The following is a 92,785-nucleotide window of genomic DNA, read 5'->3' as shown; positions in this document are numbered from 1 at the left end:
GGTGAATAGCGCAGCTTGGTAGCGCATCTGGTTTGGGACCAGAGGGTCGGGGGTTCGAATCCCTCTTCACCGACCACATTAAGAAAGCCTGCTTCTAAAGCAGGCTTTCGTCATTTTAGAGCATGGATAACAGGATTAGAACCCGAGTAAGGTTCGTCTGATGTTAGAGCCTGGCTCTTCACGAGCATATATAAGAAAGCCCGCTATTTGAGCGGGCTTTTCTCTTTTCAACAGCAAACTTATTGCTACAACGACTAATACTCAAATTCACAGTTCGCGGCCTTACTCTGCGAAAGCTGTGAGATCTTAAAACCGCTGTCTTTGAGCAAGTTCAAAACACTTTGCTCACCAATCAGATGTAATGCACCGACAACCATCACGTAAGAGCCCTTGCGTTTGGGGGACCAACTTGGTTCTGACATTTGTTTCGCCCAGTCGATATTTCTCTGGGTCATAAAACTCTGTTGAAACTCTGGAGACACTTCTGTCAGGCTGGCGAATTCATTCAACTTATCCAAATCACCCGCTTTCCAACTTTCTATCAGGCAGTGAGTGGCATCTTCTGAGTGGTCAAACTCTTCAATAGCGCTAACCAATAGCTCTTTACCCGCTTCTTTTTGTCCTGTAAGTAAATCAATCTGAAACTGAATCGACTCCAAACTAATAACGGGAATGTCTTGGAGAGTAGCTTTGTACATCAAATGAGTATCGATGCCATAAGCTGCCTGGTAGCCGAGGTACTCGATTTGTTTCATCTGTAATGCCAGCGCGGTTGCCCATGGCGGGGACAGCATCAACTGTTGTTGGTCCATGTTAAGTAGATTAGCTATCCCTTTAAGCTCGCTTTGCTGTGCAGGGCTCAGGACATCTTTGGTCTGTATTGTTACAGGCGGGTAGCTGACCCCTTGTGTTTTGCGTATGTCTGTTTCCATGATTAACCCGTCACTGGACTTAAGCCGTTCAGTGATAGTTTGAGGCAGTGGGTACATGCTTTCATCTCCGACATGCACTGAACCCAGAATTAAATAGTTGAGTTTCCCCTTCTGAGCCTGCCAGTAGAGAGGTTCTGCTACAGAGGAGGTTGAGATGGCCAGAGTCAGAAACAGTAGACAAAATTTATACATAGGGTCTGTCGCCTTACGGAAAATTTGTTGAAATGGTTAGGTTTTGACGTGGTTTAACGAGAGCAAACTGCGTCTAAAATCACACTTTTCTATTTTACATCCTAGCTTAGCGTAATCGGATGATTGCTGTCTTGTGATCTAAGTCCTAATTCATTTGTTGTTGTTATGAATAGGTGCGATCAAATTCTCAGTAATACCGTCAAATGATTTGTGTTGATTTTAACGTAGATTGTAAGTTTTTGTTTTTAAATATCATTTTGTTTTTATAAATCTTGAGTTTTGAACACGATCACTTTCACTAGAGTTTAATTTTACGACTAAAAATAAATCGAGATATGTTGTTTCTATTCTTAGTTTTCGAGCTGACTTTTTCGGCTCTATTTACGTGTTGGGGTAAGTAAGATGTTTAAACAAAGTCTGATCGCGGTATCGGTTGTCGCATCACTAGCAGGTTGCGCTGCGTTTCAATCTAATGAGCAAAGTGTTGTTAATTCGCTCGCCAGTAATCTTGATATTCAATATGAAGTGTTGACTAACCACGGCGCAAATGAAGGTCTTGCATGTCAAGACATGGGCGCTGAGTGGGCGTCTTGTAACAAAGTAAACATGACGCTAGTTAGCCAAGGTGAAGCGGTTGACTCAAAAGATTGGGCGATCTATTTCCACAGTATTCGTCTGATTTTGGATGTAGACAACGAGCAGTTCAAAATCTCTCGCGTAACGGGTGACCTGCACAAATTAGAACCAACCGATAAGTTTGATGGTTTCACGGCGGGTGAAGAAGTGACACTTCCGCTGGTAAGCGAATACTGGCAGCTATTTGAAACAGACTTCATGCCGGGTGCGTTCGTTGCTGCGCCAAACGCAGAGCCTAAGATGATCGCTTCTCTTAACACAGAAGACGTTGCATCTTTCGTGACTGGCCTTGAGGGTAACAACCTAAAACGTACGCCAGATGACAACAACGTATTTGCAAACGCGGTGTCTCGTTTCGAGAAGAACGAAGACCTAGCAAAACAAGATGTATCAACTACGTTACTACCAACGCCACTGTCTGTTGAAGCAGGTAAAGGCACAGTAGATATCGCGGCGGGTATCGCTCTGCCTAAAGACGCATTCGATGCGACTCAATACGCGGCAATTCAAGATCGTGCAGAAGTGGTAGGTGTGGATGTTCGTGGTGATCTTCCTGTAAGCATCACTGTTGTTCCTGCAGACTTCACCGGTGAATTAGCAAAATCTGGTGCTTACGAAATGAGCATCAAAGGCGACGGTATTGCGATTAAAACGTTTGACCAAGCAGGTGCTTTCTACGCAGTACAATCTATCTTTGGCCTGGTAGATAGCCAAAATGCTGATTCTCTACCACAACTGTCTATTAAAGATGCGCCGCGTTTTGATTACCGTGGTGTGATGGTGGACGTGGCTCGTAACTTCCACTCTAAAGACGCAGTTCTTGCAACGCTAGACCAAATGGCAGCGTACAAGATGAACAAACTACACCTTCACCTAACAGATGATGAAGGCTGGCGTTTAGAAATCCCGGGTCTGCCTGAGCTGACTGAAGTGGGTGCTAACCGTTGTTTCGATTTGGAAGAGAAAAGCTGTTTACTGCCTCAGCTTGGCTCAGGTGCAACGACAGACAACTTTGGTTCTGGCTTCTTCAGCAAAGCAGACTACGTGGACATCTTGAAGTACGCGAAAGCGCGTAACATCGAAGTGATTCCTGAAATTGATATGCCAGCGCACGCTCGTGCAGCAGTGGTATCAATGGAAGCACGTTACGACCGCCTAATGGAAGAAGGTAAAGAAGCAGAAGCGAACGAGTACCGCCTGATGGATCCTCAAGATACATCGAACGTAACCACGGTTCAGTTCTACAACAAGCAAAGCTTCATCAACCCATGTATGGAATCTTCAACTCGTTTTGTTGATAAAGTGATTTCAGAAGTGGCAGCAATGCACCAAGAAGCGGGTACGCCGCTAACCACATGGCACTTCGGTGGTGACGAAGCGAAAAACATCAAGCTAGGCGCTGGTTTCCAAGATGTGAACGCAGAAGACAAAGTAAGCTGGAAGGGTACGATTGAGCTGTCTAAACAAGACAAGCCATTCGCACAATCTCCACAATGTCAGACGCTAATTGCAGACGGCACAGTAAGCGACTTTGCTCATCTACCAAGCCACTTTGCAGAAGAAGTGTCTAAGATTATGGTAGAGAAGGGCATTCCAAACTTCCAAGCTTGGCAAGATGGTCTTAAATACAGTGAAGGTGAGAAAGCGTTCGCAACAGAAAATACACGTGTTAACTTCTGGGACGTTCTTTACTGGGGTGGCACATCATCCGTGTACGAGTGGTCTAAGAAAGGTTACGACGTGATCGTTTCTAACCCAGACTACGTGTACATGGACATGCCATACGAAGTTGACCCGAAAGAGCGTGGCTACTACTGGGCAACGCGTGCAACAGACACTCGTAAGATGTTTGGTTTTGCACCAGAGAACATGCCTCAGAACGCAGAAACTTCTGTAGACCGTGATGGCAATGGCTTCAATGGTAAAGGTGAAATCGAAGCGAAACCTTTCTACGGTCTATCAGCACAGCTTTGGTCTGAGACAGTACGTAACGATGAGCAATACGAGTACATGGTATTCCCTCGCGTGCTAGCAGCCGCTGAGCGTGCATGGCACCGCGCTGATTGGGAAAACGACTACAAAGTGGGTGTTGAATACTCGCAAAACTCTAACCTAGTAGACAAAGCTGCGCTAAACCAAGACTACAACCGCTTTGCGAACGTACTTGGACAACGTGAACTGGCGAAGCTAGAAAAAGCAGGTATCGACTACCGCCTACCTGTACCAGGTGCGAAAGTAGAAGATGGAACGCTTTCAATGAACGTTCAGTTCCCAGGTGTTGAGCTTCAATACTCTCTAGATGGTGACAACTGGCTAACTTACGCTGACGACGCTCGTCCAAATGTGAAAGGTGAAGTGTTTATCCGCACTGTATCTGCAACAGGCGAGAAGACAAGCCGCGTGACTAGCGTGAAATGATTTCTCTCCCTTTCCGATAGAGAGAAAAGCAAACAAAAACGCCCGGCCACTTATTGGCCGGGCGTTTTTATATCTGAAGCAGCGACTAAGCGATTTGAGTTTGCTGCTCTTCGATTTGCTCAGCATTGCTGATTGGCGATTCTGCGCCGTGCATCCATCGAACTAGTGTGTTTGAGAACAAGAGCAAAATGACACCAGATATGATCGCGGTTACCGCGATGCCACTAAAGATAGCAAATGCGCCAAGTTCGCCAACATGTGAGCCAACATAGCCAGCAACATAGTTAGCAATCGCATTACAGCCGAACCACGCGCCCATCATCAGAGAGGCCAGACGGAGTGGGGCTAACTTAGTCACTAATGACAAACCGATTGGAGACAAGCAAAGCTCACCGAGGGTATGGAAGAAGAAAGCGCCAACTAGCCATAGCATGGAGGTTTTGACAGTGGTGTCGCCACCTTGCTCCATCACGGCACCGACCATACATAGGAAGCCAAGTGCGAGGAAGAACATAGCGAGTGCAAATTTGACTGGTGAGTTAGGTTCACGTTTACCGAGCTTAACCCAAAGCACCGCAAGCAAAGGAGCAAGTGTAATGATGAAGAATGGGTTGAGGGATTGGAACCAAGCCGCAGGCACTTCGAAGCCGCCAATCATACGATCTGTGTACTGCTGGGTGTAGATGTTCATCAGGCCACCCGCCTGCTCAAAACCAGCCCAGAAGACAATAGTGAACAGACTCATCACTAAAATAACTTTGATGCGGTCAAATTCTTCTTTCGTCAGTGGCTCTTTTTTAGAGGATTTTTTGATTGCCAAATCTCTCTTGGCAGCTGGCTCGCGGCCAATGTCTCCAAGCCATGACTGAGCAAGAGTCATCTGCATAACCAGGCTAATAAGCATACCGATACCCGCGACAATAAAGCCAGATTTCCAGCCAAATTCATCAGTAACAGAACCTGCAATGACGCCCGCTAGCAGCGCACCTAAGTTAATGCCCATGTAGAAAATGGTAAATGCACCATCGCGACGATTGTCACCTTCCTGATACAGGTCACCCACCATCGTTGAGATGTTTGGCTTAAATAGGCCATTACCCGCAATTAAAAGCGCAAGGCCGAGGTAAAAGGTATGTACAGTACCTAGCCCCAACATATCTGCTGGCATGGCTAAGGTGAATTGGCCGACGGCCATTAAAGCGCCACCAATAAGAATAGAATGGCGTTGTCCGAGGTAGTTATCGGCTAGCCATCCGCCAATAAGTGGAGTGATGTAAACGAGTCCAGTATAGATGCCGTAGAGATCCAAAGCATCTTTAGTCGACCAGCCTAAACCACCGTCAAGTGTTGCATCTGTAAGGTAAAGAACAAGGATTGCACGCATTGCATAGTAGGAAAAGCGCTCCCAAAGCTCGGTACCGAACAAAAGGAATAAGCCACGAGGGTGGCCAAAAAATTGTTGATGTTGGTTTGTCATAAGTATTACTAATGATTGTTATTAAAGAATTTTATTTGTTGTTACGTATACTCCTTAGTGGATATATCTGCAATGGCTTGGATTATAAGCTTTATTTATGGTTCTGTTTTAAGTTGCTGATATAAAAGAGATATTTTTCTGGATTGTTTAAAAAATGACGTGCTACAAACTTAGTTTCCAAAATCGAGGTTATTATTTTTACAATACGCTGTCATATTAGAAAGCAAACAGAAGTAGGTGGTGCTGAGAGAAGGCGATTGGGAAGTGAGCAAACGGGTTGTGCTTCAGTGATTGAATACGTTTGTAGTGCAATAAAAAAGAGGCTCAATGAGCCTCTCTTGAATTTATCTTGATTAATATGAGTCGTTATGAACACTTTGTACAGCACGACCTGATGGGTCAGCCATGTTCTTGAATGACTCGTCCCATTCAATCGCCTTCGCTGAAGAACAAGCTACTGATGGGCCACCAGGGACACATTCTGCCGCTGATGGAAGCGGGAATAGCTCTTCAAAGATTTCACGGTACACGTAGCCTTCTTTTGTGGTCGGCGTGTTGTAAGGGAAGCGGTAAGCCGCCGTTTCCATTTGCTGGTCAGAGACTTTTGCTTCAGCCACTTCTTTGAGTGTATCGATCCAGCTGTATCCGACACCATCAGAGAACTGCTCTTTCTGACGCCATGCGATTGAATCTGGTAGGTAGTGTTCGAAACACTCACGCAGGATGTGTTTCTCCATCTTACCGTTACCACACATCTTATCTTCTGGGTTTAGGCGCATTGCCACATCGATAAATTCTTTATCTAGGAAAGGCACTCGACCTTCAACGCCCCATGCTGCAAGTGATTTGTTTGCACGTGCACAGTCGAACATGTTGAGAGCAAGAAGTTTACGTACTGTCTCTTCGTGGAACTCTTTCGCGTTTGGCGCCTTGTGGAAGTAGAGGTAACCACCGAAAATTTCATCAGCACCTTCACCGGAAAGCACCATCTTGATGCCCATTGCTTTGATCTTACGACCCATTAGGAACATAGGCGTAGAAGCACGGATGGTTGTTACGTCATAGGTTTCAATATGGTAAATAACGTCACGGATGGCATCGAGACCTTCTTGAATCGTGTAGGTCATCTCGTGGTGAACCGTACCGATCTTGTCTGCCACTTCTCGTGCTGCTTTCAGATCTGGAGCGCCTTCAAGACCTACTGCAAATGAGTGCAGTTGTGGCCACCACGCTTCGGACTTATCATCATCTTCGATACGCATTGCAGCAAAGCGTTTTGCAACGGCAGAAGTGATTGAAGAATCTAAACCACCAGAAAGTAGCACACCGTAAGGTACGTCAGTCATTAACTGGCGTTTAACCGCCGCTTCTAGCGCTTCAGTCAGTTCTTCTTTGCTGGTGGAGTTGCCTTGAACTGCCGCGTATTCATTCCAGTCACGGATGTAATAGCGCTTAGGCTCTGCATCACCACTGCCGTAGTAACAACCAGGAGGGAACTCGCTGACGGTTTTACATACTGGCACCAGTGCTTTCATTTCAGAAGCCACATAGTAGTTCCCGTGCTCATCGTAACCTTGGTAAAGAGGGATGATACCAATGTGGTCACGACCCACTAGATATGTGTCTTTCTCCTCATCGTATAGAACGAATGCGAAAATACCGTTGAGCTCTTCGAGAAGGTCGGCGCCCATATCTTGGTAAAGCGCCAGGATGACTTCACAGTCAGAGTCGGTTTGAAAATCGTACTTACCTTCATAGCGCGCACGGATTTCTTTGTGGTTGTAGATTTCACCGTTTACAGCAAGGATGTGTTTCTTATCGGCGCTGTACAGCGGCTGTGCGCCACTGTTCAAGCCGACAATGGCTAAACGTTCGTGAGCTAGAATTGCTTTTTCTGAAGAGTAGATACCTGACCAGTCAGGGCCACGATGACGAAGTTTCTTAGACATTTCTAGCGCTACAGGGCGAAGAGCTTGAGCGTCACTTTTGATGTCTAGAATACCGAAGATAGAACACATACAACTTCCTTATAAACCTTATTTAATCTGCTGACTTCAATTTGCCATTTTGATTAAAAAAATCAACAGTCACTGATAAAAAAGTTTAACCAATAAGGTTGTTGTTAAATTTTATCTAATATTAAACGCTGCATGGTGAATGAAATCTATGTTTGGTTCGTTTTTTGAACGATTTGAGGTGTCAATAAAGAAAAAGGCAGCGTGAGCGCTGCCTTTATAAAAGAGAAATTAGGGGGTATTGAAGATTGGTTTTAGCTGTTCACACACATGTCGAGCAAAACCGCTGCCTGCTTCACTGTAGATGTTGAACGCAGCGTCAACGCCTCCTTCATTCAGGCTTTCGAGTTGGTCAGGGTAGGCAGCAATAGCAGCAATTTGTCCTTTAAACTCTTTTTTCTGTAACTGCTCTAGTGCAATTTGGTTCCCTTGGTGATGAGGCATAGCGAGAAGAACCAATTTTACGTTGGCGGTATCGAGAATGCGCTCCCAAAAGTCTGGGTCGGTCGCATCACCTGCAATGACGTTACGACCCTCCGCTTGATGCTGGAGTGCTGCATCGTCTCTTACCTCGATACCTAAGCTAATTTTGCCGTAGCGCGCACGCAGCTCATCGTAGGCACCTGTACCAATGCGTCCCATGCCGAGGATAAGCACTTGCGCATTCCCCGGATTGATAAGCTGATCTCGTGTGTGGAGCTTTTCTGCTGCATGCTCTTTTAACCAACGACCAGAGCGGCGGTATAACTCGTGACCTTTACGATTAAGTGGTGATGCCAGAACAAAGGAAATCGAGACTGCCAATGCTAAAGCGACGAGTATGTCGCCTCCCATCCAGCCCATTTTAAAGGCCAGTCCACCTACGATCAGGCCAAATTCACTAAAGTTAAATAGGCTTAAGGTGGTCAAAAGTGAGGTCCTGACGCGGAATTTAAACGCGTTGAGTACCACAAAGTACAGGATGCCTTTCAAAGGCAGTAATAGCAGGAACAAGATTGCTAAAGCAAAACCTGACATGGTTGGCTGTTCTGCGAGTCCGATATTAAGGAAAAAACAAACTAGAAATAGCTCTTTCAAGTTAAATAGCGATTTGGACAGCTCAGAGGCCTTATGGTGCCCAGCGAGAAGCATACCTAGAATCAGAGCACCCAAATCAGGTTTCATGCCTACAAGCTCGAACAACCCAGCTCCTACGACAAGCGCAAAGAAAATACCGAATAGGACCAACATTTCACCGTGGCCAACCCAGTCGAGCATCTTATAAAAAGCAGGGCGCAATAATGGCAGAGCAAAGAGTGCAATGGCGTACCACTCAGGTAGCTTGCCAGTTGAAGCTGTCAGGAAGACTACTGCGAAGATGTCCTGCATGACTAGAATGCCAATGGCCATCGTGCCGTAGGTTGAGTTCATTTCGCCTTTTTCTTGCAGTGATTTAACGGCAAATACGGTACTGGAGAAAGAGAGAGCGAAACCAAGCAACAATAATTGCTCAATTGACATGCTGGCTAGAGAGCTGACACCGAGAAATTTAAAACAGAATAGGGCAGCGCAAAAAAGTAGAGTAGATAAAAGGTTATGTAGAGTTGCACCAGCCCAAATTTCTTTAGACAACAGGGTTTTTATATCGAGCTTTAAACCAATGGTGAACAACAGCAAAGTGACGCCAAGATCAGCCAATGTCACTATGGTGTCGTTACTCTCGAAGCCGACAGCATGCAAACCAAAACCAGCTAGTAAGAAGCCAACTAAAGGTGGCAAGTTGCATTTGAGCGTTATGAATCCGGCCAGAAATGCGGCAGAGATTAAGATGAGTTCCATATGATTCTTATTCTTGTCCTAATAAAAAACGGGCTACATATTGTAACCCGTTATTGTAGCTCAACTGATTGCTTACTAGATCAATCTTCGAGCAATTTTTGTAACAAAACGCCGTTAAGCATCGCACGTTTTATCATTGCAAAGGCGCCAATGGTAGGCTGCTTATCAATTTCTGAAGCCACAATAGGCAGGCCGCTGTGGAAGGTGGTCAATGATTGGTTTTCCACGTTGCGACGAATCGCTGGAAAGATAATCTCTTCGCAGCGAGTGATGTCCCCTGCGATAACAATCTTCTGCGGATTGAACAAGTTGATCGTGATAGCAATAGCCTTACCAAGCTGATTGCCAACACGAACTAAGCTCTGCTTAGATAACTCATCACCCATATTGGCATGGTCACAAACGTCTTGGATGGTGATGGTTTCGAGCTCGGTCAAACTTGATTCATAACCTTGCTTGATCAACTTATTCACTCGATCAACGATCGCCGGGTTAGCGGCCACTGTTTCTAGGCATCCAAAGTTTCCGCATTGGCATTGCTCACCAAGAGGGTCTATTTGAATATGACCAATTTCTCCGACGTTGCGATTGAAGCCAAGGAAAACCTGACCATTAACGATGATACCTGCACCTGTACCGCGGTGAACGCTGACTAAGATTGAGTCTTGGCAATCTTTGCTGGCACCAAAGTAATGCTCAGCAAGTGCCATTCCGCGCACATCGTTACCGACGAAACATTGAACATGGAAGGTGTTTTCGATCAGCTCCGCTAACGCGAGGTTATCGATGCTGATATTAGGCATATATTCGACAACCCCAGTTTCTGGGTTGACTAGGCCAGGCAAGGCTACACCAATCGCAATCAATTGATTGATCACGGTTTGGTTAGATTGAATAAAACTTTTTAGGTGAGAAGTCAGACCGTCGACTAAGTCTTCTTGAGTGGTGTAGAAGAACTCTTGATATTCGGATACAAGTTCTTTGCCACCAAGGTTGTACAAACTGAACTGAATATAATCGCGACCTAAACGCACTGCGACAGAATGAAAGGGTTCGACTTCTGTGGTTAGTGAGATTGCTCGGCGTCCACCAGTAGAGGCTTGTTGAGCGACCTCTTTGATAAGGCCGCGTTCGAGTAGTTGGCGGGTAATTTTTGTAACGCTCGCAGGTGCCAACTGACTGACGTCAGCGACTTGGATTCGCGATATTGGCCCTTGCTGATCAATCAGCCGGTAAACTGCTGCGCTGTTTAGCTGTTTTACTAAGTCTACGTTACCTATTTGTCCGCCATTCATTCTTAACTTTGCTCGTATTGTCCATTAACAACCGTCGCCTGAACTTTGAAGTCACGATCAAATATGGCCAAGTTTGCAACCATGCCTTGTTTAACTCGGCCTAGCTGTTCTTCGACCCCGATTGCTTTCGCAGGGTATAAGGTTGCCATACGAAGTGCTTCATCCAGAGCGATACCGACGTGCTCAACGGTGTTCTGTACTGCTTCTATCATTGTCAGTGCTGAGCCGCCTAGTGTGCCGTTTTCATCAACACACTTACCATCTCGGTAATATACTTTCTTACCAACAAAAATAAAGTAATCCATGTCAGCGCCTGCAGGAGCTGTGGCATCTGTCACTAATACTAATTTTTCGCCCTTAATTTTGTGAGCGATACGAATGTTTGCATAATCGACGTGGAACCCGTCCGCGATGACGCCAGCATAGACATCAGGTGTGTCGTAAATAGCGCCAACTACGCCTGGCTCGCGGCCCACCATTGGGGTCATGGCGTTGAACAAATGTGTGGCAAACGTAATGCCTGACTCAAAGCCTTTTCTTGCTTCAGCATATGTCGCATTGGTGTGACCAATAGCAACGATGATGCCTGCGTCCTTAAGCTGTTGAATATGTTCTGGGGCGTTATGCTCAGGAGCCAGTGTAACCTTAGTGATGACATCTGCGTTTTCACAGATGAAGTTAATCATGCTGTCGTCAGAAGGGCGGATGTAATCCACACTGTGGATACCTTTTTTCATTACGTTTAAATATGGGCCTTCAAGGTGTAAACCCAGAGATTGATTTTGATACTGCGCATGATAATCGCGCGCGGCTGCAATCGCTTGGCGCATATCTTCATCAGAGGATGTAATAAGAGTAGGCAAGTAACTGGTACAGCCCGACTTTAAGTTCGCCTTATGCATAACCTGCATTGTTTCAGCCGTGATTTCATCATTGAACATGACTCCGCCACAACCATTCAGTTGTAGGTCAATGAAGCCTGGGCTGACATTTGCGCCATTTAAATCAATAATTTCAAGGTCTTGAGGAAGGTCAGCTACCGGGCATACTGAATCTATCAGTTGGTCTTTGATGACTACTGCGTGGTCAACAAGTACGTCGTTGCCGGTGTAGATCTTACAGTTAGTTAGCGCATACATGGTTAGCTAATCCTTATAAGTTTGATTTTTAATACTTCTATTCGTCCAACTGAAACATTTACTACGTATCTTTATACTTTATTTGTGAGCTTCAATTAGGTCGCAAAATATCTTTAGCAAGCAGAAAATATTCTATATGAAATTAGTTTTATCCTCATCTAAAAGCCTGCTGAGTATAGAGAAGATAACCGATACGAAATCTGGTAAACCCCTTGCTCTATCAGCGTGATGTTGATGAGTACATCTTAAGAATACCGTGAATATTGCGTGTGTGTTGCTATTTTTTTGTATTGTAAAATAAGTTTTATGATCTCGCTAGCAAAATCCTTGAACTATGCCATTTTCTGGTGATTATGATCACAATTGATAAGGTTTTAATTTGCGGGGCAAAATTAATGGCATAAACTGAGCAGGACTAAATTGAGCGACTAAAAAAAGTAGCTCAGCCAAAATACAAAATCCTATAGGGGGAACTTAAGGTGAATATTCTTGGATATGCGCAAAAGTTAGGTAAAGCTCTTATGCTACCTATCGCAACGCTTCCAGTTGCGGCTTTGCTCTTACGCTTAGGTCAACCAGACCTACTTGATATTGCGTTCATGGCGCAAGCCGGTAACGCAATCTTTAGTAACCTGCCGTTGCTATTCGGTCTAGGTATCGCAATTGGCCTGTCTAAAGATGGCTCTGGCGCTGCGGGTCTAGCAGGTGCGGTTGCTTACTTTGTTCTAACTGCAACAGCAACGACAATCGATGCTTCAGTTAACATGTCATTCTTCGGTGGTATTTTCGCGGGTATCATTGCAGGTCACTCATACAACGCTTTCCATGCAACACGTCTTCCAGAGTGGCTAGCCTTCTTTGCGGGTAAACGTCTTGTACCTATCATGGCTGGCCTATTCGCAGTTGTCGCGGGTGCAATTTCTGGCGTTGTTTGGCCAACGATTCAGGGCGGTCTAGATACATTGGCGCACGCAGTTTCTACTTCTGGTGCGATTGGTCAGTTTGTCTACGGTACGCTAAACCGTGCGCTAATCCCTGTTGGTCTTCACCATGTACTTAACTCTTACTTCTGGTTCGGCATGGGTACATGTCAAGAAGTGTTGGTGACAGGTGCTCAGGCGGCAGGTCAAGCTCTTCCTTCTCTACAGCAGCTGTGCGTGGACCCAAGCATTGCTAAGACTCTAGTTGCTGGTCAGACTCACACCTTCGAATTTGCTAACTCTGTAACACCAGAAATTACAGCAACAGTGAAAGAAGTAACTGAAACTATCAAGTCTGGTGATCTAAACCGTTTCTTCGGCGGCGATAAGAGCGCTGGTGTATTCATGAACGGTTTCTTCCCTGTAATGATGTTTGGTCTACCAGGTGCAGCACTTGCAATGTACCTAGCGGCTCCTGCTGAAAAGCGCAGCCAAGTGGGCGGTGCGTTGTTCTCAGTTGGTTTCTGTTCTTTCCTTACAGGTATCACTGAGCCTCTAGAGTTCATGTTTGTTTTCCTAGCGCCTGCACTGTATGCAATCCACGCTGTGTTTACTGGCCTGTCACTGGTTGTAGCGAACATGTTCGGTACTCTGCATGGTTTCGGTTTTTCTGCGGGCCTAATCGACTTCATCTTGAACTGGGGTCTAGCAACTAAGCCATTCACACTACTACTGATTGGTCTTGGTTTTGGTGCGCTTTACTTCTTCACTTTCACGTTCGCGATTCGCGCATTTGACCTGAAATCTCCAGGCCGTGAAGATGACGATACAGAAGTGGCTGCTGCTGCAAGCGGTGACGCAGGTAAAGGTGATCTAGCTCGCCAATACCTAAAAGCGTTAGGTGGTCACGAGAACCTAACAACGATTGATGCTTGTATCACACGTCTGCGTCTGACGCTGAAGGATCGCTCAGTTGCGAATGAAGATGTGTTGAAGAAACTTGGTGCTAAAGGTGTGGTGAAACTGGGTGAGAACAACCTTCAAGTTATTCTTGGTCCTTTGGCAGAAATTGTGGCTGGTGAGATGAAAGCCATCGGTGTAAACGAAGATTTATCTGACGTAAAACTGCCATAATCACATTGAATTACACTGGATAAGACAAAAGCCTCCCTTCATGGGAGGCTTTTTGCATTTTCCCCTAAGTGTCGAACTGATGAATTCCTGAGCAAAGCCTGTAAACAATCCCATCAATTTGCTAATTATTGCCATTTAAACTGCGGTTATAGTTGTGTAACTGCAAAGAATTGTGGATCATTAGCCGTTATATATCTGGTATTGCTAAGAGCCGTCCCAGAAAACTTTTATCTGACAATACTAAACAATTGAGGTGCTATAGATGAGTGAAGCTGAGGCTCGTCCATCGAACTTCATTCGCCAAATCATCGATAAAGATTTAGCGGATGGTAAACACACTAGCGTGCATACTCGTTTCCCGCCGGAACCGAACGGTTACCTGCATATTGGTCACGCTAAGTCAATTTGCTTAAACTTTGGTATTGCTCAGGACTATCAGGGTCAGTGTAATCTGCGTTTTGATGACACTAACCCGGAAAAAGAAGACGTCGAATACGTTGAGTCTATTAAGAATGATGTGAGCTGGTTAGGCTTTGAGTGGGATGGTGAAGTATGTTACTCATCAAACTACTTCGATAAGCTTTACGGCTACGCGGTTGAATTAATTGAGAAAGGCTTAGCGTATGTTGAAGAGCTAAGTCCTGAGCAGATTCGTGAGTACCGCGGTACACTTACCCAGCCAGGTAAGCCAAGCCCATATCGTGATCGTACTCCTGAAGAAAACTTAGCGTTGTTTGAGAAAATGCGCGCTGGTGGTTTCGAAGAAGGTAAGGCGTGTCTGCGCGCTAAGATTGACCTAGCGTCATCTTTCATTGTGCTGCGCGATCCGGTTCTTTACCGTGTACGTTTTGCTGAACATCACCAGACAGGTGATAAGTGGTGCATTTATCCAATGTACGACTTCACACACTGTATTTCTGATGCGCTGGAAGGCATTACGCACTCTTTGTGTACGCTGGAATTCCAAGATAACCGTCGTCTATATGACTGGGTGCTGGAAAACATCACCATTGATTGCCAGCCGCATCAGTACGAATTCAGCCGTCTAAACCTTGAATACACAGTGATGTCTAAGCGTAAGCTAAACCAACTTGTGACTGAAAACCTCGTTGACGGTTGGGATGACCCACGTATGCCAACGATTTCTGGTTTGCGTCGTCGTGGCTTCACGCCTGGTTCAATCCGTGAGTTCTGTAAGCGTATTGGTGTCACTAAGCAAGACAATATGATCGAGATGGGTTCGCTAGAATCTTGTATTCGTGATGATCTTAACGAGAACGCGCCACGCGCGATGGCGGTTCTTGATCCAGTTAAGATTGTTATCGAAAACTACGATGAAGGTAAGGTGGAAACACTTACCGTAGCTAACCACCCTAACAAACCAGAAATGGGCGAGCGCGAAGTACCGTTCACTCGTGAGGTTTGGATCGAACGTGAAGACTTCCGTGAAGAAGCGAACAAGAAGTACAAGCGTCTTGTTTTAGGTAAAGAAGTTCGTCTGCGCGGTGCGTACGTGATCAAAGCTGAGCGCATTGAGAAAGATGCTGAAGGCAACATCACTACAATCTTCTGTACTTATGACGCCGATACTTTAGGCAAGAACCCAGAAGATGGTCGTAAAGTGAAGGGTGTAATTCACTGGGTATCGGCTGATAAAGGTCTTCCTGCTGAGATTCGTCTATACGACCGTCTATTTACAGTGCCTAACCCAGCAGCGGCGGATAACTTCGCAGAAACAATCAACCCGGAGTCGCTAGTTACGATGAAGGGTTTTGTTGAGCCAAGCCTAGTGTCTGCTGAAGCGGAGAAAGGTTACCAGTTCGAACGTATGGGTTACTTCTGCACTGATGCGAAAGACTCTAAGCCTGAAGCACTAGTGTTCAACCGCACGGTTGGCTTACGTGATACTTGGGCTAAGATTGAAGCGAAATAAACTTCGTTTAATAAATACTAGATAATGAAAATGCCCGTCATCGTACGGGCATTTTTTTATTCAAAATTTGTCTTGTGGCGACATAATATTTCCGCTCATCTGAGAACGTGAACTCAAAGCCAGTGAAGATTCTCAACAAGTAAAAAACGTCGCATAGAAAAAACGCTCCCAATTGGGAGCGTTTTATTATTTCTTCTTGTGAGCGTCTGGATTATCTCGACAGCTACCATCAGCGCACTTGCCGTAAAGATACAAACTGTGGTTTGTCAGAATCACATTGTATTGTGAAGCGATCTCTTTTTGGCGTTCTTCGATAATGTCGTCGGCAAACTCAATAACTTCACCACAGTCCAGACACACAAGGTGATCATGGTGATGTTGAGTGGACAGTTCAAACACTGACTTGCCGCCTTCGAAATGGTGGCGAGTGACAATACCTGCATCATCAAATTGGTTCAGAACTCGATATACTGTTGCCAGGCCGATCTCTTCACCAAGATCAATAAGCTTTTTGTACAGTTCTTCGGCGCTGATATGTTGGCATTCCGGCTGTTGTAATACTTCTAAAATTTTCAGTCTCGGAAGGGTAACTTTTAGACCAGCGTCCTTAAGAGCTTGGTTATTGTCTGACATATACTTTCCTGTTGATGATCTGCAGTAAATAACAGAGTTCAATATTCCTATCATTATAGGGTAGTACAAGATAACAATAAACCACGAACTTCAAAGGGTTACTAGTATTTTTTTGTAAACTCGCGCAACGTCACTGATAAAACACATCAGACCAGTTACAATTAATTAACATCTTGTTGTTAACACTCTACTTTCAGGGATGGAAAAATGAATAAATCGCTGGCAAAAATATACAAGCCCGGAATCGTAAAATTTGCCCTTAACATATGGCCGCCCTTCTGGGGGGCAGGGATTCGGATCATTTCCATCAGCGAAGATTTCCGTCAGGTAAAGATGAAACTTAAACTGCGTTGGTGGAACAAGAACGCCAATCGGACCCAATATGGCGGAAGTATCTTTTCTCTCACTGACCCTGTCTACTCGCTGATGCTGATGGGAATTTTAGGTGAGCGCTATTTTGTGTGGGATAAAGAAGCGAGTATCAATTTTATTAAACCGGGACAAAGCGATCTGTATGCGGACTTTATTGTTCCTCAGGACTTACTTGATGACATCTTAAGTCAAACGGCCAACGGCGATAAGTGTTTCCCTGAGTTCATCATTTATGTCAAAGACAAAAATGGCAATGTCGTCTCTGAAGTCCAACGTAAACTGTATGTTCGTAAGAAGCCCCAATATCGTGAAGACGATGAAGGTGAAGAACAAGTGGCATAAAAAAACCTCCGCAAGGGAGGTTTTTTCAAAATTTCGGGCTTAGCCTTCTAGTTCGGCTAGGCACATTTCTTCGTGAATCTGTTTACACCAGTTGCTCACGCGTTCGTCAGTTAATTCTGGCTGACGATCTTCATCAACACATAGGCCGACAAACATACTGTCATCACCTTCAACTAGGCCTTTTGAAGCTTCAAACTCGTAGCCTTCAGTCGAAGTGTGACCGAGAATAGTACCGCCTTTCGCTTCGACGATATCACGTACTGTGCCCATTGCATCACAGAAGTACTCTGCGTAATCTTCTTGGTCTCCGCAACCAAAGATAGCAACAAGCTTAGTTGAGAAGTCGATTTGCTCAAGCTCAGGGAAGAAATCATCCCAGTCACATTGTGCTTCACCGTAATACCAAGTTGGGATACCAAGCAACAGAAGATCGAAGTTATCGATATCTTCTTTACTGCTTTTCGCGATATCTTGTACGTGAACTAGTTGTTTACCTAGTTGCTTTTGAATCATCTTTGCAACAGCTTCAGTGTTACCTGTGTCGCTACCAAAGAAGATACCTACACTTGCCATAGATTCGTTACCTTTACTATTTTCTGTTGTGGCCAATCAAAGAGGGATCAACCCAACCCAGTTCCTTCCCAGCTCAGCTGAATGAGGCCTTTAGCGACAAAACCAGCGCAGCCCAGGAACAGAACGAGCCAAACTATACGACGACCGAAAGGTGGAACATTCCCCGCTTTGAGGACATCTTTTATCGCCATACCAATAAAGAAGAAGATAGACGCAAAAAGTAAATCGAGACCAATTGACTCGAGCATGTTCATATAGTCGTAAAGCATGGAATCCCTTTATGCCAGATTACTTGCGCCGCACTATACCACTGTTAAAAGATAAAGTTAACGGGCAGGGCGCAACAGACCTCTCATTCTGTTTTTAAGCGATAAATTTGCGTATAGCGCGCAGAACTTCCTGAGGCTTTTCTGCGTGTAACCAGTGACCAGTATTGGCGATGACATGCGCCTTTACATTGGCAAACTGTTTTTGCACTTCACCTTGATGCTCTGCTGTGAGGTAGTCTGAGTCTCCACCTTTCACCATCAGAGTCGGAGTGGTGATTTTATCTATTGGATTCCAACCTAGAATCTGAGAGTAATTGTCCCAAAGACTGGCAACGTTAAACCGCCATTCTAAATGCTCACCATTGTTGTATAGCGACTTGCCAAGAAACTGCCTGACGCCTTCCATCTCGATATGATGCGCAAGAATGTCCAGAGCTTGCTTACGTGAAGTCGGTTTCTGTTCAAGTACTGCTTTTAGGCCCGCAAAGACATTATCGTGTCGACGTTGGCCGTACGCGACTGGCGCCATATCTAAGACCAATAGTTTTTCAACTTGAGCTTGGGCAAGCCCTGCTAATTTCATTGCCACTTTGCCGCCCATCGAATGACCAATCAGAATGTAGCGTTCAAGGCCAAGGTGTTGCAGCGTGTTTAACACGTCTTGAGCCATCAACTCATAATTGTGTTGAGAGGATTGAAAAGACAAACCATGATTGCGCAGATCAATGCTGACCACCTGAAAATCTTGGCGTAAATCTCGGGCTAGCAGACCAAGGTTATCTAGGTTGCCAAATAAGCCGTGGATCAAAACTATGGTGTGACCCTCACCTTCGATTTTGTAGTTGAGCAGTTGTGACATTTTACTATATTCGTGACTGGTTTAACGTAGCGCCTCATTCGGCCATTGATCTGCTTCAGATAGCAAATCTGGAACTCGCATATTGAGGGGACTTGGGTATATAATCCCACAGAGTTTAAACATAGAGATTGTGAAAAGCGAATGAAAACAATTGAGGTTGATGAGGATCTATACCGTTACATCGCAGGTCAAACCCAACACATCGGTGAAAGTGCATCAGACATTTTACGTCGCCTTCTCGCGGTTGATGAGCAGAATCAACCATCAACACCTGTAGTGCAAGCCGCACAACCTAAAGGAATTGTGGTAAGCCGTGATGCTGCAAAAGAAGAGAAAGTAGACAGCGTAAAAGCAATGCGCTCGCTGCTCATTTCTGATGAGTTTGCTGGTCTGAAAAAGGCCATCGATCGATTCATGTTGGTATTATCGACTCTGAACCGCATTGACCCGCAGGGATTTTCAGAAGCAACTCAAGTCAAAGGTCGTAAGCGTGTGTATTTTGCTAACAATGAGCAAACGCTGCTAGAGAGCGGTAACACGACAAAACCAAAAGCGATTCCTGGCTCGCCTTTCTGGGTGATTACTAACAACAACACCAGTCGCAAGCGCCAAATGGTTGATCAGTTGATGGCGAGAATGAACTTCCCCGCTGATTTAATTGAGAAGGTCACGAACTCAATTTAAGAATTCTGATTTAAACCTCATAATGTTCAAATAGCTCTGAGTATTATGAGGTTTTTTTGTTTCTGATAATTTTTAAGAAAGGATGTCAAAATGGCTATGCACCCACGCGCTGGACAAAAAGCCCAACAGCAGGATCTGCATAATATCCCTGCACTTGTCGCGAACTATTTTCTACTTCAACCTGACCCTGCTAATCCAGAGCACAAAGTTGAATTCGGCACTTCTGGACACCGCGGTACAGCGGACAAATCTACCTTCAACGAAAATCATATCTTGGCGATCGCTCAAGCGATAGCTGAGGTGCGTGCTGAGAAAAAAACGACAGGGCCTCTATTTGTTGGCAAAGATACGCATGCTCTGTCGGAGCCTGCCTTCTCCAGTGTTGTGGAAGTGTTGATTGCAAACGGTGTTGAAGTTGTTGTACAGCAGGATAATGGTTACACGCCAACGCCAGGGGTGTCACACGCGATTTTGACTCATAACCTTAAACATCAAGATAAGGCGGATGGCATTGTTATCACGCCTTCGCACAACCCGCCGCAAGATGGTGGTATCAAGTACAATCCAACGCACGGTGGTCCGGCAGAAGGTGAATTGACTCAGGCGATACAAGATCGAGCAAATGTCCTGATTGCTGAGGGCTTGCAAGGTGTTAAGCGTATGCCATTAGCGGAAGCAAAAGCATCAGCGCTTTTCACAGAGAAAGACTTAGTTAAGCCATACGTTGACGATCTTGTGAATGTGATTGACATGGATGCAATCCAAAAAGCAAACCTCAAGATCGGGGTTGATCCACTTGGCGGCAGTGGGATCGACTACTGGCGACAAATTGCAGCGGCGTATAACTTGGATCTCACTCTAGTCAGCGAAGCGATTGACCCTTCTTTCCAGTTTATGTCTCTGGATAAAGACGGCGTTGTGCGTATGGATTGTTCGTCACCTTATGCTATGGCTGGTCTGTTGGCGTTGAAAGACGAGTATGCTCTCGCTTTTGGTAATGATCCTGATTACGACCGCCACGGTATCGTGACGCCTAAAGGTTTGATGAACCCGAACCATTTCTTAGCTGTGTGCATTGATTACCTATATCGCCATCGCCAAGGTTGGGGAAGTGACGTTGCAGTCGGTAAGACACTAGTTTCCAGTGCCTTGATTGATCGTGTAGTGGCAGACTTAGGCCGCGAACTGTGTGAAGTGCCAGTTGGTTTCAAGTGGTTTGTTGATGGCTTATATCAAGGTAAGTTCGGCTTTGGTGGTGAAGAAAGTGCAGGCGCTTCGTTCTTGCGTAAAGATGGTACACCATGGTCAACAGATAAAGACGGCATCATCCTTTGTCTGCTAGCTGCTGAAATCACGGCAGTCACTGGTAAGAACCCACAAGAATATTATGAAGAGTTGGCAGCTAAGCATGGCGAGTCTCAATATAATCGTATTCAAGCCGTAGCAAGTGGGCCTCAAAAAGAGGTACTGAAAAAGCTGTCTGCAGAGATGGTCAAAGCAGAGACGCTGGCGGGAGATAAGATCACTGCTCGCTTGACGCATGCTCCGGGTAACGGTGCTGCGATTGGTGGCCTCAAAGTCACGACTGATAACGGTTGGTTTGCGGCGCGTCCATCAGGTACGGAAGATATCTATAAGATTTACTGTGAGAGCTTTAAAGGTGCTGAGCACTTAAAGCATATTGAATCCGAAGCGCAAGAGATCGTGAATCAAGTGTTTGCAGACGCTGGCTTGTAAATTAAATACTTAAGCTTAAGAAAAGGCTGACCGAGTGTCAGCCTTTTCTTTTTTCCGGGTTAGAACTCTCATTATATGGAGAGAACTGCGCTTCATTTGGCTATCCGTTAGGCCAGTGGTCTGGAACCACAAACCAAAATTGCCCTTGCTCAGTTTGTGCGTGGACAAATCGGCCATCAGGTTTGGTAATTGGCTGCTCAAAATCTTGCCTACCTGTTGCCCAGAAAGGTTTGTCTAGCTGGTATAAAGGCTCATCAATGAGTTCCCACTGGCTTTCATAGCACCAAAACCCTGATATTTGGGTTGTGTCAATCTCATAGCCTAGGCAGTGTGTGGGAATGGGCTCGGTGGAAAATGGATTAATATAGAGCCTCCCCTGAAGCAGGAGATGCTCAGTTAAATTGTCTAATTCAGGGTACTTAGATGAAAATTGCGTTGAACTGCTCATTTTTAATTGATGAGAGAGCATGCGATCGAGTTTTTTATCCAGCTGGTCGTGGGCGTTAGGGCCGTACCAAATGCCTTGATGCAATAAATAGAATTTAATTGCCACTTCCCAGTGCTCTAACTGATTCGAACTTTCATTTTTCAAAATCAGATCGATGGCCCCAAGTGTCTGGCCATTTTCCCGATGGATTTGGACTTCTTCTAGCTCTACAGAATATCGACCACTATTGACGAGAAGTTCGGTACATAAATGTTGGTATAGAAAACCGAGTCTAGGGTTACCGTGATAATTTGGGTCACTTAAGGGATGTACCGGCAAAGTCTGCAGAGACTCGAATGGCGGAGTCAGCGTAAACAGAGATGGTGAAGAGGCAATCCAATGGTAAAAACGCTGTAGCTGATTCATCTCTGATCCTTTAAAACAAAATTGACGCTATTGTAACCGCAACCGATTGAAACTAGCATCCTTTATATAGTTGCAATACACTTTGCAAATCGTGCAGTTACTGGAAGTCACAATGAACAATATACAGTTGGAACAGATTCTTAACGAAAAACTTTCTCCTCAACTCATCAAAGATTATGCACCGAACGGTTTACAGGTCGAAGGTAAAACAGACATTAAACGTGTGGTAACGGGGGTGACGGCCTCTCAAGCTCTGATTAACAAAGCGGTTGAGTTGAAGGCGGATGCATTGCTTGTTCATCATGGATATTTCTGGAAAGGAGAACCTGAGCCTATTCGTGGAATGAAAGGGAATCGCATCCGAACGCTAATCAAAAATGATATCAACTTGTTCGGCTACCACTTGCCCTTAGATATTCATCCTGAACTCGGTAACAACGCAGAGCTAGCACGATTACTAGATATTGACGTGGAAGGTGGTCTGGAAGGACATCCGCAATCAGTGGCAATGTTTGGTCGTCTGAAACAGCCGATGACTGGTGCAGACTTCTCAGCCAAGATAGAAAAAGTACTGAGTCGTACTCCTTTACATATTTCGCCTGATAATGCGGATAAAATAATTGAATCTGTAGGTTGGTGTACCGGTGGTGGGCAGGACTTTATCGAGTTAGCAGTAAAACATGGTCTGGATGCGTTTATTTCGGGTGAAATCTCTGAGCGCACTACCTATACAGCCAGAGAAATGGATATACACTATTTTGCAGCAGGGCATCACGCAACAGAGCGTTATGGTATCAAAGCTCTTGGTGAGTGGTTAGCTAAAGAACACGACTTGGATGTTGAGTTTATCGATATTGACAACCCAGTTTAAGGTTAACAATCGCTAAAGGAGCAGAACCAATCGGAGGCTGTACTTATGAATAGAGCCTCCAATATGGACGAAGCGATTCAAACCGCGCTTTATAACTCCCAAAATATTAAAAGGGTTGATGCGAAAGCATCAACCCTTAATTTTTCTAGCTTCTAGCTTCTAGCTTCTAGCTTCTAGCTTCTAGCTTCTAGCTTCTAGCTTCTTATTCGCGTTCGTGAATAGGCTTGAAGTTACGCTGAGTTTCACCAGTGTAAAGCTGACGCGGACGACCAATGCGGTTCAGTGGATCACTGTGCATTTCGTTCCAGTGAGCGATCCAACCAATTGTACGTGAAAGTGCGAAGATTACCGTGAACATTGAAACAGGAATACCAATCGCTTTCAGAATAATACCTGAGTAGAAATCTACGTTCGGGTACAGTTTCTTAGATACGAAGTACTCATCAGACAGAGCAATACGCTCAAGTTCCATTGCTACATCCAGTAGAGGATCGTCAATGTTCAGTTCTTTCAGAACGTCATGACACGTTTCGCGCATTACTGTCGCACGTGGATCGTAGTTCTTGTAGACACGGTGACCAAAGCCCATTAGGCGGAATGGGTCATCCTTGTCTTTAGCACGATCGATGTACTCAGGAATGTTGTCAACACTGCCGATTTCTTCCAGCATCTTCAGGCACGCTTCGTTAGCACCGCCGTGTGCAGGTCCCCATAGTGATGCGATACCCGCGGCAATACATGCGAATGGGTTTGCACCTGAAGAACCAGCAAGACGAACCGTTGAAGTTGAAGCGTTTTGCTCGTGGTCTGCGTGAAGGGTGAAGATCTTATCCATCGCACGTGCAACCACTGGGTTCACTTCGTATTCTTCACATGGGTTAGCAAACATCATGTGTAGGAAGTTTTCCGCGTAGCTTAGGTCGTTACGTGGGTAGATAAATGGTTGACCGATAGAGTACTTGTAACACATTGCAGCAAGCGTTGGCATTTTCGATAGTAGACGATAAGCCGTGATCTCGCGGTGAGTGTCGTTGTTGATGTCTAGTGAATCGTGGTAGAAGGCTGCTAAAGCGCCAACTACACCACACATTACTGCCATTGGGTGTGCGTCGCGGCGGAATCCGTGGAAAAAGCTCGCGATCTGCTCGTGCACCATAGTATGGCGAGTGACAGTAACTTTGAATTGCTCGTATTGTTCTCGTGTAGGGGCTTCACCGTAAAGAAGGATGTAACATACTTCTAAATAATCAGCATTATTAGCTAACTGATCAATAGGGTAACCACGGTGCAAAAGGATACCTTTGCCGCCGTCGATGTAGGTGATTTGAGATTCACAGGATGCAGTGGCAAGAAAACCTGGGTCAAAAGTGAAATAACCATTTGCTCCAAGTTTACGAACATCAATTACAGGCGTGCCAAGGGCACCTTCCATAATTGGCAGTTCGATAGGCGCTTGACCTTCAACATGAAGGGTCGCTTTCTTATCTGCCATAACAATCTCCTTTGTTTATTATTTAATCCGTCCAGGATGTTTGTGTGACATTTTTGTACGTGTGTTCGTTATCAAAGTCAATTTTTCTCCTCCGACTTGTGCACTTGTTTTGATTTTTTATACGTATAAGGTTAAAAATCTGTTCTGTGTAGCAAAAATTGTTACATCAATTGTGCTAAAATGTTTCCAGCCGTATAGTGGCGCCGTAAATTTTGGTGGAAACCTTATAAATTCAAGGTTTGAAACAAATGTGAGGTGATGTTTCAAATCTTGTTGTTAACAAATATTTTACAAATTTACCCCGGTTTTTTGCCTGCTTGTTGTTAAATAAATGTTAACTTTTGTAGGTTTGCAATCAAATTTCGTTCATAACAATAAATGCTTCAATGGAGCTGAGTGAGCAAGCCCGTGAAAGAAAGAAAGTCAAGACCTGTTAATTTAGATTTGCAGACTATCAACTTTCCGATCACAGCAATCGCATCTATCCTGCACCGAGTTTCAGGTGTAATTACGTTTGTCGCGATCGGGATACTTCTTTGGTTATTATCCATTTCCCTGTCTTCCCCTGTAGGTTACGCACAAGCTGTCGACATCGTTGACGGTTTCTTTGTGAAATTTATTTTGTGGGGTATTTTGACGGCTTTGGCCTACCATATAGCAGGTGGTATTCGTCACTTGTTGATGGACCTAGGTCATTTTGAAGAGCTGGAATCTGGCGCAATGAGCGCTAAGGTTGCATTCGCAGCGACGGCCGTTCTGTCTGTACTTGCGGGGATTCTGGTATGGTAAAACACATTTCATCTTTTGGTCGTAATGGTGTGCACGATTTCCTACTAATTCGTGCAACTGCAATCATTATGACGCTTTATACTATCTATCTGGTGAGCTTCTGTGCTTTCTCAGATATTTCTTACGTATCTTGGACACAGTTCTTCGGTGGGACTTTTACTAAAGTCTTTACCATGCTTGCGTTGGTATCCGTTCTTATCCACGCTTGGATTGGTCTATGGCAAGTTCTTACAGACTACATCAAATGCGCTAAGCTTCGCGGTTTTCTACAGCTAGGCATCATTGCAGTGCTATTTGGTTACTTCTTCTCTGGTCTATTTATTCTGTGGGGTGCGTAAGTGTCTATTCCAGTTCGCGAATTTGATGCCGTAGTAATCGGCGCTGGTGGTGCAGGCATGCGTGCTGCGCTACAAATTTCTGAGCAAGGCCTGACTTGTGCTTTGCTATCTAAAGTATTTCCTACTCGTTCACACACTGTTTCTGCTCAAGGTGGTATTACCGTAGCACTGGGCAATTCACACAAAGACGATTGGCAATGGCACATGTACGACACCGTTAAAGGGTCGGATTACATCGGTGACCAAAATGCTATCGAGTATATGTGTAAGAATGGTCCTGAGTCGGTTATTGAATTAGAAAAAATGGGTCTTCCATTTTCTCGCTTTGATAACGGAACGATTTACCAACGTCCTTTTGGCGGCCAGTCGAAAGAGTTTGGTGGCGAGCAAGCCGCTCGTACCGCTGCTGCCGCTGACCGTACTGGTCATGCACTGCTTCATACTCTGTACCAACAAAATGTAAAACACAAAACCACTATCTTCTCTGAATGGTACGCGCTTGATCTGGTTAAGAACCAAGACGGTGCCATTATGGGTTGTACTGCAATCTGTATGGAAACGGGTGAGATTTGCTACTTCAAATCTAAAGCTACCGTTCTAGCCACTGGTGGTGCTGGTCGTATCTACGCTTCAACAACTAACGCACACATCAATACCGGTGATGGTGTTGGTATGGCACTACGCGCAGGTGTGCCAATGCAAGACATGGAAATGTGGCAGTTCCACCCAACAGGTATTGCCGGTGCTGGTGTACTGGTTACCGAAGGTTGTCGTGGTGAAGGTGGTTATCTTCTTAATAAAGATGGTGAGCGCTTCATGGAACGTTATGCGCCTAACGCGAAAGACCTAGCGGGTCGAGACGTTGTAGCGCGTTCAATGATGATCGAAATCCGTGAAGGCCGCGGCTGCGATGGCCCATGGGGTCCTCACATTAAGCTTAAGCTGGATCACCTAGGTAAAGATGTTCTTGAGTCTCGCCTACCAGGTATTTGTGAGCTTTCACGTACGTTTGCTCACGTAGATCCAGTTAAAGAACCAATCCCGGTTATTCCAACTTGTCACTACATGATGGGTGGTGTACCAACTCAGGTTTCAGGTCAGGCGATTAAACAAGCGGCTGACGGCAGCGAATCTGAAGTTCAAGGCCTGTTTGCTTGTGGTGAAATTGCTTCGGTATCTGTTCACGGTGCTAACCGTTTGGGTGGTAACTCACTGCTTGATTTGGTTGTATTCGGCCGTGCTACTGGTCTACACCTAGGCGAAACGTTGGCGGCTCAAACTGAAGCTCGCCCAGCGACAGAATCTGACATTGAAGCATCTCTAGCGCGTACTATGCGTTGGGAAAATAGCACGGGTGGTGAAGACCCAGTACAGATTCGTAAAGACCTACAAACGTGTATGCAAAACAGCTTCTCGGTTTTCCGTGAAGGTGATGCAATGGCAACGGGTCTAGAAGAACTAAAAGTTATTCGCGAGCGCTTGAAAGACGCACATCTTGCCGATAAATCGTCTGAGTTCAATACTCAGCGTATCGAGTGTCTGGAGCTAGACAACTTGATGGAAACGGCCTTCTCGACAGCAGTGGCGGCAAACTACCGTACTGAAAGTCGTGGTGCACATGCTCGATTTGATTACCCTGAGCGTGACGACCAGAATTGGCTATGCCACTCTATTTACAACCCGGAAACGGAAGCGATGACTAAGCGTGATGTCAACATGACGCCAGTTCACCGTGAAGCTTTCCCGCCGAAAGTACGTACATACTAAGGGAGGAATGAATAATGAAACTGAACTTCTCTTTGTATCGCTACAACCCAGATATCGATGATAAGCCATACATGAAGGATTACATCCTTGAAGTAGACGAAGGCTCTGACATGATGGTTTTGGACGCTTTGATTCTGCTTAAAGAACAAGACCCAACAATCGCATTCCGCCGTTCATGTCGTGAAGGGGTGTGTGGTTCAGACGGCCTTAACATGAATGGTAAAAACGGTTTGGCCTGTATTACGCCGTTATCTGCACTAGCAGGTGACAAGCTGGTAATTCGTCCATTACCTGGCTTGCCAGTGGTTCGTGATTTGATTGTCGATATGACTCAGTTCTACGATAACTACGCGAAGGTAAAACCATTCCTGATTGATGACGATGCTCTGCCACCATCTCGCGAGAATCTTCAATCTCCTGATGAACGCGCTCACTTGGATGGATTGTACGAATGTATCATGTGTGCATGTTGTACGACATCGTGCCCATCGTTCTGGTGGAACCCAGATAAATTTATCGGTCCTGCAGGGTTGCTTGCTGCTTATCGTTGGCTGATCGACAGCCGCGATACGGCAACAGATGAACGTTTGTCAAATCTTGATGATGCATTTAGCGTTTTCCGTTGCCATGGCATCATGAATTGTGTAAGTGTTTGTCCTAAGGGACTAAACCCAACGAAGGCTATCGGTCACATTAAGACAATGCTGGTCAATCGTTCGGTTTAATAAACAATAAAAATTGCCGATCACTCTGGTGATCGGCTCTTTATAGCTCGGCATAGACCGAAGCAAACGTGAAAACTACTGGTTAAGGGAAAATATGCACAACGGCGTGATGAAGGCATGGCTCGAGTCTTCACACTTGGCTGGCGCCAATGCAACTTATGTAGAAGATCTCTACGAACTGTATCTAAGTGATCCCGATCTGGTAAGTGAGGAGTGGAAACGTGTATTTGATGGCTTGCCTAAGCCTTCTGAAGAGGTTGTTGAGCAGCCTCATTCGCGTGTCCGCGACTACTTCCGACGACTCGCTCAAGAAACAAAGCATTACAATGTCCAAGTTAGTGATCCAGATGTCGACGCTAAGCAAGTAAAAGTTCTTCAACTTATTAACGCATACCGTTTCCGCGGTCATGAAGCTGCAGAACTTGATCCACTCGGTTTATGGCAACGTCCAACAGTGGCGGAGCTAGACCCAGCATTCCACAATCTCACCGAAGATGACTTCGAAGAATCGTTTAACGTCGGTTCTTTTGCAATTGGTCAAGAGACCATGTTGCTGAAAGACATCTACTCCTCTCTCAATAAAATCTACTGTGGCTCCGTTGGTGCAGAATACATGCACATGACAGACACTGAGCAAAAACGTTGGATCCAGCAACGTTTAGAATCAGTGGTAGGTAAGCCTTCTTTTTCAAAAGAAGAGAAACAAGAGTTTCTTGAAGAGCTGACCGCTGCAGAAGGCCTAGAGCGATACTTAGGCGCTAAGTTCCCAGGTGCGAAGCGTTTCTCGCTAGAGGGTGGTGATGCGCTCATTCCAATGACGAAAGAACTAATCCGCCACGCTGGTAAAAACGGCATGCGCGAAGTTGTTATTGGTATGGCACACCGTGGTCGCTTGAATATGCTGGTCAACGTTCTAGGTAAAAAGCCTCAGGATCTGTTCGACGAGTTTGCGGGTAAACATGACGAAACATGGGGTACTGGTGATGTTAAGTATCACCAAGGTTTCTCAGCAGATTTTGCTACCCCAGGCGGCGATGTGCATTTAGCACTGGCTTTCAACCCTTCTCACCTTGAGATTGTTAATCCAGTAGTTATTGGTTCGGTTCGCGCGCGTCAAGATCGTCTTGGTGATACTGAGGGAAGTACTGTTCTTCCTATCACTATTCATGGTGACTCTGCAGTTGCAGGTCAGGGTGTTGTTGCTGAAACATTTAACATGTCTCAGTCTCGTGGTTTCCGAGTTGGTGGTACTGTTCGCATTGTTGTGAACAACCAGGTTGGTTTCACTACGTCAAACCCGAACGATACGCGTTCGACTATGTACTGTACTGATATTGCGAAAATGGTACAGGCACCAATTTTCCACGTTAATGCTGACGATCCAGAGGCAGTTGCATTCGTGACTCGCATTGCTCTTGATTATCGTAATGAGTTTAAGCGTGATGTTGTGATTGATTTGGTTTGTTACCGTCGCCATGGTCACAACGAAGCGGATGAGCCAAACGCTACTCAGCCATTGATGTATCAAAAAATTAAAAAGCATCCAACGCCACGTAAGCTTTACGCTGACGTGTTAATTGAGCGTGGGGACTTTGGTATTGATACCGCGACTCAGCTAGTAAATGAATATCGTGATGCTCTGGATCGTGGTGAAGTCGTTGTTAAAGAGTGGCGTCCAATGGCACTTCACTCTGTCGACTGGGCTCCGTACATTGGGCATGATTGGGACGTTGAGTGGGACAGTGAGTTCCAAAAAGAACGTTTGCTAGAGTTGGGACAGCGCATTTGTCAGTACCCAGAAAGCCACAAGCTACAGAGCCGTGTTAACAAGCTATACAATGATCGTAAATCGATGTTAAATGGTGAGAAAGCGATTGACTGGGGTATGGCAGAAACACTGGCATATGCGACTCTTGTTGATGATGGTAAGCGTATTCGTATTTCTGGACAGGACTCGGGTCGTGGTACTTTCTTCCACCGTCACTCAGTTCTGCACAACCAAACGGATGCAAGTACATTTGTGCCATTGGCCAATATTCATGACAAGCAGGGTCCGTTTGAAGTTTATGACTCTGTTTTGTCAGAAGAGGCCGTGCTGGCATTTGAGTATGGATATGCCACAGCAGAGCCAAGCGGCCTAACTATTTGGGAAGCGCAATTTGGTGACTTTGCTAATGGTGCTCAGGTAGTTATTGACCAGTTCATATCCTCAGGTGAGCAAAAATGGGCGCGTCTGTGTGGCCTGACAATGTTGCTGCCACATGGCTATGAAGGTCAGGGACCAGAGCACTCTTCCGCACGTTTGGAGCGATACCTACAGCTTTGTGCTGAGCAAAACATGCAGGTTGTTGTGCCATCTACGCCAGCTCAGGTGTACCACATGATTCGCCGTCAGGTTGTGCGCCCGATGCGCCGTCCTCTTATCGTGATGTCTCCTAAGTCATTGCTTCGTCATCCTCTATGTACGTCATCTATTGAAGAGCTTGCGGAAGGTACCTTCCAGCCAGCGATTGCTGAGATAGACAAGTTGGATGCTAAGAAAGTGAAACGCGTCGTTTTCTGTTCAGGTAAGGTGTATTTCGACCTATTAGAACAACGTCGTAACAACGAGCAAGAAGACGTAGCGATTGTGCGGATTGAGCAACTTTACCCATTCCCTCTGGAAGAGGTTAAAGCTGCCATCGAGCAATACACAAATGTAGAAGATTTCGTTTGGTGTCAGGAAGAGCCGCAAAACCAAGGCGCTTGGTACTCAAGCCAACACAACTTCCGTGCTGCTATTCCGGCAGGTGCAGATCTTAAATACGCTGGACGTCCAGCGTCAGCATCACCTGCAGTAGGTTACATGTCAGTACACTTGAAACAACAGAAAGCGTTGGTTGAAGACGCACTTACCGTGAATACAAAAGCTTCAGACTAAGAACTGAAGTTAAAGGAAGAAACAGATATGACAATTGAAATTCTGGTTCCAGATTTACCTGAATCTGTTGCTGATGCGACAGTAGCAACATGGCACAAACAACCAGGTGACGCGGTAGAGCGTGACGAAGTTCTGGTTGACATTGAAACTGATAAAGTAGTTCTAGAAGTACCGGCTCCTGAAGCGGGTGTTCTAGAGGCTATCATCGAAGAAGAAGGTGCTACCGTTCTTTCTAAGCAACTGATTGCTAAACTTAAACCTGGTGCTGTTGCTGGTGAGCCAACAAAAGATACCACTGAGGAAGCGGAAGCGTCCCCAGATAAGCGTCACAAAGCGTCTCTGAGTGAAGAAAGCAACGATGCGCTGAGCCCAGCTGTACGTCGTCTTCTTGCTGAACACAACTTGGAAGCAAGCCAAGTGAAAGGTACAGGTGTTGGTGGTCGTATTACGCGCGAAGATATTGAAGCGCACCTTGCGAATGCCAAAGCTGCACCGAAAGCAGACGCTCCTGTAGCCGAAGCGCCAGCAGCAGCTCGCAGCCAGAAACGCGTTCCTATGACGCGTCTGCGCAAAACTGTTGCAAATCGTCTGCTTGAAGCGAAAAACAACACGGCAATGTTGACTACGTTTAACGAAGTAAACATGAAGCCAATCATGGATCTTCGTAAGCAATACAAAGATCAATTCGAAGAGCGCCACGGCATCCGTCTTGGTTTCATGTCTTTCTACGTGAAAGCGGTTACCGAAGCACTGAAACGTTACCCAGAAGTAAACGCTTCTATTGATGGCGATGACATTGTTTACCACAACTACTTCGACATCAGTATGGCGGTTTCTACGCCTCGTGGTCTAGTTACTCCAGTCCTAAAAGATTGCGATACGCTAGGTTTTGCTGATGTAGAAAAAGGCATCAAAGAGTTAGCGATCAAAGGTCGTGACGGCAAGTTGACAGTAGACGAGCTGATGGGTGGTAACTTTACTATCACTAACGGTGGTGTCTTTGGTTCACTAATGTCTACGCCAATCATCAACCCGCCGCAATCAGCGATTCTTGGCATGCACAAGATCCAAGAGAGACCAATGGCTGTTGATGGCAAAGTAGAAATTTTACCTATGATGTACCTTGCACTTTCTTACGATCACCGTTTGATTGATGGTCGTGAGTCAGTTGGTTTCTTGGTTACCATCAAAGAGCTACTGGAAGATCCAGCTCGTCTACTTCTTGACGTGTAATTAACTCAGGCATCAGATTGATTTTGGTAATCTGGTGCCTAAAGTTTCTAAGGCTGAGCACGCTCAACGCTCAGCCTTCATTTGAAGCACTCGTTATTGAATTGGATAGCTAGTGGTTTATTTGAGAAGACCCTACAGACGTTAGGTCGTTTCGATCAAAGCGTCATGGACATAATAATCCCTCAAGGGAAAACAAACGGAATATCAAAATGAATTTGCATGAATACCAAGCCAAACAGCTGTTTGCAGAATTCGGTTTGCCTGTACCGGAAGGCTATGCGTGTGATACCCCTCAAGAAGCTTTCGAAGCTGCGGGACGCATTAGCACAGAGAAAAAAGTTGTTAAATGTCAGGTTCACGCTGGTGGCCGCGGTAAAGCGGGTGGTGTTGAACTACATGACACAAAAGATGGCGTAAAAGAATTTGCGCAAAAATGGCTAGGTAAGAACCTGGTAACTTACCAAACAGATGCAAATGGTCAGCCTGTTACAAAAATCCTTGTTGAAGAAGCGTCTAATATTGCTAACGAACTTTACCTTGGTGCGGTTGTTGACCGTGCAAGCCGTAAGATCGTTTTCATGGCTTCAACGGAAGGCGGTGTTGAGATTGAGAAAGTTGCGGAAGAAACGCCGGAGCTAATCCACAAAGCTGCGATCGACCCATTGGTTGGCCCTCAAGCTTATCAGGGCCGTGAACTTGCGTTCAAACTAGGCCTAGCGGGTGACCAGATCAAGCAGTTCGTTAAGATCTTCATGGGTCTTGGTACTATGTTTGCTCAGTACGATCTAGCACTACTAGAAATCAACCCACTAGTTGTTACTGGTGAAGGTAACCTGCTTTGTCTAGATGGCAAGATTAACATCGATTCAAACGCTATGTACCGTCAGCCTAAGCTGCGTGAAATGCACGATCCTTCACAAGAAGATGAGCGTGAAGCTCATGCTGCTCAGTGGGAACTGAACTATGTCGCTCTAGATGGCAACGTTGGCTGTATGGTTAACGGTGCGGGCCTAGCAATGGGCACAATGGATATTGTAAACCTACACGGTGGTAAGCCAGCGAACTTCCTAGATGTAGGTGGCGGCGCGACTAAAGAGCGTGTAGCAGAAGCATTCAAGATCATTCTATCTGATGACAATGTAAAAGCAGTACTAGTAAACATCTTCGGTGGTATCGTGCGTTGTGACATGATCGCAGAAGGTATTATTGGTGCAGTTAAAGAGGTAGGTGTAAGCGTACCTGTTGTTGTTCGTCTTGAAGGTACTAACGCAGACCTAGGTCGCGAAGTTCTTGCTAATTCTGATGTTGATATCATCGCTGCTGAGTCACTAACTGACGCAGCTCAGAAAGTTGTTGCTGCTGCGGAGGGCAAATAATGTCTGTACTAATTAACAAAGACACCAAAGTAATCTGTCAGGGTTTCACTGGTGGTCAAGGTACTTTCCACTCTGAGCAAGCTATCGCATACGGTACACAGATGGTTGGTGGTGTATCTCCAGGTAAAGGTGGTCAAACTCACCTTGGTCTTCCTGTATTCAACACTGTACGTGAAGCAGTAGAAGCAACTGGTGCAACGGCAACAGTTATCTACGTTCCAGCGCCTTTCTGTAAAGATGCAATCCTAGAAGCGATTGATGCAGGTATCGAGCTTATCGTAACGATCACTGAAGGTATCCCAACAACAGATATGATCGACGTGAAAGTGAAGCTAGAAGAAACTGGCGTTCGCATGATCGGTCCTAACTGTCCAGGTCTAATCACTCCTGACGAGTGTAAGATTGGTATCATGCCTGGTCATATCCACAAGAAAGGTAAAGTAGGTATTGTTTCTCGCTCTGGTACTCTAACGTATGAAGCGGTTAAGCAGACTACAGATGAAGGCTTCGGTCAGTCTACTTGTGTTGGTATCGGTGGTGACCCAATCCCAGGTTCAAACTTCATTGATATCCTAAAACTGTTCCAAGAAGATCCAGAAACTGAAGCTATCGTAATGATCGGCGAGATCGGTGGTACAGCAGAAGAAGAAGCAGCGGCGTTTATCAAAGAGAACGTGACTAAACCTGTAGTTTCTTACATCGCTGGTGTTACAGCGCCTCCAGGTAAACGTATGGGCCACGCTGGTGCAATCATCTCTGGTGGTAAAGGTACTGCGGAAGACAAGTTTGCAGCTCTAGAAGCAGCAGGTGTTAAGACGGTTAAGTCTCTAGCAGACATCGGTAAAGGTCTACGTGAAGTAACAGGTTGGTAATTCACCAATCTGCCTAAACAAAAAAGGCTTGGCATTGCGCCAAGCCTTTTTCTATTCTGGGTCTTATCAGCGAGATAAACTCACTTACGAGTTCGCCATCTTCTCTTCTAATAGTGCCAACCTAGTGGTCAACTCAGCGACTTGTTTTTCCAGCTCAGTAATTCTGCATGCGTCATTAGCTGTTTTAGCAGCGACTTCTACTTTGGGAACACGGTTAGCACTTTTCCAGCTTTTAATTGTCGTTATAAGAGCGGGCATAGGGATGGCTGTACTAAGGCGTGCTTTCACCAAGGCGACGGTTGGCTCCTTACCCTCTTTTTGGAGCTGTTCTAAAACTTCCTTAAGCTCCTGACTAACATCTTGAGTGAGCATATGACCTCCTTGAATGCGTTTAGCGTCATGATACTCAACGTATCCTGTGAATGCGAATAGAAAATGCACGCTTGTAATGTGCGAGATCTCTTACGCTTAGTGTGCGATAAAACAGTCTTACACAGGTGTGATAAACGCATTGTTATTTTATGTTGTTGAATTTGTTTGATATTAAATCTAAATAGCGTATTTATGTAACCTGAGCATTCGTTTATCGCATTGCTTATAGAAAGAGGTAGGGTAAATTACCAAGTGTTGGACGGGATGCTGACACGGAACAGGAACGTTAAGGACTGAACATCTTCGGGACGAAGATTTGGCTAGTAAGGAGTGCTAGTCAGCAAGGAGCGAAGGATACTGTAGGGAAGCAGTTACTGATGGGAACTCAGTACTAAGGACGGATAGGGTCCCTCTGGGAAGAGGCGTGACATTATCAGGATGATACAAAGGACACCGCTCAAGGAACAAGTGACGTGCGCTAACAGGTCAGTTAGCTATCAGGACGATTAGGACACCGCTAGGACGGCGAAGCCAGGATAACACTGAAGGATTCAGTGACTATTAAGGAAGATGCATGGAGCACCTTTTGTGGCCGGACTGCTACGAGTAAGACTATAGCCCCGATATTTGCGTATCGGGGCTTTTCTTTAACCTTAGGCATAACTCACACTAACAACGTCAAAATAACAATCTAGATCAATAACTAAACCTATCAGTTGGTATAACTTTTCGGCTTTGTTTCTACGTTTGGAAACAAAAAATAGCCCCTGAGCTTCGGGGGCATGCTGTCAATAAGGATGTGTTGTGACTATCGTAACTCGCCGAACATTACTGGTGCCATACAATGAATCATTACAGTCAGAATTCTTGATGCTTAACTGTTGTGCCAAGAATCGAGCTGAGATGAATGGACCGCACACTGTTTCTTCAGCAAAACAACTTTTCCAGCAAGTTTTACATGATCACACCATTTATGCGTTGGCTGTTTTAGACAGTCATTCACGAGAATATATCGGGCATGTATTTATCTATCATTTGGATAGTGGGCCGGAATTAGGGTATATCTTTGATAAAGCCTATTGGGGGAAGGGGTACGCCAGTGAAGTACTGAAGGCCTTTTTCCCTAAGGCGGTGCGGGATCTCAACTTAACTCGCGTATCAGCAACAGCCAACATTGAGCACACGCCATCGATTCGTATTCTAGGCAAGCTGGGTTTTGAGTTATGCGGTCAAAATCGTGATGCATTTGGCCTGTATAATGAGTATGTATTTACATCCGATGAGGTGGCAGATCGACCTTTATCAGTCGAAAGCCTTGCATGATCAACTTGCCTTGGTAGCAGTCATCACCAAGCGATGAAAACTCAAATTGATAAACAGAGTGCCAACGCCAGATTCCGTCTGGCGTTTTCAGTTTATGACCTTTTAGCGCGACGCTGATCAATTGCAGATCGAGCTGCTTACATTTGTTGGCCGCGATTGATTTGGCTAACTCAGCTTGTCTTCTCTGTTGCCAGAATAGAAAACAGCCGAATACCAATCCCAGAATGGCTAGAAGGTCACCGATCATCTTTTAGCCCTTAGTCGCTTGTTGAAGTTTTACCAGTGCCTCTGCCAGCTCCTGAGATGGTGCAGAATGAAGCAGGGGTAATAACACCATTCTCAATTCAGGCAGCATCACCAGATCGGCAAACAGTTGATTAAATAGTGCCTGATTTCCAGTCTGAGCTAAACGCAGAAGAAATTGCTGCGCACGTTGTGGGTCGCGGAGAAGGTGCCAACTGCGGCCTGCTACACCAATCAACACTTCTTGATGACTTAAGCGAGGAGACGCGAGTATTTTGTCGAGTATCACTCCTGAATACGACGTATTAGCTCCAGACAATGCACGAGCGAGAGCGCCGAGGAGGAAGATATCTGGGTCATTGCTGTCTATCTGCTCAAGGGCTATTTCTTGTAGACGCTCTGCCAGTTTATTCGGCAAAGGAGTGTGCTCCAGCGCTCCTAACAAGGCATAAAGGGGCTCATTAGGCAGGTGCTTTAGTGCTTTACGTAAGTTGACGCCGTTTTGGTTGTGTCCAAGGCGAGCACAGATATCGGTTACACCTTGAAGGCCGACGGTCTGCCATTTGTCCCAGCCGAGACCTCCAGAAAAGTAGTGCTGTGCGTGCTCATAGTACTGACTGCATGGCAAGTCGAGTTGAGCTCTTATCTGACTGTGAAACACAGCCATTTTATCTTCAGCAGGCTTAAAGGTATAAGGGTTATTCGATAGCTTTTGTTGCTGCTCTTCTGTCATTTCCTGACTCAAGCGCGTACCCATCGCCTCAACAACATATTTAATAAAGTTGCCTACGTCAGCCTGCTTCAATAGACCACGTTCATCCAGCTCAAACTTCAAGAACCAAATCCACGGTTGCTTGTGTTCATTCCAGTAAGCAATCGCGAGATGTGCTTTGCGCTGTAAAGGGAACGGATAGGGCTGAAGGCCTTTTTCTACATCGGCAAACACTTTGCTGTCTATATGTTTGATTCGGCGCCCTAGATCGTAAACCTGATATTGGCATTCACTATTGGTTAATAACTGGCTGAGGGTATGAATGGTGTCCATTGCTGAATAGTCCTAACTTTCTTTCCTCTATAAATGGTACTCTTATGCCTAATTTCAAGGTTTCCCCTCAGGTTTATGACAAAAGAACAGCAATTAGTAACACTTCTAGACCAGTTATCCTCTGTCATGCGCGAGCTAAAACTGTGGCAACGACACAAACCAGCTGACCAAGCGCTACAAAGTGCTGAACCTTTTGCGGTCGATACGTTACAACCAGAACAATGGTTACAGTGGGTATTTTTACCAAAAATGGCATATCTTCTTGAGCAGAAGATGCCTTTACCCGCGGGCTTTGCGATTACGCCTTACTTTGAAGAGTGTTGGAAAGAGCATGGGGCATATACTCCATTACTTGATCTACTTAGAGCGATAGATGAGGCCTGTGCGTGATATTAGATATTGTTTTTCAGGACGAGTACTTTGTTGCCGTGAACAAGCCTGCTGGGATGTTGGTTCACCGTAGTTGGTTAGATAAACACGAAACTCAGTTTGTGATGCAGACATTGCGTGACCAAATTGGTCAACATGTATTTCCACTTCATCGTCTTGACCGACCGACGTCGGGTGTACTGATTTTTGCCTTGTCGAGTGGTGTGGCCTCTCAAGTGATGCCTATGTTTGCCAACTATGAAATGGTCAAGACCTATCACGCCATTGTGCGAGGTTGGATTGAAGAGGCGGGACGATTAGATTATGCTTTAAAGGTTGAGCTGGATAAGATCGCCGATAAGCATGCGAGCCAAGAGAAGGAGGCTCAGGAGGCGATCACCGATTACCACACATTGGCAAAAGCAGAGATCCCTTATTCAACAGGAAAGTTTCCCACGACTCGTTACTGTTTGATGGAATTAAAGCCTCTGACTGGGCGTAAACATCAGCTCAGACGCCATATGGCTCACCTTCGTCATCCGATAGTCGGTGATACCACGCATGGTGATGGCAAGCACAACAAACTGTTTAGAGAAGTGTATGATTCCCACCGCTTGCTTTTGCATGCCTCAAGCTTGGAGTTTGTGCACCCGTTTACTAACCAGACGGTGCTGATTAAAGCGAAAGTTGATGACACATGGCAGAAGATTTGCGATGAGTTTGCTTGGCAGATGCCTGAATAGAATGAAAAAAGCTCTCGAAAGAGAGCTTTTTAGCAATAATGTAAGCTGAACTGAGCGCTATTTTTCGAGGTAATTTCGAATTGACTGCTCAATGCCTGTGGCATCTAATCCGAGTGCTTGATGCAGCTCATCTTGAGTTCCTTGAGCAATGAATTGGTCAGGAAGACCTAAGTTCAGTACTGGCTTAATGAGTTTTTCTTGCATCATAAACTCGATCACGCCAGCACCAGCGCCGCCTGCGATGGCATTTTCTTCTAATGTGACAATCACTTCATGCTCATCAACAAGCTGTTTAATCAAAGCTTCATCAAGTGGTTTGACAAAACGCATATCAGCGACAGTTGCATTGAGCTTTTCAGCCGCTTCCAGTGCATTGCCTAGGAAGGTGCCGAAGCTGAGAATCGCCACTTTTTCACCTTTTCGTACGACTCGGCCTTTGCCAATTTCTAACGCAGTGAAATCTTGCTCAATTTCAGTTCCAATGCCGCTACCACGAGGGTAACGTACAGCACTTGGTCCCGTGTGCTTATGCCCTGTGTAGAGCATTTGACGACATTCGTTCTCATCACTTGGTGCCATGATGACCATGTTTGGGATACAACGCATAAAGCTCAGATCAAACGCACCTTGGTGAGTCTGACCATCAGCACCGACTAACCCTGCACGGTCAATCGCAAACATCACAGGGAGATCCATGATGGCGATGTCGTGAATCAACTGATCGTAACCGCGTTGAAGGAAAGTCGAGTAAATCGCGACAATCGGGTTGTTGCCCGCAATCGCCATACCTGTTGCCAAGGTGACGGCATGTTGTTCCGCGATCGCCACATCAAAATACTGCTGTGGGTATTCCTTAGAGAAGCGAACCATGCCGGAACCTTCACGCATCGCTGGCGTGATGGCCATCAATTTCGGGTCCTGAGCGGCCATATCACACAAGAAATCACCGAAAATCTTTGAGAAGGTTGGCTTGCTGCCGCTGCTCTTTGGCAATGAAGTATGGGCAGGGTCGAACTTAGGCACGCCGTGATAACCGATAGGGTCTTTCTCAGCAGGCTCGTAACCTTTGCCTTTCTTAGTCATGATATGAAGGAATTGCGGACCTTTTAGTTCACGCATGTTCTTCAATGTTTTGACCAGTTCATTAACATCGTGACCGTCAACCGGTCCAATGTAGTTAAACCCCAACTCTTCAAACAGAGTGCCGGGTACGACCATGCCTTTAAGATGTTCTTCGGTGCGGCGAACCAGTTCTTTGATTGGTGGAACGCCTGACAGTACTTTTTTTCCGCCTTCACGAATAGAGGTGTAGAGGCTGCCAGAAAGCACCTGAGCAAGGTGGTTATTCAGTGCACCAACGTTTTCAGAGATCGACATCTCGTTGTCATTTAGCACGACCAGCATGTCTGAGTGGACATCGCCCGCGTGGTTCATTGCTTCAAATGCCATACCAGCGGTAATTGCACCATCACCAATCACGCTGACCACTTTGCGATTTTCACCTTCTTTCTCCGCGCTGATCGCCATACCTAGCGCAGCGCTGATAGAGGTTGATGAGTGACCGACAGATAGCGTGTCATACTCACTTTCTTCGCGCCAAGGAAAAGGGTGCAGTCCGCCTTTCTGACGGATAGTCGACATTTGGTCTCGGCGACCTGTCAGAATCTTGTGCGGATATGCTTGATGGCCAACATCCCAAACCAGTTGATCAAACGGGGTGTTGTACACATAGTGAAGCGCCACTGTAAGTTCCACAGTACCTAAGCCTGAGGCTAGGTGACCGCTGGATTGACTGACAGAGTTCAGTAAGTAGGTGCGTAATTCGTCACACAGCGTAGGCAAAGCTTCCTTAGGAAGGCTACGTAGTTCATCTGGAGTATTTGCCAGAGCCAGTGTTGGATATTTTGAAATATCAAGAGTCATATAAATGCGCGCTTTTAGTTTAGTTCTTGCGCTCGATGACGTATCGGGCGAACTCTTCGAGTAATTCTGTATTGTATGGGATTGCTTCTAAAGCTTGAAGAGCTTCCGTTAACAGAGTGTGAGCTTTGTTAATAGCGCCTTCTAATCCTAGCAGTGCAGGATAAGTACTTTTGTCTAAATCCTGATCAGAACCTTGAGGTTTACCTAAGGTCTCTGTGTCACTGATAATATCTAAAATGTCGTCTTGAACCTGAAACGCTAGGCCAATAGCGTCAGCAAACTGGTCTAACTGAGGTAAGATTTCAGAGCCTTTCTGCCCTGCAGCAAGCGCTCCAAGCCGGATTGCACATTTCATTAGTGCACCGGTTTTATTACGGTGAATGTTTTCCAACTCTGCAAGCGATACCTTTTGACCTTCTGCCGATAGGTCCAAAGCTTGTCCTAGGCACATACCATTTGCGCCGGATGCTTCTGCCAGTGCTTTCACCATCTTTATACGATAGGTTTCTGCTTCAGGGCTCAATTCGCCATCAGCAAGAATAGTAAATGCCAAGGTTTGCAGGGCATCGCCAGTCAGGATCGCTGTGGCTTCATCGAATTTGATATGGCAGGTTGGTTGTCCACGACGAAGCTCATCATCGTCCATCGCAGGTAAATCATCGTGGATAAGCGAGTATGCATGGATGCATTCAATCGCCGATGCTGGGGTATCTAACTCTTCCAGCTTACAGCCCAACATCTGGCCTGTGATATAGACCAGAAACGGGCGTGCGCGTTTTCCACCTAATAGCAGGCCGTAGCGCATGGCTTCAATCAGAGGCTGTTCCTGATGAGGAAGCTGGTTTAGCCAGCGCTCTAATTGTCGATTGTTTCTTTGTTGTAGAGAGGTTAACGCCTCGTGCATAGGAGCAATTCTTCTGTGGTAATTATTCTGGCTGAGTCGAGAACTCTGAAAGCGGAGTCTCATCGTCATTCTGTAGTAAGATACTGACGCGTTGTTCTGCATCGCTTAGCTTACTCTGACCTTCACGGGCAAGCGCGATACCACGTTCGAACTTTTTCAGTGCGTCATCAAGAGCCAGATCACCGTTTTCAAGGTGTTCAACAATAGAGTCGAGTTCTTCAATTGCTGCCTCAAAGGACATGTTTTCAGGTTTCTTGCTCGCCATAATATTTCTACATTTGAAAAGATGCACGAAAGTTACCTTAGCAGGTAATGATGGTCAAATTTAACCGAGGAAAATTGACAGAAAAATCGAGTTGGCGCGGTCAATATTATCTATAAAGGTCACGGCACTGCTTTAGTCTAGTTTACTCTGTCGCCATAACATCTATATTTGTGTGAGTGCGATACCAATAAAACACTAAAGATCTGAAGATGTTGCCGATATAATTTACCAGAAGCTTAAAAGATAGCATGAGGAGTGCTTTGTGGATTTAGCAACGCTGATAGGGCTCATTGGCGGCTTTGCTTTCGTAATCATGGCGATGATTCTGGGCGGAAGCATAATGATGTTCGTCGATGTGACCTCTATTCTAATCGTAGTTGGTGGCTCGACCTTCGTTGTCCTGATGAAATTTACCATGGGGCAGTTTTTCGGCGCGGCTAAGATTGCGGGCAAAGCCTTCATGTTCAAAGTCGATGAACCTGAAGATCTGATTGCTAAAGTGGTCGAAATGGCGGACGCAGCACGTAAAGGTGGCTTTCTGGCTCTCGAAGAAATGGAGATCACTAACAACTTCATGCAGAAGGGCATTGATTTACTGGTCGATGGCCATGATGCTGATGTCGTGCGTGCGGCACTGCAAAAAGATATTGTCCTGACTGATGAGCGCCATGACTTTGGTGCTAGTGTATTCCGAGCTTTCGGCGACGTTGCTCCTGCAATGGGGATGATCGGTACGCTAGTTGGTCTGGTTGCCATGCTGTCGAACATGGATGACCCGAAAGCGATCGGCCCAGCAATGGCGGTCGCACTTCTGACGACGCTCTACGGCGCAATCTTATCTAACATGGTGTTCTTCCCTATTGCAGACAAATTGTCACTGCGCCGCGATCAGGAAAAACTCAACCGTCGTCTAATCATGGATGGTGTGCTCGCTATTCAGGATGGACAGAACCCACGCGTTATCGACAGCTATCTGAAGAATTACCTCAACGAAGGTAAGCGTGCTCTTGATGTAGATAACGAGTAAGGTCGCTGGTATGGAAGAGGAAGAACCAAAATGCCCACCCCCCGGTTTACCGTTATGGATGGGAACATTTGCTGACTTGATGTCACTGTTAATGTGCTTCTTCGTACTTCTGTTGTCATTCTCTGAGATGGACGTACTGAAGTTCAAGCAGATTGCAGGTTCAATGAAGTTTGCGTTCGGTGTACAGAACCGACTGGAAGTAAAAGATATTCCTAAAGGCACCAGTATCATTGCGCAGGAGTTTCGTCCAGGCCGACCTGAGCCGACCCCGATTGATGTCATCATGCAGCAAACCATTGATATTACTCAGCAGACACTAGAGTTTCATGAAGGTGAATCAGATCGTGCTGGTGGTACGCAGCGTGATAAAGGTAAACAAACTGGAGGTAAGTCACCGGATACTTCGACGCAGGATAGTCAAAACTCGGAATCAGATAGCGAACAGCAGCAGTCAGCTGAGCTTTCTCAGGAACTGGAAACCCTGATGGAGAGCATCAAGAAAGCTTTGGAGCGTGAAATTGAGCAAGGCGCGATTGAAGTTGAGAATTTAGGCCAGCAGATTGATATCCGTATTCGAGAGAAAGGGGCATTCCCTGAAGGTTCTGCATTCCTTCAGCCTAAGTTCCGTCCGCTAGTCAGACAGATTGCGGAGTTAGTCAAAGATATTCCGGGGATAGTGCGTGTCTCTGGTCATACAGATAACCAGCGAATTGACTCTGAGTTGTATCGCTCCAACTGGGATCTTTCCGCTCAACGAGCTGTATCAGTCGCACAGGAGATGGAAAAAGTTCGTGGTTTCTCTCATCAGCGTCTTCAAGTCCGCGGTATGGCAGATACGCAGCCGCTTGGGCCAAATGATACCGAAGCGCAGCGTTCACGTAACCGCCGCGTTGAAATCAGTATTATGCAAGGGGAACCTCTCTATAGTGATGAAGTTCCATCCTTACCAAGTACGAACTAAGAAAAGACGAGCGAAATGCTCGTCTTTTTTATGGTCTTTGCTTCATGTATAATCTTGCGCCCTTAGAGGCAGCTTAAAGCTAAACACAGCTGCTAGGCTCCGTAGAGCGTGAAAATAGCGAAACAGTTAACTTGTGAAGTGAATTATGAAATTTATCGTAAAGCCCCATCCAGAAATTTTTGTAAAAAGTGAGTCTGTGCGTAAGCGCTTCACAAAGATTCTTGAATGTAATATTCGTAACATTATTAAGAGTCGTACAGAGTCTGTAGCTGTTTTCAATCGTCGCGACCATATTGAAGTCACATCTGAAACGGATGAATTCTACAAAGAAACAGTGGAAGTGTTGACTCAAACTCCAGGTATTCACCATGTTCTGGAAGTTCAGCAATCAGAGTTTAAAGATTTGCACGATATTTTCGAGCAAGTACTTGAGCTCAATCGTCCTAGCCTTGAGGGCAAAACCTTTGTTGTTCGAGCTAAGCGTCGTGGTAAGCATGATTTCACTTCTATTGAGCTAGAGCGTTATGTCGGTGGTGGTCTGAACCAAGCGATTGAAAGCGCGAGCGTGAAACTGCGTAACCCAGATGTGACGGTTAAAGTGGAAGTGGCAAACGAGAAGCTCAACCAAGTAATTAAACGTCACAAAGGTCTAGGCGGTTTCCCTCTAGGCACTCAGGAAGACGTATTGAGCCTGATCTCTGGCGGCTTTGATTCTGGTGTTTCAAGCTATCTGCATATCAAACGTGGCTCTAAAGTTCATTACTGTTTCTTTAATCTTGGTGGTCCAGCACACGAAATCGGTGTTAAGCAGGTATCTCACTACCTTTGGAACAAGTACGGTTCTTCTGCCAAGGTACGTTTTATCTCGATTGATTTTGAGCCAGTTGTGGCTGAGATTCTCGAGAAGGTCGATGATGGTCAAATGGGCGTTATCCTCAAGCGTATGTTTATGCGTGCCGCTGGTATGGTTGCTGAGAAGTTTGGCATTCAAGCTTTGGTAACCGGTGAAGCATTGGGTCAGGTATCAAGCCAGACGCTCACGAACTTGCGCCATATTGATAACGTGACAGATACGTTGATTCTGCGTCCGCTTATCAACTGGGATAAAGAAGACATCATCAACCTAGCGCGTGACATCGGTACTGAAGATTTCGCGAAGACTATGCCTGAGTACTGTGGTGTGATTTCGAAGAAGCCAACAGTGAAAGCAGTCAAAGCTAAACTTGATGCAGAAGAAGACAAGTTCGATTTCAGTATTCTTGAGCAAGTGGTTCGCGATGCCCGTCAGATGGACATCCGTGATATTGCTAAAGAAACGGCAGCGGCAGCACCGGAAGTAGAGCAGGTGCAGGCGGTTGAGCAACACGCGATTGTTCTTGATATCCGTAGCCCAGAAGAAGAAGAAGATAATCCACTTGAGATCGACGGTGTTGAAGTGAAACACCTGCCTTTCTATAAGTTGGGTACACAGTTTGGTGATTTAGATCAGTCTAAGACTTACCTGCTGTACTGTGATCGTGGCGTCATGAGCCGCCTACAAGCGTTATACCTTCAAGAGCAAGGTTTTGCTAACGTTAAGGTTTACCGCCCTTAATAGAGGCTTTATGAGTCTAGAAAGCGCAAATCGTTCATTCGGTTTGCGCTTTTTTATTTGTATAGCTTTTTGATGACTTTGTCATGATACCAAAATGGTATCTAGGGTAAGTTAAACAGATAAAAAAACACCGCCATAAGGCGGTGCTAAATAATTTGACAGACAGGTCAAAATAAATACAGGAAGTATGTGTTTCGTCTCTAGTTAGAGAGGCGAAACTTGGTAGAAACCTACCTAACTCGAAATACGAGTTTGCAAACACAACATCGCAACAATATGCCAATTGATTCCACGAAGGAATCAAGCCGTTCTGGCTCTTGCTGCGGGAGGAAATATAGAATTTCTCTGGTCGTCAGGCAATGGACATTTTATAATGTTTCAGATTAAAAAAACTAATCCAATTTATGGAAGGGCACCATGTCTAGAAGATTGCCACCTTTGAACTCTCTGAAAGTGTTCGAAGCTGCTGCACGTCATTTGAGCTTTACTAGAGCTGCGGAGGAGTTATTTGTGACTCAGGCTGCAGTTAGCCATCAAATCAAAGCGTTAGAAGAGTTTCTTGGCCTGAAGCTCTTTAGGAGACGCAACCGTTCATTACTGCTGACGGAAGAAGGTCAAAGCTACTTTCTGGATATAAAAGATATTTTTACTTCTCTTTCAGAAGCCACAGATAAAGTGCTAGAGCGCAGTGAGAAGGGCGCATTGACGATCAGTTTGCCGCCAAGCTTTGCGATCCAATGGTTGGTTCCGCGTCTGGCTGACTTTAATCAGCAGGAACCGGATATTGATGTTCGTATTAAAGCGGTGGATATGGATGAAGGCTCCCTTACCGATGATGTTGACGTGGCAATTTACTATGGTCGAGGAAATTGGCCGGGTCTGCGTGCGGATAAACTCTATCAAGAATTCCTCATTCCGCTTTGTTCACCATCCCTGTTATTGAGCAATAAACCATTAGAAACTCTAACGGACTTGAAGAAACACACTTTGCTGCATGACACTTCACGCAAAGACTGGAAACAGTTTGCAAAAGAACATGGTATTGAAGGGATCAATGTCAACCACGGGCCTATCTTTAGCCACTCTACGATGGTGTTACAAGCCGCTGCGCACGGGCAAGGGGTAGCGCTAGGCAACAACGTGTTAGCTCAACCAGAAATGGAAGCTGGGCGATTGATTGCTCCATTTGATGAAGTGTTAGTGTCTAAGAACGCGTTCTACGTGGTGTGCCATGATAAGCAGGCCGACATGGGGCGTATTGCTACATTCCGTGACTGGATGCTTGCCAAGGCACAAAGTGAGCAAGAGGAGTTACTTGATGACTGATTTCCTGATTGATGGTGAGCAAGGCAACCCTGTTTTTATTTTTGCTCACGGTGCGGGAGCTGGGATGGAGCATGATTTCATGACGGCAGTGGCAAAAGGGTTAGCGAAGAAAGGGGTTCAAGTTGTCCGTTTTAACTTCCCTTATATGGTGAAACGTGCCGAAGATGGTAAACGTCGTCCGCCAGATCGAGCGCCTAAGCTTCTGGAAGCGTATCAGGCTGTGATTGCCAAGTTTTCTGATGTGCCAGTTGTGATTGGTGGGAAATCCATGGGCGGGCGCATGGCCAGCTTACTTGCTGAAAACAGTAATGTGGCAGCGATTGCATGTTTAGGTTTTCCTTTTCATCCGCCGGGTAAACCCGAAAAGTACAAAGGTGAGCATCTGGCGACGCTCGACAAGCCGTGTTTAATCCTTCAAGGGGAGAGGGATACTTTTGGTAAGCAAGAAGAGTTTAAAGACTTCGCTCTCTCAGATGACATCAAGGTGAAATTTATCCCTGATGGCGATCATAGTTTCAAACCCAGAAAAAGCTCTGGTCATACCGAAGCGGGCAATATTGATTTGGCGGTTGAGCATTTAGCTGATTTTATATTGGAGAGCTATGGTGAAAAGTAAGCAGTTACTTACCGTTGGTGGAATATTTGCCGGAGTTGGCGTCGCACTTGGCGCTTTCGCCGCACACGGGTTAAAGCAATCACTATCACCTTATTTACTGGAGGTCTTTAATACAGGCGTTCAGTATCAATTTATTCATGCCCTAGCGATTTTACTTTGTGGAGCCTTACTCTCGGTGGGGATGGCTGAGAAAGCGCAAAAATATTTCGCCCTTGCTGCAAATTGCTTTATCATCGGCATCTTTTGTTTTAGTGGCAGCCTCTATGCCCTTGCATTAACCGGAATCAAATGGTTTGGACCTATTACTCCATTTGGCGGTTTAACCTTTATGCTTGGCTGGGGACTGTTTGTTTTCGCAGCGTTACAGATTAAAGAGGTGAATCAGTGAAACACTTAATGCTCTACTGCCGAGCTGGTTTTGAAAAAGAGTGTGCTGGAGAGATTCAGGATCGCGCTACCCAACTTGAAGTGTTTGGCTTCCCTCGTGTAAAAAATAACACTGGTTACGTACTGTTTGAATGTTATCAGCCGGGTGATGCAGAACGTCTGGCGAAAGAACTCGACTTTAAGTCGCTGATTTTCGCACGTCAGATGTTTGCGGTTGCGGTGGAGATTAAAGACCTTCCACGTGAAGATCGTATCTCTCCTATTTTAGAGGAACTCAGCGAGGTTGAGTCTTTCCCGCGTTGTGGCGATATCCGCATCGAAACACCGGATACCAATGAAGCGAAAGAACTGCTTAAGTTTTGTCGTAAGTTCACGGTTCCCATGCGCCAAGCCATGCGTGGCAAAGGCATTTTGTTCCCGAAAGACAGCCCTAAAAAGCCTGTGCTGCATATTTGTTTTGTTGCTCCTGGCCACTGCTTTGTTGGTTACTCTCTGCCAAGCAATAACTCACAGTTCTTTATGGGGATTCCACGTCTCAAATTCCCAGCAGATGCACCAAGCCGCTCAACGCTTAAGTTAGAAGAAGCGTTTCATGTCTTCATTCCACGAGAAGAATGGGATGAACGTCTTGCTGCTGGTATGTGGGGGGTCGATTTGGGCGCGTGCCCAGGAGGCTGGACTTATCAGTTGGTTAAGCGATCGATGTTTGTTCATGCAGTGGATAATGGCATGATGGCCGACAGCTTGATGGAAACTGGTCAGGTTAAGCATCATCAGGAAGATGGCTTCAAATTTGAGCCTGCACGTAAAAACGTGACTTGGCTTATTTGTGACATGGTTGAGAAGCCGTCTCGCGTTGCTCAATTAATGGGTGAGTGGATCATCAGCGGATGGGCCAAAGAAGCGTTATTTAACCTGAAATTGCCTATGAAAGGTCGTTACGATGAAGTTCTAGAAGATATTGAAAATCTCAAGATCTTCCTGATTGAGAACAAAGTGAAATTTAAGCTTCAGGCGAAACATCTTTACCATGATCGTGAAGAGATCACGGTTCATGTTCAGTGCTTATCAAACATCTCACCAAGATAAGAAAACGCTCCCTCGGGAGCGTTTTTTACATTTACTCAGATGTAGGCCACATCTCCCAAAGCTGAGACTCCATTGAATTCTCAACGCTATCACTAAGTAGTGAGAAGAAGTCCAGCCCGGTTTGTTGTTCGACATCGTCAATAGTGGTGACAAAGCTTGCCAGTTCGCTACTGGAAACATCACGATGTGGGACTACAAACGCAATTGCATCGTTGAAGTAGGGGTCAAGAATGACTTTATAGAATGCACTTGGAATCACGACATTGTCGCCAATGCTGCTTTCACCGCCTTGATAAATTGGCCCAGTCACGACGTACAGTTCGTTATATTCATTGGCGAGATCGCGGACATGTTCCTCCAAAATACGCCAGCCGACTCGATTAAAGCCCGGAAGCTGAGGTGACATATTGCTCATCAAAAAGCTTTGTGTCATTGATTCCTGACTAAAGTCCATTGTTGCTGAAGGGGCAAGGTGTCCACGGTCGTAACCAGAGCCACTGTAATCGGCGAGGGTTGAGCGTGCGTAATCAGGCAGTTCAGTGTCCTCTTTGAAATTGTTACTGCGTTTATAGCTGGCGTTCACACTGTCTGCCGTAATGTGGTAAGCAACCCAGTCTGCGTTTTTCATCTGGTAGTTGTAGCCTACCGCGTAGCCGTCGCGGCAAAGGACTTGATCAGATTGATAGGAAGGTAAGCCAACGTCGAGGTGCTGACCGCAGGTTTGTGCTACGGCTGGCAGTGAAAAGACAACAGCAAGACTTAGTAAAATAGTATTTTTCATTATTATGCTCCTTGTTATTGGAGCTATGAAAAATAGAGAAATTAGTCAGTAGTGCTGTGATGTTGATTGAAATTTAATCAATACTCAATCTGGTATTGATTAATTGAATGTTAACTGTGTGAAAGCAAAGGATTTCACAACAGATTTTATAAACATTGTTTTATAATCAAAGGCTTGATGTTAGTCAGGCGTTAGGTTGTTGGAGTATTGGCACCGGTAAAGCGAATATCTTGTAGATTGAAACCTAACTCAATGTCTGTTTTCAGTGCAGAAACTTTTTTACATCGGCGGGCTGAATCAATGTGCTCATCCAGTTTCTTGCGATATTTAGCAACCAGCTCATCGGATGCATAGGCTTGTTCAATATCTTCAAACTGTGTAAGGATTTCTTTGGCCGCCTTCGGGCCAACACCTGGAACTCCTGGCACTTGGCTAGAACTCACGCCTGCCAGCCCCCAGTAGTCAGCGAGCTGAGAGGGTTTGACGCCGAATTCTTTATCAATAAAAGGTGCATCGAGCCAGCGATGTTGAAAGTAATCGCGGATCTGCAAAGTTGGTGACAGCAACTGGCAGTAGCCCTTATCTGTTGAAATGATCGTCACCTTTTCTTTGTGGCTGGCCACTTTCATTGCCAACGTTGCCACCAAATCATCTGCTTCATCGCCTTCAGACAGCAGAGAATCAATCCCCAGTTCCCACCATGCTTGCTGTATTGCATCCAAACCGTTAAGTAACGGCTCTGGCATGGGTTTTCGGTTTTGCTTGTATTCAGGGAGGACGTCAGCACGCCAACCTCTTTCTTGGAGGTGATGATCGAATACCGCGATGATGTGCGTTGGTTGCGATTCGTTGATGATTCGATTCAGTGTTCGTGTCGTTGTGGTAATGGTTCTTGCTATGTCGTTTGGGTCTGGTTGAGCTGAATGGACACGTCGAATGAGATTCAGAGCGTCGATAATAACAAGATGAATAGACATGAAAATCAAAAAAATAAGGGCTGAGAAGCCCTTATTGTAAAGCATGGGGGGGAGATTGCTAGTTGTTAAACTAGGTCTTGATTTGGTAACAAGGCTCGTACGCGGTTCCACCAGGCAATTTCATACGATCTTGCTCGACAAAGTCACGCAGAAGTTTATCCATTTTCTTCATTAGCGTAGCATCGCCATCAAGGGCAAATGGACCATGCCGTTCAATTTCACGAATCCCTTCGGCTTTGACGTTACCCGCAACAATGCCTGAGAAGGCCTGCCTTAGAGCCGCTGCCAGGTTTTCCGGACGCTGATTGAGATGCAGATCCAGACTGGCCATATTGTCATGTGTTGGTTCGAATGGCAGCTGAAACTCTGGCTCAATCTTCAGCGACCAGTTGAAACTGTAAGCATCGCCTGTGTCTTTACGATGTTGGCGAACATCGCTCATGCCACGTTTCATGATTTGCGCGACTTTTTCTGGGTCATCAACCACTATTTCATAATGGCGCTGAGCTTCTTCGCCTAATGTCTCGCCAATGAAACGGTCAATGGAGCGGAAGTACTCTTCACTTTCCTTTGGACCTGTTAGGACGATAGGCAGAGGCTGGTGGGCATTATCTGGGTGCATCATGATGCCAAGAATATAAAGCAGCTCTTCTGCTGTCCCTGCGCCGCCAGGGAAGATAACAATGCCATGTGCCATACGCACGAACGCTTCGAGACGCTTTTCGATATCTGGCATGATGACCAGTTCGTTGACAATGGGGTTTGGTGGCTCAGCCGCAATGATGGATGGCTCGGTCAGACCCAAGTAACGTTGATCGTAGTAACGCTGTTTTGCGTGACCAATTGCAGCGCCTTTCATTGGGCCTTCCATCGCACCAGGGCCACAGCCTGTACAGATGTTAAGCTCGCGCAGGCCTAGTTCGTGGCCGACTTCTCGCGTGTACTGATATTCCGTACCGTTAATGGAGTGACCTCCCCAACAGACCACTAGGTTAGGCTCAATGCCTGGGGTTAAGGCGCCTGCGTTACGCAAGATGCCAAACACTAGATTGGTAATGTGACTAGCATTGGTTAAGTTGAGGCGCTGGTTGTCTGCAAGGTGCATGTTGACGTAGACAATGTCACGCAACACGGAGAATAAATGCTCCTGGATCCCTTTGATGATGTGCCCATCAACAAAAGCATGCTCAGGGGCATTACTGAGTTCGAGTTTGATGCCGCGTTCGCGGCGAACCACGTTGACATCAAACGACTTGTATTTATCGAGCAGTTCTTTGGAGTTATCTGTGTGGCTACCTGAATTCAGCACCGCAAGCGTACAATTTCGGTAGAGCTGATACAGATCACTGGCGGCAGTTTTCTTAAGACGCTCAACTTCGAGTTGAGAAAGCAGATCCATACTACCAGCCGGACTGATGTGAGTGATCATAGTGACCTCCTTGATGAGAGAAAACTTCTCTACAAAACCTTTCTTATTGTTGTTGTGCCTCAGCGCGATAATGGCTGCTAATCAAGCGATTGAATCGCGAGAGGTACTATCAAGCTTAGCACGCTTTGACGGATATAAAAGGCTAACTGATTGATATATCTACATCAATCACGGCATGAATGTCTTTTGGGAAGGAGGAGGGGGTAGGGTTATTTCCAAACAAGCTGGTTAGGGCCAATGGTTTTGGCTTCGTTGAGAACGCGATTTAAACGCTCCAGTACTTCCTCTGGCGTATCAGATTCTTTAAAGCCAGTGCTGGATGCTGACATGGTTATGACCAGGTTTTGTTCGCGGAATTTGAACGGCAGTTTGGCCACTTTGCTCTGAATGCTCTGGATAGTATTAAAGCAATCATTATCTGAGCTATCTGGCATCAGTACGATAAACTCTTCACCTGAAAAGCGGGCGACAGTGTCGGTGTCAGACAGTTCTTTCTTGATGGTACGAGCGATGATTTTTAACGCCTTGTCTCCGGCGGTGTAGCCGAAGCTGTCGTTAATTGCTTTAAAGCCATCAATGTCGAGCAAAATAATACGCAAGTTGTTCTGCGAGCGTATCCAGCGTCGATATTCCAGCTCCAAGCGGTCATTAAACGCTGTGCGATTGTAAACCTTGGTCAATGGATCTAAGAGGACGCGTTGAGCCTGGTCTTCCAGACGTCGACGGTAATCTTGTGTCACCTCGAATAAAGCTTCTATCTGACTCTTGCCATAGCCCATACGTTCGATCAGTGCTTGTTCACGTTGCTCTGCATGATGAAGACGTTCAGAAAGAGAACTTAGCTTGGCTAATAATGGGTTGAGTTGAGTTTGCAGCGAATCGAGAGAGCTAGCCGCGTCGACCTTGGCCTTAGTCTCAGCAACTAATTCATCCAGTTCACCATTCATTTCCTGACGATGTTCAAAGTAGGTCTGACTTTGATCGACATTCTGCGAAGAGCTTTTCAGCGTTGAGGAGAGGGAAGCATTAACTTGCTCGAGAAATTGTTCTGAGGTCTTGCGCTCGTATTTTGTGCCTTCGATAACCAGCTTAAGTACTTGCAGAGTTAGTTCAATCAACACGTGTGTATTGACACCGAGGAGCAGCTTAGCGCGGATATCTGTCAGTAAGTCACCAGATTCGCCTTCAAAGTCCAGCTCAGTAATGACATGTTGAAGTTCATCAGAAAGTCGCAATAGCAGTTCTTTATCAGCACTATTGGTAATTTGATTGATGGCAGTATCGGGATTGGAGGTAATGATTTTCAGGGAGCGTTCGTAAATGGCAAGCAGCTTCATTGCCGAATCGGCTTTCGGGCGTTCGACACCGTTGGAATAGCTGAGCAGGTCACGCAGGTCGCGCTTTACTTTGGCAGGTAGCCCAGTCACACGTAACAGGGTTTCACCGCTGTGTTTTATCTGGGAATCCAGATGCTCCGTTTGTTTTTCCATAGCCACACTCTGTTGCTTAAGCAAGCGCTCAAGTACTGCCAACTTCGGGATAAGAGAACTGACATCTTTTTGTTGCTCTATGGCTTGTCTAAGTTCGGTTAGCCCTGACTTCAGTCTTGGATCTTCACCGCCGCATGCATCACTCAGTGATGCAATGATGCGCTTCAATACCTTTTGTTCTCTTTTAAATTTGAACGAGGTATCTCTTTGTGTCAATCGAACTTGCTCTAATTGAGATTTCAGATTGTGCAGCTGTGACTGAATATCTTGCTCGAGGACGCCCATGAAAATCTATGCTTATGAAGATAAGATCGAAGACGATCTTATTAATTAATCAAACGATAATAACAAATAAAATTACCGCGTCACGTTCAACACGGTCTGTTTGAGCAGCTTTTACTCATCTTTTAATAATTTTTTGATGCTCTCCTCATTCTTGTAAGAAGAGTGAACTTTTATCAGCCCCTGACTGATGGAATGTTTGCACGCTTTGCGAATATTACCGGTTGCTAGGCTGGCCGCAGGCGCATTCTCTATCGCTTTCAGATACACCCACTGGCTTGAATGTTCTTTCATACTCAAAGTACGAGCAGCGCTGGTCGACATGAGCAAAATATCCAGCAATTCTTTGTCATTGATTGCAGTGTAAGCACGAGGCAAAAACGGGTAATCGGCCATGCCCATACGAATGATGTTATTTAGCCCATACTTCTGCGCAAATTCATCTACCCAGCTTTGAATCTTTTCAAACACCAGCTCTGGGTCGGCCATGCTATCACTGTTCGGCTCTATGTAGAGTAGGTTCGCATCAGAGAAATGATACACCCTTGCTGGGCGTTGTACCTTCTCTCTGAGGTACTGACCGAAGGCTTTCTCAATCTTGAGTCCATCTGAGTAGCCATGTTGTAAGTACATATTGCGCAGGAAGGGTACATCTATCATCACAAAGCGCAGTCGATCATTCAGTGGTTCGTGGATCAGTTCACCCACATGCCACTTTTCAAACTTGTGGCTGCTCGCTTCCAACGATGCAGGAAGCTTGGCGTTGAGCATACGAAGGTTTTTCAGGCCAGAACGGGAGTGAGTATAGAGATCATCATTCAGTTCATCGATTTCATCTTTTTGCACACTCATGATGTGACCACGGCGGAGCAAAAATATAAACAGCAGTGCGCAGGTGACAAACAACGTGAAAGAGATTTTCTGGAATTTGCGATACTCGTTTTCAGTTTGCTCCAGTTGTTGTTTTTGCCCCACGAGGTGCAGTGTTTGCTCCACGACATCTTTCTGCTGTCGAAAGTCATCCTCGTTTATCAAATCCAACTCTTGCTGTTCAATATTCGCCAGCGCGTTGTATTGCTGGAGATATTGCAACGCGGCTTTGTAGTTACCCAGTAGTTCATTACCTACGTTAAGCATCTGATAGGCATTTTTCTGTATCGAGAGATCCTCGAGCTCGACTGCGATGTCTAATGCTTTAGTGGCTTTGGCGACTACCTCTTGGGGATGCCTCTGATGTGAGGCTAAACCTGCCTCCAACAGCAACGCCTGTGCTTTGAGCTTTGGAATATCAACATAGCTCAGCAGCTCTTCGGCACGCTCAAGATATTGCTCGGCGAGAGGGAAGTTAACCAGTTGCAAGTAGGTGGCTGCCAGTGCGAGACGAATGGCGATGACGTTTTCAATATTATTCTGGATACGCTCGTGATCGATGGCATTGAAGTAGTGCACTAACGCGAGGTTGTATCTGCCCTGATGGTAATAGATATCGCCCATACGTTTGAGAATTGGAGGCAGAATCGGCGAGTTTTCATAGTTGTCGTAAAAATCGGCAGCTTGCGAAAAGTGATCCGTTGCTTTGTCCAGTACGCGTCGCTCGTAGAAAAGTTGTCCTAGTAGGCGATTCACTTCAGCCAGCTGTAGACCAGATGTATCTTCAATTGCGCTCCAGTAGCTGGTTAGCAGCTCTGATAGGGCTTTGTTGTAGATCTTATGAGCCAGAAAGTGCTTGCCCAAGGCGATATGGTAGGCAATGACGGTATGCTTATTATTCGACTGTTCGATATAAGGGATCACGTCCTCGTACAACTGATTGGCGAGCTCGATCTGGCCTTCAGCAGATGCGATATCTGCTTTGAGCATTGTCAGCTGATAATTGAGCCCCTTAGCCAGTTGTTCTGGATTCTGGATGGCATTAAACGCTTGCTCAACCTCCGCAATATCCTTTCTAGCGGTTTCTGCATCACCATCGATTTGCCAGCGCAAGCGAATTTCGAGCAATCGTAAATCAAGACGTAAGTATGGGAGGCGATACTTGGATGTCAGTGCTTTGGCTTCATGCAGATATTTCAGCGCTGCATCGGTATTACCCAAGTTGAATTCAGCACGGGCAAGAATTTTCAGTGCATCGATGGTACCGCCGGGCGTTCGCACTCGGCTATCGGAGTCATCACGGGAAATCGCCGACGGGCTTTTTTCGGTTTGGTCGGTCAGTTTGCGCTGAGCGAGATAACTGGTCGCAAGCTGTTTGGACTGTTTTGGCACAATATCTACCAAGGTACTGGCTTCATTGAGCATGGCCGATGAATACACGGTTGACGCCATCACTTGAGATGATAGCAACAAAACCAATAGTCCAAACAAACGTTCCCAGCGCAAAATCTGCATTCTGTAGTCCAATCCTTATTGACGTGCCATACGTTGGTTATGAGTAGGCTGAGCCTGCTCGGTTGAACGGTAAGGGTTGATATCCAGACCACCGCGGCGTGTGTATCGAGCGTACACGGTTAGCTTTTCTGGCTGACAGTATTTCATAATGTCAGTGAAAATACGTTCAACGCACTGCTCATGGAACTCATTGTGTTCACGGAATGACACTAGGTAGCGTAACAGAGCTTCACGATTGATTTTTTGACCCTGATACTGAATCTCTACACTGCCCCAATCTGGCTGGTTAGTGATCAGACAGTTGGATTTGAGAAGATGGCTATGCAGACTTTCCGAGACGTGTTCTTGTTCGGCGGCACCTTCTAGCAAGCTGGTATCAAACTCGTAGCTCTCAATCTCAATATCCTGATCATCAATGCAGTCACCGTCCATTGTCACGACCACACTGTCGGTATAGTCGACGACAGAACGAATAGTGACTGAAACCTCTTCACCTGCACAGTGGGAGAGATCCTTCGCTAATGTTTGTTCAACCTGATCCCATGAGCTAAAGCGGGTTTGGTTAAAGCTGTTGAGGTACAACTTAAAGGACTTGGATTCAATCAGGTTAGCACTGGTCGCAGGAATGGACACGTCGCCAATGGCTACCTGTGGCAGGCCTTTCTCGTTCAACCAAGACAGCTCGTACAGTGTCCAGATATCACAGCCCTGAAATGGCAACTCATCACCCAGATTCAGGTCATCGCGGTTTAAGCTGCGTGGTACAGGTTGAAGTAAAGAAGCGTCGTATTGGTTGGCGTATTCGGTTTTTTGACCGAGCGTTAATCCCGCCAGTTCCTTTGCGTCAGAATATTTGCTCATACTTTGCATAGATTTGGATTAGAATGGCGAGAATTTTACGCAATCCTGTCGTTAAAAGCGAACATTCGAAGACTCAATTGGAGAATCTAATGGCTGAAACTGCCTTGCAAGCGCTGCGCTCGTTCAGTGAAAAGTACCGTCAGAGCTGTCTTGACGCCCATGGACATTTGCCAAGAAGCGAAGAGCTGGTGGATCTCGTGTCACCTTGCGTTGAAGAAAAGCAGACTGATTACGTTGAATGGCAGGCATATGAGCGTGAGCATCCAGCGGATTTCACTAATGTTGAAAACGGTATCGAACTGGCACTGCATCAAGACATTAAAACCTTCTATGGTTCGCAGTACAGTGCGGATATGGAGGCGACTTGGAATGGGAACGAGCTGACGCTACTTCAGGTATGGAGTGATGAAGATTTTGTTCGTTTGCAGGAAAACATTCTTGGTCACCTAGTCACTCAGCGTCGATTGAAACTGAAGCCAACGGTTTTCATCGCAGCAACCGATGCAGAATTGGACGTGATTTCCATTTGTAACCTGACAGGTAACGTTATTCTCGAACGATTAGGTACTGATAAACGCGATGTTCTTGCCGAGAATGTGGTGGAGTTTTTGGCTAACCTAGAGCCAGCGGTATAACCATGTACGTTGTTGAATTACAGTTTGAGTGTTTTGATAACACCACTATTTCTGCTGTCGATAAAGCGATTAATGGCCTGATGGATGCGTTGCGTTATAACGGTCAGGTACTTGGACGTGAGTTCCCTATCGTGATGGGGGAAGGGGAATTTTTTGTTCGGGTAGTGTGCCCAGAGCAGGAAAGTTTGCACCCTAAATATCATTCGGATTTTGTCAACGTCTGCATCGAACGTTTGGCAGAGGCGTGCTTACTGGCACCGAAAGCCCGTTTACTTGGACGAGATTTGAATTCAGAGCAAGCGGCAGAAGAAACCACACCAGAATGGCAAGTGCTCTACACCACATATGTGCATACCTGTTCGCCTTTGCGCAGTGGTGAAAGCTTGTTACCAATTCCTCTTTATCGTAATGGCCCGACACTCAATGGCGACCATAAAGCGGTCATCAAATGGCAGACTGAGTGGCAGGCGTGCGATGAAATCCAGATGGCTGGTGCTTGCCGAGCAGAGCATGCGGCATTACATGAAATTTGTGATGCCGACAGTGTCCTTTTCAAGCGTGGCTGGGATTTGCGTGGTCGAATCGAGTATGTGACGGAAATTCCAACCTATTACTATCAGTACCGAGTTGGTGGCAAAAGTCTGACAGATGAAAAACAGCGTAAATGCCCTAAGTGCGGTGGAGAGTGGTTATTGGATGTACCACTGCATGACATTTTCCACTTTAAGTGCGATGAATGCCGAATTGTCTCCAATATTTCTTGGGATCACATCAAATAGTGCATCTTAAATGAAAAAGACCCGTGTTATTACGGGTCTTTTTTTTCCTCTTGCTCAGTGGATTCTTCGTCCTGAGAGCGAGCTTTTTTGTCCGTTTGTCCAAACTTCATTTTGGCTGTGTACTTCAGTGCAGCAATATTACCTATGATGACACTCAAGACGATAAAGATGATCACCCAAGGGTTGGTGAGTAGTTCCATTAATCCACCTCATTGGAGATATTGGTGACAAATTGATTGTAGATCGTTTCGAGATTCGACAACACCATTTCCTCACCCTGTATTCCACTGTTTATCAGCTCTTTTTGAAGTGTCTCCAGACTAAGCTGGGATAAACAAGACGATGCCGTTGCACTATGACTAATGTGCCATGGCTCTGCTGCGACACCGCCCTGATCTTTTGCATATGGAAAGAAGAAACCAAATTCAGTCAGAGACTCTTTGAGCCAACGGTAAAATTCTGCCTGATGACCTGTTAGGTATTCCCATGGCTCAAGCTGCAACTGAGTATCTTGAGGTAGACTGCTGCGATCAAATACATCGAAGTCACATCCCCAATGATGTCGGCTGGCCCCCGGAAGTGCAGACCAACGTAAGATAGCCATAATCTTTTCTGAATCAGAAAGTCGCTGGCTATCTAGAGGTTGGCTGTTTTGATCAAGAATGGCTGTTTGACCAGCCATCTTTCTGTTCCAGATAGCTTTCTGGCGCTCAAAATCGCGGAAACCGCTGGCAATATTGAGATTGAAACCAGCCTGAGCAGCAGCTTGTCGCAAAGCTTGTAGATCGTTTTCGACATTAGGGTGAACGGCGAAAACCTTCTGACCAAACATAGTGTCAGTCAGGTGAGTTGAAACTTTGCCAGTCAGCTGCTCAGGGGTCATGTTCACGCCAGAAGATTCTCCAGAGTTTTCTGATACATCTTGGTCAGTTTCTCAAGATCGTCCACTTTCACGCACTCGTTCACTTTATGGATGGTCGCGTTAACTGGGCCTAACTCGACTACCTGGCCACCCATACGGGCGATAAAGCGGCCATCGGATGTACCTCCGGTGGTGAGTAGGGCTGGTTTGGTTTGATTGACGGTATCAACGGCATCAACCACAGCGTCGAGAAGTGCGCCTGTATCTGTCAGGAATGGGTCGCCGTTGAAGGTCCACTTAAGCTCGTAGTCTAAGTCGTGTTTATCAAGAGTATCAGTGACACGCTTAACGATTATGTCGTTGTTAAGCTCGGTGCTGAAACGCAGGTTAAACTGAACATTGAACTCGCCAGGGATCACGTTAGATGCACCGGTTCCCGCATGCACATTCGGGATCTGGAAGCTGGTAGGTGGGAAGTAGTCATTGCCTTTGTCCCACTCGGTTGATGCCAATTCATGAATCGCCATCAGTGACTGGTGAACGGGGTTCTTAGCTAAATGCGGGTAAGCTACATGACCTTGAATACCTTTAACGGTTAAGTCTCCGGTGATAGAACCTCGACGACCATTTTTCACTACGTCACCGACGAGTTCAGTACTTGATGGCTCACCGACAATACACATGTCGATGTTTTCGTCGCGCGCCATTAGGGTTTCGACAACACGGACTGTGCCATTGATAAATGGGCCTTCTTCGTCTGAAGTAATCAGAAAGCCAATTGAACCTTTATGGTCAGGGTTTTCGGCAATGAACTGCTCAACGGCAACAATCATACTTGCTAGAGAGCCTTTCATATCGGCGGCTCCGCGACCATGTAGATAGCCGTCAACCATAGTCGGTTCGAATGGATGCGTATCCCATAGCTCGACATTGCCCGCTGGCACAACATCAGTGTGACCAGCAAACGCAAACAGCGGTGCTTCTGTGCCACGACGTGCCCAGAAGTTTGTGGTGTCTTCAAACACCATCACTTCAATTTCAAATCCTAAAGCTTTCAGGCGTTCAATCATCACATCCTGACAACCTGCATCCACAGGTGTTACCGATTGGCGGCTAATTAAGTCTTTTGCAAGCGCCAAAGTAGGGCTGTCTGTCATCCTTGAATTCCTTTTGCTTAAGAGAAAATGGCTGAGTATTGATCGGCTTTAAAGCCAAGATGGTAGTCATCACCAGAGACTAAAATTGGGCGTTTGATCATCGCCGGTTGCTCTACCAGCAGATCAATGGCGTTGGCTTCGTTCAGGCTGTCTTTCTGTTCCTGAGTTAGCTGACGAAAAGTCGTGCCGCGTTTGTTAAGCACATTTTCCCAGCCTAGTTGCTGGCAAAATGTTTCAACCATTTGTTTATCAACGCCCTGTTTACGGTAGTCATGGAATTGGAATTCCACACCTTCTGCTTCCAGCCATTTTTTGGCTTTTTTGATGGTATCGCAGTTCGGAATTCCGTACATGGTGATTGTCATAGTTAAACCTTTGAGAGTGACTTATATAAAGTTATTAGAAGCTTTTTGGCATCCTAGCAGGAACTGTAATCAGAGACAAAAGTGTCTCAGATATATTTCATCTGACAAAAAAAATGTGTTTCAAAAGTTGAGGATCGATGAGTTATTGATCAAACGCAACACACCGCATAGCAAAACAGAAATAATGACTCTAGAAATTTATAGGAGGTATCAATGGAATTGAGTCCTGTTTTTGCAAGGCGCTTATATTTAGCATTACTGGTCCAAAATCTCGATAGGCCGAATGTGCCAAAACTGATTGAGAAAACGGGCTGGCCACGCCGGACGATTCAAGACGTAATCAAGGCTCTGCCTGGTATTGGCATCGAACTGATGTTCATTCAGGATGGCCGCAGGCACAACGATGGGTATTATCAGTTGTCTGACTGGGGGCCTTTTGACAGCCAGTGGGTATTAGACAGAGAAGCGGACATTGCCGCTAGTTTAGGGTTTTGTGCCTAACGGCCTATTGGGCAGTTATAGGCACTACCCAGTATGGTAAAAGATGTCGTGAAGTCTTGTGGCGACATCATATAAACGGTATTCGCGCCAAGTTGACTGGCGCGATTTTTTATCTGATTAACCGCTCCCTGAACCATGACATCGTTAGGGTAGAACAGGTAGGTGTACCAGTGTCCTTCACTGCCAGTCAGATCGCCCTGCCACTGACAGTTCGCGGGATCGAAACTGCTGTCCATTCTAATCTGGACGCTACTGGCATCCTTATTAAGTTGAGAGATTGGGGTTGTGCAGCCTGCGAGTAAAGTAATCGGCAAAGCGATGAAGCATAGCTGACTAAATTTGAGTGACATAAATAATAAAACCAATCCAACTGAGGGCTAATAATGCCCATGGTAGCATATTGGTTTTTGCTTGCGCTTCTACTGTGGTCACTGTTTCAGCTTCTGGCTGCGCGATGGCAGAGTGTTGAGCTTGCTTGGCTTTTTGTGCTTTTTTCTTGGCTTTATCTGCTTGGCGAGCTTTATCTTTGTGCTGCTTTTTGTACTGAGCGATGCCTTTTTCGATTCCCTGAGCAATCAATTTAGTCTGTTCTTTAGTTTGGCCCGGCTTTTGTGTCGCTTTGGCGATTTTCATCGCTTCTTGTTGTGTTTCCTGAGAAGGAACGACTTTGTTTTTCATGAAGGTTATTACCGCGAGATCAAAGATAGCGTTATCTTAACACGATATAATTCTGCCTATCATTGAAGTTATTCCTTTGTGAGTAGAACAGATAAATGAAGCGTATCTTGGTGACCAGTTTAGTCATTTCAATCCCCGTATTTTTTTGGCTACGGGGTGAAGCGCCACAACCTCAACAACCTGTGCTTTCTGCTCAAACTCATGATGGGTGGATGCAAGTTATCCAGCATCAGCTTAAGCAGGACCCCAATCAGGCTGAGTTATGGTTTCAACTGGGACACGGTTATCTGAATGAACAGGATTTTTCCTCGGCACTCACTTGTTTCGATTATGCGATTCGCTTAAGTCCGGAAGCTAGCGCCAATCAGTTTGCTGCCAAGGCGACTGCACTTTATTTCGAACGATCTCAGCGTATGACTGATGAGGTGAATCATCTACTGGCAAAGGCACTGGAGTTGGATGCCAGTAATGTGACGGCTCTGACCTTAATTGCCAATGATCATTTCATCAGTTTTCGCTATCAAGAGGCCATCGATACTTGGACTCAACTGTTGGACTCTCAGCGTCAGGATATCGACCGAGGTGCGGTAATTCACTCGCTCAATCAAGCAAAAGCCATGTTAGACCGAGAATAAATTGACGGCGCGTCTTGAAAACAAAAAACCTCCCGTGTCAGGGAGGTTTTTTATTAGTAGTGAGTGTCTAGTACGTCGCCTCTTCGCGTTTCTGAGCAGATTTTTCCCACTCCGGCACAACCGTTTTAAGGAAGTGCTGTTTGTCGCTGTTCATTTTTTCCATGTCCATCCCAAGAGCCTGCTGGGCTTTGGCCTTAGTCGAAATGTCTGGCAGTTCAACGGGCTCTGTCACGCCTTTGGTCGCGAGTAAGCGCATCAATTTTGTACGGGCATCCGCCGCACGGTCGACCGCTGTACCTAACACTTCAAGTGCCACTTCTGGCGCATGCATGTGAATACCATGAGAGGCTATCGCGTAGTCCCAACGCCACTGAGCATGACGAATATCCTGAAGAATGTCTTTCATTTCATCTTCAGTCGCGCCAGCTTTCCATGCTGCTCCAGCTTCAAAGTGTGCGGCGACGATTTGTTTCTCTGCTGTCAGCTTCATGTTGAGTACCTGAGCTTTGCGAGATGAAACGATGTTCTTCAATTGATCTTTGCTTTGCGTGTGACAGTTGGCACAGGTGTCTTCAAAGCGGTCAAATGGGTTACCTACTTTATGATCGGTATAGACAGTGCCATCTTCCTTGGTGACTTTTGGCATATGGCAGTCTACACAGGCGACTTTGTTCTTACCATGAATGCCATCACGCCAAGTTTCATAGCCAGGGTGTTGTGCTTTCAACATCGGTGCTTTCGATACTTTATGCGTCCAGTCTTTGAAGCCAATAGAGTCATAGTACTCTTCCATTGCCGCGACGTTGGTGCCTTTATCCCAAGGGAACTTGACCGATTTTTTGGGCCCAGTGAAGTAGTATTCGACGTGGCATTGGGCACAGACTGTCGCTTGTTGGTCGAGGCGTGACTGTTCTTCAAAAGGTTTGTCGATAGCTTGGAAAGCACGTTCTACATAGGGCTTAGTTATAGCTAAAGCGGGCTCGCCATTTTTGAATGATTCACTGCGGGTATCATGGCAGTCAGCACAGCCAATTGGGTTAACGATCTGATCGCCAAGTCGTGCCCATTTGCCATCGAAATAGCCGTCTTCGCCACGTTCATCGATCACTCGGCCTACATCAGGGCTTTTACAACTCCAGCAAGCCATCGGCATTGGGCCTGATTTTTCGTCACTTGGAGCGCCAGTCCTCAGTGTTTGGCGCACGTCGTCAATGGCATAAAAGTGGCCGCGGGCTTTATTGTAGTCTTTGGCAAAGCCATAACCTGCCCACATGATGACCATATTGGGGTCATCGGCGAGAGCATCTTCAATATGGTCGCTTTCCGATGTTTCTTTCCAAGATTGGTACTGATCAGGGTGATGTTGTTCATAGGCCTGATTTCGAGGATCGATAAGGCCTTTTTCATCAGATGCAGCAACGCTGGTGGTACTGATAACAGTACCCGCCAATATTACTATTGCTGCAACGGATTTTGGTATCCAGTGCAATTTATTCACAGTGCTATCTCCATAATTCTGTTTTATTAGCAGCGTTGTGAACTGGCTAATTCCAAATTAAGAATTGGAGAACTGAAATAAATTGTAATAAAAGGAAATATTTGTAAAAACTCACGAATAACCCTTCATTGCTTTAGATCAATTTAGGTCAGTGATCTGGCTCAAAGTTGATTTTTAATAACCCTAAAGGGGTAGATGTGTTGTTAGGTATGGATAATGAAATTCATTATCATCAATGACTTATGGTTATTAACCATGTATAAAATAAGGTGATAAGGATCGAGGTTTTGTGCAAAAAATCTACTACTAAAGAGTAGGCTGAGTAAAATGTAATCGATAGCGTTGTGGCTTTTCCAAAAATAAGAATTGATCTCATTTAGTGGTGATTTAAATACCGCTAAAGGGCATTAGTTTTGACCAGACTGTTTATTTTGAGCTTGGCTCAAAATCTGTTCTGGAATAAGGAAAGGATAAAATGGGCAATATAAAGTTGGCCATAGTCATAATGCTGAAAACCATTCTTGCATTCTGCCTCTATGGCTATTCTCTTCATGCCGTTGCTGCTGATTCTTCTGCCCCTATAGCCGAAGAAAGCTCGACTCGTCATGAAGTTACGCTTATCCGGGACAAAGATTACAAATGTATTCAATGTCATAAGGATTCCAAAGAATCACTTCAGCAATCTCATGGTGAAAATGCTCATGAGATTCTAGGTCGTGAAGTGAATTGTACTAACTGTCATAGCAACATCGGGCCTGACCACCGTGAAGGTGCTCCGCAAGTCATCAAGTACTCATCTGCACAATCCCAGCAGGGAACAGACAAAACCTACCTAGACCCTGACGCCATTTTGAAGGCCAATAGCCAGTGTACTGATTGTCATAAGCCGAAGTATCTGCGTGAAGATAGCTGGACACATGATGTGCATGCCAAAAACCTCACCTGCTCTAACTGTCATGATGTTCATGCCAGTAAAGCAAAAGTCCTTGGTTTGGAGCGCAAGCAGAAAATCAAGCTGTGTGTCGACTGTCATTCAGACTTCAATCAGTTGAAAGAGGAGCAATGATATGAGTTGTTCTAGACGAAATTTTTTAACTGGTGCTGGCGCCTTGATTATGACCACAGGCGTATCCGGGACTGCGATGATCAGCAGTCGTAAGACGTTCGCAAATGTCGAACAGGTAGATGACAAGCTCTATGGCATGATTCACGATGAGACCGCCTGTATCGGTTGTACCGCTTGTACTGAAGCTTGTCGCGAGGTCAACAAGGTACCAGAAGGGGTGTCGAGACTGGAAATCATTCGTAGCGAGCCACAAGGCGAATTTCCTGATGTGGAATATCGCTTTACCCGCAAATCTTGCCAGCACTGTGAAAACCCACCTTGTGTGTATGTTTGCCCGACGGGCGCAGCATATAAAGATGAGAAGACAGGCATTGTCGATGTGGATAAAGACAAGTGTGTCGGCTGTGGTTACTGCCTTGCCGCGTGCCCTTATCAAGTGCGCTTTTTCAATCCCGAAGACCATTCCGCAGACAAGTGCAATTTCTGTCGTGATACCAATCTTGCCGAGGGCAAATTACCCGCCTGTGTAGAATCTTGCCCGACCAAAGCCTTGGTGTTTGGCGATCTCAACGATCCGCAGAGTCAAATCAATCAAGTGTTAAGTAACCATGTGGTCTATCGCGATAAAGCGCACTTAGGTACCAAGCCTAAGTTGTACAAAATCCCACACAACAAAGGGGAGGTTTCATGATGAACGGTATTGAAACGGCTTTCCATTTCGATTCATTGGTCTGGGACTGGATCATCGCCATTTACTTGTTTCTTGCGGGAATGTCCGCTGGAGCTGTGATGATTGGCTTGTATCTCAAACGCCGCGTAATTGAAGGTGACCCTGCTAATAACGGCATCCTTAAAGCCGTCGCTTGGCTGGCTCCCTTTGGCATTATTGCCGGTTTGACCATATTGATTTTCCACCTCACCAAACCTCTGTCGTTCTGGAAGATTATGATCTACTACAATCCGTCTTCAGTCATGTCGATGGGGGTAATTCTCTTCCAAGTTTATATGGCGGTCTTATTCGTTTGGATTGGTGTGATTTTCCGCCACCAGATCATACAGTTCTGCGAAGGCAAACTTCCGGGTGGGTTATTGGACTGGGTTGATGGCGTATTGATCAAAATCGGTAAGATAAACAATCCTGTCGAGTTGTTTCTGGGTGTGTTGGCGATATTGCTTGCGGCCTACACTGGATTTCTGCTCTCTGCACTGAAAACTTACCCGATGCTGAACAACCCTGTGTTGCCGATCCTGTTCCTGTTTTCCAGCCTTTCTTCGGGCGCAGCGGCATGTTTGTTGTTTGGCATTCTAGTGTTCAAAGAATCGGCACGCAGCCCAAGTGTCCGTTGGGTGCATGGGTTTGAACGTCCGGTTGTGTTATTCGAACTGTTTGTTTTGGTGACCTTCTTTACTGGCCTGATATTCAGTGGCGGTCAGAATGAAGTCGCGGCTTGGAATGCCATCGGGGGAGGCTTCTGGTCAAACTGGTTCTGGTTTGGCGTTGTGTTGATTGGGATGTTACTGCCGCTGACTCTCAATGCCGTTACGCCAAACGAAGTGCGCCATAACGGCAGTTACATCTTCATAGTGACAACGCTGAGTTTGGTCGGGGTACTGATGTTACGTACCTTTATTCTCTACGCCGGTCAGATGACGGTGGTGTAAGCATGTGGGGAGAGATAGGACATTTTGCTCTGATATGGGTTGCTGTTTCGAGTTTAGTTTGCGCTGCAGTCTGGGCGTGGCAGCACTACTTTGATCAAGGTGCATCGCTCTCCCTGATATGGCCCGTCAGGCTCAACGCAGCAATGGCTTCGTTGAGCCTGATTATTCTGGCGATTTTGTTTGCCTCTGACCGATTTGAATTCGCGTACGTTGCCACTCACTCTAATATTGCGCTACCACCATTCTTCAAGCTGGCCGCTGTGTGGGGAGGCCATGAAGGTTCCATGCTGTTTTGGGTGTTTACACTCAACTTGTGGGCAGGTTTGATTTCATTTATTCGTCATTCTAATGGGCGATATATCGCCCATGTTCTGTGGATCATGACTTTGTTTGTTGCGGCGTTTTCGTGGTTTACCTTACTCGCTTCAAACCCGTTTGTTTACGCACAAACCTTATTAACCCAGGGGCGCGATCTCAATCCTATGCTTCAGGACGTGGGGCTGATTTTTCATCCTCCGCTGTTGTATCTCGGTTATATAGGGTATTCCACTGTACTGGCGTTTGCGTTGGCGGCGTTGATGCAAAAAACGTATGACAACCAATGGGTCACACTATGTAAACCTTGGGCGATATCTGCGTGGGCATTTCTCACGCTTGGGATACTGGTGGGTTCATGGTGGGCCTACAACGAGTTAGGCTGGGGAGGATGGTGGTTCTGGGATCCAGTTGAGAATGCATCATTGTTGCCTTGGCTGACGGGGACAGCTTTGCTGCATAGTATGGTGGCCTCTAGGCGCCATCAGCAGCTGATGGTCTGGACGTTGATCTTAGCTTTGGTGACATTCAGCCTTAGTATTCTCGGTACCTTTATCGTCCGCTCGGGAGTACTGACCTCGGTGCATGCCTTTGCAGTCGACCCGGGAAAAGGCATTGCGCTTCTTGGTATTTTGGCTGTTATCTTGTTCGCCTCTTTTGCCCTTTTAATTGACCGAGGGGAGACCATACGAAGCCAAAAGTTGACGGCTATTATCAGCCGATCTTATCTCGTGCTTCTCGCGATTGGCCTGCTGGTGATCGCCACGTTTACTGTTTTCCTTGGTACTTTTTACCCCATGGTTTATGAGTTGCTGCAACTGGGAACAATATCGGTTGGCGCACCCTATTTTAATACATTACTTCTACCTTTATCGGCTCTGGCGCTAACGGCAATGGGCTGGGCTCCTTTTCTGAAATGGCAATCAGGGCTGGTGAACTCATGGCAACGGATGGTTGTGTTTTTTGTCTTCTCATTCTTTGTCGGTGCAATGTTGTATTTTTGGCAGGTGGAAACGTGGTCATTCGCAGTCATGTTGATTTGGGGGCTGGCGTGCTGGGTGGTGTTTAGCCATCTGTGGTGGGCTATCCGTTTGGCTAAGCTCAATTTTATGCTCTTGGCTCATATCGGGTTGGCTATCGGCGCGATTGGGTGTGTTATGAATGCGGAGCACTCATCTCAGCTAACTCGCAAACTTGGTCCAGGAATGTCGGCAGAGTTTCGCGATTGGCAAGTTGAATATTTGAAAACGGAGTGGCGTGTAGATAAAAACTTCACGGCAGAGCAAGCACAGCTGCGTTTCACTGATGCTGAAGGTCGAGCGTTTGAGCTCAAACCTGAACGTCGCCATTATCCCGTCCGAGTCATGAACATGAGCGAGCTTGCGATTCACACAACTTGGCTTGGAGATTATTATGTGACGCTCGCGGCCAAAGTCGACGGGAACAGCTATGCAGTTAAAATTCAGTACAAAGCATACATCTGGTGGATCTGGGGTGGTGGATTATTAGCGACGTTTGCTGCATTTTTACCGCTTATCGCCAAACTTTCGCCAAGAATAGTGAGAACAAAATATGACGTCGTCCAAAAAGTCTAAATTCATCGTCCTTTGCGTCTCGCTGGTAGTATTTATCCTAATCCTCGGGGCGGCACTGAGTGAAGACACCCATAACTCAGGCAGTCACGCTGTTCGAGCATTTCCAGTGCACAAGGTTGAATTGCTAGTTGGGAATGAACGGATTCAGACAAAAACGTTGTTCCAGTCGGAGTATCAACTGGTTAATGTCTGGGCGTCGTGGTGCAGTATTTGCCGCGCGGAACATGAGTTTCTTAATCAATTGAGTGAGCAAGGCATTGCTGTGATCGGGCTTAACTACAGAGACCAAGCAAAGGCAGCAAATCAGTATCTGGCTCAATTGGGTGACCCTTATCAAACGGTGATCTACGATCCTCAAGGGGAGTTATCTATCGATCTGGGTGTGGTTGGCACCCCCGAGACATATCTTATCAATCAGGCCGGGGAAATTGTGTATAAACACTCAGGGCTGCTCAACCCTAATATCTGGCAGAAGCAATTTGCCCGCTTCTTTACTGAGGAGAAGAGTTGATGAGAGCGCTTTATTACTTGATCCTGTTGCTGTTTGTTCAGAGTAGTTACGCGGGTGATGAAGAGCTATTTGTTGCGGTTTCAGAACAGCAAATATCCCAAGTTGAGTTGTTTGAGTTTACCTCTCCAGAGTTACACGAAAAAGCGCTACGTTTGGCTAAGTCCCTGCGTTGTCCGCAGTGTCAAAATCAAAATCTGATCGAATCCAACTCCCCAATAGCAAAAGATTTGCGTCTGATTGTTTTCAGCAAGATCAATCAAGGGGAGAGTGAGCAGGAAGTGAAGGACTTCATGACGGCGCGCTACGGCGAATTTGTGTTATATCAGCCTGAGTTTAGCGTCCGCAATGCTCTGCTTTGGTTCGCACCGATCTTATTACTTCTGATGTTTATTGCTTTGTCAGTAAGGCAGGTGCGAGCGAACTCTAACAATATCGGATGAGTTTTATAGGTAATATCTGATAGAAAAATACCTCAATTGGTATAGAGTGGAGTTTAATTTCTCAACCGCAGTTACCTATCAGTGCGATACGCTTTAGAACAATACGATAAACATGGTTTTCTCAAAGCCCCCAAATGGCTTTGGCTTGGTTGGCTGTTTCTCGCCAAAGCGTGGGTGGTTTTTGTTGTCGCCGGTGCGAGCCGAGAAAGCGGCGCTAAGATCCTTAATATTGTCTACCCCGATCATTCAATGTTGTATCTGGGTTTGGCGATGGGACTGCCTAGCATCGCGTTAATGTGGATGATCAGCTTGCGCAGTCCGGAACGAAAATGGATAAGCCATTTAGTCAGTTGGGGTAAAACGATTACCATGCTGGCGATTGGCGGCCAGTTTGTTCAAACTCTTTATCACGTCTACCTAGAACATGGCGCTTTCCGCTGGGCGAATGCCGCTACCTTGCTATTTCTGCTGTGGTTTATGCTTTATATCTATAAGAGTCGCAGCGTACGCGATTGTTTTTCTGCGCCGCCATCCGATTGACGTAACGGGTGATGATCGCTATCAATACACTTAAAACAGAACATAATACACTGAGCAAATATGTAAATGTGAGGACATAAAAATGACAATCCCTCAAAGTGCCATCCTTCCTGAAGCAGGACCTTTCGCTCAATACACGCTGCTTAAGGTGACACAGGAACCTGCTGCCGTACTGGAACAGCTACAGGCTCTACCAACACTTGTAGAAGAGCTTAATCAGCAGCAGCCTGGGGCTGAACTGACTCTTTCCGTTGCGTTCAGCAAATCATTCTGGTCAAAGTGTGACGCCGCGATGCCAGACGAATTGATTGATTTCCCACAGCTTGGTGAAGGCAGCACCTTAGCGCCGAGTTCTGATGTGGATGTGCTTATCCACTGTCATTCGAATCGTCATGATTTGCACTTTTATCTGCTGCGCACATTCTTTGCACAAGCGTCAGATAACGTAGTGGTGGTTGATGAAACCTATGGTTATCGCTATCTCGACTCTCGAGACATGACGGACTTTGTCGATGGGACAGAAAATCCGAAAGATAGTCAGCGCCATGAAGTGGCAATTATTCCTCAAGGAGAGTTGGCTGGTGGCAGTTACGTTATGGTCCAGCGCTTTGTCCATGACCTGCCTTCTTGGAATCGACTGAATGTATCTGCCCAAGAAAAAGTCATCGGGCGAACTAAGCCGGATTCGATTGAGTTAGATAATGTGCCAGCTGCGTCTCACGTTGGTCGTGTGGATATTAAAGAAGAAGGTAAAGGCCTGAAGATTGTTCGCCATAGCTTGCCTTATGGCAGTGTGTCGGGTGAGCATGGTCTGCTGTTTATTGCCTACTGCAATACGTTACATAATTTTAAAGCCATGCTGGAAAGCATGTATGGCGAGACCGATGGTAAAACAGACCAGTTATTGCGCTTTACTAAAGCCGTGACAGGAGCATACTTCTTTGCCCCGTCTGTAGAGATGCTAAACGGGTTAAAGCTTAAGTAAGTCAATGAAAGCAAACTAAAGCCTGCAAACTATACCGACTATAAACCGAGCCAACGCGCTCGGTTTTTTTGTGCAAAAAGGCTAAAGAAAATCTTCTCAGGCCGATATAACAAATAACCCTGTTGAGGAAACACTATCTATCGTTATGGCAATCACTGTTAATACCAACGTATCAGCAATGACGGCGCAGCGTTATCTTACGAATGCGACGGACATGCTGAACCAATCACTGGAGAGGCTATCTTCAGGGAATCGTATTAATAGTGCCAAAGACGATGCAGCAGGTTTGCAGATCTCGAATCGACTTGAGTCTCAGATGCGTGGTTTGGACGTCGCAATGCGCAATGCGAACGACGGCATATCCATCATGCAGACAGCCGAAGGTGCGATGAATGAGACGACCAACCTTCTTCAACGCATGCGTGATCTTTCATTACAATCGGCGAATGGTTCGAACAGTCGAGCAGAAAGAGATGCATTACAGGAAGAAATGGCGGCTTTGAATGATGAATTGAATAGAATTGCCGAAACTACCTCTTTTGGTGGTCGAAAATTGCTCAATGGTTCATTCGCCAGTTCTTCTTTCCAAATTGGTGGCAGTTCCGGTGAAGCGGTTCAGGTGTCTCTGAAGAACATGCGTTCCGATAGTATAGAGATGGGTGGCTTCAGTTATATAGCCGCTGGAAAAGCGGACAATAACTGGCAGGTTTCTCAGGGTAGCCAGACGTTGGTGATGGAATACACTAATGCCGAGGGGCAGCAGGAATCGACTCAGATTGAGGCTAAGGCTGGTGATGACATCGAAGAGTTAGCCACTTATATCAACGGTCAAACGGATAAAGTCTCGGCCTCAGTAAATGAAGATGGGCAGCTGCAAGTCTTTATGGCAGGCAAAGAGACATCGGGTACTATTTCCTTTTCTGGCAGCCTTGCAGGTGAACTGCAAATGGGGCTAGCTGGTTATGAAGCGGTTGATAATCTGGACATTTCTAAAGTTGGCGGCGCACAGCGAGCGGTATCTGTAATAGATACTGCGCTTAAGTATGTTGATGGTCATCGCGCTGAATTAGGGGCGATGCAAAATCGCTTTAATCACGCGATTAACAACCTAGGTAATATCAACGAAAACTTGGCCGCGTCGAATAGCCGTATAAAAGACACCGACTATGCCAAAGAAACCACCCAAATGCTTAAGCAACAGATTTTACAGCAAGTTAGCACATCAATCCTGGCACAGGCTAAACAACAGCCAAATCTAGCCCTTACCTTATTAGGTTAATTATCAAAAAAGAAAATGTTATCGACTGAGTGAATTAAAGCTTTAGCGAAAAATTGCGTTTTTTTAAGTTTTTTCGTATTTGGTCAACTTTCCCTCTCCAAAAGCATTTTTTTCAAAAAAAACTTAAAAAAATACTCAAGGTTCTCGAAATTGAGCCGTTAATAAAAGTAACTTTGAGAGAACTACTTTGGTTTTCCGAGACGTCGGAAACCGGTTACATCGGAAAATCAAACGGAGAAATCACCATGGCAGTGAATGTAAACACTAACGTAGCAGCAATGACAGCACAGCGTTACCTAAATGGCGCTAACAATGCACAACAAACTTCAATGGAACGTCTATCTTCTGGCTTCAAGATTAATAGCGCTAAAGATGACGCAGCAGGTCTACAGATCTCTAACCGTTTGAATGTGCAAAGCCGCGGTCTAGATGTTGCAGTACGTAACGCGAATGACGGTATTTCTATCGCGCAGACTGCTGAAGGTGCGATGAATGAAACGACTAACATCCTGCAACGTATGCGTGACCTTTCGCTACAATCTGCGAACGGCTCTAACTCTAAATCAGAGCGTGTTGCGATTCAGGAAGAAGTTACAGCACTAAATGACGAACTTAACCGTATCGCAGAGACAACCTCTTTTGGTGGTAATAAACTACTGAACGGTACTTACGCGACGAAATCTTTCCAAATTGGTGCAGACAACGGTGAAGCCGTGATGTTGACTTTGAACGACATGCGTTCAGACAACGTTGGCATGGGCGGTACAAGCTACCAAGCAGCAAATGGTAAAGATAAAGATTGGACAGTACAGGCCGGTGCAAACGACTTGGCTATCACACTGACCGATACTGACGGCCAACAGCAAACTATTAATATCAATGCAAAAGAAGGCGATGATATTGAAGAGCTAGCGACATACATCAACGGTCAGACTGACATGGTAAAAGCGTCTGTCGACCAAGATGGTCAACTACAGGTATTCGCTGGCACTGATAAAGTTGAAGGCGCAGTAAGCTTTGGTGGTGGTCTTGCTGGTGAACTGAGTATGGGTCAAGGTCAGGCAGTTACTGTTGATACTATTGATGTAACATCTGTGGGTGGTGCTCAGGAATCTGTAGCAATTATTGACTCGGCACTGAAATATGTAGATAGCCACCGTGCTGAGCTGGGTGCATTCCAGAACCGATTCAACCATGCGATTAGCAACTTAGATAACATCAACGAGAATGTGAATGCGTCTAAGAGCCGAATCAAAGATACGGACTTTGCTAAAGAAACAACGGCACTGACTAAGTCGCAAATTCTTTCTCAGGCTTCAAGCTCAATTCTTGCTCAGGCAAAACAAACGCCAAACTCAGCTCTGAATCTTCTAGGCTAAGTTTAAAACCTTCGAAAAAAATCCAGCTTCGGCTGGATTTTTTTTCGTTTATATAATCCATTGATTTAAAAGATGTTTATGGCTTATTGATACCCGTCACAGAAATTTTTTTAAAAATTTTTCTAAAGGATATATTTCTTCCGCCGTTAAAAGACTGAGAGAAATGAGATGCACCAAAGTGAGGTGAGAGACGCTGAGGTGCATCACCCTTAATGCCTAAGGAGATCAATATGGCAATTAACGTAAACACCAATGTGTCTGCGATGACTGCTCAGCGATACCTTAATGGTGCTGCTGACGGCATGCAGAGATCGATGGAGCGTCTATCATCGGGTTACAAAATAAACAGTGCTCGTGATGACGCTGCAGGCCTTCAAATTTCCAACCGTTTAACATCGCAAAGTCGTGGTTTAGACATGGCGGTGAAAAACGCAAACGATGGTATCTCCATTGCACAAACTGCTGAAGGTGCAATGAATGAGACGACCAACATCCTTCAACGTATGCGTGACTTGTCACTGCAATCGTCAAATGGTTCGAACTCCCGTTCAGAGCGTATTGCGATTCAGGAAGAGGTTACGGCTCTTAACGATGAATTAAATCGTATCGCAGAGACTACCTCGTTTGGTGGTAACAAACTCCTCAATGGTACGTTTGGTAGCCAATCATTCCAGATCGGTGCGAGTTCAGGTGAGGCAGTAATGCTCACTATGGGCAATATGCGTTCAGATACTTCAGGAATGGGTGGTAAAGCCTATATTGCGCAACAGGGTAAAGATACTGACTGGGCCGTCTCTCAGGGTTCAACAGACCTTACTCTGGACTATACTGATGTACATGGGGAAGCTAAACAGTTAACCATAAATGCTAAGGTTGGTGACGACATCGAGCAGCTTGCGACTTATATCAATGGTCAGAGTGAAGACGTGAAAGCGTCGGTCGGTGAAGAAGGAAAGCTACAGTTGTTCGCTGCGAATAACAAAGTAGCGTCGGACGTAACAATTGGTGGTGCGTTGGGCGGTGATATTGGTTTTGGTGCCGCTGAAAACAAAACGGTTTCCGACGTTGATGTTTCTACCGTAGCAGGGTCTCAGATGGCAGTTTCTGTTATCGATGGTGCTCTGAAAACGGTTGACAGTCAGCGCGCGGAACTGGGTGCATTCCAGAACCGTTTTAGCCATGCGATCAGCAACTTGGATAACATCAACGAGAACGTTAACGCGTCTCGTAGCCGTATCCGAGATACTGACTATGCGAAAGAAACGACTCAGATGACTAAGTCGCAGATTTTGCAGCAGGCAAGTACCTCTGTACTGGCGCAGGCAAAACAATCACCATCGGCAGCTCTTAGCTTATTAGGTTAATCGATAGGTTCGAACGAGCTTATTGGTAGGTAACGTGATTACCAACCTATAAGGTGGAAGGGAGATTGTTATGGAAATACCATCCTACACATCGAACGTCCAGCCTTACGGCTCAGAAAGTGGCACTAAAATTGCTTCAAAATATGATGGTGCACAGCAAGTTTCCTCGCGGAAAGAACAGGTTTCTACAGCCGAAGTGAGAGAGCAAGCTGCTGAAGCTGTTAATCAAGCGATAGAAGCGTCTCAACAACGTGAAAAGCTTAACAGGGAAGAGCGGCAACGTATGGTACAGCAAATGAACGAGTTCATTGCGTCCATCAACACTGGCCTATCTTTTCGGGTCGATGAAGAGTCGGGAAGAGATGTAGTTACCATTTATGAAGCGGATACTGGCGATATAATTCGTCAGATACCCGATGAGGAAATGTTAGAAATACTGCGACGCCTGAGGGATCAAACAGCCCGGTATTCATCGGGGTTGTTGAACCAGACGGTATGATCGTATTTTGAGGTGATTGAATGAGCTTTGGCCCTGTAGGGATGAATTCTGGCATGGATATCAATGCCATGGTCAGCAAAATTGTTGATTCGGAGCGCGTACCTAAGCAGCAACGAATCGACAATGAGCGTGGCAAAATTGATTCCAGTATCAGTGCCTACGGTCGGCTCAGAGAGTCGTTGGATACGATGAAAAACTTGATGGCGAGCTTTCGTCAAGAGAAAGCTTTCGCCGCAAGAAAGGTAGAATCTACGGATGACACCGTTGTATCCGCGACGGCAACCACTGAAGCTATCGCTGGTAGATATGCTATCGATGTGTTGCAGCTTGCCCAGAGTCATAAAATTGCGTCTGACGTATTACCGGAAGATGCGAAATTTGGCCCGGGTAAGCTGCAGATTTCTCTCGGTGAAAAAAAGTTCACCGTTGAGGTTCAGGAAAATTCTAAGCTGGTTGATATTGTTCGCGGTATCAATGGCAGCAAAACCAACCCCGGCGTTCGTGCATCAGTCATCAATGATGTCGAAGGCCCACGTCTTATTGTCGCTTCAAGTAATTCAGGTGAACAAAACGCACTCAAACTGAGTGTGGAATCGGCACCGGATAATCTTCTTAAAAGACTCGAATACAAAACACTTGAACAGCGCGTTAAAGACCTTGAGCAAGCTCGTGCGGCTGCGCAAGATCTACTCAAACCACTCACTGCTGAAGAACAAGCCGTTGCCGATCGCATTGCTGAGCAAAATATCGAGGCGGCAAAGGTTGTCGATCAAGAGATTGCCGATACGTCCAAACAAGCGGCAATTGCTGCCGATGCCAATGCGGCAAAGGATGCAAGTGCTGGTAATGAACTTTCAGATGCAGCCGCTGCAGCCGCTGCTGCGGCCGGTGCCGAAGCTAATAAGTACTTAAAGCCAGAAGAGCGCATTCCTGGCTGGACCGCGACCGCGTCCGGTACATTGCTTGACTCGTATTGGGAGCCAGAGCCTCAGCTAGATGCAAAAGCGCTGGAAAAAGCCCCTGATGTTCCCGGTTGGAGTGTCACGGCTTCGGGTACTCTGACGGACTCCTATGTAACACCAAAAGAAGCGCAGGCCGCGTTAGATGCGAAACAAGCTGCGTTGGAAGATAAGCTAGCTCAGGAAAAAGCATCACTTCAAGCGCGTGTTTTGGCAGGCGAATTAACCCCTGACCAAGCTAAAGAGCTTGAACGTGCCAAACTGCCGAAAGAAGAAAGAGAATATCTGGAACGAATTGATCAGGCCCAAGCTGACCTGAAATCGGCACAGGAGTCATTTGACGCTTATCGCGGTATGAGCCAAGTACAAGCTGCGCAGGATTCGAAAGTGCTGCTTGATGGTGTGGCTCAGCTTTCCAGTGATAACAACATTATTGAAGATGCCATTGAAGGTGTAGACCTAACCTTAAAAGGCCGTTCTGAGCGTGGCAAGACACCGTCAGAGATTGATATCGAATATGACCGTCAGGGCGTACGAGACGATATCGAGCAGTTCGTTTCGGCATACAACCAGTTTTATCAGGTCTCTCAAGAACTTTCCGGTGTGGATCCACGAACTGGAGCCGCAGGCCCTCTGGCGGGTGACAGTGTGGTTCGCAGTGCCGATTCAAGACTGAAGTCGGTGTTTTCATCAAGAGTTGAACCTGCTCCTGAAGATCTGAAAACATTGACTGAGTTTGGTATTACAACGACACGTCAGGGTACACTGGAAATCAACTACGACATGTTGGATCGCCAGCTCAATAACAACTTCAATAAGTTAGAAGATTTCTTTGGCGGCAACCAAGGGTTTGCAAAAAAAGTTGAAGATGCGATTCAGGGTATCACTGGTGTCACCGGCTCAATTCGTACTCGTGAGCGCAGCATGGTGGAACAAAATTACCGCCTTGATGATGATCAAGCATCTCTGGATCGTCGTATGGATAGCTTAGAGAAACGTACACACGCCAAATTTACGGCGATGCAGGACGCGACGAGCAAGATGCAGTCTCAGCTAGCAGGTATGATGAATGCACTTGGCGGATGATTTTTTGGCACAGATCTCATTTCTTGGTGATCTTGATCACGGTATTGCTAGTAATCTTTCAGCGGATGACATTAATACTGAAGAAATCGTTCAGTTGGTCGATAAAAGGGAACAGTTATTGCTAACCTTGATCAGTACTATTAATGAGCACCAAGAGTTAGCGAAGTTACCAGAATGGCAGAGTGCCATTGAGCGCACTCAGTTGACTGTTGAGTTGATGCAGAAGAAAACCGCTGAACTTGGCAGTAGTTTGCAAAAGTACCGCTACGGCAATAAATCGGTGCAGCAGTACAAGAAATTTATATAAAGAGGATTGTTATGCGTGGTTCATTACAGGCTTACAAGAAGGTATCGGTAGATAGCCAGCTCAGTGCTGCCTCCCCGCATAAAATTGTTCAAATGCTGATGGCGGGTGCTATCGAGCGCTTGATTCAGGGTAAAGCGGCAATGGAGCAGGGCAATATTCCTGTTAAGGGTGAGAGACTGGGTAAAGCTCTAGACATCATCATTAGCTTACGCAGCTGCCTATCGATGGACGATGGCGGTGACATTGCCCAGAACCTGGATCAGTTGTACGAGTTTATGATTACCCAAATTACTGAGGCAAATCACAAGAATGATCCTCAACCTATCGATGACGTGATTGATATTATTCGCGAGATTAAATCAGCATGGGAGCAAATCCCACCTGAATACCACAATCTGACTGCGACTGATGTAGGAATTTAAGATATAAGTTTAATTTATACTGTTGTATTGAAATATCTTGCATAAAAAGCTTTTGGGCAAACGTCACATCGCCTAATTGCTTGGTTGCCTTTATTTTTTTATCAAATAGAATAGAAGCCACTTAGTAGCCTAGTGGCTTATTTTGTTGCTGAAGTTTATAAATTGTCTATCACTAATCCTGTTCTATAGTTAGGTTAGTTGTTAGAAACAGAAATAACAGCCACAACGTTTCAAGATAAAGGCAATAATTCTCACCTATGCAAGGTTTAGCAAAGCTGCTCGTAATTGAAGATGATGCTCAAGCACGCATCAATCTGAGTAATATATTAGAATTTGTCGGAGAACAATGTGAGGCGATCAGTTCCGCACAACTGAGCGACGTTAACTGGTCGGATGTTTGGGCTGGCTGCATTGTGGGTTCGCTTCAAGGCCATAACTTCTCTACTCAGTTGAGTACACAACTCTCCCAAGCTAACCATATTCCTTTACTTATCGCGGGAACGCATTCTTATCCAGTCGAAGAAATGACCAATTATGTTGGTGAACTGGAATATCCTTTAAATTACCCTCAGTTAAGTGAAGCGCTTCGTCATTGTAAAGACTTCCTTGGTCGCAAAGGCGTCAACGTTGTTTCTTCTTCAAGAAAAAATACCCTGTTCCGAAGCCTAGTTGGGCAAAGTATCGGTATTAAAGAAGTTCGCCACCTGATAGAACAAGTCTCCGCTACCGAAGCGAACGTTCTTATTCTTGGCGAGTCGGGAACAGGTAAAGAAGTCGTTGCGCGTAATATTCACTACCATTCTGCACGTCGAAACGGGCCATTTGTACCAATCAACTGTGGTGCTATTCCTCCCGACCTACTCGAAAGTGAGTTGTTTGGCCACGAAAAAGGGGCCTTTACTGGGGCGATAACCTCTCGTAAAGGGCGATTTGAACTGGCAGAAGGTGGCACATTATTCCTTGATGAGATCGGTGATATGCCGATGCCAATGCAAGTTAAATTGCTGCGTGTGTTACAAGAACGTTGTTTTGAGCGCGTTGGCGGTAACACCACTATTCGTGTCAATGTTCGTGTGATTGCGGCGACTCACCGTAATTTGGAAACCATGATTGATGATGAGTCTTTCCGTGAAGACTTATACTATCGCCTCAATGTGTTCCCAATCGAAATGCCGGCACTGCGTGACCGAATTGAAGATACACCATTGCTGTTGCAAGAGTTGATGACGCGAATGGAAGCGGAAGGCGCTCAGCCAATTTGCTTTACGCCACGAGCGATCAATTCACTGATGGAGCACAATTGGCCGGGTAATGTTCGCGAACTGGCGAACCTTGTTGAGCGAATGATCATTCTTTATCCAAACAGTTTGGTTGACGTCAATCACCTGCCAACTAAGTATCGTTACAGCGATATCCCTGAGTTTCAGCCAGAGCACAATGTGTTTGCTTCTGTTGAAGAGCAGGAGCGTGACGTGCTGCAGGACATTTTTGCCGAAGATTTCAGTCTTGATGAGACCGATGGCTTGCATGAAAACTCCAATGCACCCCAAGAATTACCGCCTGAGGGCGTTAACCTTAAAGAGATGTTAGCTGAGTTGGAAGTCAATATGATAAACCAAGCATTAGAGGCTCAAGGTGGCGTGGTTGCTCGTGCCGCTGACATGCTTGGAATGCGACGGACCACTCTGGTTGAGAAGATGCGAAAATACAATGTGCAGCGATAAATTGGGTATTTTCGACGCTGTCAAAATATCGACTTCATATTAAGCTCTTGAAAAATATATAAAATAGCCTGGCGTGCTTCTTGCATTTCAGGCTATTGTAGTTTTTAAGGCAGAAATACGACATGCAAGCAGCTCAGGCGATCATGAATCAGCAACCACTCGGAACACTCGAAGAACAAGTTGAACGATATAAGCAGGTATTGGACGTTATGCCAGCAGGCGTGATTCTGCTCGATACCCAGGGTGTTGTGCATGAAGCGAATCCAGAAGCACAGCGTTTGTTAGAGATGCCGCTTATTGGGCAGAAATGGTTTGAAGTGATTCAGCAAGCATTTGCCCCGCGAGAAGATGACGGTCATGAAATCTCTCTTCGCAACGGCCGCAAAGTGCGCTTGGCAATTTCAGCGTCGACAACAGGCCAGCTGATTCTGATTACCGACCTGACAGAGACACGTTTACTGCAATCTCGTATCAGTGATCTACAGCGTTTGTCTTCGTTAGGGCGTATGGTTGCGTCGTTGGCGCATCAAGTCCGAACGCCTCTATCCAGTGCGATGCTCTATGCGTCAAATCTGGCGGCTCCGAACCTACCGCCAGTCACGAAAGATCGATTTCAGAATAAATTGATGGATCGCCTGCATGACTTGGAAAAGCAAGTCAATGATATGTTGTTGTTCGCTAAAGGGGGCGACAATAAGGTGGTGAAGCCGTTTACAATTGCTGAATTGGTGAGTGAGTTTTCTCCTATGGTGGAAGCAGCGCTGAAAAACAATCAGATTGATTATCACCTTGAAGTTGAGCGGGAAGAAACGCAACTGTTAGGCAATGCGAACGCGGTGGCGTCAGCACTGAGCAACTTGGTGATGAACGCAATTCAAATTGCGGGTAAACAATCACAAGTCGATGTCTTTTTCCGCCCGGTAAACAATGAGCTGAAGATTTCCGTTCAAGACAGCGGCCCAGGCGTTCCAAAAGAACTACAAAACCAAATTATGGAACCTTTCTTTACGACACGATCACAGGGAACAGGGCTTGGATTAGCTGTTGTCCAGATGGTATGTCGTGCTCATGATGGAAGGTTAGAATTGATTTCCGAGGAAGGTGATGGTGCTTGTTTCACCATCTGTATTCCTCTTGATCGTGCTCCGCAAGCTAACCACGATGTAATGACTGGAGAAGGATAATGGCACAAAGCAAAGTACTAATCGTAGAAGATGATGAAGGTCTACGCGAAGCCTTAGTCGATACCTTGGCGCTAGCCGGATATGAGTGGTTGGAAGCGGACAGCGCGGAAGATGCGTTAATCAAACTCAAAGCTCATTCAGTCGATATCGTTGTTTCTGATGTACAGATGGCAGGTATGGGTGGCCTCGCTTTACTGCGCAACATCAAACAACATTGGCCCAATCTACCGGTATTGTTAATGACGGCTTACGCCAACATTGAAGATGCTGTCTCTGCCATGAAAGATGGTGCGATTGACTACATGGCTAAGCCGTTTGCGCCGGAAGTCTTATTGAATATGGTCAGTCGTTACGCTCCGGTTAAATCCGATGATAACGGTGACGCTGTGGTGGCGGACGAGAAGAGCCTCAAGTTACTTGCTATGGCTGATAAAGTGGCAAAAACTGACGCTAGCGTTATGGTGCTTGGTCCAAGTGGTTCGGGTAAAGAGGTGATGTCTCGTTACATCCATAATGCTTCGAACCGAAAAGATGGGCCTTTTGTCGCGATTAACTGTGCCGCGATTCCTGACAACATGCTGGAAGCGACATTGTTTGGCTACGAAAAAGGCGCCTTTACCGGTGCGGTTCAAGCTTGTCCTGGTAAATTTGAGCAGGCTCAGGGCGGGACAATTCTTCTTGATGAAATCAGTGAGATGGACCTGAATCTTCAAGCTAAGTTGCTTCGTGTTCTGCAAGAGCGTGAAGTAGAGCGATTGGGTAGTCGAAAGAGCATCAAGTTGGATGTTCGTGTATTAGCTACCAGTAACCGTGACTTAAAACTCTATGTTCAGGAAGGTAACTTCCGTGAAGATTTGTACTACCGCTTGAATGTTTTCCCGCTAGCGTGGCCAGCACTTTGTGACCGCAAAGGTGATATAGAACCTCTAGCCAATCATTTGATTGAACGTCACTGTAAAAAGTTGGGCCTACCTGTACCGACATTATCTGCCAGTGCAATGAATAAGTTGCTGGCCTACTCATGGCCGGGGAATGTTCGTGAGTTAGACAACGTTGTGCAACGTGCATTAATCCTCAGTGAGAACGGCAATGTGTCGAGTGATCACATTTTGCTCGAAGGGTTAGATTGGCAGGATGCGGGCAGTTTGCAACAGGTTGTTGAAACCGGAGAAATCACAGCTCCAAACATTAAACCAATTGCGGAACCAGATAACGCATTCGCGACCAGTGCAGGTTTAGGTGGTGAACTTCGTGAACAGGAATACGCCATTATTCTTGAGACTTTAACCGAGTGTAACGGTCGTCGTAAGGAGATGGCTGAAAAATTAGGCATCAGCCCACGTACATTGCGCTACAAGTTAGCAAAAATGCGTGATGCGGGGATTGATATTCCAAACTAACGTGCTATTTTCGACGCTAAAATTGATATGGCATGTAGATTGCAGCGTCATATTTACAACAAGAATTGTAGTCAAAGAGTTGACGTCCGAGGTATTCAATGAAAATTGATGGTTTTCAAGGCGAAATGCAAGCAATGATGTTCGAAGCAACGAACACAAAACCTGCCGCGACTGGTCATACAGTCGGTGCTGATTTTGGCGATTTGCTCAACAATGCCATCAACAACGTTAATGGGCTGTCAAAAACCTCTAGTAACTTGCAAATGCGATTTGATCGTGGTGATGAAAATGTGTCGTTGTCTGATGTCATGATTGCCCGAAACAAATCGAGTGTTGCATTTGAGGCAACGATTCAAGTACGTAATAAGCTCGTCGAAGCGTACAAAGAATTGATGAACATGCCAGTTTAAGTGATAGGTACAGTCTGTGGCAGAACAAAATCAATCAACGGATCTTGCGGTTTCGGATGGTGGTCCTGACACCGCAATGGTAGCAACATCAGATATGGATACTGATGTTCAAAATCCGGACTTGGATGAACAAAGCACGTCCAAATTTGACATGGCAGTCGGTGATTTAGATCTCCTACGTCAGGTCGTCCTCGTTCTCTCCATTTCGATTTGTGTCGCACTGATTGTGATGTTGTTCTTCTGGGTACGTGAACCTGAAATGCGACCTCTCGGGGCCTATGACACCGAAGAGCTTATTCCTGTCTTAGATTATCTCGATCAAGAAAAAGTCGAATATAAACTGGATGGTAACACCATTTCTGTACCCGCCAGTGACTACAACTCGCTCAAACTGAATATGGTTCGTGCTGGCTTAAACAATGAAAGACAAGCCGGTGATGAAATCTTAATGCAAGATATGGGTTTTGGAGTATCTCAGCGTTTAGAGCAAGAGCGCCTCAAACTGAGCCGTGAGCGCCAGTTGGCCAAAGCTATCGAAGAGATGAAACAAGTGCGCAAAGCTCGCGTGCTGCTCGCATTACCGAAGCAAAGTGTCTTTGTCCGTCATAATCAAGAAGCGTCTGCTTCTGTTTTCCTTACTCTCCGTACCGGTACGTCACTTAAGCAAGAAGAAGTTGACTCTGTCGTTGACATGGTTGCCAGTGCTGTGCCGGGGATGAAACCGACCCGAATTACTGTGACAGACCAACACGGTCGACTACTTAGTTCTGGCTCGCAAGACGCAGCGTCAGCCGCGCGTCGTAAAGAGCATGAGTTAGAGCGTAAGCAGGAACAAGCGCTGCGAGACAAAATTGACTCAGTACTCATCCCTATTCTTGGCTTTGGTAATTATACCGCTCAGGTTGATATTCAACTCGATTTCAGCGCGATAGAGCAAACCCGTAAAAGTTTTGACCCTAATACCCCATCGACACGAAGTGAATACACTTTGGAAGACTATAATAATGGTAATGTCGTTGCTGGTGTACCTGGTGCGTTGAGTAACCAGCCTCCTGCTGACGCTTCTATCCCTCAGGATGTGGCACAGATGAAAGATGGTTCTTTGATGGGGCAGGGTTCAGTGCATAAAGAAGCGACGCGTAACTTCGAACTGGATACCACCATCAGTCATGAACGTCGCCAGTCCGGAATAGTCAACCGCCAAACGGTGGCGGTCGCGATCAAGAATCGTGCGTCGGTCAATCCGGATACTGGTGAAACGACTTATCAACCACTGTCGGATGCAGAGTTGCAGTCGATCCGTCAGGTATTGATTGGTGCCGTTGGTTTCAGTGAAAGCCGCGGTGATTTATTGAATGTACTGAGTATGCAGTTTGCTGAGCCAGAAGTTGAAGTGCTTACTGATGTGCCGATTTGGGAGCATCCGAATTTCAACGACTGGGTTCGTTGGTTTGCAAGTGCATTGGTTATTATCGTTGTCGTATTGGTTCTGGTTCGCCCAGCGATGAAGAAACTGCTCAACCCAGCTTCGGATGACGATGATGATCAACTATACGGACCAGATGGGTTGCCAATTGGTGCTGATGGTGAAACTAGCCTGATTGGTGGAGATATGGATGGCGGTGAGCTGTTTGAGTTTGGCTCAAGCATTGACTTGCCTAACCTCCATAAGGATGAAGATGTGCTGAAAGCAGTTCGAGCGCTTGTTGCTAACGAACCTGAGCTAGCGGCACAAGTAGTGAAGAACTGGATGGAAGATGCCTAACGAAGTCGTACCTCAGGGAGAAGGCGGTGGTGAAGTTGTCGAGAACACCGTGGATATCGAAACGATACCGGGCGAAGAACGCGCGGCGATCCTTCTACTCAGTCTGAATGAAGAAGACGCTGCGGGAATCATTCGTCACTTAGAGCCGAAACAAGTACAACGCGTTGGTAGTGCTATGGCACGTGCTGCTGACCTAAGCCAGGAAAAAGTCGGTGCAGTACACCGTGCTTTTCTGGAAGACATTCAGAAATACACTAATATCGGTATGGGCAGTGAAGACTTTATGCGTAACGCACTGGTTGCGGCCCTTGGTGAAGATAAAGCTAACAACCTTGTTGATCAAATTTTGCTGGGTACTGGTTCGAAAGGTCTCGATTCACTCAAGTGGATGGACCCTCGTCAGGTTGCCAGCATTATTATCAACGAGCACCCTCAGATTCAAACCATTGTTTTGTCCTACCTCGAACCGGATCAATCTGCAGAAATCTTATCTCAGTTTGCCGAACGTGACCGTCTCGATTTGATGATGCGAATTGCGAACTTAGAAGAAGTACAACCATCGGCACTGGCTGAGTTGAATGAAATCATGGAGAAACAGTTCGCAGGACAAGCAGGTGCGCAAGCAGCCAAAATTGGCGGCCTGAAGGCAGCAGCAGAAATCATGAACTACATGGACAACAATGTCGAAGGTATCCTGATGGAGCAGATTCGCGATCAGGACGAAGACATGGCAACGCAGATTCAGGATCTTATGTTTGTCTTCGAAAACCTTATCGAAGTCGACGACCAAGGTATTCAGAAGTTGCTGCGTGATGTCCCACAGGATGCATTGCAGCGTGCACTTAAAGGTGCCGACGATGCTCTCCGTGAGAAGATCTTCAAGAACATGTCTAAGCGTGCCGCTGAGATGATGCGTGATGATCTTGAAGCAATGCCGCCAATCAAAGTGTCGGATGTTGAAGCCGCACAGAAAGAAGTATTGGCAGTGGCTCGTCGTATGGCTGATTCTGGTGAGATTATGCTGGGCGGCGGTGCCGACGAATTCTTGTAAAGTAAAGGGTTAAGGTTTCTATGTCTGGGGAAAGAAAGCGTGGTTTTTTGCGCTTAGATAATGATGAACAAATTCAGAAGCCTGAGCGTTGGGGGATGCCGGACTATACGTCTGACACTCACAAGCACGCAAAAGAAACGGCGATGAATTACGACCCAGGCTGGATGCCGACCTTGTCTGAGCCTGAAGAAGAAGCCCCCAAAGAACTGACTGAAGAAGAAATCGAGCTCATCAAGCAGCAGGCTTATCAGGATGGTCTGCATCAAGGTCAAGAAGCTGGTTTTAAACAAGGTTACGATAAAGGCAAAGAGCAAGGCCAACAAGAAGGTCATCAAGAAGGGCTGGAAGCAGGTAAAGCAGAAGGCATCGAAGCAGGGCAAGAATTTATTCAGCAGCAAGTCCAGACATTTGTTGGACTGGCGAATCAGTTTGCCCAACCTCTTGAGTTGATGAACGCTCAGGTTGAAAAGCAACTAGTCGATATGGTGCTGACTTTGGTTAAAGAAGTCGTCCATGTTGAAGTTCAGACCAACCCTCAGGTTGTTTTGGATACCATCAAACAATCCGTTGAATCTCTGCCAGTATCAGGCCATTCCATTACGCTCAAACTTCATCCAGAAGATGTTGAAATCATTCGCACTGCTTATGGCGAAGAGGAATTGGAATTTCGTAACTGGACTCTGATGTCAGAGCCTGCACTGAATCGCGGAGATGTGCAGATCGAAGCGGGTGAATCGAGTGTTAACTATCGCCTTGAAGACAGAGTACGTAATGTGTTGCAAAGCTTTTGTGGGGTAAATCGCCACCAAGGTGGTGAGTAATGTTAGCACTGGCTGAACGCCTATCTCAGTACCAAACTCAAGGGTTAACTTGTCGCCCTGTTGCTTCAGGGAAGTTGGTTAGAGTTGTTGGGTTAACTCTTGAAGCCACCGGATGCCGCGCTCCTATCGGCAGTCTCTGCAAAGTTGAAACCATGCATGGTGAGATGGAAGCAGAGGTGGTTGGTTTTTCTGGTGATAACCTCTACTTGATGCCCAGTGAGCAAATCACGGGTGTTTTACCTGGCGCTAAAGTTACGCCTTTGACGAGTGAAGCCGGTTTGCCTGTAGGCATGGAGCTACTTGGTCGCGTTATTGATGGTGTTGGTAATCCGTTAGACGGTCTTGGCCCTTTGTATACTGAGAAGCGAGCAGCCTTCAACGCCGATCCTATTAACCCTCTTGCGCGTAAACCTATTTCCGAGCCTCTCGATGTTGGTATCAAAGCCATCAACGGACTTTTGACGGTTGGTAAAGGTCAGCGTATTGGTCTGTTTGCTGGCTCAGGTGTGGGTAAGTCGGTCACGTTAGGTATGATGACTCGAGGAACGACCGCTCAAGTGGTGGTTGTAGGCCTAATTGGTGAGCGTGGACGTGAAGTAAAAGAGTTCATTGAAGAAATCCTTGGAGTGGATGGGCGTCAACGATCAGTTGTTGTGGCAGCGCCTGCTGACTCTTCACCACTGATGCGCCTCAAAGGCTGTCAGACTGCACTGACGATTGCGGAGTATTTTCGTGACCAAGGGTTAGATGTACTGCTGCTGATGGACTCTCTGACTCGATTTGCGCAGGCTCAGCGTGAAATTGCTCTATCTGTAGGCGAGCCGCCTGCAACTAAAGGTTATCCACCTTCGGTATTTGCGAAACTACCAGCCTTGGTAGAGCGAGCGGGGAATGGCGGTCAGGAGCAGGGTTCTATCACGGCATTCTTTACCGTGTTGACGGAAGGGGATGATCTTCAAGACCCAATTGCAGATGCATCGCGAGCAATTCTGGACGGTCATATTGTGCTATCGCGTGAAATGGCTGATGCAGGCCATTATCCTGCCATTGATGTTGAGAAGTCGGTCAGTCGTGTCATGCCACAGATTACCTCTGAAGAGCAGATATTGATGTCCAAAGCGGTACGTCAGGTGCTGTCTGTTTGTCGTAAAAATCAGGATTTGGTATCAATTGGCGCTTATAAACCGGGATCTGACCCGGCAATCGACAGTGCGTTTACTTTAAAGCCTCGACTGGATGGTTACTTACAGCAGGCTATGAAAGAAACGGTTCCATACGACATGTGTGTCAACATGCTGCGTAATCTTCTTCAGGGAGATTCGTAACTTATGGATAATGCGCTGGATTTTCTATTAAGTCAGGCTCAGGAGCGAGAGAACCAAGCGGTACTTGCACTCAATCAAGCGCGAGTTGAATTAGATGGTTATTATCAGCAACTAGAGCAGATAGAAAACTATCGTTTGGATTACTGTAATCAACTGGTTGAACGAGGTAAGCAAGGGCTTACAGCCAGCCAATATTCTCATCTTAACCGCTTCCTCACGACATTAGATGAAACTCTGTCTAAGCAGAAACAGGCAGAAGAGCATTTCAAATCTCAAGTAGAAAGCTGTGAGCAAAATTGGCTGGAATGTCGCAAACAACGTCGCTCTTACGAATGGCTGATTGAGAAAAAGCAGACGGAAAAAGAACGCTTACAGAATATTCGTGAGCAAAAACAGATGGATGAGTTCTCTACCCTTCAATATTCTCGCCGTACTTCGAACTAATATCACGTTAATACCCTCTTCTCCTTTCTGATTGGCGCACTTCTTGCAAAATTTCCCGTTAAATAACGTGTTGCCGCTACTTGCTATTCGAATGATTGGCCGTGACTGTTCTCTCAATTATGCGTGAGTGATCTATTTATGAATGTGAATCTAACTCCGGTTTCCGATACGCCTAAAACATCGAGCTCCGCTTCTCCATCAGTTGAAGCAGGAGACGAAACACAGCAGTCCGAAGGCTTTTTTTCCAAACTGGCGGCTTTAATCAAGGGAGACTCTGGCGAGAAAAAAGTGTCAGAGTCAGACTCTGCAAAAGCTGAGCAAGCGAGTGATGGCGAAGAAAGCACTAAAGCACTTCTAGAACAAGAAGTTAGTGGTGACGAAGAAATCAGTATTGATGATGGTGAAGGCGCTGATTCTGGAAAAGTAGTAGCAGTAGATACAGACGGTGCTGTGGCTGATGAGCTATTAAAATCTGATGATAGCAAGCAAAAGCAAAGTGCAGCGACTGACCTTGAATCTTCGGCAGAAGGTAAGGTCTCTGTTAAGGCTGATGGAGACGCAGAGAAGATAATCTCAGAAAATGAAGAATTGCTCGGGCGATTGAATGAAGCTAATAAAGCCCTGCAACCTAAAGACGGCAACGACTTGCCACAGAAATCTCAATTAGTGGCTGAGGGTGAAAAATCGGCTAATCCGCTTAAGGTAGAGAAAATTGGTGAGCAAGCGCTAAAGAGTGCGGCTAAATCCGATGTTGAGGCCGAAACCAATCTGAAGTCTAACACCATTAAAGACGGCGCTATACCTCTTGAACAAAACAAGCTAGCCTCTGAGTCTGTATCGCTAAAGCAGCAAGTGGGTGAAGAAGCTGTCGTCATTCCTGAAAACGCCAAGCGATTCATTGAGCAAGATGGCGGTCAAGAACCAGAGTTGGCATCAGCAGCAAGTAAAATTCAACCAGAGCATGTCGCTGTTGTAGGTGGTGTGGGGGCTGCTGCTGGCCTTACCCAATTAGCCGATAGTAAAACGGAGATGACCAGCCCTGAGATTGAGCATCTAAAACAAGAGCTTAAAGCTCAAGGCTTAACCGACAAAGAAATTGAGCAAGTCGTGGAAGCCGCGAAAGCTGAAGCTCAAGCACAATTAGCCGCGACAAAAGGGGCAGAGGTGGCTCAACCCTTGAAAGCGACTGCCGAAAAACCGGTTCAAGCTAAAGCAACTCAAGTTCTGCAAGCAGCTAGTGATGCGACTTCAGACAGTGTTGTTGAGCCTACCGTCGCAGCAGGAGCTGTCGCTGGAGCGGCGGCCATTCCATGGGCTGTTTCTTCCACAGAAACAGGGGCAGAGGAATTACAAATTCAGTCGGATGCCAAACCTAAAGCACAACAAGCCCATTTAGCTCAGTCTGTACAGCAGGCATTGCACAGCTCTTCAGCTACAACGATGAGTGCCGCTCAAAACAATCTTCAAGTGACTCAGCAGGCCTCGGCTATGCCATTACCTAACGAATTAGCGGCAAGTCAGCTTCAACAAGCGCTCGCTAATCCAGCTGTGAGTGAGCAAGCGATGCTAAAAGCGGTAATGGGGGCAAAAGCGGCGGGAACTTTGGGCAAATTAGCAGCAGCGGAAGGCAAGCAGGGGCAGGGTCATGAAGCGGGATTTGCACAACAGCTTTCTCAAGCAGCAGGACAACAAGGTTTGACGGTACAGAACCAGTTACGTGCCGAACAAGCAGCCGCGCAAGCACCAATGCAATTGAATCGCGAGATTGCAGGTGAGCAAGTTGCTGAACGTGTGCAAATGATGATGTCGAAAAACTTGAAAAATATCGATATTCGCCTTGACCCCCCAGAGCTAGGGCGTCTACAAATCCGTATGAATATGACTGGAGATGGGGCTACCGTGCACTTTACAGTCGCTAACCAGCAAGCGAGAGATGTCATCGAACAATCTATGCCGCGCTTGAGAGAAATGTTAGCTCAGCAAGGGGTCCAACTGGGGGACTCTTCAGTGCAACAGCAATCTTCTGGTCAGCAACAAAACCGCTATGCGGCTGGAAATGGTCAGGGAACTGGTCAAGGTGACGGCAATCAAGCCTTCTTAGGAGAAGAAAACCTTGAACCAGACGTCAATCTTGATTTGAATGTCGCAACAAAGCGTGATGGAATTAGTTATTACGCTTAAACTGTAGAAAAGTAAGAAAAATAGAGAAAGATCAGATATGGCAGACGAAGAATTAGAAGCAGAAGCACCCAAAGGTAAAAGCAAGCTGTTAATTATCATCATCGCTGTTGTCGTTTTGTTAGTCGGTGGCGGTGGTGCTGCGTTTTTCCTGATGGGATCAAGCGAACCAGAACAGATGGAAGAAGCTGCTCAACAAGAGGTGGTTGTCTCTACTGACCCCGTTTCTTACGTCAATATAGCACAGCCGTTTTTGTTCAATGTGACTGGCGACAAAAAAGATCGTTTAGTTCAGATAAAAGTGCAGTTAATGGTGCGTGGTACTGACAATGAAAACCTTGCACGTTATCACTCTCCACTAATTGAAAGCTCGCTACTTGGCACATTCGCATCAGCGACGGTTGATCAACTTCGCAGTGTTAATGGCCGTGTTGAGCTTCGTGATAAAGCGACAGAAGATATTAAAGCGAGTCTGACTCGTGCGGTAGGGCAACCCGTGATTGAGCGCGTGTTGTTTACCGACTTTGTAATACAGTAGGTGAAGAGTGACCGATCTATTAAGCCAAGACGAGATTGATGCGCTACTCCATGGTGTCGACGATGTTGATGAGGTAGAAGAAGAAAGTAGTGGTGCCGCGACGGATGCGAGTGCGGTAGACTTTGACTTCTCCTCTCAAGACCGCATTGTTCGTGGTCGAATGCCGACACTGGAGTTGATCAATGAGCGTTTTGCGCGTCACATGCGTATCAGTTTGTTCAATATGCTGCGAAAAACCGCTGAAGTGTCGATAAATGGCGTACAAATGATGAAATTTGGTGAATACCAAAATACTTTGTACGTACCCACCAGTTTGAACATGGTGCGCTTTAGACCACTGAAAGGTACAGCACTGATCACCATGGAAGCACGTTTGGTGTTTATCTTGGTGGAAAACTTTTTCGGTGGTGATGGTCGTTTCCATGCGCGTATCGAAGGTCGAGAGTTTACGCCTACCGAGCGTCGAATTGTTCAACTGCTGCTTAAAATCGTTTTTGAAGACTACAAAGAGGCATGGTCGCCAGTGATGGGGGTCGAGTTTGAATACCTCGATTCTGAAGTGAACCCAAGCATGGCGAACATTGTTAGCCCGACGGAAGTGATTGTTGTCAGCTCTTTCCATATCGAAGTCGATGGTGGTGGTGGTGACTTCCACGTGGTGATGCCTTACTCCATGGTTGAACCTATTCGTGAGCTTCTGGATGCGGGTGTCCAGTCAGATAAAATGGAAACGGACGTTCGTTGGAGTACAGCGCTTCGCGAAGAAATTATGGATGTTCCGGTTAACTTCCGAGTTAACTTGCTGGAGCAAGACATCTCACTGAGAGACTTAATGGAGCTTCAACCGGGCGACATTATCCCAATCACTATGCCTGAAAACGCTACTATGTTTGTTGAAGAGCTGCCTACTTTCCGTGTGAAGATGGGACGTTCTGGTGAGCAACTTGCGGTTCAGGTGTCTGAGAAAATCAAGCGCCCGGATGTGGTGAAAACCGATATCGCCTTCCTGGGTAAAGACGTCATTTCTGAATTAGAAGAAGATGACGGTGAAATTGAAGATTAATACAAAAGTAAATAGGTAACAGGTATGGAACCGAGCGACGATCAAAAACTGGCGGACGAATGGGCTGCGGCATTAGGCGAAGACCCTGATGCGCCAGAGGTAGATGTAGATGAGGTTATGGCCGCTCAACTTGATGAGTTGCAAGACACCGGGTCACCTATTTCAGAAGACGAACGCCGTAAACTCGATACAATTCTGGACATTCCGGTAACGATTTCTATGGAAGTCGGCCGTTCACAAATTAGTATCCGCAACTTATTGCAACTCAACCAGGGTTCAGTTGTAGAACTGGAGCGCTTGGCTGGCGAGTCATTGGACGTTTTGGTTAACGGTACCTTGATTGCACACGGTGAAGTG

88 protein-coding genes (1 of these 88 running past the window's edge) are annotated in these 92,785 nt (G+C 46.0%); 57 read left to right on the top strand and 31 right to left on the bottom strand.

Going from position 1 to position 92,785, the window contains the following annotated elements; all coding sequences use genetic code 11:
* Positions 1–254: 254 nt before the first annotated feature.
* Positions 255–1,124 carry a TraB/GumN family protein gene (locus tag QMA41_RS06560; RefSeq protein ID WP_281629148.1) on the bottom strand — a complete coding sequence of 290 codons (870 nt, stop codon included), beginning with the start codon at positions 1,122–1,124 and terminating at the stop codon, positions 255–257.
* A gap of 402 nt (positions 1,125–1,526) precedes the next feature.
* Here QMA41_RS06560 and QMA41_RS06555 point away from each other — a divergent pair, with 402 nt between their 5' ends.
* Positions 1,527–4,178, top strand: coding sequence for a beta-N-acetylhexosaminidase (locus QMA41_RS06555; RefSeq protein WP_281629147.1), 2,652 nt, complete (start codon positions 1,527–1,529; stop codon positions 4,176–4,178).
* Positions 4,179–4,263: 85 nt separating this feature from the next.
* Here QMA41_RS06555 and QMA41_RS06550 read toward each other — a convergent pair whose 3' ends face one another.
* The 5 genes from QMA41_RS06550 to nagA all read right to left on the bottom strand — a co-directional run bounded on the left by QMA41_RS06550 (position 4,264) and on the right by nagA (position 11,922).
* Positions 4,264–5,655, bottom strand: a complete 1,392-nt coding sequence (locus QMA41_RS06550) for a peptide MFS transporter (RefSeq protein ID WP_038156571.1) — start codon at positions 5,653–5,655, stop codon at positions 4,264–4,266.
* A gap of 353 nt (positions 5,656–6,008) precedes the next feature.
* On the bottom strand, positions 6,009–7,673 hold the full coding sequence (gene asnB, locus QMA41_RS06545; RefSeq protein WP_281629146.1) for an asparagine synthase B: 1,665 nt from the start codon (positions 7,671–7,673) through the stop codon (positions 6,009–6,011).
* 228 nt (positions 7,674–7,901) lie between these two features.
* Entirely contained in the window at positions 7,902–9,488 is a 1,587-nt protein-coding gene (locus QMA41_RS06540) for a cation:proton antiporter family protein (RefSeq protein ID WP_281629145.1), read from the bottom strand.
* A gap of 80 nt (positions 9,489–9,568) precedes the next feature.
* The gene (locus tag QMA41_RS06535) at positions 9,569–10,783 is read right to left on the bottom strand and encodes an ROK family protein (protein WP_006959596.1); all 1,215 of its coding nucleotides are present in this window, start codon (positions 10,781–10,783) and stop codon (positions 9,569–9,571) included.
* Positions 10,784–10,785: 2 nt separating this feature from the next.
* Complete coding sequence (nagA, locus tag QMA41_RS06530) at positions 10,786–11,922, bottom strand: N-acetylglucosamine-6-phosphate deacetylase (RefSeq protein WP_171353260.1); 1,137 nt, start codon at positions 11,920–11,922, stop codon at positions 10,786–10,788.
* A gap of 479 nt (positions 11,923–12,401) precedes the next feature.
* Between nagA and nagE the strand changes: the two genes are divergently transcribed.
* Both nagE and glnS read left to right on the top strand, forming a co-directional pair.
* Positions 12,402–13,976 (top strand): N-acetylglucosamine-specific PTS transporter subunit IIBC, encoded by a 1,575-nt coding sequence (gene nagE / locus QMA41_RS06525; RefSeq protein WP_281629144.1) that lies wholly within the window; start codon positions 12,402–12,404, stop codon positions 13,974–13,976.
* A gap of 262 nt (positions 13,977–14,238) precedes the next feature.
* Positions 14,239–15,909 carry a glutamine--tRNA ligase gene (gene glnS, locus QMA41_RS06520; RefSeq protein ID WP_045986226.1) on the top strand — a complete coding sequence of 557 codons (1,671 nt, stop codon included), beginning with the start codon at positions 14,239–14,241 and terminating at the stop codon, positions 15,907–15,909.
* A 186-nt stretch (positions 15,910–16,095) separates the two neighbouring features.
* Here the strand turns inward: glnS and fcrX are convergent, their stop codons facing one another.
* Positions 16,096–16,542, bottom strand: a complete 447-nt coding sequence (gene fcrX, locus QMA41_RS06515; protein WP_006959592.1) for a ferric iron uptake transcriptional regulator FcrX — start codon at positions 16,540–16,542, stop codon at positions 16,096–16,098.
* 207 nt (positions 16,543–16,749) lie between these two features.
* Between fcrX and QMA41_RS06510 the strand changes: the two genes are divergently transcribed.
* A complete protein-coding gene (locus QMA41_RS06510) occupies positions 16,750–17,256 on the top strand; it encodes a DUF4442 domain-containing protein (protein ID WP_038156581.1) in 507 nt (168 codons plus the stop codon).
* A 39-nt stretch (positions 17,257–17,295) separates the two neighbouring features.
* On the opposite strand, the gene fldA is transcribed toward QMA41_RS06510, so the two are convergent.
* From fldA to QMA41_RS06495, 3 genes are all read right to left on the bottom strand, one after another.
* Positions 17,296–17,829 (bottom strand): flavodoxin FldA, encoded by a 534-nt coding sequence (gene fldA / locus QMA41_RS06505; protein WP_281629143.1) that lies wholly within the window; start codon positions 17,827–17,829, stop codon positions 17,296–17,298.
* Positions 17,830–17,876: 47 nt separating this feature from the next.
* On the bottom strand, positions 17,877–18,098 hold the full coding sequence (locus tag QMA41_RS06500) for a DUF2788 domain-containing protein (RefSeq protein WP_006959589.1): 222 nt from the start codon (positions 18,096–18,098) through the stop codon (positions 17,877–17,879).
* A 94-nt stretch (positions 18,099–18,192) separates the two neighbouring features.
* On the bottom strand, positions 18,193–18,957 hold the full coding sequence (locus QMA41_RS06495) for an alpha/beta fold hydrolase (RefSeq protein WP_006959588.1): 765 nt from the start codon (positions 18,955–18,957) through the stop codon (positions 18,193–18,195).
* 141 nt (positions 18,958–19,098) lie between these two features.
* Between QMA41_RS06495 and seqA the strand changes: the two genes are divergently transcribed.
* Together seqA and pgm are read left to right on the top strand one after the other, a co-directional pair.
* Positions 19,099–19,641, top strand: coding sequence for a replication initiation negative regulator SeqA (gene seqA / locus QMA41_RS06490; RefSeq protein ID WP_006959587.1), 543 nt, complete (start codon positions 19,099–19,101; stop codon positions 19,639–19,641).
* A gap of 90 nt (positions 19,642–19,731) precedes the next feature.
* Positions 19,732–21,378, top strand: a complete 1,647-nt coding sequence (pgm, locus tag QMA41_RS06485; protein WP_281629142.1) for a phosphoglucomutase (alpha-D-glucose-1,6-bisphosphate-dependent) — start codon at positions 19,732–19,734, stop codon at positions 21,376–21,378.
* Between the two features lie 100 nt (positions 21,379–21,478).
* Here the strand turns inward: pgm and QMA41_RS06480 are convergent, their stop codons facing one another.
* Positions 21,479–22,231: a DUF1853 family protein gene (locus QMA41_RS06480; RefSeq protein WP_021456484.1), complete on the bottom strand. Its 753-nt coding sequence runs from the start codon at positions 22,229–22,231 to the stop codon at positions 21,479–21,481.
* A 112-nt stretch (positions 22,232–22,343) separates the two neighbouring features.
* Here QMA41_RS06480 and QMA41_RS06475 point away from each other — a divergent pair, with 112 nt between their 5' ends.
* Positions 22,344–23,102 carry a Nif3-like dinuclear metal center hexameric protein gene (locus QMA41_RS06475; protein WP_281629141.1) on the top strand — a complete coding sequence of 253 codons (759 nt, stop codon included), beginning with the start codon at positions 22,344–22,346 and terminating at the stop codon, positions 23,100–23,102.
* Positions 23,103–23,304: 202 nt separating this feature from the next.
* Here the strand turns inward: QMA41_RS06475 and QMA41_RS06470 are convergent, their stop codons facing one another.
* On the bottom strand, positions 23,305–24,594 hold the full coding sequence (locus tag QMA41_RS06470) for a citrate synthase (protein WP_006959582.1): 1,290 nt from the start codon (positions 24,592–24,594) through the stop codon (positions 23,305–23,307).
* 396 nt (positions 24,595–24,990) lie between these two features.
* On the opposite strand from QMA41_RS06470, the gene sdhC reads away from it, so the two are divergent.
* From sdhC to sucD, 8 genes are all read left to right on the top strand, one after another.
* Positions 24,991–25,383, top strand: a complete 393-nt coding sequence (gene sdhC / locus QMA41_RS06465; protein ID WP_006959581.1) for a succinate dehydrogenase cytochrome b556 subunit — start codon at positions 24,991–24,993, stop codon at positions 25,381–25,383.
* Positions 25,377–25,721 carry a succinate dehydrogenase, hydrophobic membrane anchor protein gene (gene sdhD, locus QMA41_RS06460; RefSeq protein ID WP_006959579.1) on the top strand — a complete coding sequence of 115 codons (345 nt, stop codon included), beginning with the start codon at positions 25,377–25,379 and terminating at the stop codon, positions 25,719–25,721. Before sdhC ends, sdhD begins: the two co-directional genes overlap by 7 nt.
* Positions 25,722–27,488, top strand: a complete 1,767-nt coding sequence (sdhA, locus tag QMA41_RS06455; protein WP_019275577.1) for a succinate dehydrogenase flavoprotein subunit — start codon at positions 25,722–25,724, stop codon at positions 27,486–27,488.
* Between the two features lie 14 nt (positions 27,489–27,502).
* Positions 27,503–28,213, top strand: a complete 711-nt coding sequence (locus tag QMA41_RS06450) for a succinate dehydrogenase iron-sulfur subunit (protein ID WP_281629140.1) — start codon at positions 27,503–27,505, stop codon at positions 28,211–28,213.
* Between the two features lie 94 nt (positions 28,214–28,307).
* Positions 28,308–31,133: a 2-oxoglutarate dehydrogenase E1 component gene (gene sucA / locus QMA41_RS06445; RefSeq protein WP_281629139.1), complete on the top strand. Its 2,826-nt coding sequence runs from the start codon at positions 28,308–28,310 to the stop codon at positions 31,131–31,133.
* Between the two features lie 27 nt (positions 31,134–31,160).
* Positions 31,161–32,366, top strand: coding sequence for a 2-oxoglutarate dehydrogenase complex dihydrolipoyllysine-residue succinyltransferase (gene odhB / locus QMA41_RS06440; protein ID WP_006959571.1), 1,206 nt, complete (start codon positions 31,161–31,163; stop codon positions 32,364–32,366).
* Positions 32,367–32,575: 209 nt separating this feature from the next.
* Positions 32,576–33,742: an ADP-forming succinate--CoA ligase subunit beta gene (sucC, locus tag QMA41_RS06435; protein WP_006959569.1), complete on the top strand. Its 1,167-nt coding sequence runs from the start codon at positions 32,576–32,578 to the stop codon at positions 33,740–33,742.
* Entirely contained in the window at positions 33,742–34,614 is an 873-nt protein-coding gene (gene sucD, locus QMA41_RS06430; RefSeq protein ID WP_006881309.1) for a succinate--CoA ligase subunit alpha, read from the top strand. The genes sucC and sucD overlap by 1 nt, the downstream gene beginning before the upstream one ends.
* A gap of 84 nt (positions 34,615–34,698) precedes the next feature.
* Here sucD and QMA41_RS06425 read toward each other — a convergent pair whose 3' ends face one another.
* Positions 34,699–34,986, bottom strand: a complete 288-nt coding sequence (locus tag QMA41_RS06425) for a hypothetical protein (protein WP_006959568.1) — start codon at positions 34,984–34,986, stop codon at positions 34,699–34,701.
* A gap of 804 nt (positions 34,987–35,790) precedes the next feature.
* Here QMA41_RS06425 and QMA41_RS06420 point away from each other — a divergent pair.
* The gene (locus QMA41_RS06420) at positions 35,791–36,309 is read left to right on the top strand and encodes a GNAT family N-acetyltransferase (RefSeq protein WP_281629138.1); all 519 of its coding nucleotides are present in this window, start codon (positions 35,791–35,793) and stop codon (positions 36,307–36,309) included.
* Here QMA41_RS06420 and QMA41_RS06415 read toward each other — a convergent pair.
* Together QMA41_RS06415 and QMA41_RS06410 are read right to left on the bottom strand one after the other, a co-directional pair.
* On the bottom strand, positions 36,257–36,556 hold the full coding sequence (locus QMA41_RS06415) for a DUF3301 domain-containing protein (RefSeq protein WP_006959567.1): 300 nt from the start codon (positions 36,554–36,556) through the stop codon (positions 36,257–36,259). The genes QMA41_RS06420 and QMA41_RS06415 overlap by 53 nt on opposite strands.
* A gap of 3 nt (positions 36,557–36,559) precedes the next feature.
* Positions 36,560–37,597 (bottom strand): DUF3549 family protein, encoded by a 1,038-nt coding sequence (locus QMA41_RS06410; RefSeq protein ID WP_281629137.1) that lies wholly within the window; start codon positions 37,595–37,597, stop codon positions 36,560–36,562.
* A gap of 75 nt (positions 37,598–37,672) precedes the next feature.
* Between QMA41_RS06410 and QMA41_RS06405 the strand changes: the two genes are divergently transcribed.
* Both QMA41_RS06405 and truC read left to right on the top strand, forming a co-directional pair.
* On the top strand, positions 37,673–37,987 hold the full coding sequence (locus tag QMA41_RS06405; protein ID WP_281629136.1) for a YqcC family protein: 315 nt from the start codon (positions 37,673–37,675) through the stop codon (positions 37,985–37,987).
* Entirely contained in the window at positions 37,987–38,709 is a 723-nt protein-coding gene (truC, locus tag QMA41_RS06400; RefSeq protein WP_281629173.1) for a tRNA pseudouridine(65) synthase TruC, read from the top strand. The genes QMA41_RS06405 and truC overlap by 1 nt, the downstream gene beginning before the upstream one ends.
* A gap of 57 nt (positions 38,710–38,766) precedes the next feature.
* Here the strand turns inward: truC and dxs are convergent, their stop codons facing one another.
* The 3 genes from dxs to xseB are packed head-to-tail and all read right to left on the bottom strand — an operon-like array spanning position 38,767 to position 41,801.
* Complete coding sequence (gene dxs, locus QMA41_RS06395; RefSeq protein WP_281629135.1) at positions 38,767–40,632, bottom strand: 1-deoxy-D-xylulose-5-phosphate synthase; 1,866 nt, start codon at positions 40,630–40,632, stop codon at positions 38,767–38,769.
* A 19-nt stretch (positions 40,633–40,651) separates the two neighbouring features.
* Positions 40,652–41,536, bottom strand: coding sequence for a (2E,6E)-farnesyl diphosphate synthase (gene ispA, locus QMA41_RS06390; protein WP_006959562.1), 885 nt, complete (start codon positions 41,534–41,536; stop codon positions 40,652–40,654).
* A gap of 22 nt (positions 41,537–41,558) precedes the next feature.
* Positions 41,559–41,801, bottom strand: a complete 243-nt coding sequence (gene xseB, locus QMA41_RS06385; RefSeq protein ID WP_006959561.1) for an exodeoxyribonuclease VII small subunit — start codon at positions 41,799–41,801, stop codon at positions 41,559–41,561.
* A gap of 262 nt (positions 41,802–42,063) precedes the next feature.
* Here xseB and pomA point away from each other — a divergent pair, with 262 nt between their 5' ends.
* The 7 genes from pomA (at position 42,064) to rlmM (ending at position 48,801) form a co-directional block, all read left to right on the top strand.
* The gene (gene pomA, locus QMA41_RS06380; protein WP_019276544.1) at positions 42,064–42,828 is read left to right on the top strand and encodes a flagellar motor protein PomA; all 765 of its coding nucleotides are present in this window, start codon (positions 42,064–42,066) and stop codon (positions 42,826–42,828) included.
* 10 nt (positions 42,829–42,838) lie between these two features.
* A complete protein-coding gene (locus QMA41_RS06375) occupies positions 42,839–43,789 on the top strand; it encodes a flagellar motor protein MotB (RefSeq protein ID WP_019276543.1) in 951 nt (316 codons plus the stop codon).
* Between the two features lie 145 nt (positions 43,790–43,934).
* A complete protein-coding gene (gene thiI, locus QMA41_RS06370; protein WP_019276542.1) occupies positions 43,935–45,383 on the top strand; it encodes a tRNA uracil 4-sulfurtransferase ThiI in 1,449 nt (482 codons plus the stop codon).
* Positions 45,384–45,800: 417 nt separating this feature from the next.
* On the top strand, positions 45,801–46,709 hold the full coding sequence (locus tag QMA41_RS06365; RefSeq protein ID WP_019276541.1) for a transcriptional regulator GcvA: 909 nt from the start codon (positions 45,801–45,803) through the stop codon (positions 46,707–46,709).
* Positions 46,702–47,325, top strand: coding sequence for an alpha/beta fold hydrolase (locus QMA41_RS06360; RefSeq protein ID WP_281629134.1), 624 nt, complete (start codon positions 46,702–46,704; stop codon positions 47,323–47,325). The genes QMA41_RS06365 and QMA41_RS06360 overlap by 8 nt, the downstream gene beginning before the upstream one ends.
* Positions 47,315–47,713: a DUF423 domain-containing protein gene (locus QMA41_RS06355; protein WP_281629172.1), complete on the top strand. Its 399-nt coding sequence runs from the start codon at positions 47,315–47,317 to the stop codon at positions 47,711–47,713. The genes QMA41_RS06360 and QMA41_RS06355 overlap by 11 nt, the downstream gene beginning before the upstream one ends.
* Positions 47,710–48,801 carry a 23S rRNA (cytidine(2498)-2'-O)-methyltransferase RlmM gene (rlmM, locus tag QMA41_RS06350; protein WP_006959554.1) on the top strand — a complete coding sequence of 364 codons (1,092 nt, stop codon included), beginning with the start codon at positions 47,710–47,712 and terminating at the stop codon, positions 48,799–48,801. Before QMA41_RS06355 ends, rlmM begins: the two co-directional genes overlap by 4 nt.
* A 31-nt stretch (positions 48,802–48,832) precedes the next feature.
* Here the strand turns inward: rlmM and QMA41_RS06345 are convergent, their stop codons facing one another.
* The 6 genes from QMA41_RS06345 to queF all read right to left on the bottom strand — a co-directional run bounded on the left by QMA41_RS06345 (position 48,833) and on the right by queF (position 57,006).
* A complete protein-coding gene (locus QMA41_RS06345) occupies positions 48,833–49,582 on the bottom strand; it encodes a DNA/RNA non-specific endonuclease (RefSeq protein WP_281629133.1) in 750 nt (249 codons plus the stop codon).
* 191 nt (positions 49,583–49,773) lie between these two features.
* Positions 49,774–50,559: a flap endonuclease Xni gene (xni, locus tag QMA41_RS06340; RefSeq protein WP_095664679.1), complete on the bottom strand. Its 786-nt coding sequence runs from the start codon at positions 50,557–50,559 to the stop codon at positions 49,774–49,776.
* Between the two features lie 70 nt (positions 50,560–50,629).
* Complete coding sequence (ppnN, locus tag QMA41_RS06335; protein ID WP_006959551.1) at positions 50,630–51,988, bottom strand: nucleotide 5'-monophosphate nucleosidase PpnN; 1,359 nt, start codon at positions 51,986–51,988, stop codon at positions 50,630–50,632.
* A gap of 209 nt (positions 51,989–52,197) precedes the next feature.
* Positions 52,198–53,763 (bottom strand): GGDEF domain-containing protein, encoded by a 1,566-nt coding sequence (locus tag QMA41_RS06330; protein ID WP_281629132.1) that lies wholly within the window; start codon positions 53,761–53,763, stop codon positions 52,198–52,200.
* Positions 53,764–53,874: 111 nt separating this feature from the next.
* On the bottom strand, positions 53,875–56,145 hold the full coding sequence (locus tag QMA41_RS06325; protein WP_281629131.1) for a tetratricopeptide repeat protein: 2,271 nt from the start codon (positions 56,143–56,145) through the stop codon (positions 53,875–53,877).
* 15 nt (positions 56,146–56,160) lie between these two features.
* Positions 56,161–57,006 (bottom strand): NADPH-dependent 7-cyano-7-deazaguanine reductase QueF, encoded by an 846-nt coding sequence (gene queF / locus QMA41_RS06320; protein ID WP_029236152.1) that lies wholly within the window; start codon positions 57,004–57,006, stop codon positions 56,161–56,163.
* 89 nt (positions 57,007–57,095) lie between these two features.
* Between queF and syd the strand changes: the two genes are divergently transcribed.
* Entirely contained in the window at positions 57,096–57,641 is a 546-nt protein-coding gene (gene syd / locus QMA41_RS06315) for a SecY-interacting protein (RefSeq protein ID WP_019276170.1), read from the top strand.
* Positions 57,642–57,643: 2 nt separating this feature from the next.
* Positions 57,644–58,420, top strand: a complete 777-nt coding sequence (locus tag QMA41_RS06310; protein WP_281629130.1) for a Zn-ribbon-containing protein — start codon at positions 57,644–57,646, stop codon at positions 58,418–58,420.
* A 29-nt stretch (positions 58,421–58,449) separates the two neighbouring features.
* On the opposite strand, the gene QMA41_RS06305 is transcribed toward QMA41_RS06310, so the two are convergent.
* From QMA41_RS06305 to QMA41_RS06290, 4 genes are read right to left on the bottom strand one after another with little or no spacing between them, the layout of a single operon-like run.
* Positions 58,450–58,620, bottom strand: coding sequence for a DUF2897 family protein (locus tag QMA41_RS06305; RefSeq protein WP_019276172.1), 171 nt, complete (start codon positions 58,618–58,620; stop codon positions 58,450–58,452).
* Entirely contained in the window at positions 58,620–59,303 is a 684-nt protein-coding gene (locus tag QMA41_RS06300) for a M15 family metallopeptidase (RefSeq protein WP_281629129.1), read from the bottom strand. The genes QMA41_RS06305 and QMA41_RS06300 overlap by 1 nt, the downstream gene beginning before the upstream one ends.
* 2 nt (positions 59,304–59,305) lie before the next feature.
* On the bottom strand, positions 59,306–60,439 hold the full coding sequence (gene dapE, locus QMA41_RS06295; RefSeq protein ID WP_281629128.1) for a succinyl-diaminopimelate desuccinylase: 1,134 nt from the start codon (positions 60,437–60,439) through the stop codon (positions 59,306–59,308).
* Positions 60,440–60,456: 17 nt separating this feature from the next.
* A complete protein-coding gene (locus tag QMA41_RS06290) occupies positions 60,457–60,804 on the bottom strand; it encodes an ArsC family reductase (RefSeq protein ID WP_006959542.1) in 348 nt (115 codons plus the stop codon).
* 213 nt (positions 60,805–61,017) lie between these two features.
* Here QMA41_RS06290 and QMA41_RS06285 point away from each other — a divergent pair, with 213 nt between their 5' ends.
* On the top strand, positions 61,018–61,305 hold the full coding sequence (locus QMA41_RS06285; protein WP_038161197.1) for a helix-turn-helix domain-containing protein: 288 nt from the start codon (positions 61,018–61,020) through the stop codon (positions 61,303–61,305).
* On the opposite strand, the gene QMA41_RS06280 is transcribed toward QMA41_RS06285, so the two are convergent.
* Both QMA41_RS06280 and QMA41_RS06275 read right to left on the bottom strand, forming a co-directional pair.
* A complete protein-coding gene (locus tag QMA41_RS06280; RefSeq protein WP_281629127.1) occupies positions 61,302–61,655 on the bottom strand; it encodes a DUF4156 domain-containing protein in 354 nt (117 codons plus the stop codon). The genes QMA41_RS06285 and QMA41_RS06280 overlap by 4 nt on opposite strands.
* Complete coding sequence (locus QMA41_RS06275) at positions 61,639–61,983, bottom strand: DUF2956 domain-containing protein (protein ID WP_006959539.1); 345 nt, start codon at positions 61,981–61,983, stop codon at positions 61,639–61,641. Before QMA41_RS06275 ends, QMA41_RS06280 begins: the two co-directional genes overlap by 17 nt.
* Positions 61,984–62,078: 95 nt before the next feature.
* Here QMA41_RS06275 and QMA41_RS06270 point away from each other — a divergent pair, with 95 nt between their 5' ends.
* A complete protein-coding gene (locus QMA41_RS06270; RefSeq protein WP_019276179.1) occupies positions 62,079–62,618 on the top strand; it encodes a tetratricopeptide repeat protein in 540 nt (179 codons plus the stop codon).
* Positions 62,619–62,685: 67 nt separating this feature from the next.
* Here QMA41_RS06270 and nrfA read toward each other — a convergent pair whose 3' ends face one another.
* Entirely contained in the window at positions 62,686–64,116 is a 1,431-nt protein-coding gene (nrfA, locus tag QMA41_RS06265) for an ammonia-forming nitrite reductase cytochrome c552 subunit (RefSeq protein WP_281629126.1), read from the bottom strand.
* Between the two features lie 475 nt (positions 64,117–64,591).
* Here nrfA and nrfB point away from each other — a divergent pair, with 475 nt between their 5' ends.
* From nrfB to fliN, 28 genes are all read left to right on the top strand, one after another.
* Positions 64,592–65,182 carry a cytochrome c nitrite reductase pentaheme subunit gene (nrfB, locus tag QMA41_RS06260; protein WP_043007198.1) on the top strand — a complete coding sequence of 197 codons (591 nt, stop codon included), beginning with the start codon at positions 64,592–64,594 and terminating at the stop codon, positions 65,180–65,182.
* 1 nt (position 65,183) lies between these two features.
* Complete coding sequence (nrfC, locus tag QMA41_RS06255) at positions 65,184–65,873, top strand: cytochrome c nitrite reductase Fe-S protein (RefSeq protein WP_281629125.1); 690 nt, start codon at positions 65,184–65,186, stop codon at positions 65,871–65,873.
* Positions 65,873–66,844, top strand: a complete 972-nt coding sequence (gene nrfD, locus QMA41_RS06250) for a cytochrome c nitrite reductase subunit NrfD (RefSeq protein ID WP_281629171.1) — start codon at positions 65,873–65,875, stop codon at positions 66,842–66,844. The genes nrfC and nrfD overlap by 1 nt, the downstream gene beginning before the upstream one ends.
* A 2-nt stretch (positions 66,845–66,846) precedes the next feature.
* Positions 66,847–68,754, top strand: a complete 1,908-nt coding sequence (locus QMA41_RS06245) for a heme lyase CcmF/NrfE family subunit (protein ID WP_281629124.1) — start codon at positions 66,847–66,849, stop codon at positions 68,752–68,754.
* A complete protein-coding gene (locus QMA41_RS06240) occupies positions 68,732–69,265 on the top strand; it encodes a DsbE family thiol:disulfide interchange protein (RefSeq protein WP_281629123.1) in 534 nt (177 codons plus the stop codon). The genes QMA41_RS06245 and QMA41_RS06240 overlap by 23 nt, the downstream gene beginning before the upstream one ends.
* The gene (locus QMA41_RS06235) at positions 69,265–69,705 is read left to right on the top strand and encodes a cytochrome c-type biogenesis protein CcmH (RefSeq protein ID WP_281629122.1); all 441 of its coding nucleotides are present in this window, start codon (positions 69,265–69,267) and stop codon (positions 69,703–69,705) included. Before QMA41_RS06240 ends, QMA41_RS06235 begins: the two co-directional genes overlap by 1 nt.
* An 81-nt stretch (positions 69,706–69,786) precedes the next feature.
* The gene (locus QMA41_RS06230; RefSeq protein WP_021457997.1) at positions 69,787–70,245 is read left to right on the top strand and encodes a DUF2919 domain-containing protein; all 459 of its coding nucleotides are present in this window, start codon (positions 69,787–69,789) and stop codon (positions 70,243–70,245) included.
* An 82-nt stretch (positions 70,246–70,327) separates the two neighbouring features.
* Positions 70,328–71,230, top strand: coding sequence for a Dyp-type peroxidase (locus tag QMA41_RS06225; RefSeq protein ID WP_006959529.1), 903 nt, complete (start codon positions 70,328–70,330; stop codon positions 71,228–71,230).
* Positions 71,231–71,375: 145 nt separating this feature from the next.
* On the top strand, positions 71,376–72,509 hold the full coding sequence (locus tag QMA41_RS06220) for a flagellin (RefSeq protein WP_281629121.1): 1,134 nt from the start codon (positions 71,376–71,378) through the stop codon (positions 72,507–72,509).
* 245 nt (positions 72,510–72,754) lie between these two features.
* Positions 72,755–73,888, top strand: coding sequence for a flagellin (locus QMA41_RS06215; protein ID WP_006959527.1), 1,134 nt, complete (start codon positions 72,755–72,757; stop codon positions 73,886–73,888).
* A 230-nt stretch (positions 73,889–74,118) separates the two neighbouring features.
* Positions 74,119–75,252 (top strand): flagellin, encoded by a 1,134-nt coding sequence (locus QMA41_RS06210; protein WP_006959526.1) that lies wholly within the window; start codon positions 74,119–74,121, stop codon positions 75,250–75,252.
* Between the two features lie 70 nt (positions 75,253–75,322).
* Positions 75,323–75,751: a flagellar protein FlaG gene (gene flaG, locus QMA41_RS06205; protein WP_006959525.1), complete on the top strand. Its 429-nt coding sequence runs from the start codon at positions 75,323–75,325 to the stop codon at positions 75,749–75,751.
* Positions 75,752–75,771: 20 nt separating this feature from the next.
* On the top strand, positions 75,772–77,796 hold the full coding sequence (gene fliD / locus QMA41_RS06200) for a flagellar filament capping protein FliD (protein ID WP_281629120.1): 2,025 nt from the start codon (positions 75,772–75,774) through the stop codon (positions 77,794–77,796).
* On the top strand, positions 77,780–78,103 hold the full coding sequence (locus QMA41_RS06195; RefSeq protein WP_281629119.1) for a flagellar protein FliT: 324 nt from the start codon (positions 77,780–77,782) through the stop codon (positions 78,101–78,103). The genes fliD and QMA41_RS06195 overlap by 17 nt, the downstream gene beginning before the upstream one ends.
* Positions 78,104–78,114: 11 nt before the next feature.
* Positions 78,115–78,525, top strand: coding sequence for a flagellar export chaperone FliS (gene fliS, locus QMA41_RS06190; protein ID WP_019274549.1), 411 nt, complete (start codon positions 78,115–78,117; stop codon positions 78,523–78,525).
* Positions 78,526–78,782: 257 nt separating this feature from the next.
* On the top strand, positions 78,783–80,249 hold the full coding sequence (locus tag QMA41_RS06185) for a sigma-54 dependent transcriptional regulator (RefSeq protein WP_006959521.1): 1,467 nt from the start codon (positions 78,783–78,785) through the stop codon (positions 80,247–80,249).
* 122 nt (positions 80,250–80,371) lie between these two features.
* On the top strand, positions 80,372–81,433 hold the full coding sequence (locus tag QMA41_RS06180) for an ATP-binding protein (protein WP_281629118.1): 1,062 nt from the start codon (positions 80,372–80,374) through the stop codon (positions 81,431–81,433).
* Complete coding sequence (locus QMA41_RS06175) at positions 81,433–82,833, top strand: sigma-54 dependent transcriptional regulator (RefSeq protein ID WP_006959519.1); 1,401 nt, start codon at positions 81,433–81,435, stop codon at positions 82,831–82,833. The genes QMA41_RS06180 and QMA41_RS06175 overlap by 1 nt, the downstream gene beginning before the upstream one ends.
* Before the next feature lie 98 nt (positions 82,834–82,931).
* Positions 82,932–83,243, top strand: coding sequence for a flagellar hook-basal body complex protein FliE (gene fliE / locus QMA41_RS06170; protein ID WP_006959517.1), 312 nt, complete (start codon positions 82,932–82,934; stop codon positions 83,241–83,243).
* 16 nt (positions 83,244–83,259) lie between these two features.
* A complete protein-coding gene (gene fliF / locus QMA41_RS06165; RefSeq protein ID WP_006959515.1) occupies positions 83,260–85,008 on the top strand; it encodes a flagellar basal-body MS-ring/collar protein FliF in 1,749 nt (582 codons plus the stop codon).
* Positions 85,001–86,059, top strand: a complete 1,059-nt coding sequence (gene fliG / locus QMA41_RS06160) for a flagellar motor switch protein FliG (RefSeq protein ID WP_006959513.1) — start codon at positions 85,001–85,003, stop codon at positions 86,057–86,059. The genes fliF and fliG overlap by 8 nt, the downstream gene beginning before the upstream one ends.
* A gap of 20 nt (positions 86,060–86,079) precedes the next feature.
* Complete coding sequence (gene fliH, locus QMA41_RS06155) at positions 86,080–86,880, top strand: flagellar assembly protein FliH (RefSeq protein ID WP_281629117.1); 801 nt, start codon at positions 86,080–86,082, stop codon at positions 86,878–86,880.
* Entirely contained in the window at positions 86,880–88,205 is a 1,326-nt protein-coding gene (gene fliI, locus QMA41_RS06150; RefSeq protein ID WP_006959509.1) for a flagellar protein export ATPase FliI, read from the top strand. The genes fliH and fliI overlap by 1 nt, the downstream gene beginning before the upstream one ends.
* A 3-nt stretch (positions 88,206–88,208) precedes the next feature.
* Positions 88,209–88,649: a flagellar export protein FliJ gene (fliJ, locus tag QMA41_RS06145; RefSeq protein ID WP_038161149.1), complete on the top strand. Its 441-nt coding sequence runs from the start codon at positions 88,209–88,211 to the stop codon at positions 88,647–88,649.
* A 138-nt stretch (positions 88,650–88,787) separates the two neighbouring features.
* Positions 88,788–90,830 carry a flagellar hook-length control protein FliK gene (locus tag QMA41_RS06140; protein WP_281629116.1) on the top strand — a complete coding sequence of 681 codons (2,043 nt, stop codon included), beginning with the start codon at positions 88,788–88,790 and terminating at the stop codon, positions 90,828–90,830.
* A 37-nt stretch (positions 90,831–90,867) separates the two neighbouring features.
* On the top strand, positions 90,868–91,365 hold the full coding sequence (gene fliL / locus QMA41_RS06135; RefSeq protein ID WP_095664697.1) for a flagellar basal body-associated protein FliL: 498 nt from the start codon (positions 90,868–90,870) through the stop codon (positions 91,363–91,365).
* 7 nt (positions 91,366–91,372) lie between these two features.
* A complete protein-coding gene (gene fliM, locus QMA41_RS06130) occupies positions 91,373–92,428 on the top strand; it encodes a flagellar motor switch protein FliM (protein WP_095664698.1) in 1,056 nt (351 codons plus the stop codon).
* Between the two features lie 24 nt (positions 92,429–92,452).
* Positions 92,453–92,785 carry the 5' portion of a flagellar motor switch protein FliN gene (gene fliN / locus QMA41_RS06125; protein ID WP_006959499.1) on the top strand. It continues 78 nt past the right edge of the window, so 333 of the gene's 411 nt are visible here — the first part of the coding sequence; it begins with the start codon at positions 92,453–92,455; its stop codon lies off the right edge, out of view.

It is taken from the genome of Vibrio sp. St2, from assembly GCF_947311885.1.
Classification (GTDB): domain Bacteria; phylum Pseudomonadota; class Gammaproteobacteria; order Enterobacterales; family Vibrionaceae; genus Vibrio; species Vibrio coralliilyticus.
Note: the sequence above shows the minus strand (reverse complement) of the source record. Positions and strands in the feature narration are given on the sequence as shown.

Excerpts from the sequence above, each read along its gene's own strand:
- QMA41_RS06560 (WP_281629148.1), bottom strand. The coding sequence starts at position 1,124 with ATGTATAAATTTTGTCTACTGTTTCTGACTCTGGCCATCTCAACCTCC.
- QMA41_RS06555 (WP_281629147.1), top strand. The coding sequence starts at position 1,527 with ATGTTTAAACAAAGTCTGATCGCGGTATCGGTTGTCGCATCACTAGCA.
- QMA41_RS06550 (WP_038156571.1), bottom strand. The coding sequence starts at position 5,655 with ATGACAAACCAACATCAACAATTTTTTGGCCACCCTCGTGGCTTATTC.
- asnB (WP_281629146.1), bottom strand. The coding sequence starts at position 7,673 with ATGTGTTCTATCTTCGGTATTCTAGACATCAAAAGTGACGCTCAAGCT.
- QMA41_RS06540 (WP_281629145.1), bottom strand. The coding sequence starts at position 9,488 with ATGGAACTCATCTTAATCTCTGCCGCATTTCTGGCCGGATTCATAACG.
- QMA41_RS06535 (WP_006959596.1), bottom strand. The coding sequence starts at position 10,783 with ATGAATGGCGGACAAATAGGTAACGTAGACTTAGTAAAACAGCTAAAC.
- nagA (WP_171353260.1), bottom strand. The coding sequence starts at position 11,922 with ATGTATGCGCTAACTAACTGTAAGATCTACACCGGCAACGACGTACTT.
- glnS (WP_045986226.1), top strand. The coding sequence starts at position 14,239 with ATGAGTGAAGCTGAGGCTCGTCCATCGAACTTCATTCGCCAAATCATC.
- fcrX (WP_006959592.1), bottom strand. The coding sequence starts at position 16,542 with ATGTCAGACAATAACCAAGCTCTTAAGGACGCTGGTCTAAAAGTTACC.
- QMA41_RS06510 (WP_038156581.1), top strand. The coding sequence starts at position 16,750 with ATGAATAAATCGCTGGCAAAAATATACAAGCCCGGAATCGTAAAATTT.
- fldA (WP_281629143.1), bottom strand. The coding sequence starts at position 17,829 with ATGGCAAGTGTAGGTATCTTCTTTGGTAGCGACACAGGTAACACTGAA.
- QMA41_RS06500 (WP_006959589.1), bottom strand. The coding sequence starts at position 18,098 with ATGCTTTACGACTATATGAACATGCTCGAGTCAATTGGTCTCGATTTA.
- QMA41_RS06495 (WP_006959588.1), bottom strand. The coding sequence starts at position 18,957 with ATGTCACAACTGCTCAACTACAAAATCGAAGGTGAGGGTCACACCATA.
- seqA (WP_006959587.1), top strand. The coding sequence starts at position 19,099 with ATGAAAACAATTGAGGTTGATGAGGATCTATACCGTTACATCGCAGGT.
- pgm (WP_281629142.1), top strand. The coding sequence starts at position 19,732 with ATGGCTATGCACCCACGCGCTGGACAAAAAGCCCAACAGCAGGATCTG.
- QMA41_RS06480 (WP_021456484.1), bottom strand. The coding sequence starts at position 22,231 with ATGAATCAGCTACAGCGTTTTTACCATTGGATTGCCTCTTCACCATCT.
- QMA41_RS06475 (WP_281629141.1), top strand. The coding sequence starts at position 22,344 with ATGAACAATATACAGTTGGAACAGATTCTTAACGAAAAACTTTCTCCT.
- QMA41_RS06470 (WP_006959582.1), bottom strand. The coding sequence starts at position 24,594 with ATGGCAGATAAGAAAGCGACCCTTCATGTTGAAGGTCAAGCGCCTATC.
- sdhD (WP_006959579.1), top strand. The coding sequence starts at position 25,377 with ATGGTAAAACACATTTCATCTTTTGGTCGTAATGGTGTGCACGATTTC.
- QMA41_RS06450 (WP_281629140.1), top strand. The coding sequence starts at position 27,503 with ATGAAACTGAACTTCTCTTTGTATCGCTACAACCCAGATATCGATGAT.
- sucA (WP_281629139.1), top strand. The coding sequence starts at position 28,308 with ATGCACAACGGCGTGATGAAGGCATGGCTCGAGTCTTCACACTTGGCT.
- odhB (WP_006959571.1), top strand. The coding sequence starts at position 31,161 with ATGACAATTGAAATTCTGGTTCCAGATTTACCTGAATCTGTTGCTGAT.
- sucC (WP_006959569.1), top strand. The coding sequence starts at position 32,576 with ATGAATTTGCATGAATACCAAGCCAAACAGCTGTTTGCAGAATTCGGT.
- sucD (WP_006881309.1), top strand. The coding sequence starts at position 33,742 with ATGTCTGTACTAATTAACAAAGACACCAAAGTAATCTGTCAGGGTTTC.
- QMA41_RS06425 (WP_006959568.1), bottom strand. The coding sequence starts at position 34,986 with ATGCTCACTCAAGATGTTAGTCAGGAGCTTAAGGAAGTTTTAGAACAG.
- QMA41_RS06415 (WP_006959567.1), bottom strand. The coding sequence starts at position 36,556 with ATGATCGGTGACCTTCTAGCCATTCTGGGATTGGTATTCGGCTGTTTT.
- QMA41_RS06410 (WP_281629137.1), bottom strand. The coding sequence starts at position 37,597 with ATGGACACCATTCATACCCTCAGCCAGTTATTAACCAATAGTGAATGC.
- QMA41_RS06405 (WP_281629136.1), top strand. The coding sequence starts at position 37,673 with ATGACAAAAGAACAGCAATTAGTAACACTTCTAGACCAGTTATCCTCT.
- dxs (WP_281629135.1), bottom strand. The coding sequence starts at position 40,632 with ATGACTCTTGATATTTCAAAATATCCAACACTGGCTCTGGCAAATACT.
- ispA (WP_006959562.1), bottom strand. The coding sequence starts at position 41,536 with ATGCACGAGGCGTTAACCTCTCTACAACAAAGAAACAATCGACAATTA.
- xseB (WP_006959561.1), bottom strand. The coding sequence starts at position 41,801 with ATGGCGAGCAAGAAACCTGAAAACATGTCCTTTGAGGCAGCAATTGAA.
- QMA41_RS06375 (WP_019276543.1), top strand. The coding sequence starts at position 42,839 with ATGGAAGAGGAAGAACCAAAATGCCCACCCCCCGGTTTACCGTTATGG.
- thiI (WP_019276542.1), top strand. The coding sequence starts at position 43,935 with ATGAAATTTATCGTAAAGCCCCATCCAGAAATTTTTGTAAAAAGTGAG.
- QMA41_RS06365 (WP_019276541.1), top strand. The coding sequence starts at position 45,801 with ATGTCTAGAAGATTGCCACCTTTGAACTCTCTGAAAGTGTTCGAAGCT.
- QMA41_RS06360 (WP_281629134.1), top strand. The coding sequence starts at position 46,702 with ATGACTGATTTCCTGATTGATGGTGAGCAAGGCAACCCTGTTTTTATT.
- QMA41_RS06345 (WP_281629133.1), bottom strand. The coding sequence starts at position 49,582 with ATGAAAAATACTATTTTACTAAGTCTTGCTGTTGTCTTTTCACTGCCA.
- xni (WP_095664679.1), bottom strand. The coding sequence starts at position 50,559 with ATGTCTATTCATCTTGTTATTATCGACGCTCTGAATCTCATTCGACGT.
- ppnN (WP_006959551.1), bottom strand. The coding sequence starts at position 51,988 with ATGATCACTCACATCAGTCCGGCTGGTAGTATGGATCTGCTTTCTCAA.
- QMA41_RS06330 (WP_281629132.1), bottom strand. The coding sequence starts at position 53,763 with ATGGGCGTCCTCGAGCAAGATATTCAGTCACAGCTGCACAATCTGAAA.
- QMA41_RS06325 (WP_281629131.1), bottom strand. The coding sequence starts at position 56,145 with ATGCAGATTTTGCGCTGGGAACGTTTGTTTGGACTATTGGTTTTGTTG.
- queF (WP_029236152.1), bottom strand. The coding sequence starts at position 57,006 with ATGAGCAAATATTCTGACGCAAAGGAACTGGCGGGATTAACGCTCGGT.
- syd (WP_019276170.1), top strand. The coding sequence starts at position 57,096 with ATGGCTGAAACTGCCTTGCAAGCGCTGCGCTCGTTCAGTGAAAAGTAC.
- QMA41_RS06310 (WP_281629130.1), top strand. The coding sequence starts at position 57,644 with ATGTACGTTGTTGAATTACAGTTTGAGTGTTTTGATAACACCACTATT.
- QMA41_RS06305 (WP_019276172.1), bottom strand. The coding sequence starts at position 58,620 with ATGGAACTACTCACCAACCCTTGGGTGATCATCTTTATCGTCTTGAGT.
- QMA41_RS06300 (WP_281629129.1), bottom strand. The coding sequence starts at position 59,303 with ATGACCCCTGAGCAGCTGACTGGCAAAGTTTCAACTCACCTGACTGAC.
- dapE (WP_281629128.1), bottom strand. The coding sequence starts at position 60,439 with ATGACAGACAGCCCTACTTTGGCGCTTGCAAAAGACTTAATTAGCCGC.
- QMA41_RS06290 (WP_006959542.1), bottom strand. The coding sequence starts at position 60,804 with ATGACAATCACCATGTACGGAATTCCGAACTGCGATACCATCAAAAAA.
- QMA41_RS06285 (WP_038161197.1), top strand. The coding sequence starts at position 61,018 with ATGGAATTGAGTCCTGTTTTTGCAAGGCGCTTATATTTAGCATTACTG.
- QMA41_RS06280 (WP_281629127.1), bottom strand. The coding sequence starts at position 61,655 with ATGTCACTCAAATTTAGTCAGCTATGCTTCATCGCTTTGCCGATTACT.
- QMA41_RS06275 (WP_006959539.1), bottom strand. The coding sequence starts at position 61,983 with ATGAAAAACAAAGTCGTTCCTTCTCAGGAAACACAACAAGAAGCGATG.
- QMA41_RS06270 (WP_019276179.1), top strand. The coding sequence starts at position 62,079 with ATGAAGCGTATCTTGGTGACCAGTTTAGTCATTTCAATCCCCGTATTT.
- nrfB (WP_043007198.1), top strand. The coding sequence starts at position 64,592 with ATGGGCAATATAAAGTTGGCCATAGTCATAATGCTGAAAACCATTCTT.
- nrfC (WP_281629125.1), top strand. The coding sequence starts at position 65,184 with ATGAGTTGTTCTAGACGAAATTTTTTAACTGGTGCTGGCGCCTTGATT.
- nrfD (WP_281629171.1), top strand. The coding sequence starts at position 65,873 with ATGAACGGTATTGAAACGGCTTTCCATTTCGATTCATTGGTCTGGGAC.
- QMA41_RS06245 (WP_281629124.1), top strand. The coding sequence starts at position 66,847 with ATGTGGGGAGAGATAGGACATTTTGCTCTGATATGGGTTGCTGTTTCG.
- QMA41_RS06240 (WP_281629123.1), top strand. The coding sequence starts at position 68,732 with ATGACGTCGTCCAAAAAGTCTAAATTCATCGTCCTTTGCGTCTCGCTG.
- QMA41_RS06235 (WP_281629122.1), top strand. The coding sequence starts at position 69,265 with ATGAGAGCGCTTTATTACTTGATCCTGTTGCTGTTTGTTCAGAGTAGT.
- QMA41_RS06225 (WP_006959529.1), top strand. The coding sequence starts at position 70,328 with ATGACAATCCCTCAAAGTGCCATCCTTCCTGAAGCAGGACCTTTCGCT.
- QMA41_RS06220 (WP_281629121.1), top strand. The coding sequence starts at position 71,376 with ATGGCAATCACTGTTAATACCAACGTATCAGCAATGACGGCGCAGCGT.
- QMA41_RS06215 (WP_006959527.1), top strand. The coding sequence starts at position 72,755 with ATGGCAGTGAATGTAAACACTAACGTAGCAGCAATGACAGCACAGCGT.
- QMA41_RS06210 (WP_006959526.1), top strand. The coding sequence starts at position 74,119 with ATGGCAATTAACGTAAACACCAATGTGTCTGCGATGACTGCTCAGCGA.
- flaG (WP_006959525.1), top strand. The coding sequence starts at position 75,323 with ATGGAAATACCATCCTACACATCGAACGTCCAGCCTTACGGCTCAGAA.
- fliD (WP_281629120.1), top strand. The coding sequence starts at position 75,772 with ATGAGCTTTGGCCCTGTAGGGATGAATTCTGGCATGGATATCAATGCC.
- QMA41_RS06195 (WP_281629119.1), top strand. The coding sequence starts at position 77,780 with ATGCACTTGGCGGATGATTTTTTGGCACAGATCTCATTTCTTGGTGAT.
- fliS (WP_019274549.1), top strand. The coding sequence starts at position 78,115 with ATGCGTGGTTCATTACAGGCTTACAAGAAGGTATCGGTAGATAGCCAG.
- QMA41_RS06185 (WP_006959521.1), top strand. The coding sequence starts at position 78,783 with ATGCAAGGTTTAGCAAAGCTGCTCGTAATTGAAGATGATGCTCAAGCA.
- QMA41_RS06180 (WP_281629118.1), top strand. The coding sequence starts at position 80,372 with ATGCAAGCAGCTCAGGCGATCATGAATCAGCAACCACTCGGAACACTC.
- QMA41_RS06175 (WP_006959519.1), top strand. The coding sequence starts at position 81,433 with ATGGCACAAAGCAAAGTACTAATCGTAGAAGATGATGAAGGTCTACGC.
- fliE (WP_006959517.1), top strand. The coding sequence starts at position 82,932 with ATGAAAATTGATGGTTTTCAAGGCGAAATGCAAGCAATGATGTTCGAA.
- fliG (WP_006959513.1), top strand. The coding sequence starts at position 85,001 with ATGCCTAACGAAGTCGTACCTCAGGGAGAAGGCGGTGGTGAAGTTGTC.
- fliH (WP_281629117.1), top strand. The coding sequence starts at position 86,080 with ATGTCTGGGGAAAGAAAGCGTGGTTTTTTGCGCTTAGATAATGATGAA.
- fliI (WP_006959509.1), top strand. The coding sequence starts at position 86,880 with ATGTTAGCACTGGCTGAACGCCTATCTCAGTACCAAACTCAAGGGTTA.
- fliJ (WP_038161149.1), top strand. The coding sequence starts at position 88,209 with ATGGATAATGCGCTGGATTTTCTATTAAGTCAGGCTCAGGAGCGAGAG.
- QMA41_RS06140 (WP_281629116.1), top strand. The coding sequence starts at position 88,788 with ATGAATGTGAATCTAACTCCGGTTTCCGATACGCCTAAAACATCGAGC.
- fliL (WP_095664697.1), top strand. The coding sequence starts at position 90,868 with ATGGCAGACGAAGAATTAGAAGCAGAAGCACCCAAAGGTAAAAGCAAG.